The organism is Thermomonas carbonis, from assembly GCF_014396975.1.
Classification (GTDB): Bacteria; Pseudomonadota; Gammaproteobacteria; order Xanthomonadales; family Xanthomonadaceae; genus Thermomonas; species Thermomonas carbonis.
On record NZ_CP060719.1, the window covers coordinates 225,345 to 335,228 of the forward strand.

Consider the following 109,884-nt stretch of genomic DNA (forward strand, 5'->3'; position numbering starts at 1 on the left):
TCGACCAGCTGATGCGCGACGTCGGCCAGACCCAGGCCACCCAGCAGCAGCGCGTGCGCGAATACGACCAGATGCACGGGATCGTCCGCGAGGAACGCCACGCACTGGGCATCCATGTCGCCGCCGGCCGCGTGCGCATCGCCGAACTGCAGCAGGAGCTGGCCGCACTGGCCGGCCAGGACGATCCGCAGAGCCGGATCCAGCGCGCCGAACTGGACACCGCGCTGCGCCTGCTCGACAAGCGCGTCTCAGACCTGCAGGTGCTGCAGCACGCCGCCGACCAGACCCTGCCGATGATCCGGCTGATCCAGGCCAATGCGATCCAGCTGATCGAGAAATTCAGCGCGGTGCGCGACATCACCATCCCGATGTGGCGCAACCAGTTCGCGATCCAGCTGTCGCTGGCCGACCAGCGCAATGCGGTCGACCTGGCCAACGCGATCGACGATGCCAGCAACGAACTGATGCGCAAGAACGCCGACCTGGTGCATGCGACCTCGGTGGGCACCGCCAAGGCCAACCAGCGTTCGGTCATCGACATCGAAACCCTGCGCCACGTCCACGACAAACTGATCCAGACAGTCGAGGAAGTGCGCGACATCCATCGCGAAGGGATGGTCAAGCGCCAGCAGATCGGCGGCGAACTGGCGCAGATGCGCGACGAGGTGCAGAAGCGCATGTCTCAGACCGCCTCCGGGGCCGCCTTGCTGCCCGGATAACCCGTTACGCGGGCAGCGGGGCCGGCCATGTCGGCTGCGGCTTATAATCGCGCATCCGCCCAAGCGACAGCCCATGCACGACACCGCCGCGCCAGCCCCACGCCGACTCGACCTGCCCGCGATCCAGGCCCTTGCGACCTCGGAGATGGCGGCGATGGATGCGCTGATCCGCCAGCGGCTGGCCTCCGACGTGGTGCTGATCAATCAGGTCGCCGAGTACATCATCGGCGCTGGCGGCAAGCGGCTGCGGCCGATGCTGTTGCTGCTGACCGCGGGTGCGCTGGGCCATCGCGGTGCCGATGCCCATCAGTTGGCGGCAGTGGTCGAGTTCATCCACACCTCCACCCTGCTGCACGACGACGTGGTCGACGAATCCGACCTGCGCCGCGGCCGCAAGACCGCGAACGCGGTGTGGGGCAACGCGGCCAGCGTGCTGGTCGGCGATTTCCTGTATTCGCGCAGCTTCCAGTTGATGGTCGAACTGGAGCGCATGGACGTGCAGCAACTGCTGGCCAACACCACCAACACCATCGCCGAGGGCGAGGTGCTGCAGCTGCTTCACGTGCGCAACCCGGATACCGACGAAGCCGCCTACCTGCGGGTGATCGAACGCAAGACCGCGGTGCTGTTCGCCGCCGCGACGCGCCTGGGTGCGTTGCTGGCAGGTGCCGATGCCGCGACGTGCGACGCACTGCATCGGTACGGCATGGCCCTGGGCTATGCATTCCAGATCGCCGATGACGTGCTCGACTATGCATCGGACGCGGAAACGCTGGGCAAGAACCTGGGCGACGACCTGGCCGAAGGCAAGGCCACGCTGCCGTTGATCCACGCGATGCAACACAGCGATGCCGCGACGCAAGCCGTGTTGCGCGCAGCCATCCAGCAGGGCGATACCGGCGCGCTGCCGCAGGTCATGGCCGCGATCCACGCCTGCAGCAGCCTGGACTACAGCCGCGACTGCGCGCTCCGGTACGCACGCGATGCCGAGGCTGCACTGGCGGGCCTGGACGACAACGATTTCGTCGCCGCGCTGCGCGGCCTCGCGCACTACTCGGTCAGTCGCGACCACTGAGTCGCGCTCAGTCGTTGGTGTCGAAGCGTTCCTCGAAGAAGTCCGCCAGCATCCGGTAGGCGCGTTTCGCCGCGCGTTCGTCGTAGGCGCAATTGGTCGACGGATCGTTGCCGGCACTGGGCTCCGCGAAGCAATGCACCGCACCCGCGAAATCCACGAACTGCCAGTCAGCACCGGCGGCGTCCATCTCGTTCTCGAAGGCGAGGATGTCGGCATCGGACACCGCCTTGTCGGCTGCGCCGTTGAGCACCAGCACCGGTGTCTTCACTTCCGCGGCAGTCGTCGATTTCGCGCCGGGTGCGATGCCGCCATGCAGGCTGACCACCCCGGCAAGCTCACTGCCCTCGCGCGCCAGTTCCAAGACGGCGGAGCCACCGAAGCAGAAGCCGAGCGCGCCGATCCTCTCCGCATCCAGCGGCGATTTCGTCGCCTGCGCCTTCAATGCAGCCACCGCCCCGTCCATGCGCGCGCGCAGGACACTGCGGTCATCGCCGCGCAGGCCGCCTGCGAACGCACCGGCCTGCTTCGCATTCTTCGGCCGCTTGCCCTTGCCGTAAACGTCCGCGACCAGCACCACGTAGTCGTCGCCGGCCACCGCCTTGGCGCGCTCGATGGAGTCCTTCGTCACGCCCATCCAGTTCGGCACCATCACCAGGCCGGGGCGTTTGTCGGTGCTGGCGTTGTCGTAGACGACATAGCCGCTGAAGCGGTCCTTGCCGACTTTCCACTCGACCGGCTTCGCCACTATCGCGGCGAACGCGGGCGAAGTGGCAAGCAGCAGTCCAAGGGCGAGCAGCAATCGGCTGAAAGGCTGGCGGCGCATGGCGGGATCTCCGGGGGAAGAGCGCCTACGCTACCGCGGGAAGATGCAAGCGAGGTGAACTTCCATGCCGTCATTCCCGCGAAGGCCGGGATGACCAGCGACGCCCTACGCGATCCCCATCCCGGCGATGCCCGAGATCGCGTCCGGGTCGAAGCCGGCGAGCTCGGCGAAATGGCGGCCACGCGCCACGTAATCCTTGTACATCCCGAAGCTGGGGGCTCCGGGCGAGAGCAGCACGACGCCACCGGCCGGCAACGCAGCACGCGCCTGCGACATCGCCTCCGCCAAGTCGCTCGCAGACGACAGCGCGAAGCCGCGCGCCTCGGCAATCGGATCGAGCAGCACGCGGATGCGCGGGCCGTTCTGTCCAAGGGTCACGATCGCGCGGGGCGCCTGCGTGCGCATCGCCGCCGCGAATTCGTCCCACGGCAGGCCACGATCATGCCCGCCGACCAGCAACGCCACCGGGCGGTCGCGATACAGCGCCAGCGCGGCCAGCGTGGCCATCGGCGTGGTGCTGATGGAATCGTTGACGTAGAGGATGCCGTCGCGCTCGCCGAGCGGTTGCAGGCGATTGGGCAGCGGCTGGAACGTGGCTGCGTGTGGCGCGAGTGCAGCCGCATCCAATCCGAATGCATCCAGCGCGGTGAGCACGGCACACAGGTTGCTGCGGTTGTGCCAGCCCGGCAGCGGCAGCGACGCGGTGTCCATCACGAATTCGTCGGCCCGATACAGCGCGTCTTCGCGCAGGTGCCAGCCACGCGCATCGCCATACCACTGGATCTCGGAATCAGGCAACGGCAGCGCGGCCAGGCGCGGATCAGCGGCATTGAGCACGGCGATGCGTGGCTTCGCTTCGGTCAGCAGCGCGAGCTTGTCTTCGATATAGCGCGCTTCGCTGCCATGCCAGTCGAGGTGTTCGGGATGCAGGTTGGTGACGATGGCGATGCCCGGCCGCGCGCCGGATGCGGCGACATCGCGGGTCTGGTAGCTGGACAGCTCGATGGCCCACGCCTCGGCCTGGCCGTCCAGCAGCTCCAGCAGAGGCACGCCGATGTTGCCGGCCAGCGCGGTGCGCATGCCAGCCGCGCGCAACAGGTGCGCCAGCAGCGAGCTGGTGGTGCTCTTGCCCTTGGTGCCGGTCACGCAGATGGTGCTGGGAAGGTTGCCGTCGGCATCGGCGCGCTCGCCGAACCACAGCGCGGTGCCCCCGATGAAGTGCGTGCCGCTCGCCGCTGCGACCAGTGCGGCCGGCGAATACGGGCTGATGCCGGGCGACTTCACCACCACGTCGAATGCACCAAGGCGCTCGCCGTTGGGCGCGTGTTCGATCGCCAGCAACGGATCATGCGAAGCCGCCGCCTCGACGGCTTCGGCTTCGCTGCAGAACAACGTCAACGCTTGCGGCGGCAAGCGCGTGCGCAACGCGGTGTACGCCGCACGGCCCTCACGCCCCCAGCCCCACAAGGCGACACGCTTGCCGGCAAGGTCGACGATCTTCATGCGCGCTCAGGCGGCGAAACGGTCACGCAGTCGTTCCCACAACGCCGCAGGAATCCGCTGTTCCTCATCCAGCACCAGCAACGGTTCGATGCGCAGGCCATCTGCGTGCAACTGCGGCGCGATCTCGCGGGCGAAGCGTGCGACCAGCGCGTCCTCGCGCCATTCCGGGCGTTGCGCCAGTGCGGCCATCGCCGCCCGCGATTCGCGGCCCTCGCCCACGCACTCGAACGGCTTGTGGTCCTGGTATTCGAGCAAGGCATCGAAGCCGGCGGTCTGCGCCGGATCGTCCAGCAGGTTGCGACCGACGATACCGACCAGGCGCAGCTTCGGCACGAACGGCGCCAGCGCGAGGAACACGAAATGGCACTTGGGGCAGACCCCGCACCAGCGGCTGGTCGGCCGTTCGCCGAGGATGTGGAAATTGCGATTGCAGCTGGAGAAGTGCGCGTCGTAGCGATCCGTCTTCGCGAACTGCCGCGCGACCGCGAGCTCGCTGAGCGGGCGCAGCAACGAGTAGTACTGCAAGTCGGCGGCGACATGCGATTGCAGGTGCGCGCCGAACGCGGATTCGAACGCCCAGCCCTTCGACCACTGGTGGTTGACCTCGCCGGTACCGGGGATGATCGAGCCGTAGCTCGCCGAGCGTTCGTTGGAGAACACCACCTGGTCGACGCCCAGCACCACCGCGGCGAAGGCGATGATCGCGGAGTTCACCGCAGTCACCGGGATGTGCCCGTTCCACGCGCCCTGGCGGTTGAGGTCGAACAATTGCGGTGCCAGCTGGCGGCCGATGTTGAACGTGGGCAAGCCGGTGTGCGCCGCGCAGGCAGCGATCAGCTGCGACCCGCCGATCCAGGTCACCGTCTGCGCCACGCCTTCCGCGCGCAGGGCCTCGATGCTGACCAACGAATCCTTGCCGCCGCCGATGGCGACCAGCGCGTGTTCGCGCAGGCCGAGTACCGGCGCAGGCGCCGCCGCATCGTCGAGATGCGGGAAGCGGATCCGCCCGCGCAAATCCAGCCCATTGCGATAGGCGAACTCGCCAAGCCCGTTGAGGTACACCGCGTCCAGCAACGTCGCAGTATCGGCATCGATGGCGTAACCCTCGATGCGGATTTCCGCGGGCACTGCCGCCTTGTAGTAGCTCACGCCGGCGATCAGGTGCAGCAGCTGCAAAGCACGCTCTGCAGCAGCAGCGCGCGCATCATCCAGTGCGAACGGCGCGCCGGGCAATGTCACCGTCTCGACCAGCTCCGGGCCGTCGTCGAAGGCATAGACCAGCCGCGCCACGCCGGTGGCGGGATCGAAGCCGCATCGCACGAAACGGAACGCGCGGATCGCGTCGCGCTCGAACACCCAGTCACTCATTCGACGGCCCATCAAGGATGTCCTCTGCGGGCAGTGCGCGCAGGTTGTAGGTGTTGGCCATGCTGAAACCGTAGGCACCAGCGTCGGCGATCACCATCGCGTCGCCCGGGGCCGTCGCCGCCGGCAGCTTGACCCGGTTGCCGAAGATGTCGCTGGATTCGCAGATCGGACCGACCACGTCGAAATCGGTGTCGCAGGCATCGTGCAGCCGCGCCAGGTTCACGATGTCGTGCCAGGCGTCGTACAGCGCCGGCCGGATCAGCGCGTTCATGCCCGCATCCAGTCCGACCCGGTGCACACCGTCCTTCTCTACAACTTGCGTTGCGCGCGCCAACAGCACGCCGGATTCGGCGACCAGGAAGCGGCCCGGCTCGATCGCCAATCGGAAGGCGGGATGCACGGCCTTGATCTGCGCCAGGCCTTCCGCCCAGGCATCGAGGTCGAAGGGCTCGTCGTCGGCGCTGTAGGCGATCGGCAGGCCGCCGCCGATGTCCAGCACTTCGACCGTGCCGATGCGCCGCGCGAAGCCGGCCAGCTCATCGACCACCAGCTTCCAGTGCGCGGTGGTCTCGATGCCGCTGCCGAGGTGCGCATGCAGGCCGCTGATGCGCACGCCGAGCACGCGCGCCAGCTCCAGGAATTCCTCCACCCGCTGCGTCGACAGGCCGAACTTGGCCTCCTTGCCGCCGGTGTTGACCTTGGCGTGGTGGCCATCGCCGTGGCCCAGGTCGATGCGCAACCACAACGTGCGACCGCGGAACATCTCCGGCCATTGGCGCAGCAGTTCCACGTTGTCGACGGTGACGTTGACGCCCAGCGCGAAGGCCGCTTCGTACTCGCTCACCGGCGCGAAGTTCGGGGTGAACAGCACCCGCGCGGGATCGAAGCCCGGCACGGCTGCGAACACACGCTGCAGCTCACCCAGCGAGACGCATTCCAGGCCGAAGCCTTCCTCCGCCAGTGTGCGCAGGATGTCCGGATTCGAGCTCGCCTTGATCGCGTAGAAACGATGATCGACTGCGGTGATCGCCTTCAGCTGGCGCGCGCGTTCACGCACCGTCGGCAGGTGATAGACGTAGCGCGGCGTTTCGCCTTCGGCCAGTTCGAGCAGGCGCTGGCGTTCGCGTGGCGCATGCCACCACGGCGTCGGCCGCGGACGGATCGCGCCGTTGATCTCGCGCCAGCGCGGGCCGAACACCTCGGTCTCGTAGACCGGCATCGCGCCGCTGTCGATCAGCGCGGCGTGCAGCTTCGGCAGCATGCCGTCGGCCGCGGCCTCGTCGACCACGAAGGTCAGGTTGAGGTCGTTCGACGATTGCGAGATCAGGTGCACCCGCTCGCGCCCGAACATCGCCCAGACCTCGGACAACTTGTGCAGCAGCGAGCGCATGCCGCGCCCAACCAACGTGATCGCCGCGCAGGGCACGATGATCTTGACCTTGCAGATCTTCGACAGGTCGGCCGACAACGCCGACAGCACATCGGTGCTGACCAGGTTCTCGGACGGATCCAGCGACACGGTGACGTTGGTCTCGGCGGAACCGATCAGGTCGACCGACAGGCCGTGCTTGCGGAACAGCGCGAACACGTCGGCGAGGAAGCCGACCTGCTGCCACATGCCGATGCCTTCCATCGACACCAGCACGATGCCGTTGCGTCGGCTGATCGCCTTGACCCCGGCCACTGCCGCTGCGCTGCCGTCGATGCGCGTGCCCGGCAACTGCGGGCGGCCGGTATCGAGGATGCACAGCGGCACGCCGCCATCGCGACATGGCTTGATCGAGCGCGGATGCAGCACCTTGGCACCGGTGGTGGCGATTTCCTGCGCTTCGTAATAGTCGAGCCGGGTCAGCAGGCGTGCGTCCGGCACTTCGCGCGGATTGGCGCTGAACATGCCGGGCACGTCGGTCCAGATTTCCACGCGACGCGCGCCGAGCAAGGCACCGAAATAGGACGCCGACGTATCCGAACCACCGCGCCCGAGGATCGCGGTGCCGCCGTCCTGGTGGCGCGAGATGAAGCCTTGCGTCAGCAACAGCCGCGCGGGCTGCGCCGTGAATCGCGTGCGCCATGCGGTGTCGGCCTGCCATTGGCAGTTCACCGACAACCGCTGCGACCAGTCGGTCTGGTTGGGCTGCGGCGGCAATGCGTCCAGCCACTCGCGCGCATCGCACCAGCCGAAGTCGAGGCCCTGCCCGCGCAGGTAGGCCGCACCGAGCGTCGAGGACAGCAATTCGCCCTGCGCGAGCACTTCGGCCTGCCAGTCGAGCGTACGTGACGCCGCGCGCGGATCGTCGCGCAGGGCTTCCAGCGCGCGCAGGCGTTCGCCGATGGCGGCATCGGCATCGATGCCGAGTTCGTCGCTGCAGAAGGCGCGATGCCGTTCGATGAGTGCGGCGACACGGCCCGCAACATCGTCACCGTTCGCGATCGCGGTCAGCTCGTTGGTGACACCGGACAGCGCCGACACCACCACCAGCACCCGCGCGCCTTCCTGCTCCGCGCGTTCCTGCCCCAACCGCCCGATGGTGTCCCAGCGCTCGCGTTTCGACACCGATGTGCCACCGAACTTCAGCACCAGCCAGTGATCGTCGGACGAGGGGGAAATGGACATGGGCCCTGGGGAATTTGGGGAGGGAAGACCCGCGGCGCGGGGGTGGTGCATTCTAGCCGGCCTCCCCGCCCGTGAGACGCGCCCGACATGCCACGTCCTGCTCTGAAACTGGGATACCTGCAGCTCGATGTTTTCGCCGCGCGCGCCGGCACCGGCAACCCGCTGGGCGTGGTGTTCGATGCCGGCGACATGGACACCGCCGCGATGCAGGCACTGGCCGCGTGGCTGAACCTGTCGGAGACGATTTTCTTCCTGCCGCCCGATGGGGGAGCGGACTACCGGATCCGCATCTTCACCCCGGGCAGCGAACTGCCCTTCGCCGGCCATCCCAGCGTGGGCGCAGCGTGGACAGCGGTGGTGCACGGCCTCGCCACCCCGCGCGACGGCCAACTGGTGCAGCAGTGCGAGGCCGGGCTGTTGCCGGTCGAGATCACTGGCGACCATGCCCAGCCGCGCGTCGCCGTGCGCAGCCCGCGCGCGAAACACTTGCAGGAATACGCGCCGCAGGCCGGACTGGACGCCATCGCACTCCCCGGGCAGCCCGCCGCGCTGTGGAACAACGGGCCGTCGTGGTGGATGGTCGAAGCCGCATCGGCCGAAGCGCTGCGCGGCCTCAAGCCGGACTTCGCCGCCATCGCTGCATGGACCAACGCGACGAGCTCCACCGGCGTGGCGATCTTCGCGCTGGAGCCCGAGGATGGCCACGACGTCGTGGTCCGCGCCTTCTGCCCTGGCGACGCGGTCAACGTGCCGGAAGACCCGGTGACCGGCAGCGCCAACGCATTGGTCGGCGCGCTGCTGCATGCGCAAGGCCGCCTGCCCGGCGGTGATGGCCGCTACATCGCCAGCCAGGGCCGCGAACTCGGCCGCGACGGCCGCGTGCATGTGCGCGTGGACGATGACGGCGAGGTCTGGATTGGCGGTGAGGTGCAGCAGGTCATCGCCGGCACCCTGGATTGGTAAGCTGCGCGGCCCCGTCTGACCACTCCGCCATGCCCCGTCGCTACGTGCAACTCGATGTGTTCGCCTCGCGCCCCGGCGACGGCAATCCGCTGGCCGTGGTGCTGGATGCCGAAGGCCTCGATGACGTGGCGATGCAGGCGATCGCCAAGTGGACGCGGCTGCCGGAAACCACCTTCGTGTTTCCCGCGGTGTCCGACGACGCTACCCACCGCATCCGCATCTTCAGCCCCCGCCGCGAAGTGCCATTCGCCGGCCATCCCAGCGTCGGCACCGCGCATGCGCTGCTGGATGCCGGACTGATCGCAGCGCGCGAAGGCTTCGTTGTGCAGGACGGGATCGCCGGCAAATTGCCGCTGAAGGTCACCAGTGAAGGCGCGGAACGCACCATCGCCGTGCGCACCCCGCGTGCCCGCGTGCAGGAGATCGCCACACCCGACGACCCGCGCCTGCGCGATGCCGTGGCCGGACTGGAACTGGGCGAACTGCCACCGGTGCTGATGGACGGCGGCCGCCGGTGGTGGCTGGCCGAACTGGCCAGCGAAACCGCGCTGCGCAATGCCACCCCCAACTGGGACGCGATCATCGCGCTGGCCAACGCCACCGAGAGCATGGGCCTGTTCGTCTACGCACGCAGCGACGACCCGGTCTATCACTTCGCCGTGCGCGCCTTCGTTGGCGCACCGGCGCAATTCGAGGACGCCGCCTCCGGCGCTGCCAACGCGACGCTGGCCGCGTGGCTCGCCGAACGCAACGCATTGCCCGACCTGCCCGGCGGTTTCTACCGCGTCAGCCAGGGCCGCGAAGTCGGCCATGACGCGATCATCGAACTGAGCATCGATGCCGATGGCGATGTGTGGTCGGGCGGGCGCGCGGTGGCGGTGGTGAGCGGGTCGCTGGACTGGCCGGAGTAGCCACTCGCGCGCCAGCTTTGTGGCAGGGGCTTCAGCCCCGATGCTCTTCCGTGAGTACTTCAGCCCCGACAGATCGAGGCTGAAGCCCCTCCCACAAAAGCGCGATGCCGCTCAATCGCCCTTGTTGCCCGGTGCCCACGCCATCGGCTGCCACAGCTCCACCTTGTTGCCTTCGGGATCCATGATCCAGGCGAACTTGCCGTTTTCGTGCGACTCGGGACCCTTGACGATCGCCACATCGGCGGCCCGCAATTGCGTCAGCAACCCATCCAGATCGTCGACGCGGTAATTCACCATCATCGAGGCCTCGCTGGGGCTGAACCATGTGCTGTCGGCGTCGGCCACGCACCAGACGGTGAGCCCGCCATCTTCCGCTTTGTCTTCCGGCCACTTCAGAACCGCCCCGCCGAAATCCGACAACTCCAACCCCAGGTGATCGCGATACCACGCGCCCAGCGCCGCGCCCTTCCCCGTGCTCTTGAAGAACACCCCGCCGATCCCCGTCACCTTCGCCATTGCCGTCTCCTGCAGGACATGTCGGCGCATTCTCTGCGCCCTGCAGCAAAGATGCCAAGAGAGAGAAGGGGCCTTGCGGCCCCTTCGTTGCGATCACTGCATCGATTTCTTACTGCGGCGAGACATCCACGCGGACGCGCACGCGTTCGCCGGGGTGGTAGTCCATCCGGCGGGTGTAGCGACGGCCGTTGTATTCGTAGGTGACGTCGTAGGCGGTCGCATTGCCGGTGCGGTAGCTGTCGTAGCCGTCGTTGTAACTGCCGTAGCCGTTGCTGCGCACGGGTTCCGGGTCGCAGACGCGGACGCTGGCGGGGCGCACGTACCGGTTCTGCTGGGTCTGGTCGTAGATCTGCCGACCGGCCATGCCGCCGACCATCGAGCCGATGGCGGTGGTGGCGTAGGTACCGCTACCGCCGCCCATCTTGCTGCCGAGCACCGCGCCGGCGATACCGCCGACGATGGTGGCGACGTTGCGGCCGCCTTCGTTGCCGTAGCCGTAGCCGCTGCGCGAACGACCGTAGTTGTCGTAGTAGCCGTCGTTGCGGTAGCCATCCTGGTAACCACCGTCGCGCTCGTAGCGGCCGGCGGTGGTGGTTTCGTAGCAGCGCTGGCCGCCGTTGCCGTAGTAGCCCGAGGTGCGGTCGTCGTCATAGCCGCGATAGTCGCCATCCAGTGCCGGATCCACGCGAACGACGCGGGCGTAGTCGTAATAGCCCTCGCCTTGTGACTGGTAGCGATCGTTGCCGTAGCGGTTGTCGTAACCAGACTGTGCGAAGGCAGTGGTGCTGGCGACGATCAGGCCAACGGCCAGCAGGGCGGAGGAAAGGCGCTTCATGGTGGATCCCCGTCGCCGGGAAAGAGGATTTGTCCGGCGCGAGGCGAACAGTGCGGCGCGGGGATTGACGCGAAGCTGAATCGGCACCCCGCCGCTGAACCTGTTTAGCGCGCCGACAGCTTGCCGGGCCGGGCGCTACCATCCAACGCACCGAATCCGGAGGTTACAGCGCAATGACCCAAGGCACCCAGCACGCGACGGACGACTCGCGCAACGCCGACATCCGCATCTGGATCAACGGCACGCTGCATCATCGCGACCAGGCGTTCGTGTCGGTGTTCGACAGCGGCTTCGTGCTCGGCGATGGCGTGTGGGAAGGCCTGCGCGTGGTCGACGGGCAGCCGGCCTTCCTCGACGCCCACTTCGACCGCCTGTACGAAGGCGCGAAGGCGATCATGCTCGACATCGGCATGGATCGCGCCGCGCTGGAAGCGGCGATCCGCGACACCCTGGCCGGCAACGGCATGGACACCGGCAGCGGCGTGCACATCCGCCTGATGGTGACCCGCGGGGTCAAGCGCACGCCCTACCAGGACCCGCGTGTGACCGTCGGCCCGGCCACCGTCGTGATCATTCCCGAGTACAAGACCGCATCGCCGGAACACGCGGCGCACGGCATCACCCTGTTCACCGTGCACGTGCGCCGCGGCTTCCCCGACGTGCAGGATCCCAAGCTCAATTCGCACAGCAAGCTCAACTGCATCACCGCCTGCATCCAGGCCTACACGGCAGGCGCCGACGAAGGCCTGATGCTGGATCCGCATGGCTTCGTGGCCACCTGCAATTCCACTCATTTCTTCATCGTCCGCAAGGGCGAGGTGTGGACCTCGACCGGCGATTACTGCCTGGGCGGGATCACCCGTTCCAACGTGATCGCAATCTGCCGCGAGGCCGGCATCCCGGTGTTCGAGAAAAACTTCAGCCTGACCGAGGTTTATGGTGCCGACGAGGCCTTCGTCACCGGCACCTTCGCCGGCGTGGTGCCGGTGCGCAGCATCGATGGGCGCGCGATCAGCAGCGGGCGCGGGCCGATGGTGGAGCGCCTGCAAGGCCTGTATCGCGACTGGCTCGCGCGCGACATCGCCGCTCGCAAAAAACTCGCAGGCGTTTCGCCGTGAGCGAACCCTTGCGGATCGCGATGTGGTCTGGCCCGCGCAACATCTCCACCGCGATGATGCGCGCCTGGGAAAACCGCGAGGACTGCGCGGTCAGCGACGAACCGCTGTATGCGCACTACCTCGCCGATACCGGCCTGGACCATCCCGGCCGCGACGAAGTGATCGCCGACGGCGAGACCGATTGGCGCAAGGTCGTCGATGCGTTGACCGGCCCCGCGCCGGGCGATGCACCGGTCTGGTACCAGAAGCACATGACCCACCACCTGCTGCCGCACATCGACCATGGCTGGATTGGCGGGCTGCGCAACGTCCTGCTGATCCGCGACCCGCGCGAGGTCGTGGCGTCCTATGTGAAGTCGCGGGCGGAAATCGCAGCGGACGACATCGGCCTGCGCCAACAGGTCGAGCTTTACGAGGAACTCGCTGCAGGCGGCGAAGCGCCGCCGGTGATCGATTCCGGCGATTTCCTGCGCGCGCCGGAAGCGCACTTGCGCGGGTTGTGCGACTGGCTCGGCATCGACTTCAGCGAACGCATGCTGCGCTGGCCGAAAGGGCCTCGCCGGAGCGATGGCATCTGGGCGCCACACTGGTATGCGCATGTCCGGGAATCCACCGGCTTCGAGGCGCCGGGGCCGCGGGCGATCGAACTGAGCGAGGCCGCGCAAGCGGTAGTCGATGCATGCCAGCCTCACTACGCAAGGCTGCACGCGCTGCGGTTGCGGGTGGCCTAGGCAACTCGAGAGTTCGTCATCCCGGCGCTTTTTGCTCGTCACCCCAGCGAAGGCTGGGGTCCAGCGTTTTGTCTTTGAAGGATCGAAGTCACTGTATCCCTGCCTCCGCAGGGATGACAAGCGAATAGCGCTGCGGGCGATGTTGCAGCGCAAGACATGGCCGCCGGATTCCGCGCTAAGGTGCCAGTCCGCCATGACCGCCCGCCGAGCGCACCGCTCCGGCGCAAAGCGCGGACAGCCATGACGCCACGTCCATTCGCATGCGAAGGAGGAACGGGCTCATGTCCTACAGCACACAGCAGATCCGCAACGTGGCCCTGGCAGGCCACCCCGGCGCCGGCAAGACCACCCTGTTCGAAGCCCTGCTGCATGCCGGCGGCGCCATCCAGACGGCAGGCACCATCGAACGCGGCAGCACGGTCTCCGACTTCGACCCGATCGAACGCGAACGCAGCCATTCCATCGACGCCGCGATCGCCAGCATCGACCACGCCCCGCTCGGGCAACCGCCGATCCACGTCAACCTGATCGACACCCCCGGATATCCGGATTTCCGCGGCCCGACCCTGTCCGCGCTGGCGGCGGTGGAAACGGTGGCGGTGGTGGTGGATGCCGACACCGGCATCAGCTACGGCACCCACCGGATGATGGAGCACGCCAAGGCGCGCGGTCTGTGCCGGGTGATCGTGGTCAACAAGATCGATCATCCGGGCGCGAAACTCGGTGCGTTGCTGGACAACCTGCGCGAGACCTTCGGCAGCGAAGTGCTGCCGCTCAACCTCCCGAACGAAGGCGGAAAATCCGTCGTCGACTGCTTCTGGCAATCCACCGGCACCAGCAACCTCGGCCCGGTCGCCGACTGGCACCGCAGGATCATCGACCAGGTGGTCGAGATCAACGAGACCGTGATGGACCATTACCTCGACCTCGGCGAGGGCGGGTTGTCCGGACAGGAACTGCACGACGCCTTCGAGCAATGCCTGCGCGAGGGCCACCTGGTGCCGGTCTGCTTCGTGTCCGCGCGCAGCGGCGCCGGCGTGCGCGAGTTGCTCGACGTGGCGGAGCGGTTGTTCCCGCATCCCGGCGAGGCCAATCCGCCGCCCTTCATGAAGGGCACCGGCGACGAGGCGCAACCGATCGTCGCCACCCCCGATCCGCAGGCGCATGTCATCGCCGACGTGTTCAAGATCATCAACGATCCCTTCGTAGGCAAGCTCGGCATCTTCCGGGTTTACCAGGGCACGGTGAAGAAGGACACCCAGCTGTTCGTCGACGACGGCAAGAAGGCCTTCAAGGTCGCCCACCTGTTCAAGCTCAAGGGCAAGGACCACGTCGAAGTGGCGCAGGCGATTCCCGGCGACATCGCCGCGGTGGCCAAGATCGACGACCTGCATTTCGATGCGGTGCTGCACGACTCGCACGACGAGGATCACATCCACCTGGCACCGATGGCGTTCCCGAAGCCGATGTTCGGGCTTGCAATCGAGCCCGCCAGCAAGGGCCAGGAACAGAAGCTGGCGACCGCGCTGCACAAACTGGCAGAGGAAGACCCGGCCTTCCTGGTCGAACACAACATCGAAACCAACGAGACGGTGATGCGCGGGCTGTCCGACCTGCACCTGCGGATCATGCTGCAGCGTTTGAAGGACAAGTACGGCGTCGACGTGAAGACGCATCCGCCGCGCATCGCCTACCGCGAAACCATCAGCAGCAACGCCGACGGCCACCATCGCCACAAGAAACAGACCGGTGGCGCCGGCCAGTTCGGCGAGGTGTTCCTGCGCATCGAACCGCTGCCCCGCGGTGGCGGTTTCGAGTTCGTCGATGAAGTGAAGGGCGGCACCATCCCGGGCCAGTTCCTGCCGGCGGTGGAAAAAGGCGTGCGCCAGGTGCTGTCCGGCGGCGCGGTCGCCGGCTACCCGATGCAGGACGTGCGCGTGATCGTGTACGACGGCAAGCATCACCCGGTGGATTCCAAGGAAGTCGCGTTCGTCGCTGCCGGCAAGAAGGCGTTCCTGGATGCGATCGGCAAGGCACGACCACAGGTGCTGGAGCCGATCGCCGAACTGCAAGTCACCGCGCCCGAGCAGCACATGGGCGACATCAGCGGCGGACTGTCGTCGAAGCGTGCACGCATCAACGGCACCGATTCGCAACGCGGCGAGATCGTGGTCAAGGCGCAGGTGCCGCTGTCGGAACTGGAGGGTTACGCGGCGGAACTGAAATCGGTGACCGCCGGGCGTGGTCGTTATGCGTTGGACTTCAGCCATTACGAACCGGTTCCGCCGCAGGTCCAGCAGAAACTCGTCGAGGCCTGGAAGTCGCCGCACCACGACGACGACTGAGCCCACACGTCCGCTTCAACCGCCCGTCGCCATGCTGGCGGCATGCCGACACATGCCGCCAGCCCCGTTCGCCGCCGCCGCTTCCCCGCCAGCCTGTTGTTCCTGCTCGTGGTCGGCGTCGCGCTGGCCCTGTGGTGGCGGGCCTCGCCGATGCCGCGTGCCTTGCCCGAACTGTTCCGCCTGTGGCGGCAACCGCCAGCGCTGGAAGTTCCGGTGCCGGTGGCCGGGGTTCGCGTTCGTGCCATCGCCGACACCTGGGGCGGTCCACGCGATGGCGGGCGCAGGCATCAGGGCACCGACATCTTCGCCGAGCGCGGCACGCCGGTGCTGAGCGCGACCGACGGCATCGTGGCGCGGATCGGCGATTACGGGATCGGCGGCAGGCATGCATGGGTGCTCGGTCCCGGCGGCGAGCGCCACTACTACGCCCACCTCGACGACTGGGCACCCGGCCTGCATGCCTGGCAGCGGGTTCGCGCGGGCGAAGTCATCGGCATCGTCGGCAACACCGGCAACGCGCGGACCACGCCGCCGCACCTGCACTACGGCATCTACAACCAAGCCGGCGCACTCAACCCATACCCTCGCCTGCGCGATGCGAAACCGTCACACTTGAACGCGCCGCCGCCCCGCTAACCGGACGTTCACCGCCGTTGGCGAGGATGCAGGCTCCGCCACCGCCGAGGCCGCCATGCGCAAATCGATCGCCTTGCTCGCCCTGCTGCTCGCCGGCATGCTGGCCGCGTGTTCCAGCCTGGGTACGTCCGTGTTGCTGGGCCGCGACATCGTCTTCACCGCGCCGCAATTGCAGGCGCAGCTGGACCGCAAATTCCCGCGCGACTACAAGAAACTCGGCGGGCTGCTCAACTTCAGCCTGATGAACCCGCGCCTGAGCCTGCCGCCGGGCGGTCGCCTGCACCTGGACTTCGACATCGGCATGGGCGGTCCCGGCAACGCGCGCACGCCGTCCGGTCATTTCAGCGTGGAGAGCGGGCTGCGTTTCGATCCCGGCACCCGCGGCCTGCACATGGACCAGCCGCAGATCGTCGCGGTGGACGTGCCGGCGCTGGGCGGGGTGATGAACGACAGCGCGCGGAGCATGCTCAACAGCTGGCTGCTGGATTACGCGCGCGAGGAGCCGGTGTACCGGCTCGACGACAGCACCGTGGGCCGCATGGCTTCGCGCCGCATCGAACGGGTCGACATCGACCCGGGCCTGATCACCATTCGACTGGACTGACATGCATCGCACACGCCTTTCGATCATCGCCGCGCTGACCGCTTTGCTGCTGGCCGGCTGCGGCAAGGACGCCGCACCGGGCAACGTTGGGTCAACCGGTGAAGATGGCTTGCCGAAGCCCGATGCCGTCAGCGGCTCGGTCACCGGCATGCCCAACCCCGGCGAGTCCACGCCCAATCCGGGCCAGCCGGTGGAGATCCCGGTTGAGGACGAACTGGAAGTGCCCGCGGACATCGTGCCGATCGATGGCGAATTGCCGACCGACATCGACGGCCTGCCGCAGACCGCCACGCCCGAGCCACCGGAACCCGAAACCATGCCGCTGCCGCCGACCGAGTCCGCCGTGCCTGCCAGCAGCAGCGACAATCCGGACGCCGGCCTGCAATGAGGCGCGTGCTGCTCACCGCCAGCGTGGCGATGCTGGTGACAGCGTGCTCGCCCGCGCCGGCCCCTGCGCCAACGCCACCTGCCGCGAAACCTGCGCCGGTGACGACGCCCGCAGCCGAAGCGCCTGCGCCTGTGGAAGCGGAAACCGCGGCACCGATCGTCGAGACCTGGGAACTACCCGGCGACCTCAATCCGCTCACCACGCAGGCGCAACTGGAAGCCCGCTTCGGCAAGACCAACCTGCGCGAGGAAACCTTCAACGGTGCCGAAGGCATGGGCACCTATCCGGTGCTGGTCGCCTTCCCCGACGATCCGGCGAAGCGCCTCGAACTGATGCTGGATGCCGACAACAAGGACGCCCCGATCCAGGAACTGCGTGTGACCAATGCGGAGTCGCTCTGGCATGACGCCACCGGCCTGCGCCCGGGCATGAGCCTGGCCGAATTGGTCGCGCTCAACGGCGCACCGGTGAGTTTCTACGGGCTTGCATGGGATTACGGCGGCACCGTGCAGGACTGGCACGGCGGCAAGCTCGCCAACGCGGTCGGCAATCCGCTGTTTCGCCGCGTCACCCTGACCGCACGCACGGGGGCCGATGACAACGCATTGCCGCAAGGCGACGCCACCTTCCGCAGCGACGATCCGAAATGGGCCAGCGCCGGCAAGGACATGGTCGTCGGCGAGCTGGGCATCAGCTGGCCGCACGACGGCGAGGATTGAGTGCTCTTGCCCGTCATCCCGGCGAAAGCCGGGATGACGGGCAGCCACTGGAATGACGGCGATGTTTTCGCAGGGATGACGGCGGCGTGCAGATGCTGCGCTACAACTCGAAGCGATACGCCAACTTCACCACCAGTTGCTCGTCGTTGCGCAGGCTGAAGGCATCGTTGAACTGGTCGAAGGCACCGGCGGCGAACGGGTCGTAGCCGAAGCCGCCACGTCCGTACACCACGTACAGGTTCGACAGCGGCGCGAGCTCGTAGCGATAGCGTACCTGGAAGCCCATGTTGCGCAGGCTGAAGGGTTGCACCGGATCGTTGCTGACCACGCCGCGGCCGTCCGTACCCAGCCGCCACGCGATGGGGTTGTCGGCATCGAAGCCCAGCGCTTCCAGCTTCACCCGTAATTCCTGGCGGGTGCCGATGTTCCAGTTGAGGCTGGCGCTGAGGTCGTAGCGGTTCATGTGGAAGCCGGCAACCACGTTTTCATGGCCGGGGCCCAGCTCGTCGCCCTGCCAGATCAGCTGTTCCTGGTCCATCACGTGGCCCATCCACAGCTCGATGTTGAGCGCGTCGTTGATGTAGTAGGTGCTGCTGACCGAGGCGCTCCACGCATACGGCGTGTCCTGGCGCAGGCCGCTGGCCACGCCGATGCTGCCCTCGACGGCAAACTGCCAGTTGCCGCGCCGCGGGAAGCCGCGGCCGATGAAGCCATTGCCGCCGTTGCGCACGCGCATCGGCCCGTTGCCGCGGGTGATTTCGTCGTCGAAGGCGGCAGTGCGCAGCTGCATGTTCCAGTTGAGGTTGCCGCCGTCCTTGCGCTGGCTGTTGCCCTGGAAGCGAGTCTGCCGCTGCAGCCACAGACCGTCGTTGTTCTGCATGCCTTCCACGCGGAAGCGCAGGTTATGCGATGACCAGGCGGACTCTGCCGGCAGCTCGGTGATGCGCTTGCCCAACTCGACCTGCGCGTAGTTGAGGTCGTTGCGGCCGAGGTAGCCGGCGTCGTTGACCTCGAAATCCTCGCCGTAATGGATCAGCAAACCGGTCACGCTCCAGCCCTTGGCGAAGGTCTTCTGCGCCATCGAGGTGAAGGCGACGTCGCGCGTGTGCTGGCCCGCCTGTTCGATGTCGCTGCCGACCAGGGTGCTGGAGACGGTCAGGCTGGGATCGGGCTGCCAGCGATGGTCGAAGCCGAGCACGTTCGCGTTGCGATCGAGGAACGGCCGGTCGACATTGGTCACCATCGCGCCGAGGTTGTGCGAACCGAACGAACGCTGCAGCCGCAGCGCGCTGAAGCGGCGGCCGCCATCGCCACCCTCGTCGGCCACGAACGCGCCGTACTGGGTCGCGCCGATGCTGCCGTTGAACTTGATCGCGCCGGTGATGTCGGCCGGGCCGCTACCGTCGTCCGCCGACGCACCGATGCGCCGCGTGTACAGCAGCTGGCTGTTGTCGAACAGCAGGCCGAAGTCGAAGAAACCCTGGTTCTCGGTGAAGAACGGACGCTTGTCGCTGAAGAAGGTTTCCTGCGCGCCGAAGTTCACCACCAGCGAATCGCTCTCGACCTGGCCGAAGTCCGGGTTGATCGTCGCGGTCAGCTGGAACTGGCTGTTCGGCTTCCAGAAGATGTCGGCGCCGGCATCGAAACTGTTGTCCCTGGCCACCAGGTCGTGCAGGCCGACCACGTATGGCGTGATCGCCAGCAAGGATTGCGAGAAGACCGGAATCTCGATCTTCTCGAACTGGTTGAGGAACTGCGGCCGCTCGAAGCTGACCGCCGGCCAGGCCATGCGCTCGCCGACGCTGCCGACCACGCGGTCCAGGTAGACCGCGACCGTGCGCTTGTCGCCGGCCACTTTCTTCATCGGCGCGGTATGCCACGGGATCAGCAGCTCAGCGGTCCATTCGTCGTCATCCTCTGCCACCGCGTGCTGCCAGGTGCCGTCCCAGTCGCTGCTGAAGTTGCCGCCGCTGGTGATGGTGGAATCCTGGATGCTGTCGCTGGCGGTGAGGGTGAAGTCGTAGCCGCTGCGACCATCGCCATCGAAATCCAGCATCACGTTGACCCGGTCGATCGCCACGTCCTGGTCGCGCGCGCTGCGCTGCCGCGGGGTTTCCACGCCGGCGATCTTGGTGTTGCGGAAAGCGACCGCCAGTCCGTCCGGGGTGGCCAGGATCCAGGCCTCGGTGGGATGACGAGTCGCGGACTGGGTGAACGGCTGGACCATCCTGAAGTCGGTGACATGGCGCGCGCCCTGCCATTCGGCGGGATCGATGACGCCGTCCACCTTGACCTGAGCCAGCGCGGGCGAGGACAACGCCGCCAGCACGGAAAGCGACAACAGGGAACTCTTGTGGCGGGACAGGCGCATGGACATCACGTTCGGGCAGCGATTGCTGCGATGGCGCGCACGGTAACGATTTCGTCAACCGTTACCGACTGGCACAAGTCATGTAAACCTTCGTCAGGTGCGGCGCATCGCAGTTTCGCGGTCATCCCTGCGAAGGCAGGTAGCGCCCTATTTCGGCGATAGCCGAATATCCAGTGCTCTCAAGAGCTGGATCCCTGCCTTCGCAGGGATGACGAGCGGGTGTCTAAGCACGGTCTTGCGTCAGCGCTTCGGCCGCAGCATCGTCCCGGTGCAGTCTTTCGCGCCGCAGCGACAGGCCCAGATCTTCTTCAGGCGCGGGGTGTGGCGCTCGGCCAGGGTGATGCCGTAGTCGTAGGTCAGTTCCTCGCCCGGCTTGATCGCCCGCTTCGCATCGATGAACACCTGCGACTTCTCGGGATCATCCTCGTGCTCCTCCAGCACCGCTTCGCAGTTCGGCGCGCAGCTGTGGTTGATCCAGCGCGCGCTGTTGCCCTCGAAGTTGGCGTCGATCACGAACACTTCATTGAGCGTGAACAGGAAGGTGTGGCCGCTGTCGGCATCGCCGGTATCGCCGGCATCCACGTCCTCGTGGGTGCGCCGCCGACCCTTGTATTCGATCAGGCGCTCGCCCTTCTTGATCGCGGCCACGGCGAACATGCCGTTGCCGTGGATGGCGGACTTGCGGGTGATGATCTTCTTCGGCATCGGACGTGGCTGCAGGACGGGGCCTGCATTGTGAGCTACGCAAGGGCGCGCCGTCATCGCATTGACCGCTTTCCCGGCGGTGGGCCGTTTGCCTAGCGAAGTCCACCGCAGGATCCCGCCGATGAACCGCTGCAGCCCCATGTCCGTGCTTGCCTCGATCGCCTGCCTCGGGCTGTCCGCCTGCACCTCGCCCTCGCCGCCCGCGAGCGCAAGCGCCACGCCGGCGATCGCCAGCATCGACCGCGACGCCGAGCTGCTCGCCCGCGGCGACTATCTGATCCGCATCGCCGGCTGCAACGACTGCCACACGCCTGCCTATGGCGAGCGCGGCGGCGACGTGCCGCGCGAAGACTGGCTGACGGGTTCGCCGGTCGGTTTCTCCGGTCCGTGGGGCACGACGTACGCAGCCAACCTGCGCATCAAGGCAGGCGAGATGGACGAAGCCGGATGGCTCAAGTACACCGGTGAACTGCACACCCGTCCGATCATGCCCGACTTCAATCTGCGCGCGATGACCGAGGATGATCGTCGCGCGCTGTATCGCTTCATCCGCTCGCTGGGACCTGGCGGCAGCAAGGCACCCGACTACCTGCCGCCCGGCCAGACCCCACCGCCGCCTTACCTGCAGATGGTGCTGCCGCCGGCACCGGCATCCGCCGCTGCACCGCCTGCCCCTGCCGCGGGTTGAGGAGCGTCAACCGGCAACGGAGCCGCACGTTGCCATCGGGACTCCCCAGCGGAATCCCTACGATGCGCAAGCTCTCCGCCGCCCTCGCCCTGCTCGTCCTGTTGCCCACGCTCGCCAGCGCCCAGGGCGTGCGCGAACGCTTCAAGCAGGCGCGCGAGGCCAGCCGACAGGAACGCCCGGTCGCCGTGCCGGCGGGCGGCAGCCCCATACGCAACATCGCCTACGGCCCGGATCCGGCGCAACGCTTCGACCTCTACCTGCCGGCCAATCCCTCGCGTGCGCCGGTGGTGTTCTACGTGCACGGCGGTGGTTGGGCCAACGGCGACAAGACCAACCCGGGCCTGGCCAACAAACTGGCCTACTGGCTGCCGAAGGGCTACGCGGTGGTCTCCAGCAATTACCGGATGCTCCCGGAGACGATGCCGCTGGAGCAGGCCCGCGATATCGCCCGCGCGGTCGCCGCCCTGCAGCGGCGTGCCGGCGAATGGCAGCTCGATCGCTCCCGCGTGGTGCTGATGGGGCATTCCGCCGGTGCCCACCTGGTCGCGTTGCTCGGCGCGGATCCGCGGATGCTGACCCAAGCCGGCGCGACGCCGCCGCGCGGCATCGTTTCGCTGGACAGCGGCGCGCTGGACGTGCCCGCGCTGATGGGCAAGCGCCGGGTTCCGAAGCTTTACCAAGAAGCGTTTGGTCACGATCCCGCCTACTGGCGGTCGGTCTCGCCGCAGCAGCAGCTGACCCGCGGTGGGCTGCCGATGCTGCTGGTCTGCGCCAGCGAGCGCCGCTTCCCGACCTCGCCCTGCGATGAAGCCCGCAAATTCGCGGCGCGCGGGCGCGCGCTGGGCGTCGCGATGGTGGTGCAACCCGAGCCGCTCGACCATGGCGAGATCAACCGGACCCTCGGCCAGCTATCGGCTTACACCCGCGCCGTTTCCGACTGGATCGACCGCCTGCAGCGCTAGCCGGAGCCTGCGCTTGGCCGCGGCCGCCCGAAACCGTACAATTCCGGTACGTTTTCGAGCCACGCCCGCCATGCTCCGCGTCACCAAGCTCACCGACTACGCCACCCTGGTCCTGACCGTGCTCGCCGCGCGGCCGGGCGACGTGCTCAGCGCGCCGGACCTGGCCGAACACGCCGGGCTGGAAACACCGACCGTGGCCAAGGTGCTCAAGCCGCTGGCCCAGGCCGGGCTGGTGGAAGGGTTCCGCGGCGCGAACGGCGGGTATCGGCTGGCCCGCGACGCGGCCGCGATCAGCCTGGTCGAGATCGTCGAGGCAATGGAAGGCCCGCTGGGCATGACCGAATGCAGCCTGCACGACGGCCAGTGCGGCATCGAACAATCCTGCGGCGTGCGCGCCAACTGGCGGCGGATCAACGATGTCGTCGCCGACGCCCTGCGCGGGGTCAGCCTGGCGGAAATGCTGCAACCGGCACCCAGCATGCCGGTGCGCAAGGGCATCGCCGCCCAACTCGCGAACGCCTGAGGACCCCACCGATGACCCGCCAGACCGCCATCATCGAAACCCCAAGCGAAGCGAACGCGCAGATCCACGCGCGCCTGGGCCGCAAGTACGACGCCGGCTTCAGCACCGACATCGAGTCGGATTCGCTGCCGCCGGGCCTCTCCGAGGAGATCATCCGCGCGCTCTCCGCCCGCAAGGACGAGCCCGAATGGATGACCGAGTGGCGACTCGCCGCGTATCGGCATTTCCTGACCATGCCGGTGCCGCACTGGGCGAAGCTGGCGATCGAGCCGATCGACCTGCAGGCGCTGAGTTACTACAGCGCGCCGAAGGGCCCGAAATACGCATCGCTCGCCGACGTGCCGCAGGAATTGCTGGACACCTACGAGAAGCTCGGCGTGCCGCTGCACGAACGCGCCAAGCTGGCCGGCGTGGCGGTGGACGTGGTGTTCGACTCGGTCAGCGTGGGCACCAGCTTCCGCAAGGAGCTCGCCGAAAAGGGCATCGTGTTCTGTTCGATGTCGGAGGCGATCCACGACTATCCGGAGTTGGTGCGCAAATATCTCGGCACCGTGGTGCCGGTCGGCGACAACTATTTCGCCGCGCTCAACTCGGCGGTGTTCTCCGACGGCAGCTTCGTGTTCATCCCCAAGGGCGTGCGTTGCCCGATGGAGCTGAGCACGTATTTCCGCATCAATGCGATCAACACCGGCCAGTTCGAACGCACCCTGATCGTCTGCGAGGAGTCGGCCTACGTCTCGTACCTGGAAGGCTGCACGGCGCCGATGCGCGACGACAACCAATTGCACGCCGCCGTCGTCGAACTGGTCGCGCTGGACGATGCCGAGATCAAGTACAGCACCGTGCAGAACTGGTACCCCGGCGACGAGAACGGCAAGGGCGGCATCTACAACTTCGTCACCAAGCGCGCCGAATGCCGCGGCGCACGCAGCAAGGTCACGTGGACGCAGGTGGAAACCGGTTCGGCGATCACGTGGAAGTACCCGAGCTGCGTGCTGCTGGGCGACGACAGCGTGGGCGAATTCCACAGCGTGGCGCTGACCCATCATCGCCAGCAAGCCGACACCGGCACCAAGATGATCCACATCGGCAAGCGCACCAAGTCGAAGATCGTCAGCAAGGGCATCAGCGCGGGCCGCGGGCAGAACAGCTATCGCGGGCTGGTCAAGGTCGCCGCCAGCGCCGAGGGCGCGCGCAACCACACCCAGTGCGACTCGCTGCTGATCGGCAAGCAGTGCGGCGCGCACACCTTCCCCTACATCGAGGTCAAGAACCCGACCGCGACCGTCGAGCACGAAGCCACGACCTCCAAGATCAGCGACGACCAGCTGTTCTATTGCCGCAGCCGCGGCATCGGCCAGGAAGACGCGGTCAGCCTGATCGTCGACGGTTTCTGCAAGTCGGTGTTCCGCGAACTGCCGATGGAGTTCGCGGTGGAAGCCAAGAAGCTGCTGGATGTGAGCCTCGAGGGCTCCGTGGGTTAGGAATTGTCGTCCCGAGCTTGGCGAGGGACCTGCTTTTTTCATAGGAAGACGAACAGCAGATTCCTCACTGCGTTCGGAATGACGGGCTAGACATCATGCTGAAGATCGACAACCTCCACGCCACCGTCGCCGGCAAGGAGATCCTGAAAGGCCTTTCGCTCGACGTGAAGGCCGGCGAAGTGCACGCCATCATGGGTCCGAACGGCGCAGGCAAGTCCACGCTGGGCAACATCCTGGCCGGCCGCGAGGGCTACGAAGTCACCGCCGGCACGGTCGAGTTCGAAGGCAAGCCGCTGCTCGATCTCGCACCGGAAGAGCGCGCCGCCGCCGGCGTGTTCCTGGCTTTCCAGTACCCGGTCGAGATTCCGGGCGTGAACAACACCTACTTCCTGCGCGCTGCCGCGAATGCGCAGCGCAAGGCGCGCGGCGAGAGCGAACTGGATTCGATGCAGTTCCTCAAGCGCGTGCGCGAGAAGCTCGCCGTGCTGCACTTGAAGGACGAACTCCTGCATCGCGGCGTCAACGAGGGCTTCAGCGGCGGCGAGAAGAAGCGCAACGAGATATTCCAGCTCGCGCTGCTGGAACCGAAGCTGGCGATCCTCGACGAAACCGATTCCGGGCTCGACATCGATGCGCTGAAGTCGGTCGCCGATGGCGTCAACGCCTTGCGCTCGCCGGATCGCGCCTTCCTCGTCATCACCCATTACCAGCGCCTGCTCGACTACATCAAACCGGACGTGGTGCATGTGCTGGCCGACGGCCGCATCGTCGAGAGCGGCGGCCCCGAACTCGCACTGGAACTCGAAGCGCACGGCTATGCCTGGCTGGAGGGCCGCAAGGCGCCGGGGCAGGCGGCCTGACATGAGTGCCCTGCTCGATTCGTTCGCCGCCGCGTTCGAGACGCTCGCCGCGCGCGACGCCGCCGGCCTTGGCGAGAGCCGTCGCACGTCGCTCGATAGCGTCTTGCAGGACGGCCTGCCCGGCCCGCGCAGCGAAGCGTGGAAGTACACCTCCCTGCGTGCTTTGGAACGTCGAAGTTTCGTCACGGCTCCGGCGCCGCCGAGTGTCGATGCCGATGTGCTGGCGAAGCTGCTTCAAGCGATCCCGTCGCCGCGCATGGTCTTCGTCGATGGGCATTTCGATGCTGGCAATAGCTCGCTCGATGGACTGCCGGAAGGTCTCGACGTCCAGCCGCTGTCGCGCGTCCTGCGCGATGGCACGACGCGCGATGCCAATATCCTGCAGCGTCGCTATGCCGGTGCCGACGAGCTTTTCGCGGTTGCCAACGCTGCCTTGGCGGAAGAAGGCGTAGTTGTCCGCGCCGATCGCGACACCGCAACCATCCTGCACCTGGTGTTCGTCGCCTCGGCAACCGCTGGCGATGCCGGCGTACACCTGCGCCACCTCGTCGACCTGCGCAACGACGCCTCGCTTTCGCTGGTCGAGCATCACCTCGCGCTGGGCGACGACCGCGGCCTGGCCAACCATGTCGGCCACGTGCATCTGGGCCAGCGTGCGCGGCTTGCGCATGTGCGCCTGCAGGATGCAGCCGCTGGCGCCAGCCTGTTCGCGCGCACCGATGCCGTGCTCGCCCGCGATGCCGACTATCGCCGCACCGACCTCGAACTCGGCGGCGCGTTGTCGCGGCATGAGTTGAACGTGCGGCTGGAAGGCGAAGGCGCGAAGCTGCAGGCGGATGGCGTCCTGCTGGCCGACGGCCGCCGGCATGTCGACACCCGCCTCGGCATCGAACACATCGCCCGCGACACCACCTGCACGCTGGGTTGGCGCGGCATCGCCGGGCAACGCGGCCGCGTGGTCTTCCATGGCGGCATCGAGATCCGCGCCGGCGCGGACGGCAGCGAGGCCAACCTCTCGAACAAGAACCTGCTGCTGTCGGCCAATGCCGAGATCGACACCCAGCCGGTGCTCGAGATCCACGCCGACGAAGTGAAGGCCGCGCACGGCGCGACCGTCGGCCAGCTGGATGCCAACGCGCTGTTCTACCTGCGTTCGCGCGGTTTGCCGGAGCCCGAAGCACGCGCGTTGCTGACCGGCGCGTTCTGCCGCGAGGTCGTCGCGCGCATCGACGACGCAACGACGCGTGCGATTTGCGAGGCAGCGCTGGAGCGCGCACTGGCGCGGCTGGGCGCATGAACGCGGAGGCCACGCGGGCGATCGACTGGGCGCGGGTGCGCAATGACTTCCCGCTGCTCACGCGCGAGGTCAATGGCAAGCCGCTCATCTATCTCGACTCCGCCAACACCGGGCAAAAGCCGGCCTCGGTCATCGAGGCGACCGACGACTTCTACCGCCGCCACAACGCCAACGTCAGCCGTGCGGTGCATACGCTCGGCAGCGAGGCGACCGAAGCCTACGAAGGCGCGCGCAAGAAACTCGCCGCATTCCTTGGCGTGCACGGCGACGACCTGGTGCTGTGCAGCGGCACCACCTTCGCGATCAACCTGGTCGCGTATTCGTGGGCGCTGCCGCGTCTGAATGCCGGCGACGCCATCCTCATAACGCGGATGGAGCACCACGCGAACATCGTGCCCTGGCAACTGGTGGCGCAGCGCACCGGTGCGACCATCAAGGTCGCCGAGTTGCTGGCGGATGGCTCGCTGGATCTCGACGCGCTGCATGCCTTGATGACGCCCGAGGTGAAGCTGCTCGCGATCGCCCATGTCAGCAATGTGCTGGGCACGGTGAATCCGGTCGCCGCGATCTGCCGCGAGGCGCGCAAGCGCGGCATCGTCAGCGTGGTCGACGGCTCGCAGGCCGCGCCGCACATGGCGCTGGACATTCCCGCGATCGGCTGCGACTTCTACGCGATCACCGGCCACAAGATGTGCGGGCCGACCGGCACCGGCGCGCTGTGGGCCCGGCGTGAACACCTGCAGGCGATGCCGCCTTTCCTGGGCGGCGGCGAGATGATCAAGGAGGTGCGTTTCGACGGCACCGTGTTCAACGACGCGCCGCACAAGTTCGAGGCCGGCACGCCGAACATCGCCGGCTTCGTCGGCCTGGGCGCGGCGGTCGATTACCTGTCCACGCTCGGCATGGATCACGTCGCCACGCGCGAAAGTGAACTGCTGGCGCATGCCACCGAAGAACTGCGCAAGGTCGACGGCCTGCGCATCTTCGGTGAAGCAAGCGACAAGGCGGCGGTGATCAGTTTCCAGGTCGAAGGCGCGCATGCGCACGACCTCGCCACCCTGCTCGACCTGGAAGGCGTGGCGGTGCGATCCGGCCAGCATTGCGCGCATCCGCTGCTGCAGTGGTTCGGCGTGGCCGCGACCTGCCGCGCGTCCTTGGCGTTCTACAACACGCACGACGAGATCGACGCCTTCGTCGCCGCGTTGCTGAAAGTGCGACGCTTGCTGCTCTAGTTTCGATTCGCGGGGATATCGATGGACAACGATCCGCACATCGCGTCATTGCTTCGCGATATCCGCGACCAGCAGCGCGAGTCGCTGGCCCTGCAGCGCGAACACATCGCCGTCTACAAGGCGCAGATGGAGCGCATCGAACGCCTGAACGCGCAGGCCGAATCCCTGCAGGGGCGCGCCGGCAAGGCGCTGAAGGGCCTGCTGTGGTTCGCGATCCCGCTGCTCGTGCTGGTCCTGCTGCTGATGGCCTGGCCGTATGCCCGCTACATGTTCGGATGAATCCAGCGATGACTGAACTGCACTTCCGCGCAGCAACCCCGACCGACCTCGACGCTATCGTCGGCCTGGTCACGTCGGCCTACCGCGGCGACAGCAGTCGCGCCGGCTGGACCACCGAAGCGGACTTCCTCGACGGCAACCGCATCGACCGCGAGGTGTTGCGCGGCGACATCGAAAGTCCGCGCAGCTGCGTGCTGCTGGCGGAGCGTGATGGCGAGTTGCTGGCCTGCGCGCACGTGAGCGAAGAGGACGGTGCCGGTTATTTCGGCATGTTCTCGGTGGTGCCCGGACTGCAGGGCGGCGGCATCGGCAAGCAGGTGCTGGCCGAATGCGAACGCATCGCCCGCGACGAGTGGCGGATGCCGTCGATGCGGATGACCGTGATCGACATCCGCGACACCCTGATCGCGTTCTACGAGCGCCGCGGCTATCGGCGCACCGGCATCCTCAAGCCATTCCCGTATGGCGATGAGCGCTTCGGCCTGCCACGGCGCGACGACCTGCGCTTCGAGGTGCTGGAGAAAGTGCTGTGAGCGAGTCCTGGACCTACGTCTGCACCACCGCCGAACTGCTGCCCGGCGAGATGAAGGTCGTGTTCGATGAGGTCACCCAGGCACCGATCGCGGTGTTCAACCTTGACGGCAGCCTGTACGCGCTGGAAGACCGCTGCTCGCACGAGGACTTCGAGTTGTCCGCCGGTCATTTCGATGCGGCCGAGGGCAGCGTGGAATGCGTGCTGCACGGCGCCCGCTTCGACATACGCGATGGCCGCGCCCTGTGCGCACCGGCCTACGAGCCGGTGGCGAAGTTCCCGATTCGCAGCGCCGACGGGATGATTTTTACCCGGGATGATCGCGAAGACTGTTGATAATCGTTTGTATTTGAAAATGGTTCTCATTAACATGCTCGGCGAAGCGGCCAACCAAGCGCCGCACGCCCTGCATCGAGGACCCCCATGTCGAACTTCCGCCCACGCGCCCTGATCGCGTCCCGCTCGCCCTTGACCCTGGCCCTGGCGCTGGCGCTGTCCAGCCCGGTCATCGCCGCCGATCCCGCCATCGACCCTGCCGATACCTCTTCCAGCAACGCCGTGGCGGATCCCCAGCAGAAGCCGAAGGACCTGGATTCCGTCGAGGTCGTCGCCGATCGCATGGAGAAGCCGTCCTCGGTGAAGTACACCGAGCCGCTGCTGGACACCCCGCAGACCATCACCGTGGTCACCAAGGAGGTGATGGACCAGCAGAACCTGATCGGCCTGCGCGACGTGCTCAGCACCCTGCCCGGGATCACCTTCGGGGCCGGCGAAGGAGGCGGGGGCTACGGCGACAGCATCAACCTGCGCGGCTTCAGCGCCAGCAACGACATCAGCGTGGACGGCGTGCGCGACAGCGCGCAGTACACCCGCACCGACAACTTCAACCTGGAATCGCTGGAACTGGTGAACGGAGCGAACTCGGCGATGTCCGGCGCGGGTTCGGTGGGCGGCAACATCAACCTGGTCGGCAAGACCGCGCGCAGCGGCGAGTTCGGCGCGTTCACCCTGGGCGTGGGCACCGATGGCCTGACCCGCCTGACCGCGGACAGCAACATCGAGCTCGACGACGGCGCCGCCTTGCGACTGAATGCGATGGCGCACCGCAACGACGTGCCCGACCGCGACGTCGAGCAGTACGAGCGCTGGGGCTTCGCGTCCTCGTTCGTGATGGGACTGGGTTCTACCACCCGCGTCACCGTCAACCTGTTCCACCAGCAGGACGACAATGTCCCCGAATACGGCCTGCCCTATTTCGCCGCCTACGGTGGCCTGCTGCCCGGTGTGGATCGCGAAAGCTACTTCGGCTACAGCAACATGGACAGGCAGGAGATCGAGGTCACCAGCCTGACCGGCGTGCTGGAGCGCGATTTCAGCGACAACGTGAGCCTGCGCAGCCTGGCGCGAGTGCAGCGCGTGGATCAATTCACCCTGGTCAACCCGACCCAGGGCGCGTGGTGCCTGGACAGCGGCATCAATCCGGCGACCGGCGCAGCCTGCACCACCCCCGGCAGCTACCAGCCCAGCGGCCCGCGCGGCACCACCCGCGACACCCGCAGTGGCCTGGCGGTGAGCCAGACCGACGTGACCGCGCGCTTCGCCACCGGCGGCGTGGAGCACGCACTGGTCGCCGGACTTTCCCTTGCCAGCGAAACCTACGACCTCGAGAACGGCAACAGCCAGCGCAACCCCGACGGCACGGCGGCCAGCTATCCGTTGATGGACCTGCACGATCCGGATCACGTCTACACCGGGCCGATGACCTATATCCGCGCCGGCAAGACCCGTGGCGAACTGAGCAACAAGGCTCTCTACCTGTTCGACACCCTCAAGTTCGGCCCGAAGTGGGAGCTCAGCCTCGGCGCGCGTTACGAGAACAACGAGGGCAGCACGGTCACGACGACCTTCGCCAGCAGTGGCGCCAACCTCGGCCAGGTCACCGCGCGCAACGTGTTCGAGAACGAGGACAACCTGTTCTCCTGGCGCACCGGCGTGGTGTTCAAGCCGGTGGAGAACGGCAGCGTCTATCTGTCCTACGCCAACAGCAAGACCCCGTCCAAGGCTTCGGTGAATGGCGCATGCAACGCGGCCACTTGCGAAGTCGACCCGGAAACCGCCGCCAACATTGAGCTCGGCACCAAGTGGGCGCTGTTCGAGGAAAAGCTGCTGCTCAGTGGCGCGCTCTTCCGCAACGACCGGCAGAACTACAAGGTCGCCGACCCGGCGAATCCGGACAATCCGACCGGCATGCAGCAACTGGATGGGCAGGCACGCGTGGATGGCCTGATCCTGGGCGCGATGGGGAAGATCACCAACGCCTGGTCGGTCCATGCGCAATACACCCACCTGGACAGCGAAGTCCTGCAAAGCGTGTCCGACCGCGTCAAGGAAACCACCGGCATCGATGCGCAGGCGGGCAATCCGCTGCCCAACACGCCGAAGAACTCGGCGAGCCTGTGGACCACCTGGTCGCACGCGGGCTGGACCTTGGGCTACGGCGCAAGCTGGATGAGCGACTTCGTCGCGTCCAGCGTCGCCAACGCGCCGGTGCTGGAGGGTTACGCCACCCACCGCGCGATGGTCGGCTACCAGTTCAACGACCAGCTGTCGCTGCAGTTGAACATCGACAACCTGTCCGACAAGCAGTACTTCACCCGCATCCGCAACAACGGCTGGGCCACGCCGGGCGCCGCGCGCTCGGCCACGCTCACGGCGGCCTACCGCTTCTGAGCGTCGGACACTGACCGATCAGGAAGCCGCGCCCCGCCCATTGCAGAATGGGCGGGGCGACTTAGTTCCGGGAACACCACCATGCTGCTGCACATCCCCGACATCCTCACTCCCGACCAGGTCGCGCATGTCCGCGCACGCCTCGATGCCGCGCCCTGGGCCGATGGCCGCGTCACCGCCGGCTACCAGTCGTCGAAAGCCAAGGACAACGCGCAACTGCCGGAGGATTCGGCGGAGGCGCGCGAACTCGGCGCGCTGGTGCTGGAGGCGCTGGCGCGCAACAGCACGTTCTTCTCCGCCGCCCTGCCGCGGCGCATCTATCCGCCGCTGTTCAACCGCTACGCGGGCGGGCAGTCGTTCGGCTTCCACGTCGACAACGCGGTACGCTACGACCGCAGCCGCGGTGGCATGGATCCGATCCGCACCGACCTCTCGGCGACATTGTTCCTCAGCGCGCCGGAGGACTACGACGGCGGCGAGCTGATCATCGAGGACACCTACGGCACCCAGCAAATCAAGCTGCCGGCCGGCCATCTGGTCTTGTATCCCGGCACCAGCCTGCATCGGGTCACGCCGGTGACGCGCGGCGCGCGGATCGCATCGTTCTTCTGGATCCAGAGCCTGCTGCGCGAAGACGCCCAGCGCCGCCTGATGTTCGACCTCGATGTGTCGATCCGCACGCTCACCCGCGACGTGCCCGAGCATCCGTCGCTGGTGCAGCTCACCGGCGTGTACCACAACCTGCTGCGACGGTGGTCCGAGACTTGATTCGGGTCAATCGAAACGAAACTCGTTTACATTTGAGACAAGTTCTCATTTAGAATCCTCGTTCAGCAGCCACAAGTGTGTGCTGCAGGAACGATGACATGCCCCCCAAGCTCCATGCGCCGCTTCGCCGCGCGCCGCTCGCCCTCGCCCTCGCCATCGCATTCGCCCCGTTCACGGTGTCACCCGCCGTCGCCCAGACCGGCCCGGCCGACGGCGCCGCCAAGACCCTGGACTCGGTGGTCGTCACCGCTTCCGGCTTCGAGCAGAAGCTCACCGCCGCGCCGGCCAGCATCAGCGTGATCAGCCGCGAGGAGCTGGCCAAGCGCCCGTACATGACCCTGATCGATGCGGTCCGCGACCTGGAAGGCGTGGACGTGGGCGAGACCGCCGACAAGACCGGCCAGAAGACCATCAGCGTTCGCGGCATGGGCGCGGACTACACGCTGGTTCTCATCGACGGCCGGCGCCAGAACAACCACGGCGACATCTACCCGAATTCCTTCGGCGGCAACCAGTTCAACCACATCCCGCCGCTGGACATGATCGAGCGCATCGAAGTGATCCGCGGCCCGGCATCGACCCTGTATGGCGCGGACGCGCTGGGCGGCGTGATCAACATCATCACCCGCAAGGTCTCGGATCGCTGGCGCGGTTCCGCCACGATCAGCCGCAATCTCCAGGAAAACAGCGACTTCGGCACCGACAGCAGCCTGGACTTCGCGCTGATGGGACCGATCGTGAAGGACACGCTGGGCCTGGGCATCCGTGGTTCGTGGTATCGCCGCGATTCCTCCACGCCGGAATACGAAACCATCACCGCGCCGGACGGCACGACGTTCGAGCGCTCGCTGGGCTTCGGCGGCGGCGGCAAGACCGTGGACAACACCAACAAGAACGCGGGCATCACCCTGAGCTGGAAGCCGAGCGAATTCCAGAGCCTGCAGTTCGACTACGACATCTCGCGGCAGGTCTACGACAACACGCCCTACCTCAACAACCTGGGCACCGAAACGTATCCGCTGGGCACCGTCGATGGCCTGGCCGGGATCTGGCGTGCCGCGCCGCAGGTGGGCTACTCCGCCGACCAGCGCTTCACCCGTGACCAGTGGTCGCTGACCCACGAAGGCCAGTGGGATTTCGGCAACAGCTTCGTCTCGCTGGCGTGGATCGACACCGCCAATCACGGGCGCACCCTGCCGTTCACCGTGCAGGAGCGAGTGCTTCATCAACAGATCTACTGCAACAACGCGGCGACCTGCGCCACCGGACCATATGCCGGGCAGACCCGCGAACAGCGCCAGGCGTTGCTGCTGGAGACCTTCCTGCCACGGCCCAAGCGCACCATGGAAAGCCGCCAGTACACGCTGGACGCCAAGCTCGACATTCCGGTGGAGGGCTGGGCCGGCGAGCACCGCTTCGTCGCAGGCGGCCAGGTGGTCGATGGCGAACTCGAGGACGGCGTGTTCGGCATGGAGGGCGGCGGCGAAGGCAACGGCACCGTGCAGGCGCACAAGATGTGGTCGCTGTTCGCGGAGGACAACTGGAATCCGATCGACCCGCTGACCATCACCCTGGGCCTGCGCCACGACGATCACAACCGCTTCGGTGGCCACCTCAGCCCGCGTGCGTATGCGGTCTACGAGATCGCCGGCGGCTGGACGCTGAAGGGCGGCGTCAGCACCGGCTACAAGACGCCGAAGACCACCGACCTCTACGACGGCATCACCGGCTTCGGCGGCCAGGGCACCTCGCCTTTCGTGGGCAACCCGGACCTCAAGCCGGAAACCAGCGTCAACAGCGAGATCGCGTTGTACTGGAGCTCCACCGACGGCCACGACTTCAACGTGACCTGGTTCCGCAACGACTTCGAGGACAAGATCGACAGCGGCGAGGCAGTCGCGTCCTGCGATGTCACCAACGGCGTGCGCCCGTGCGTGAACCTGGGCGACTACGGCTTGCTCGGCTACGGGACCTATTCGCAGAAGATCAACATCGGCGAGGCACGGATCAACGGAGCCGAGCTCGCCGGACGCTACAAGCTGTCAGATGACTTCATGGTTCGCGCCAACTACACCTTCACCGACAGCGAGCAACTCAGCGGCGATGACCGCGGCCTGCCGCTGACGCAGTCGGCCAGGCACATGGCCAACGCCATTCTGGATTGGACCGCGACCGACCGCTTCAGCATGCAGCTGATCGCCGAGGCGCGATCCAAGCGCTACCGCGGCAGCCGCGATGTCGATGGCGATCCTCGCTTCTACAAGGACTACGAAGTCCTGCACCTGGCCGCGCAATATCGCTTCAGTGATGCGGTGTCGCTGTCGGCGCGGATCAACAACCTGCTGGACCAGGACTTCACCAGCTTCCAGACCGTGTTCACCCAGAACCCGACCACGCAGGTCTACACGCCGACCTACCTCGACGATTACAACAACAAGGACAAGGCGCGGAACCTGTGGCTGAGCCTGAACATCCGCTTCTGATCGCGATGACGCGCCCTTGCCAGCGCACCCTCAATTGAGAGTGATTCGCATTCGTGATCTAATGACGCGCTGATCCCGCCTGCCTTCGCCGAGCCGTACGTTGCCCCCCACGTCCACCCATTCGACCCAACAGCAGCGCCGCGGTTACTGGCTGCGCACCCTGCACCACTGGCACTGGATCAGCGCCGCGGTGTGCCTGGTCGGGATGCTGTTGTTCTCGATCACCGGCATCACCCTCAACCACGCGTCGCAGATCGAGGGCAAACCGGAAGTCGTCAATGTGGTCGACACCGTGCCGGCGACGTTGTTGAAGGCATTGCCTGCACGCACGGATGGTAATGCGCCGTTGCCGGTCGGGCTGCGTGGCTGGCTGCGCGACAAGCACGGCATCGTGGCCGGCGATCGCGAGGCGGAATGGTCGGAGGACGAGTTGTATCTGTCGATGCCGGGGCCGGGCAAGGATGCGTGGCTGAGCATCCAGCGCGCGGATGGTGCGCTGGAATATGAACGCACCGAGCGCGGCACCCTGGCCTACCTCAATGACCTGCACAAGGGCCGCAACGCCGGCACCGCGTGGAGCTGGTTCATCGACGTGTTCGCGGTGGCCTCCATCGTGTTCACCGCCACCGGCCTGTTCCTGCTCTACCTGCATGGCCGCCAGCGCCGCGCCACCTGGCCGCTGGTGGCATTGGGCCTGTTGATCCCGATGTTGCTCGCGCTGCTGTTCATCCACTGAATTCCCGCTGATCTCCCCCCGATTTCCAAGGCCAACCCCATGCGAGTCTCTGTTTCCATCGCCCTCGGCACCCTGCTGGTCGCGCCCGCGGCGCAGGCTGCGGACCTGACCGTCAATGTCGAGATCCCTCGGATCAATGCGGCCGAATACCACCGCCCGTATGTCGCCATCTGGATCGAGGACGCCGGCCAGAAATCGGTCGCCGACCTGGCGGTCTGGTACCAGCAGACGGAAGGCAAGGAAGGCCACGGCACCAAGTGGCTGCCCGACCTGCGCCAGTGGTGGCGCAAGAGCGGCCGCAACCTCAAGGTGCCGGTCGATGGCATCACCGCGCCGACGCGCCCGGTCGGCAAGCACGCCCTCAAGCTGGACCAGAAACACCCGTCGCTGGCCAAGCTGCCGGCCGGCAAGTACACGCTCGTGGTCGAAGCTGCGCGCGAAGTCGGCGGCCGCGAACTGCTGAAGATTCCCTTCGAGTGGAAGGGCAAGTCGCCGTCCACCGGCAAGGCCCAGGGCAAGGACGAACTCGGCCTGGTCACCCTCAGCGCCAAGCCCTGAATCGCACACTCCCGGAGCACACCATGAAGCGCATTTCGATCCTCGCCGCCGTCATCGCCGCCGCGATCCCGTTTTCCGCCATCGCCCACAAGCAGTGGCTGGTGCCCTCGTCCACCGTGCTCGCCGGCAAGGATGTGTGGATCACCGTGGATGCCGCAATCTCCAACGCGCTGTACTACCCCGATCACAACCCGATGCGGCTGGACAATGTCGTCATCACCGCGCCGGACGGCAGCACCCACAAGCCGCAAAACCCGGCCACCGGCAAGTACCGCAGCGTGTTCGACGTACAGCTGGCGCAGCAGGGCACCTACCGCATCGCCAACGTCAACGCCGGTGTATCCGCGCGTTGGGACACACCGGAAAGCCTGGCCGCAGCCAAGGCCGCGAAGGACGCGCCGGCTCCCGCCGCGGGTGGCATGGGCGGAGCACCGCGTGGCGGCATGTTGCGCAATGCCAGCGCCGAAGACCTGGCCACCAGGATCCCGAAGGACGCCGTCAACGTCACGGTGACCGAAGGCATCGGCCGCGTCGAAACCTTCGCCACCAACGGCAGCCCGAGCGAGATCAAGGCGACCGGCAAGGGTCTGGAACTGGTCCCGGTCACCCATCCCAACGACCTGTTCGCGGGCGAAGCGGCGACCTTCCGCTTCATGGTGGACGGCCAACCGGCCGCTGGCCTGGAGATCGAAATCATCCGTGGCGGCACCCGCTATCGCAACGCACAGGAAGAGATCAAGGCGACCACCGACCCCAAGGGCGAGTTCAGCGTGACCTGGACCGAAGCCGGCATGTACTGGCTGGAAACCGCGACCACGGACAGCAAGACCAGCGTGCCGCAGGCCAAGCAGCGCCGCCTGAGCTACGTGGGCACCTTCGAAGTCCTGCCGCAGTAATCCGCTTGCCTGCAATCGCCGCAATCGCCACCCTCGGCGGCGAGACCATGGGCACGACCTGGAGCGTGCGGCTCAACGCCGCGCGCCATGTGGATGTGCATGCGTTGCATGCCGGCATCCAGGCCCGGCTGGATCGCGTCGTCGCGCAGATGAGCACGTGGGAACCCGGCTCCGACATCAGTGCATTCAACCGCGCGGCTGCCGGCACATGGCTGCGCATCCCCGAGGAATTCTTCGCGGTGCTGTCGTGCGCACTGCGCATCGCCGAGGCAAGCGATGGCGCATTCGATCCGACCATCGGTTCCCTGGTCGGGTTGTGGGGCTTCGGTGCCGAGGCGGCCATCGGTGAAGTGCCATCGATGCCTGAGCGCGATGCCGCACGCGACGCGGTCGGCTGGCGCCGCATCGAACTGCGTGGCGACGGCGAGGTGCTGCAACCTGGCGGCCTGCGCCTGGACCTGTCGGCGATCGCCAAGGGCTTTGGCGCGGACCTCGTGGTCACGGGTTTGCGCGACGCCGGAATCGCCGGTGCATTGGTCGAAGTCGGTGGCGAACTGCATGGCTACGGCCGCAAGCCGGATGGCACGCCGTGGCGGGTGCTGGTCGAGGCCGGCCCGGAGGAAGACGACGATTCGCTCGAGCCGCGCGTACTAGAGCTCGACGGAATCGCCGTCGCGACCTCGGGCGACCGCTGGCACCACTACACACGCCGCGATGAGCAGGGCGAACAACGCCGCTACACCCACACCCTCGATCCACGCAGCGGCGCACCGGTCGAACACGCAGCGGTGGCAGTGACCGTCGTCGCGCGTGACGCGATGCATGCCGATGCATGGGCGACGGCACTGACCGTGCTCGGCGAAGCCGCAGGTTTCGCATTGGCCGAACGCGAAGGTCTGGCCGTGCGCTATCTGAGCCGCGATGCCAACGGCGCGTTGCACGAACGCATGACCGACGCGTTCCGTAAGCACTTGGCGCCATGACGAGCACATCGCGCTTCGACCGTTCCGCGCTCGGCCAATGCCTGGTCGCCCTCGCGCTTGCGTCGCTGGCGTGGTGGTTGTGGCGATGGCAGGCACGTCCATGGCCTGCGCCCACGCCTTTGCTTCAGCCGCGCGTTGCCGCCGGTATCGCCATCGCGTTGTACGCAGCGTTCTGCGGCTGGATCGCCTGGCGCGGCCGCACGCCGCGGATCGTCGCCAGCGTGGACGGTGCGTCGCCGTGGCGCGTCATCTACGCCAGCCAGACCGGCTTCGCACTGGAACTCGCCGAACGCACCGCGCAGGCGTTGCGCGATGCAAGCGCAATGGCGACGGTGCACGACATCAACAGCATCGACCTGCAAGCACTGGACGGTGCACGTTGCCTGTTCGTGGTCAGCACCACCGGCGAAGGCGATCCGCCCGATCATGCGATGGACTTCGTGAAGCGGGTGATGGCGCAGCCCGCCGACCTGCAGCGCACGCGCTACGCGGTGCTGGCCCTGGGCGACAGCGAATACACGCAGTTCTGCGCGTTCGGCCGCGAACTCGACGAGTGGCTGCACCGGCACGGCGCGCAACCGCTGTTCGACCGCGTCGACGTCGACAACGCCGACCCCGCCGCGCTGCGCCATTGGCAACACCACGTCGGCGTGCTGACCGGGCATACCGACCAGCCCGACTGGACCACGCCGCGCTACGAGCGCTGGACGCTGGCGACGCGCCGCCTGCTCAACCCGGGCAGCGTCGGTGGGGAGGCTTGGCATATCGAGTTGCAGGCACCGGCCGGCACATCGCCCGCGTGGCAGGCCGGCGACATCGCCGAGATCGGCCCGCGCAATGCAGCGGGTGATGTCGATGCGTTCATCGCACGACACGTACTCGATGGCAGCCATGTCGTCCATCGCGATGGCGAAGACATGCCGCTGGCGGAGCTGCTGGCGCGCTCGCGACTGTCCGCCACGGCCGATGTCGTGCCCGACGACGCGCGCGCACTGGTCGCCGCGTTGCAAGCCTTGCCGCATCGCGAGTACTCGATCGCCTCGCTTCCCGCCGACGGCAGCCTGCACCTGCTGGTGCGGCTGATGCGGCGCGAGGACGGCTCACCCGGCATCGGCAGCGGCTGGCTGTGCCGGCACGCAGCCATCGGCGACGGCATCGACCTGCGCATCCGCAGCAACCCGAATTTCCATGCGCCGCCGGCCTCGCAACCCATGGTGCTGATCGGCAACGGCACCGGCCTGGCCGGCCTGCGCGCACACCTCAAGGCACGCGCTGCCATCGGCGCGCATCGCAACTGGCTGCTGTTCGGCGAGCGCAACGCCAGCGCCGACCGCTTGCACGGCGATGAGCTGGATGCGTGGCAACGCAGCGGCGTGCTGGAACGACTCGACCTGGTGTTTTCGCGCGACGGCCATGCGCTGCGTTACGTGCAGGACGCGCTGCATGCGAACGCCGACACCTTGCGTTCATGGGTCGAAGAGGGCGCTGCGATTTATGCCTGCGGGAGCCTGGAAGGCATGGCCCGGGCGTGGATGCGGCGCTGAACGAAATCCTCGGGCCGCAGCGGATGACCGACTTGGCCGACGCCGGGCGGTATCGTCGCGACGTGTACTGACTCGGGCGTCGCTCAGGTGTCAGTCGGACGCCGCAAGCCGCGGCGAGATCCGGATCAGCAAAGCCTCGCCGCCGCCATCCAGCGCGTGGCGGGTGCGGGCACCGTCGACGGCCGGCAGTACCGCAGTGTCGCCGATCCCCATTTCACCCAGCCCGCTGCCATCCACGAACCGCGCCTGCCCGGCCAGCATGTGCACGATCCAGGTCTCGCCGGGATCCGCGAACACCACCACGGTGCCAACCAGCGGTCGCCGCCACAACTGCGCATCGACTGCATCGCGCTTCCACATCAGGTTGAAGTCGCGGGTCGGACCGTCGACCAGTTCGCCGAAGGCAGTGCGTTCGCCGGCGAAGCGCAGCTTGTCGTGCGGCGGCAGCAACTCGTGCGATGCGCCATCGTCGAAACGCAGGCGCAGGCCGTTGCCGCTGAGCAGGACCAGTTCGCGTTCGACGCCGGGGAACGCGGAGAACGGTGCGTCGGTTTCGATCTCGGCGATCGACAGCCGCCAGTCCCAGTCGTCCGCGTCCGGCACCCGCAGGATTTCCGAGGTCCAGCCGGCGCCGTTCTTCCAGCGCATGCGGGCGTAGCCCGATGCGCGCAACACAGACGACGAAGGCGGCGATGACAGCGTCATCGCCGCAGTGTATCGCCGCCTGCGCGGGATCAGCGGCGCGCGACCGGCTTCGGCGCGGGGCGCGGCTGGGCCTTGGCGACGGCGCCTGCGGGACGGGCCGCGGCAGGACGGGCAGCACCGACCACGATGCGGTCGCGATTCTTCTCCACCGTCTTCAGGCCGATGCCCTTGACCAGCGCCAGCTGCTCGGCGCTGCGGAACGCGCCGTTGGCCTTGCGGTAGTCGACGATCGCTTGCGCCTTGGCCGGGCCGACGTTCAGCAGCACGCGGTCGATGGTGGCGGCGTCGGCGGTGTTGATGTTGACGCTCTCGCCGGCGATGGCGGCACCGGCCAGGGCCAGCGACAGCAGCAGGGACGAGAACAGGGTGGTCAGGAACTTCATGGCGGTCTCCTCGGGGTGGGTTCGGTCCGGCATCGCAGGCTGCGACCCGGTGAACACAGGTTGCCGATCCCGGCCGCCGCACTCGATCAGCGCCTGACCCGGCGCAGGGCCGGGACATCGCCCGGGTACCGGTAAGAAAAATCCGACCTCCCCGAAGCCCGGAAAGGCGCAGGAGTAGAATTGGCACCTCGTATTGCACCGGACCCATCCGCATGACTGCCAGCACCTTCGACCCCAGCCAGGCCCGCGATTTCGTCGGCGCGAAGTGGGATGCCGAGATCGTCCCGCAACTGGTCGAGTACATCCGCATCCCCAACAAATCGCCGATGTTCGACACCGACTGGGTCGCGAATGGCCACATGGAGCGCGCGGTGTCGCAGATGGAGACCTGGGCGCGTGCGCAGGACGTCCCCGGCATGCAACTGGAGGTGGTGCGCCTCGAAGGCCGGACGCCGCTGATCTTCATCGAGGTGCCGGCGGCGAACGGCGGCCGCAACGACGATTGCATCCTGCTCTACGGCCACCTGGACAAGCAGCCGGAGATGACCGGCTGGGACGAGGGCAAGGGCCCGTGGGAGCCGGTGATCGAAGGCGACCGCCTGTACGGCCGCGGCGGCGCCGACGATGGCTACGCGATCTACGGCTCGCTGGCCGCGGTGATGGCGTTGCAGGCGCAGGGCGCGGCGCATGCGCGCTGCGTGGTGCTGATCGAAGCCTGCGAGGAATCCGGTAGCTACGACCTCCCGGCCTACGTCGATCATCTGGCCGAACGCATCGGCAAGCCGTCGCTGGTGGTGTGCCTGGACTCGGGCTGCGGCAACTACGAACAACTCTGGTGCACGACCTCGCTGCGCGGCATGGCCGGCGGCAACCTGACGGTGAAGGTGCTGGAGGAAGGCGTGCACTCCGGCGATGCCTCCGGCATCGTGCCGTCCAGCTTTCGCGTCATCCGCCAGTTGCTCTCGCGCATCGAGGATGAAGTCACCGGCCGCATCCTGGTCGATGGCATGCACGTCGAGATCCCCGCCGAGCGCCTGCGCCAGGCCGGCAAGGTCGCCGAGGTGCTCGGCAACGAGGTCTACGACAAGTTCCCGTTCCTGCCCGGCATGACGCCGATGGCATCCGACCTGACCGAACTGGTGCTCAACCGCACCTGGCGTCCGGCGCTGTCGATCACCGGCGCCGAGGGCCTGCCCGCGCTGTCGTCGGCCGGCAACGTGCTGCGCCCGCAGACCTCGCTCAAGCTCAGCCTGCGCCTGCCGCCGACTTTGGACGGCAAGCGCGGCGGCGAGCTGCTGCAAGACGCGTTGCTGAAGGATCCGCCGTACGGCGCGCAGGTCAGCCTGCATCTGGAAAAGGCCAGCACCGGCTGGAACGCGCCGGCCCTTGCTCCGTGGCTGGAGGCCGCGATCGACCAGGCCAGCCAGGACTTCTTCGGCAAGCCGGCGATGTACATGGGCGAAGGCGGCACCATCCCGTTCATGGGCATGCTCGGCGAGAAATTCCCCGGCGCGCAATTCATGATCACCGGCGTGCTCGGCCCGCATTCCAACGCGCACGGCCCCAACGAGTTCCTGCACATCCCGATGGGCAAGGGCGTGACCGCCTGCGTGGCGCGGGTAATCGCCGAACACAACGCGGCCAGCCTGCGTGGCGAAACCACCGGCGTCGCCGCGGTGGCCGGCGGGCAGGTGCATGGCGATCACGGCTGCTGCTGAGCCGACACGCGCATCACGTCAGGTTGCTAGGATGGCCCCGCGTCATTCCTACAACTGATCGGGAGGGAGCATGTTCGGAGGAATCCTCGGCTACATCTTCGGCGGTCTCGTCATCGGCATCCTGGCCAGGCTGATCAAGCCCGGTGCGGATCCGATCGGCTGGATCCTCACCATCGTCCTCGGCATCGCCGGCGCGGTGATCGGCGGCTGGGCTGCCGGCAACTTCGGCCTCAGCCGCGTGCTGACCTGGGTGGTCGCGATCGCTGCCGCCATCGTCTTGCTCTTCGTCTACGAGGCGATGCGCAAGAAGAAATGATCGCGCTGGCATCGCTCCGATGAACGAAAAAAGCCCCGCTTCGTGCGGGGCTTTTTTATTGATCGTCGAAGTGGCATCACTCCGCGTGCGCAAACACTCGATAGCGCGATGGCCGCAGATGCACCGCCTCGCCCACCGACAATGCCGGCGCCGCGCCAGCGTCGAAGGTTTCCTGTTCCAGCAATCGCGTGTGCCCGGCGATCTCGAGTTCGCTGGTGACACGCCCGCCAAGGCGCAGCACCCCGCGCACGCGCCCCGGCAACGCGCCGCTGCCGGGCTCGGACAACACCAGATCGTGCGGACGCACATACAAGCGTGCCGGGCCATCAGGTGTTCCGGCCGCATCGAGCTGCAACGCGCCCGACTGGAACCTGCCCTGTTCGACACGCCCATCCAGCACGTTCGCGCGACCGATGAACTCGAACACGTAGGGCGATGCCGGTGCGTGGTAGATCTGGTCGGGCGTGCCGACCTGCTCGACCTTGCCTTGCCGCATCACCACCACCCGATCCGCGAGTTCCAGCGCTTCTTCCTGGTCGTGGGTGACGAACAACGTGGTCTGCCCGGTTTGCTCGTGCAGCTTGCGCAACCAGCGACGCAACTCGACGCGTACCTTGGCATCCAGCGCGCCGAAGGGCTCGTCGAGCAGCAGCACGCTGGGGTCGATGGCGAGTGCGCGCGCCAGCGCGATGCGCTGCTTCTGCCCACCCGACAATTGCTCCGGATAGCGGCCGCCGTGTTCCGGCAACTGCACCAGTTGCAGCAGCTCCTGCACGCGTTTTGCGATGGTCGCCTTGTCCGGGCGTCGCGCGCGCGGGCGGCTGCGCAGGCCGAACCCGATATTCTCCGCCACCGTCATGTGCCGGAACAGCGCGTAGTGCTGGAACACGAAGCCGACGTTGCGCTCGCGCAGGCTGAGCCGGGTCGCGTCGGTCTCGCTGAACAGCACGCGCCCCTTGTCGGCATGCAGCAGGCCGGCGATCACCCGCAGCAGCGTGGTCTTGCCGGAGCCAGACGGCCCGAGCAACGCGACCAGTTCGCCGGAGGCGATGTCGAGGTCGATACCGTCCAGCGCAGCGACGCCGGGATAGTGCTTGGTCAAGCCTTGGACATGCAGTTGCATGGATCAGTGCCGCCGCGCCGCGAACAAGACTGAAACGCCGAAGCAATGCACCGGCGCACCGGGGGAAGCGCCATCCGGCGCGAGGTTTGCTTTTCTCATGTCAGTGTCTCCTGTGCGAGTGCGCCAGCGCGTCGCCATGACGCGCCTCCAGCCAGAATTTGAGGACCAGGGTGATGAGCGCCAACCCGGCGAGCAGCGAGGCCACCGCGAACGCCGCGGTGCCGTCGAACTCGTTGTAGAGGATCTCGATGTGCAGCGGCAGTGTGTTGGTCAGGCCGCGGATGTGGCCGGACACCACCGACACCGCGCCGAACTCGCCCATCGCGCGCGCGCCGCACAGCAGCACGCCATACAGCAGGCCCCACTTGATGTTGGGCAGGGTCACCCGGCGGAACATCGTCCATGCGCCCGCGCCCAGCGAACGCGCGGCCAGTTCCTCGTCGGCGCCTTGCTGCTGCATCAGCGGCACCAGCTCGCGCACGACGAACGGGAAGGTCACGAACAGCGTGGCCAGCACGATGCCCGGCCGCGCGAACAGGATCTTGATGTCGTGTTCCTGCAGGAAGCCGTGGAACCAGCCATTGGTGCCGAACAGCAACACCAGGCACAGGCCGCCGACCACCGGCGACACCGCGAACGGCAGGTCGATGAAGGCCAGCAGGACGCGCTTGCCGCGGAACTCGAAGCGGGTCAGCGCCCACGCTGCGAAAACGCCGAAGATCGCGTTGATCGGGATCACGATCGCGGCGGTGAACAGGGTGAGCTTGAGCGCACTCACCGCGTCCGGTTCCGCGAGCGCGTCCCACCACGCGCGGAAGCCGTCGCCGAACGCGGACGCCAGCACCATCGCCAACGGCAACACCACCAGCAAGGCCATCGACAGCACTGCGCCGCCGATCAGCAACACGCGCAGCCAGGCCGGCTCCTGCAACGGGTCGCGCAATGGCGGGTTGGATCGCTCGGTCAACCGGTCAGCCATTGCGCTTCGCCTTCTTCTCGAACAGCAACGGAATCAGGTTGATCACCAGCAGGCAGACGAACGACGCCACCAGCAACAGCGCAGCGATCGCCACCGCGCCGTTGTAGTCGTATTCCTCCAGTCGGATGGTGATCAGCAGCGGTGCGATCTCGGTCTTGTACGGCAGGTTGCCGGCGATGAAGATCACCGAGCCGTATTCGCCCAGACTGCGCGCGAAGGCCAGCGAAAACCCGGTCAGCCATGCCGGCAAGAGCTCCGGGACGATGACGCGCCGGAACGTGGTGAAGCGGCTGGCGCCGAGCGAGGCCGCCGCTTCCTCGGGTTCGCGGCCCAGCGTTTCCAGCACCGGTTGCAACGTGCGAACGGTGAACGGCAATCCGATGAACACCAGCGCCAGCACGATGCCCGGCACCGCGTAGGCGACCTTGATGTCATGCGCGGCGAGCAGCTTGCCGACCCAGCCATTCGGCGCATAGATCGCGGTCAGTGCGATGCCGGCCACTGCGGTCGGCAAGGCGAACGGCAGGTCGACCAACGCGTCGAGCAAGCGCCGACCCGGGAAGCGATACCGCACCAGCACCCAGGCCACCAAGGCACCGACCACCGACGCAATCACGGCAGCAGTCAGCGAAGCGCCGAAGCTCAGCTTCAGCGCTTCCTGCACGCGCTCGTCCCTGAGCGCGCGCAGCCATCCTTGCGGCCCCAACCCGGCCGCACGCACCGCCAACGCCGCCAGCGGCAACACCACCACCACGCCCAGCCAGGCCATGCCCAGGCCAAGGCTCAGGCCGAAGCCCGGCAGCGGGTTGCGGGTGCGCAGCCGCGTCGTCGGCAATGCCAGCGAACTCATCGTCCTGCGCCGATCACGGCTTGTAGATGCGATCGAAGAAGCCGCCATCGCCGAAGTGTTCGGCCTGGGTCTTCTTCCAGCCACCGAACGCGCCGTCGATGGTCACCTGCGCCACCGCCGGGAACTGCGCGAGCAGCGCCGCGGGCACCTTGTCCGGCTCGGCCGGGCGATAGAAATGCTTCGCCGCCAGTTGCTGTCCCTTCGGCGAGTACAGGAAGCGCAGGTAGGCCTCCGCTTGTTTGCGGGTGCCGTGCTTGGCCACGTTCTTGTCGACCCAGGCCACCGGCGGTTCCGCCTTGATGCTGATGGACGGCACCACGATCTCGAACTTGCTGCGGGTGTCGGCATCATTGAGCGTCAGCAGCGCTTCGTTCTCCCAGGCCAGCAGCACGTCGCCGATGCCGCGCTCGACGAAGGTGGTGGTCGAGCCGCGCGCGCCGGTATCCAGCACCGGCACGTTCTTGAACAACCGGGTCAGGTAGCCCACGACCTTGTCGCCATCGCGGTATTCCTTCGACGCCCAGGCCCACGCCGCCAGGTAGTTCCAGCGCGCACCACCCGAGGTCTTCGGGTTCGGCGTGATCACCCCGACGCCGGGCTTGGCGAGGTCGCCCCAGTCCTTGATGCCCTTCGGGTTGCCCTTGCGCACCAGGAACACGATCGTCGAGGTGTACGGCGAACTGTTGTGCGGCAACCGCGTCTGCCAGTTCGCCGGCAGCAGCTTGCCGTTGGTCGCCAGCACGTCGATGTCGGCGGACAGCGCCAGCGTCACCACGTCGGCCTCCAGGCCGTCGATCACCGAGCGCGCCTGCTTGCCGGAGCCACCATGCGAGGCGCGAATGGTCAGGGTCTCGCCGGTCTGCGCTTTCCAATCGGCGGCGAAGGCCTTGTTGAGTTCCGCGTAGAACTCGCGGGTCGGGTCGTAGGAGACGTTGAGCAGTTCCTTCTCCTTGCCGCTCGCGATGCCGGCGAACGCGGGCAGTGCCAGCGCCATGCCGAGCAACAGGTTCCTGAGCGTCCTTCGCTTGTCGTGTGTCTTCATGTCGGATCCTCTGGGGTTCGCTCGATGGGTCAGAAGGAAAGTTGCGCGCGGGTGAACAGGGTCTTCTCGTCCGCGCGATCCGCGTCTGCGGCCGCGCCGCCGTCGAAGTCCGCCTGCGTGTACGAGGTAGCCAGTTTCAGGTTCTGGGTGAGATACCAGTTGAGCCCGACGCCCCAGCTGCGCGCGCCATTGGCTGATGCCGCGACATTCGCGAACAACGGGAACGCGGCATCGTCGATGTCGATCCGGCCATAACGCCCGACGATCTCCAATGCGCCCCATCCCGCCTTGCCGAGGGTGAACGGCGACGACGGCTTGACCACACCGCGGAAGCTGGAGTCCTCGCCGGTCAGCACCCAGCCGGCGACCACTTGCCAGGCTTCGTTCTGGAGTTTTGCGCGGGTACCGGCACCGGTGCCACTCACCACCCTCACCTCCTGCGACGAGGTGATCCATTCGCCGAGCACGCCGAGCGGTCCGCGGTAGTAGTAGCCCTGCACGGTCTTGCGCAGGCGTTCGCCATTGGCGGCGATGTTGCTGCCGTAGCCGAAGAACTGCTCCTGCCCCGGCGTGCGGTAACGCGGCAGGAAATTGTTGCCGGCACCGAAGGTGTCGCCGACGCTCGCCGCCACGCCGATGCCCAAGGTGCCGAGGTTGCCGTCGCTGTTCTTGAACGGTTCCCAGAACAGCCGGCCGGCGTATTCGAATTCGCCGTCCGGGTTGGAGGTCACCGCATCGCGACCATCGACGGTGCCGTTGTAGACGCCCGCCGTGTAGTTGAGGACGCCGCCGAAGACGTCGCCCTGCAACTGCGCACCGAGGTCGCGGTTGGGCGCGAGTTCGGTCGGGAAACCACGCTCGACGAAGGCGGTGGCACCGCCGGACTGCAGGCGTTCCAGCCCGACCGGTCCCTTCACCTTGCCGACGCGCACGGTCGCACGCGGATCGAACTTCAGATCGACGTAGGCGTCCACTATCGTGGCGCTGTCGCCGGCGAATTCCGGGGTCAGCCGGAACCCGACCAACGGGCCCCACGTCCCTTCAAGCGTGGGGCGAATGCGCCGGAACAGGAAACCGTCGTTCTGGGTCGAGCCGTCGGCGAAGTGGCGCAGGTCGGCCTGCACCAGGCCGCGCAACTTCACTTCCAGGCCGCCCGGCGCCTTCACCGAGAGACCCTTGCCGGCATCCAGCGCCAGCGTCGATGCGGTGGCGGCTTTTGCGGCTGCGGCCTCGTCCTGCAACTCGAGCTTGCGCTCGATGATGCGCAAACGCTGGTCGAGGTCACCGCCTTCGACCGCCTCGCCGGAGGCGACGCCAAGGCGTTGTTCGAGCGCGGCGATGCGCGCGCGCAAGTCGTCGTTGTCGTCAGCGGCAGTGGCATGGCCTGTGGTCATCAGCAAGGCGGCGACGAGTGGTGGAATCAGGGCCCGCGCATGCGGGCGTTGCTGGAACGGAAACATGACTTCTCCTGGATTGCGGTACGGGGAAGAAATGCCTCCGGTGGTCCGGTCGGCGGGGCACGCGCGCCGGTCAGCGAGCGTCGAAGCGGACTTTCTCGCTGCGGGTGATCTGCACCACGCGCGACTGGTGAACCACGATCTCGACCGTCCCGAAATGGGTGTCGCGGATTGCGCGCAGGACTTCGGCCTCCACCTCGGGGATCGCCGCCGGCACGGATGCAGGCTGGCCCTGGAGGGACGACGCGGGGTTCGCACTCATGTGAGGTCTCCGGAACGTTGGCTCAGGCGGGATTCGCGGTCGGTGCGTTGGCTGAGGGTGAGCAGGCTGTGCCGGTCGAGCACGCCCGAAAGCGCCTCGCGGGTTTCGCGCATCAGCGCGCGCACCGCGCAATGTTCGGGATCGATGCAATCGGCGCAGGGTTCGTAGGCGCTGTTGCTGGCGCAGCGCACAGGGGCCAATGGGCCGTCGATGGCGCGGATCAAGTCACCGACCATGATCGCGTCGGCCGGTTTCGCAAGCGTGTGCCCGCCGAGTTGCCCGCGCCTGCTATCGACGTAACCCGCGCGCCGCAGGTCCACCAGGATCGTCTCCAGGAACTTGCCGGGCACGTTGGCGCGGTCGGCGATCGCATGCGCCTGCAATCGCTCGCCCGGGGGCAGTGTTGCGAGTGCGCACATCGCGCGGAGTCCGTATTTGGCTTTGTTGGTGAGCATTCCCTATATGTTTGGTGGGAATAAAAAAACTTGGCAACGCACGTGCCGGCATATCGCCATTCCCAAGGTGCATAAGCCGATTCATATGCAGCACGTGCATGGATGCATGACCCCGCATCCTTTCTGCAGCGCACCACAAGTGCGGATGATCCTCGCCATCTCCACGCATCCCGGTCGCCCGGCTGCCCACGATGTCGCTTCCCGCCACCACGCTCCCCACGCCCTTGCAGCCCGACACCGCGGCCGCACTGGCCCGGCTCGCCGAGGGCCTGGACAGCAGCGCGCTGCTGTGGGCGTCCGGCTATCTGGCCGGCATGGCACGTGCGTTGCCGGTGCACGCGGCGACCGTCGCTGCCCCGGTCGCGGCAGCACAGCCGGCGACCATCGTCTACGGCAGCCAGACCGGCAATGCGAAGCGCGCCGCCGAGGCGCTGCTGGCGAAGTTGCAGGCCGCCCACCTGCCCGCGCGCCTGTTGCGCGCCGATGCCTATCCGCTGCGCGAACTCGCCGACGAGACCCTGCTCTATGTGGTGGTCAGCACCCAGGGCGATGGCGATCCGCCGGACGATGCACGCGCGTTCCTCGAATTCCTCGAAGGCCGCCGCGCACCGGCGTTGAAGAAGCTGAAGTTCGCGGTGCTCGCCCTCGGCGATTCCAGCTACCCGCAGTTCTGCGCGATCGGCCGGCGCATCGACCAGCGTCTGCAGGCGCTCGGTGGCGAACGCATCGCCGACTGCGCCGACGCCGACCTCGATATCGAAACCGTATCGACGCCATGGACGGAGACCGTCGCGCGCATCGCCGGCGACCTGCTCAAGCCGGCCGCGCCTTTGGCAACGGTCACCACGCTGCGCCCACTGGTCGCCGCGGTGGCATCGCATTCGCGCGCCAAGCCCTTCGCCTCTGCCGTACTCGCCAACCAGCGCATCACCCTGGGCGCCAACAGCAAGGACGTGCGGCATCTCGAACTGGCCCTGGACGGCTCCGGCCTCTCGTATGAACCCGGCGATGCGCTCGGCGTGTGGCCGCGCAATCCAGAGCGGCTGGTCGATGCCGTGCTGCAGGCGACCGCGCTGGATGGCGATGCCGAGGTGCGCGTCGGCGACGACGCCCTGCCGCTGCGCGAATGGCTGCTCGGCAAGCGCGAACTGACCCGCGTCGCCCGTCCGTTCCTGGCTGCGCTGGCCGAACGCAGCGGCGACGAAGCGCTGGCCGGCGTACTGCACCCGGACAATGCACCGGCACTTTCCACATTGCTTGCGAATCAGCAAGCGATCGACCTGCTGCAACGCCATCGCGCCGACTGGGATGCCGCTTCGCTGGTCGCGGCACTGCGCCCGCTGCAGCCGCGCCTGTATTCCATCGCATCGAGCCGCAAGGTTGTCGGCGACGAAGCGCACCTGACCGTTGTCCACGTCGAATACGACGCCGATGGCGAAACCCGCTGGGGTGCCGCCTCGCACCTGCTGGCAACGCGCGAAGAAGGTGAAACCCTGCCCGTCTACATCGAGGCGAACGAACGCTTCCGCCTGCCCGCCGACAGCAGCCGCGACATCATCATGATCGGCGCCGGCACCGGCATCGCCCCGTTCCGCGCCTTCGTGCAGGAGCGTGGCGCGGTGGGTGGCAACGGCCGCAACTGGCTGTTCTTCGGCGCGCCCCGCCAGCGCAGCGACTTCCTCTACCAACTGGAATGGCAGCGCGCGTTGAAGGAAGGCCAGTTGGATCGCATCGACCTGGCGTTTTCGCGCGACACCACGCCGAAGACTTACGTGCAGCAGCGCATCGCCGAGCAGGCACGCGCGTTGCATGACTGGCTGCAGGGCGGTGCGCACCTGTATGTCTGCGGCGCCATCGCGATGGCCAAGGACGTGCATGCGGCCCTGCTGGCCATCGTCGCCGCGAACAACGGCGGCGACCGCGATGCCGCCGTCGAGTTCCTCGACACCCTCGCCCGCGAAGGCCGTTACGCGCGGGACGTGTACTGACATGAGCGCGCATTCGGTCGAGGACATCAAGCGCGGCAGCGGTCGCCTGCGCGGCACCTTGCTGGCGTCGCTGGCGGACGCCGTCACCGGCGCCCTGCGCGAGGACGACCAGACCCTGATCAAGTACCACGGCAGCTACCAGCAGGACGACCGCGACGTGCGCGAACCGCGCCGTCTCGCCAAGCTGGAGCCTGCCTTCAGCTTCATGATCCGCACCCGCACGCCGGGTGGCGTGATCAACCCGACGCAGTGGCTGCAACTCGACGCCATCGCGACCGAATATGCCGAGCGTGGCCTGCGCATCACCACCCGCCAGGCCTTCCAGTTCCATGGCGTGATCAAGCGCGAGCTGAAGGCGACGATGCAGGCGATCAATGCCGCGTTGATCGACACTCTCGCTGCCTGTGGCGACGTCAACCGCAATGTCGCGGTGGCCGCCAACCCGCTGCATCCCGAGGTGCAAGCGCAGGTGCTCGCGCAGGCGGTGGCGACGTCGAAGCACCTGCTGCCGAACACCCGCGCGTATTACGAACTGTGGCTGGACGAGGAACGCGTCGGCGGCAGCGGCGAGGAAGTCGAGCCGATCTACGGCGAGACCTACCTGCCGCGCAAGTTCAAGATCGGTTTCGCGATCCCGCCGTTGAACGACGTCGACGTGTTCGCCCAGGACCTGGGCTTCATCGCGATCCTCGACGAGGCCGGTGCGCTGCTCGGCTACAACGTCAGCATCGGCGGCGGCATGGGCGCGACCCACGGCGACCCCGAAACCTATCCGCGGCTTGGCGAAGTGATCGGCTTCGCCATGCCCGACCAGGTCATCGCGATCGCCGAGTCCGTGGTCACCGCGCAACGCGACTTCGGCAACCGCGCGGTGCGCAAGCGCGCGCGCCTGAAGTACACGATCGATGATCGCGGCCTTGCCTGGTTCAAGGACGAAGTGGAACGGCGCGCCGGCTTTCCCCTGGGGCCGGCGCGCGCGTTCCGTTTCGACCACAACGGCGACCGCTTCGGCTGGGTCGAAGCAGGCGCCAACCTGCAGCATGTCACCCTGCGGATTCCGTCCGGACGCATCGTCGATGGTGCGCTCGACGGCCGCGGCCCCGCAGTCCTGCATCTGACCGGCCTGCGCGAAATCGCGCGGCTGTTGCAGGCGGAAGGCGGGAACGCGGAGTTCCGGCTGACCTCCAACCAGAACCTGGTGATCGCCAATATCCCGGTGGCCTTGCGCGCACGCGTCGACAACTTGATGCAGTCGCATGCGCTGGACGGCTGGCGCAGTGCCTCGCCGCTGCGCCTCAACGCGCTGGCCTGCGTGGCCCTGCCGACCTGCGGCCTGGCAATGGCCGAAGCGGAACGCTACCTGCCCGCCTTCGTCAGCGAGGTCGATGCACTGCTCGCCCGCCATGGCATCGCCGACGCGCCGATCCACTTGCGCCTGAGCGGTTGCCCGAACGGTTGCTCGCGACCTTATCTCGGCGAAATCGCCCTGGTCGGCAAGGCGCCCGGCCGCTACAACCTGATGCTCGGCGCCGACCATCGCGGCGAGCGGCTCAACACCCTGTATCGCGAAAACATCGACGAGCCGCAGATCCTCGCCGCGCTGGATCCGCTGTTCGCGGCCTATGCCAGCGAGCGCACGCATGACGAACGTTTCGGCGACTGGCTGCTGCGCAGCGGCGCGATCGTCGCTCCCACTTCCACATCGCAATACCGCAGCATTCCCATCGAGGTCGCCGCATGAGCCCGCCCGATCCCATCAGCGCCGCCGAGTCGCCGCACGCGCTGTCCGCACTCAACCGCTGGCTGGCGCGTCTGTCCGCGCAGGAGCGCGTGGCCTGGGCGATGGACAGCCTGGCCGCGCCGCACGCGCTGTCGACCAGCTTCGGCACGCAATCGGCGGTGTCGCTGCATTTGCTCACCCGGGCGAAGCCGGACATCCCGGTGATCCTGGTCGATACCGGCTACCTGTTCCCAGAAACGTATCGCTACGCCGACCAGCTGGTCGACCAATTGGATCTGAATCTCAAGGTGTATCGGCCGGAGATCGGCATCGCCTGGATGGAAGCGCGCTTCGGCAAGCTGTGGGAAGGCGGCAGCGAAGGACTGCGCGAATACAACCGCCTGCGCAAGGTCGAACCGATGAAGCGAGCATTGAATGAACTCGGCGTGCGCAGCTGGTTCGCCGGCCTGCGTCGCGAGCAGGCGCGCAGTCGCGAAGGCATCGAGTTCCTGGAGCTGCGCGACGGCCGCTGGAAGCTGCACCCGATCGCCGACTGGAACGACATCGACATCGGTTCCTACATGCTCCAGCACGACTTGCCGGAACATCCGCTCGCAGGCAAGGGGTATGTATCGGTTGGCGACGTGCACACCACCCAGCCGCTGAGGCCCGGCATGGACTTGGCGCAGACGCGCTTCTTCGGGCTGCGCCGCGAGTGCGGCCTGCATTTCGACGAGCCGACGGCCTCGGCGGCGTAAGCAAAACCAAAAACGGGACTGAGGTAGTTAAGGAGCGCCTTGACTACCTCCATCCCCGTTTTGCCGTTCTGTCAGGCGTACGCGACAGGCGCCGGCACGCTCCAGCGTGGAGCCAACGGCCATTCGGCATCCTGATTGCCTTCCAGGATCCGCCGCAGGTCGCGCGGGTCGAGCTGCGGGGCCAGCCCTTGCAACAGGGCGAGCGCGTACTCGCGCAGCACACGGCCACGCGGTACCACCGCCCAGGTGATGCATTCCGGCAACTCGGCCGGCGCTTCGATCACCCGCAGGTCGTCGTCCTCGCGGGTGTGCACCGCCATCTCCGCCAGCAGGCCCGCGCCCAGGCCGGCACGCACATAAGTCTTGATCAGGTTGGCGTCGCGCGCAGTCATCGCGATCTGCGGTTCCACGCCGACCGCAGCGAAGGCCCGGTGCAACGACGACTCCGGCAACTTGGAGGATTCGTAGCTGATCAGGGGATGCCGGGACAGCTCGGCCAGGCTCGGCGGACCGGGCAACGCCGCCAGCGGATGCGACGCCGGCACCAGCAGTACACGTCGCCAGCGATACAACGGGATGGCGACGCCGCTGCTCGACGGCTGCCCACCGGCGCTGCTGATCAGTGCGAAGTCGGCCTCGTCGAGCTTGTCGAGCACTTCGGCATCGCCGGACGCGAACAGGTCCACGCTCACCTGCGGATAGCGACGCTTGAGTTCCGCGATCACCGGCGGCAGCACGTAACGCGCCTGGGTATGGGTGGTGGCCAGCAGCAGGCGGCCACGATGCTCGCCGCGCTCGTTGGCGGCGTAGCTGCGGATGTTGGCGGCCTCGGCCAGGATCCGCCGCGCATGCTCGATGACCTTGATCCCGGCCGGGGCCACGCCTTCCAGGCTGCGGCCCTTGCGCAGGAACAGCTGGAAGCCGAGTTCGTCCTCCAGCTGCTTGAGCTGCTTGGACAGGCCCGGCTGGGTCGCATGCACGCGCTCGGCGGCCTGGGTGATGTTGAACCCGGAATCGGCAATCGCGACGAGGTAGCGGAGCTGGGTCAGGGTCATGGTCGCGGGCCGATATATCGCTTTATCAGGATGTAGAGATGCAGTATAGCCACCGCCGGAAGCATTTCCAGTGCTGCGTTATGCCTCTGGAGCATAAGCGAAAACCCTGCGGCCATTTCACCGAAGCTTCGACGACGCCTAGCGTGTGGCCATGTCGATTTCCCGCTCTACGCCCCCATCCCGCCCGGCCATCGGCTATCCCGCACCGGTCACCGATCCGCCGCCGGTCGGCATGGTGCGCCTGGTCGGTGCGGGCCCCGGCGATCCGGGCCTGCTCACCCTGCATGCGGCACGCGCACTCGCCGAGGCCGATGTGGTCCTGCACGACCGCCTGGTCAGCGACGAGGTCCTCGCGTTGGCACGGCCCGGTGCCGAATTGATCGAAGTCGGCAAGCGGGTCGGCGGCGACCATCACGCCACCCAGGCGCGCATCCACGACCTGCTGCTCTTCCATGCGCGCGCCGGCGAGCGCGTGGTGCGGTTGAAGGGCGGCGATCCATTCGTATTCGGTCGCGGCGGCGAGGAACTCGAAGTCCTGCGCGCGCACGGCATTCCTTTCGAAGTGGTGCCCGGCATCACCGCCGCGGTGGCCTGCGCGGCCTATGCCGGTATCCCGCTCACCCATCGCGAGCATGCGCAATCGCTGCGCCTGCTCACCGCACACGCGCAGGACGGCGATGCCGACCACGACTGGGCCGCGCTCGCACAGGCCAATCAGACGCTGGCGTTCTACATGGGCGTGTCCGGGCTGGCGCGGCTTCGCGACAAGCTGGTCGCACACGGCCGCGCGGCCTCGACGCCATTCGCGCTGGTCGAAAACGGCTCGCGGCCCGAGCAACGCGTCATCGCCGGCACCCTTGGCGAACTCCCGGAACTCGCGCAACGGCACGCCGTGCAGGCACCGGCGTTGCTGGTGGTCGGCGAGGTCGCCGCCTTCGCCACCCAATTCCACTGGTTCGGCTGCGCCCCCTTAACGAACGCGGACGCAGGCTGTGCCAACGTCGCATTCGCCCGCGCAGCCTGACGCCACACACTCAACGGAATCCCTAATGGCCCTCTACGACAGCATCCTCGACACCATCGGCAACACACCCATCGTCAAGCTGCAGCGCCTTGCGCCCAAGCACGCGACGGTCTACGTGAAAGTCGAATCCTTCAATCCCGGCGGCTCGGTCAAGGATCGCCTGGCGCTGGCGGTCATCCTCGACGCCGAGCAGAAGGGCCTGCTGAAGCCCGGCGACACGATCATCGAAGCGACGTCGGGCAACACCGGCGTTGCATTGGCGATGGTCGCCGCTGCGCGCGGCTACAAGTTCGTGGCGACGATGGTGGAGACCTTCTCGATCGAGCGTCGCAAGCTGATGCGCGCCTACGGCGCCAAGGTGATCCTGACCCCGCCGCCGAGCGCGGCAGCGGCATGGTCCGACGCGCGAAGGAACTGGCGGACCAGAACGGCTGGTTCCTGGCCAGCCAGTTCGCAAATCCGGCGAATCCGGCCTACCACCGGCAGACCACCGCGCCGGAAATCCTCCGCGATTTCGCCGGCAAGCGGCTCGATTATTTCGTGACCGGCTGGGGCACCGGCGGCACCCTGACCGGCGTCGGAGAGGTGCTGAAAGTCGCGCGCCCGGAGACGAAGATCATCGCCACCGAACCCGCGGGCGCGTCGCTGCTCAAGGGCGACGAATGGAAGCCGCACAAGATCCAGGGCTGGACCCCGGACTTCATCCCGGAGGTGCTGAATCGCGAGGTCCACGATGAACTGCACCAGGTCACCGACGATGAGGCGATCGCCACCGCGCGCCGGCTTGCGGCGGAAGAAGGCATCTTCGTCGGCATCTCCGCCGGCGGCACGTTGGCTACCGCATTGAACCTGGCAGAAACCGCGCCGGAAGGCTCGGTCCTGCTGGCGATGCTGCCGGACACCGGCGAGCGCTACTTCTCGACGCCGTTGTTCGCCGACGTCAACGAGGGCAGCGATGACGAATGGCTGGCGTCGGTACTGCCTTGATTGATGGCGAAAGATCTTTGCTCGTCATCCCGGCGAACGCCGGGATGACGAGCGGGGAAATCACGGATGACGAGCGGGAAGATCACGCTCGCCCGTAAACATCCTCGTAACGAACGATATCGTCCTCGCCGAGGTAGTCCCCGGACTGCACTTCGATCAGCTCCAGCATCTCCGTGCCGGGATTCTCGAGGCGATGCTTCGCCCCGATCGGAATGTAGGTGCTCTGGTTGGCGTACAGCTCGAACACATCGTTGTCGCGGGTGACGCGTGCCACGCCGCTCACGACGATCCAGTGCTCGGCGCGTTGCGTGTGCGACTGCAGCGACAGGCGCGCACCTGGCTTGACCTTGATGCGCTTGACCTGGAAGCGCACGCCCGCGTCCACCGAGTCGTAGCTGCCCCATGGCCGGTGCACTTCGCGATGCAGTGCCGCCTGCGTGCGCTGCTGCGATTTCAGCATCGCCACCACATCCTTGACCTGCTGCACCTTGTCCTTGTGCGCGACCAGCACGGCATCGTCGGTTTCCACCACCACCAGGTCATCCACACCGACCAGCGCCACCATCCGCGTCGCATAGGCATAGCTGTTGCGGCTGTCGATCGCGATCACGTCGCCGTGGTGCGCATTGCCATCGCCGTCCTGTTCGCTCACGTCCCACAACGCCGACCACGAACCGACATCGTTCCAGCCGATGTCGACCGGCAGCACCATCGCCGCGTCGGTCTTCTCCATCACCGCGTAGTCGATGGAATCCGACGGACAACTCGCGAACGCGTCCTTGTCGAGCCGGATGAAATCGCCATCACGCGCGGCATCCACGAACGCGGCGCGGACAGCGGTCACGATGTCCGGGCGGAAGCGCTGCAACTCCTCGACATAGCGTGAGGCGCGCAACAGGAACATGCCGCTGTTCCAGAAATAGCCGCCGGCATCAAGGTACGACTGCGCGGTCGCCGCGTCCGGCTTCTCGACGAAGCGCAGCACCTTGCGCACGCCATCGCCTGGCCGAGCTTCGATGTAGCCGAAGCCGGTCTCGGGCGCGCCCGGCACGATGCCGAAGGTGACCAGCGCGCCGGCTTCGGCGGCCGGCATGGCTACGCGGACCGCGTCGCGGAACGCGGCGGCATCGCGCACCACGTGGTCGGACGGCAGCACCAGCAGCAGCGGATCGTCGCCAGCGGCCAGCGCCTGCAACGTGGCAGCCGCGATCGCCGGCGCGGTGTTGCGGCCGATCGGCTCCAGCAGGATCGCAGGCACCGGCGCGTCGATCTGGCGCAACTGCTCGGCGACCAGGAAACGGTGGTCTTCGCCGGCGACCACGATCGGTGCGGCATCGGCCAGCGCCGCCACCCGCAGCCAGGTGGCCTGGAGCATGGTGTCTTCGCCGGCCAGCGGCAGGAACTGCTTCGGGTAGGCCTCGCGCGAGAGCGGCCAGAGGCGCGTGCCGGAGCCGCCGGACAGCAACACGGGTTGCAGCTTTGCCTTCAAGGTCAGCGCCATGCGCGTCTCGCTGGAATCGATGCCGCAGTTTACCCTTCACGCATGAGCGAACCGGCAACGTCACCCGATCCACGCGCCGTGCAGCGCCTCGCCTGGACGCGTACCGCGCTGGGCGACGCCACGGTGCAACTCGAACGCGCCTCCACCGATGCGGGCTTCCGCAGCTACTGGCGCACGCAAGGCGCGGCGCCGTCGCGGATCGTGATGGACTCGCCGCCGGACAAGGAAAACGTGCGGCCGTGGCTGCGCGCGCGCGACCTGCTGGAGGCCGGCGGCGTGCGCGTGCCGCATGTCTTGGCGCGCGATGTCGATGCCGGTTTCCTGCTGCTGGAAGACCTCGGCGGCCCGAGCATGGCGCAAGTCATCGACGATGCGAATGCCGACGCGCATATCGACGGCGCGATCGCGCAATTGCTGAAACTGCAGTCGATCGCGCTGCCCGAGGACACCATCGTGTTCGGCGAAACCCTGCTGCAACGTGATGCCGGCCTATTCGACGAGTGGTACCTGCGTCGCCACCTCGGACTCGAGCTTGATTGCGGAGATGCCGAACGGTTGCAGCTTGTACAACGCAGGCTGGTGGACAACGCACTGGCGCAGGCGCGGGTGCCCACCCATCGCGATTACATGCCGCGCAACCTGATGCCCGTGACCGACGGACCCGCGGTGCTCGACTTCCAGGACATGGTGGCCGGCCCGATTGCCTACGATCCGGTGAGTCTGTTGCGCGACGCGTTCCTCAGCTGGCCCGAGGAGCGCGTGGCCGGCTGGTTGCGGCGCTACCACGCGCGCGCCGCCGACGCCGGCCTGCCGGTGCCCGACATCGACACGTTCCTGCGAGACGCCGACTGGCTGGGCGTGCAGCGCCACCTGAAGATCCTCGGCATCTTCGCGCGGCTGCACCATCGCGACGGCAAGTCGCGCTACATCGCGGATTCCCCGCGCTTCATCGCCTACGTGGACGCCATCGTGCCGAAGTATCCGGAACTCGCGCCGCTTGGCGAGCTGCTCGAACGCACCATCAAGCCGGCGATCGAGAGGTTGCGGGCATGAAGGCGCTCATCTTTGCCGCCGGGCTTGGCGAACGCATGCGCCCGCTCACCGACACCACGCCCAAGCCACTGCTCCAAGTTGGTGGCAAGCGGCTGATCGAGTGGCACTTGGAGAAGCTCGCGGCCTGCGGCATCGAGGACGTCGTCATCAATACCTCGTGGCTGGCGACGCAATTCCCGCAAGTGCTGGGTGACGGTGCGCGCTGGGGCTTGCGCATCGCCTACTCGCACGAAGGCGACACGCCGCTGGAAACGGGGGGCGGGATGTGGAACGCGTTGCCGTTGCTGGGCGACGCTCCCTTCCTGCTGGTCAACGGCGACGTCTGGACCGACCACGACTTCTCCCAGTTGCCTCGCGACCCGCAGGGCCTTGCCCACCTGGTGATGGTTGATCGCCCACCGCAGGCGACGCACGGCGATTTCGCGCTGGACGATGCCGGCTTCGTGCGTGCCGATGGCGCACACCGGCTGACCTATTCCGGCGTAGGCGTGTATCGCCGCCGGTTGTTCGAAGGCTGGAGATACGTCATTCCCGAGCCGGCCATCGCCAATGGCAAACCGAAGTTCCCGTTGGCGCCGATCCTCCGGGCGCACATGGGCGAAGACGGCATCACCGGGGAACACCACCGCGGCCGCTGGACCGACGTGGGCACGCCCGAGCGTCTGCGCATGTTGGACGATGAACTGCGCGCATAGGCTTGCAGATTAGTCCGCGCCGAGCACCTGCCGCAGGAACGGCACGGTCAGCCGCCGCTGTGCGGCTAACGACGCACGATCAAGCCGCTCGAACAGCGCGGTGAGGGTGCCGAGGTCTCGGCTGCAACGGCGCAGCATCCAGTCCAGCGCGGCATCGTCGAAATCCAGGCCACGCGCCGCCGCACGCTGGCGCAGCAACTCCGCACGCGCATCATCGTCCAGCACCGGCAACGTCCAGCGCGTGCATTGCGCGAGTCGGGAGCGCAGGTCCGGGAGTAACAGCGGCAAGGCATCCGGTGCCATCGATGCCGCATAGAGCACGCTGCGGCCGGCATCACGCAGGCGGTTGTGCAGGTCGAAAAGGGCGACCTCGTCGTCGCGATGACCGGCGATCGCGTCGATGTCGTCCAACGCGATCAGGTCGCCATCCAGGCCTTCTGCCGCCTCGCGCAGGCGTCCGCGCACGTTTGCCAGCGAGAGATACGCCGCCTGCTTGCCCAGCGCGGTGGCGAGCGCGCAACCGCCCAGCAGCAAATGGGTCTTGCCGGCCGCGCCGGTGCCCTGCAGGTACAGCGCATCGACCATGTCGCCACTGGCGAGCGCCTGCAATTGTTCGAGCAGGCCCGACGGCGCGCGCAGGTAGCGTTCCAGGCGCTGGTCGGCAGGCGCACGCAGCGCCAATGGCAACTGCGGGCCGAGCCTGTCGTCCACCAGCATCTCGTCCACCGGCATCTCAGGCCGCGGGCGGTTCGCCATCACGCGCGACGACATCGCCCGGCGTGGCGATCACGATCGCCGGTGCATCGCCCGCATACAACCTGCTTTGCCGATAACGCTCCTGCGCATAGCGCAGCAGCACATTGACCACGGCCGCCACCGGCAAGGCCAGCAGCATGCCGAGGAAGCCGAACAGACTGCCGCCGGCCATCACCGCGAAGATCACCGCCATCGGGTGCAGGCCAATGCGGTCGCCGACCAGCTTGGGCGTGAGCCAGTAGCTCTCGATGATCTGGCCGATGGTGAAGACCACCGCCACACCGGCCAGGTGCTGCCAGTCGCCGAATTGGACCAGCGCGGCGGTACCGCCGAACACCACGATCGAGGCCGGCCCCAGATACGGCACGAAGGTCAGCAGGCCGGCGATCAGGCCGATCAGGATGCCGAGGTTCAGCCCCACCATCGACAGGCCCACCGCGTACAGCACGCCGAGGATCAGCATCACCAGCATCTGCCCGCGCAGGAAACCGCCAAGCACGGCGTCGGATTGGCGGGTCAACCGCGCCACCGTGTCGTAGTGGTCACGCGGCACCAGCAAGCCGACGCGTTCGACCAGCAGGTCCCAGTCGCGCAGGAAGAAGAACGTCAGCACCGGCAGCAGCACGATGTTGGCGATCCAGCCGAGCAGCGCGAAGCCCGAGCGCGACACATAGCCGAGCACGGTCGCGGCAATGCCGCCCGCGCTTTCCCAGTGGTCGCGAATCAGCTCGAACAAGCGCCCCGGATCCAGCCACGACAGGATCTGCAGCCCGGTGCGCTGCTCGACCCACGGCAGGGCCGTGCCGACCATCCAGTCACGGTAATTCGGCAGCGACGTCACCAGGGTGACGATCTGCTGCTCCAGCAAGGGCACCAGCACGATCAGCGCAATCACCAGCACGAGCGTCATCGCGCTGAACACCAGGATCACCGCGTTGTTGCGCTTGAAGCCCCTGCGTTCCAGCCGGTCGACCATCGGGTCACCCAGCCAGCCCAGCAGCGCGGCGAACACGAACGGGCTCAGGATGGGGGCCAGCAGCCACACCAGCCACAACACGCCGATGGCGAGCGCGGCCCACTGCACCCGCCGGTAGAAGGTGGCGATGGTGGCAAGGTCGTTGTCGGGATGCATGCTCAGCCGTCCAGGCGGAAGGTGGCGACCTGAGGCGCGGCGGGTTCGCCGTCGTCGTCCTGGTCACGGATGTCGGTAACGACCGTCGACAGCACCTCGCCGCGATCCGCGTATTTCGCGAAGTTGGCGATGCCGGTCGCCAGTTCGAGGTCGAGTTCCAGCACATCGGGCATCGCCGACACCGGGGTCACCCGCTTCACGATCGAAATCCCTTCCAGGTAACCGGACAGGCGCAGGTAGTCATCGGCACTGTCGATCCCGAGGATGCGCACCCGGTAGCGTCCCGGTGGCCCACCGCTGCCGGCCTTGGCGTAACGCTTGAACAGCGCATCCGCCGCGCCATCGGCACCACCGGCCATCGCCCGGCGCGCATCCGGATGCTTGGTCTGCCACTTCGACAGCACCTTGCCCTTGTCGACGAAGATCCAGTCGGCGACCCAGCCACCCGCACCGCGCTGCAGTTTGCCGACCAGTTGCATCGGCGGGCTGTAGCGCTTGGAGAGCGATGCGATCGCGGCGGTGTCGCCACGCCAGATCGCGCCGACCGCGGCTTGTTCGGCAGCGCTGCCCGACGGCAGGCCCAGCGCGTAACCGCGTTGCTTGGCCTGGTCGAGCACCGCGCGCGCAGCGTTCACCTGCGCCAATGCCACCAGCCGCGGCCCGCTGCCGTCGTCGATGCCCAGCCAAAGCACCGGCTTCGGGCGCGGCATGGGCCAGCTCGGCAAGCCGAGCATCTGGATCAGCCCGTCCACGTCGTCGCGCTTGAAACGCACCACCAGCGTGGTCTGGAAGCTCGGCGAACCGTTGGAGGAGAATCCTTCGTCCTGGCGGTAGTCGTAGCTCGCCACGTAGCCCTTGGCCTTGGACAGTTCATCGCGTACGCCAGGCTGCTGGGCCGCACCTCGATCGCCGGTGGCATTGGCCAGCACCTGTGCCAGCGCACGACCGAACGCGCTGTTGCGCTCGCCGTCGGTCTGGTTGCGCACCGCGACTTCCGCATCGTAGGCACCGCTGGCAGCCGCGCGGTCGCCCTCGGTCCGCTGGGCCATCGCCGGCACGCATGCGAGCAACCACAGGCAGGCCGCCATCAGGCTCGCCAACCCCCACCGTCCGCTTGCTTGCGGCATTGCTCGCATCGCCAATCCTTGCCCGGAATCCATGTCTTGCGTCCGAAATGGTGCCGCAGCGCGGCGGGCGCGTCCATGACCGCGCCACCGCGCACGTGAACGCGGCTGTTAAAATCGGCGTTTCCCGCGCCCGTGAGCCTGCCGTGACCACCCCCACGCCACCTGCCAATCCCGGCCTCACCTATCGCGATGCCGGCGTCGACATCGATGCGGGCAACGAGGTCGTCGAACGCATCAAACCGTTGGTGAAGCGCACGATGCGGCCCGAAGTGCTGGGCGGCGTCGGCCTGTTCGGCGGTCTGTTCGACCTCTCGAACCGCTATCGCGAGCCGGTGCTGGTCTCCGGCACCGACGGCGTCGGTACCAAGCTGATCCTGGCCAAGCAGCTGAATCGCCACGACAGCATCGGCCAGGACCTGGTGGCGATGTGCGTGAACGACGTGCTGGTGCAAGGCGCGGAACCGCTGTTTTTCCTCGACTACTTCGCCACCGGCAAGCTCGACGTCGAGACCACTGTGAACGTGGTTGCCGGCATCGCCAAGGGCTGCGAGATCGCCGGCTGCGCGCTGATCGGCGGCGAAACTGCCGAAATGCCCGACATGTACCCGCCCGGCGAGTACGACCTGGCCGGGTTCACTGTCGGCGCGGTGGAAAAATCGAAGCTGATCGACAGCAGCAAGGTCCGCAGCGGCGACATCCTGATCGGCATCGCCTCCAGCGGCCCGCATTCCAACGGCTATTCGCTGGCGCGCAAGATCCTGCAGCGCGCAGGCAACCCACTCGATCTCGACCTCGGAGGCGTGACCCTGGCCGATGCGCTGATGGAGCCGACCCGCATTTATGTGCAGCCGGTGCTGGAATTGCTGGCGAAACACGATATCCACGCCATGGCCCACGTCACCGGCGGCGCGCTGGTCGAAAAGATCATCCGGGTGGTACCGAAGGAGTTCGGGCTGGAGATCGACACATCCAGTTGGCCGCTGCCGGCGGTGTTCGACTGGCTGCAGCGCGAGGGCAACGTCGCCAGCGAGGAAATGTGGCGCACCTTCAACTGCGGGATCGGCTACGTGCTGATGGCGGCCCCGGGCGATGTCGCCGCGATCGAAGCCGACCTCGAGCGGCTGGCCCTGGCCCACTGGCGGATCGGCCAGGTCGTCCCGGCCGGCGAAGGCGAACGCCTGCGCATCGGCTGAGCGCGATGATCGCCGCGAAAAGGGTCGCCTTCGGGCTCACCCTCGCCGTGTTCGCGGCCAGCTGGATCGCGCCGCGTTGGCCGCTCGAGCAGGCACTGCACAGCAGCCTGACCGTGCTCGGCCTGGCCTGGTTGTGGTGGCACGATCGCCGCTGGCCGCTCCGGCCGCTGCACTTTGCGCTGGTCTGCGGCTTCGTCATCGCCCACTGCATCGGCGCGCGTTGGCTGTATTCGTACGTGCCCTACGACGCCTGGTTGCAGGCGGCCACGGGTTGGTCGCCGGGCGCGGCCTTCGGTTGGCAGCGCAATCATTTCGACCGTTTCATCCACCTCGCCTTCGGTTTCTGCTTCGCACCGCCCATCTGGCACTGGCTGCGCCAGCGCTGGCCGCGGCTTTCGTCGAGGCAGGGCTTCGTGCTGGCGGTGATGCTGATCATGTGCGCCAGCCTGGTCTACGAATGGCTGGAATGGGCCATCGCGCTCGCCCTCTCGCCGGAGGCCGCGGAGGCCTACAACGGCCAGCAGGGCGATCCTTGGGACGCGCATGCCGACATGCTGCTGGCCACCCTCGGCGCACTGCTGGCCTGGCCGCTGGGACGCAATCGGTCCACAGAGACAGCACGATGACCACCCGCATCGCCGTGCTCGCCTCCGGTCGCGGCAGCAACCTGCTGGCGATCCTGCAGGCGATCGCCGCGGGCACGCTGGATGCCGACATCGTCGGCGTGTTCTCCGACAAACCCGACGCCCCTGCGATGCAGCACGTTCCAGAGGATGCACGCTGGTCGCGCGATGCGAGGGCGTTCCCGGATCGCGCATCGTTCGACACCGAATTGGCGGATGCGGTGGCGGCATCTCAACCGGACTGGATCGTCTGCGCGGGCTACATGCGCATCCTCGGCGAGGCCTTCGTGCAGCGGTTCCGCGGGCGTCTGCTGAATATCCATCCCTCGCTGCTGCCGAAATACCGCGGCCTGCGCACCCATGCACGCGCGCTGCAGGCCGGCGACGCCGAACACGGTGCCAGCGTGCATTTCGTGGTGCCGGAACTGGATGCCGGCGCGGTGATCATGCAGGCGGTGGTGTCTGTGCTGGCCGGCGACACCCCGGACACGCTTGCAGCGCGCGTCCTGCAGGTCGAACACCCGCTGCTGGTCGCCGCCTTGCAACTGGCGGCGTCCGGCCGCATGTCTGAACAGGATGGCGTTGCCTGGCTGGATGGTCAGCCGCTATTTACGCCGCTGCGGCTAAAGTTCGCCGCCCAATGAACGTCGCTGGCCCGCGCATCCCGCCAGCCGACGCGACATCGAAGGTTACGCATATGAAGACCCCACGCCTCGCCACCATGTTCGCTTCCTTGCTGCTCGCCGCCGCACCGGCATGGGCGGTGAAGCCGTTCGCGGCCGAGTATCAGGCCAATGTGAAGGGCACCCTGCAGGCCGATGCGCAGATGACCCTGTCCTCCGCCGGCGCGGATCGCTGGAACTACGTGCTCAGCGTGACCAGCCCGGTCGCGTCGGTGCGCCAGGCGACCGTGTTCGAGGATCGTGGCGGCGACTGGCGCCCGCTGTCCGGCAGCGACACAACCCAGATGCTGATGAAGAAGTCGCAGAAGAACGCGACCTACGACTGGAGCGCCGGCGAAGCGCGCTGGAATGGCGATGTGAAGCCGGACCGGGTCGGGCCGGTCAAGCTGCAGAGCGGCGATCTGGACGCAATGCTGCTCAACCTGGCCATCGTCCGCGACGTGACCGCGGGCAAGCCGTTGAACTACCGCCTGGTCGACAACGGCGTGGTCCGTGCGCAGACCTACCAGAACCTGGGCAAGGAAACGGTCACCGTGGCCGGCCAGCCACGCAGCGCCACCAAGGTCAGCCGCACCACCGAGAACAAGCAGGTGATCGTGTGGGTGGTCGATGGCCTGCCGGTGCCGGCGCGGATCCTGCAGAAGAAGGATGGCAAGGACGAGCTGGATCTGGTGCTGAAGTCGGTGCGCTGAGTTCGCGTCATCAGCCGCAAACAAGAAGCCCCGCAATGCGGGGCTTTTTTTGTTGCGTCACTTTCCTGCCATCAATGAAAGAGCTGGACCCCGGCATTCGCCGGGATGACGGTAAATCAATCGACGCGGCGGATGCTCGCGCCCAGCGCGGACAGCTTGGCTTCGATGTTCTCGTAGCCGCGATCCAGGTGGTAGATGCGGTCGATGACGGTCTCGCCATCGGCGACCAACCCGGCCAGGATCAGCGAGGCCGACGCGCGCAGGTCGGTGGCCATCACCGGCGCGCCGCTCAACGTGTCGCTGCCGCGTACCACGGCGGTATGCCCGTCCACGCGGATATCCGCGCCCAAGCGCACCAACTCGTTCACGTGCATGAAACGATTCTCGAAGATCGTCTCGTTGATCACGCCCACGCCATCGGCCACACAATCCAGCGCCATGAATTGCGCCTGCATGTCGGTGGGGAACGCGGGATGCGGGGCAGTGGTGAGGTTCACCGCACGCGGCCGCTTGCCCTGCATGTCCAGGGTGATGCGATCGCCGTCGATGGCGATCTCCGCGCCGGCTTCGCGCAGCTTGTCGAGCACCGCATCCATCGTGTCCGGTCGCGCATGGGTCACGGCCACGCGGCCGCCGGTCATTGCCGCGGCAACCAGGAAGGTGCCGGTTTCGATGCGGTCGGCGATCACCGCATGTTCGCAGCCGTGCAGCGCTTCGACACCTTCGATCACGATCCGCGAGGTGCCCGCACCTTCGATCTTCGCGCCCATCGCGATGAGGCAGTGGGCCAGGTCGACGATCTCCGGCTCCATCGCCGCGTTTTCCAGCACGGTGGTGCCGTCGGCGAGCGCCGCCGCCATCAGCACGTTCTCGGTCGCGCCCACGCTGACCAGCTCGAACACATGGCGCGCACCTTTCAGGCGCCCATTGCTGCGCGCCTTGATGAAACCATGGTCCACGGTGATGTCCGCGCCCAGCGCCTGCAGTCCCTTGATGTGCAGGTCGACCGGGCGCGAGCCAATGGCACAACCGCCCGGCAGCGACACCTCGGCATCGCCGAATTTCGCCAGCAGCGGCCCCAGCACCAGCACCGAGGCGCGCATGGTCTTGACCAGCTCGTACGGCGCGATGTGGCTGTTCACGCTGCGCGGGTCGACCGTCATCGCATCGCCCTCGTGGACGATGCCGGCACCCAGGCCGGCAAGCAGCTTGGCGGTGGTGAACACGTCGTGCAGGCGCGGCACATTGGTGATCCGCACCGGCGCGTCGGCCAGCAGGGTGGCGCACAGGATCGGCAGCACCGCGTTCTTGGCGCCGGAAATGCGGACTTCGCCTGTGAGCCGGGCACCGCCGGTGACCACGATCTTCTGCATCAGGCGGCCGCCTCTGCCGGGGTGACGGTACGCAACTGCAACGCATGGATCTCGCCGCCCATTTTCTCGCCCAGGGTGGCGTAGACCATGCGATGGCGGGCCAGCGGCAACTTGCCGGCAAACGCCTCGCTGACCACGGTCGCCTCGAAGTGGACGCCGTCCTCGCCCTGCACGTCGGCGCGGGCACCGGGCAGGCCGGCTTTTTCAAAGCCTGTCTCGATCATCTGGCGGATGCTGTCGGCGTTCATGGCGTGTGCGGTGGGCTCAAGTAAACTGAACGACCAAGTTTAGCGGAATCCCTAGTGCCCCAGCCCGCCCACGCCAACGACTTCGATTTCGCCGCCAGCGGGCGTCGCGTGTTCGCGGTCGAGGCCGATGGACTGGCGGCCGTCGCCGGGCGCATCGATGGTGCATTTTCCGCCGCCTGCCGGGCCATCCTGGCCAGTCGCGGCCGGGTCGTGTGCTGCGGCATGGGCAAGTCCGGCCACGTGGCGCGCAAGATCGCGGCGACGCTGGCATCGACGGGTACCCCCGCGTTCTATGTGCATCCGGGCGAAGCCGCCCACGGCGACCTGGGCATGGTCACCGACGCCGACATCGTCCTGGCGCTCTCGTATTCCGGCGAAAGCGACGAGGTGCTGCTGCTGTTGCCGGCATTGAAGCGACAGGGCAATCCGGTGATCGCGATGACCGGGCGGCCGGCATCCACTCTGGCCCGCGAAGCCGACATCCACCTGGACGTCAGCGTGCCGTCCGAAGCCTGCCCGCTGGCGCTGGCACCGACCTCCAGCACCACCGCCTCGCTGGCGATGGGCGATGCGCTCGCGGTGGCATTGCTCGAGGCACGCGGCTTCACCGCCGACGACTTCGCCCGCTCGCACCCGGCCGGCGCGCTGGGCCGGCGTTTACTGCTGCACATCACCGACGTGATGCATGCCGGCGACGATGTCCCCAAGGTCGGCCCCGATGCCAGTGTCAGCGAAGCGCTGGTCGAGATGAGCCGCAAGCGGCTGGGCATGACCGCTGTCGTGGATGCCGATGACCGCCTGCTCGGCCTGTACACCGACGGCGACCTGCGCCGCAGCCTGGACGATGAACACGTCGACCTGCGCGGCACCCGCATCGAAGCGGTGATGACCCGCGCGCCGCGCACCATCGATGCCGACGCGCTTGCGGTGGAGGCCGCGCAACTCATGGAAACCCACAAGATCAATGCACTGCTCGTCGTCGACGGCGAACGCCGGGTGGTCGGCGCGCTGAACATCCACGACCTGCTGCGCGCACGGGTGGTGTGATGACGATGCCCGCCTACTCCGCCGATCTCCTCGAACGCGCGGCGAAGATCAAGCTGATCGGCTTCGATGTCGACGGCACCCTGACCGACGGCCGCCTGCTGTACGGCACCGACGGCCACGAGGCCAAGTCCTTCCAGGTGCTTGATGGTCTCGGCTTCACCCTGCTGCGCCATGCCGGCATCGAGACCGCCCTGGTGACCGCGCGTATCAGCGAAGTCGTCGAACGCCGCGGCCGCGAACTGCAGGTCAAGCACATCCACACCCACGAGCGCAGCAAGCTGGCCTGCATGCAGCGGATTGCCGCCGGGATGGGCATCGGCATGGACCAGGTGGCCTTCGTCGGCGACGACCTGCCGGATCTGGCGACGATGCGCCATGTGGGCCTAGCGATCGCGACGGCGAATGCGCACCACTGGGTGCTGCCGGCTGCGCACTGGGTCACCCCGCGCCGTGGTGGCGAAGGCGCGGGCCGCGATGCCTGCGACCTGCTGCTCTATGCGCAGGGCCATGTCGAAGGCATCCTCGCCCACGGAGAACATCCGTGATCAGCTGGCGGACCGGTCTGACCATCGCGTTGCTGGTGGGTGCAATCGCCAGCGGTTGGTCGGTGTGGCGGCAATCGCGGCCGGTCGACGACGGCGTACTCAAGACCCGTCCCGACTACGTGCTGCGCGACTTCGAAATCACCTCGCTGGACAAGCAGGGCCAGGAATCCTTCACCCTGCGTGGCCCGGTGCTGCAGCGCGATCCCGCCGACAAGACCATGGAGCTGGCCACCCCGGTGTTCCTGGTCCCGGACCGCGACAACCGCTACTGGCGGATCAATGCGAAGTACGGCGTGGTGCCGGCCGACGGCAGCCAGTTGCAGTTGCGCGGCAAGGTGCTGGCCACCAGCCCGGCGGATGCGCCACCGGCCACCCGCATCGAAACCGAACAGCTCAACCTGTTCCCCGGCGAGAACCGGGCGACCTCGGCCGTCGCAGTCGCGATCACCCGGCCCGGCCTTACAATGAATGGCCATGGCATGCAGGCGGACTTCGACCGCCAGCAAATTTCCCTCCTGTCCCAGGTGCGCACCCGTTATGTCCCCCAGCGCTAAGTCCACCGCCACCCTGCTGTCCACCGCGGTTCTTGCCCTCGCCGCCGGCATGGCCGATGCGCGCACGTCCGACCGCAACCAGCCGATGGACATCGAGGCCGCGCACCAGGTCTGCGGCCTGGGTGCCAACGACAGCTGCACCTACACCGACGTGACCATGACCCAGGGCACCCTGCGGATCAAGGCGGCCAAGGCGGTCATCCAGCAGGTCAATGGCGACATGAGCCGGGTGCAGATGACCGGCGGCGTCACCCTGCGCCAGCAACTCGACGACGGCACCGATTTCGATTCCAAGTCGTCCGCCGTTGACTACGATTTGCGCAGCGAAGTGGTGGTCTTCACCGGCAACGTGGCCATCACCCAACAGCGCGGCACGCTCAATGGCGAGCGCGTGGTCTACAACATGAAATCCGGCCAGGTCGAAAGCGGCGGCAACGGCAACGGCCGGGTCAAGATGCGCATCCTGCCGAAGAGCGCGCAGGGCGCGTCGGCCCAGGCGGGCGGCTGATGCTGGTTGCCGAAGGCCTGCGCAAGCGCTACCGCTCGCGCGAGGTGGTGCGCGACTTCGGCTTGACCCTCAAGGCCGGTGAAGTGGTTGGCCTGCTCGGCCCGAACGGCGCCGGCAAGACCACCTGCTTCTACATGATCGTGGGCCTGGTGCCGGCGGATGCCGGCCGCATCGTGCTGGACGGCGTCGACATCACCAACCGGCCGATGTACGCCCGCGCCCAGCTGGGCGTCGGGTATCTGCCGCAGGAGCCGTCGGTGTTCCGCAAGCTCAGCGTGGCCGACAACATCCGGCTGGTGCTGGAGCTGCGCCCGGATCTGGACGACGACGCCCGCGAAACCGAACTCTCTGCCCTGCTCGACGAACTGCAGATCAACCACGTCGCCGACCAGGCCGGGGCCAGTCTGTCCGGCGGCGAGCGCCGGCGGGTGGAGATCGCCCGCGCGCTGGCCGGCAAGCCGCGCATGATCCTGCTCGACGAGCCGTTCGCCGGCGTGGATCCGATCTCGGTCAACGAGATCCAGCGCATCGTCCGCCATCTCAAGGAGCGCGGCATCGGCGTGCTGATCACCGATCACAACGTGCGCGAAACACTGGGCATCTGCGACCGCGCTTACATCCTGGCGGATGGCGCGGTGCTGGCCCAGGGCACGCCGGCGGAGGTGCTGGCGAATACCGATGTGCGCCGGGTCTACCTGGGCGATGCCTTCCGCCTCTGATCGCGGCGATGCATCGCTCGTGCATGCATCGCTAACGTTTTTTTACCCGCATCTGGCGATATGCTGGGGGCGATGAAGCAGCGCCTCTCCCCCGCGCTGCAGCAGCATCTGGTCCTGACGCCGCAACTGCGTCAGGCGATCCGCCTGCTGCAGCTGTCCACCGTCGAACTCGAAGCGGAAGTGGCCGAAGCCGTGGCCAGCAATCCGCTGCTCGACTGGGCGGAAGACGGCGAGGCCACGCCCGGCGAAGCGCACGAGGCGCGCGAGATCGAAGCGCCGGTGGACACCACCGTCCATGCCGCCGAAGCCGAAGATCACTGGGACCGCGAGGCGGAACCGTGGCAGGAACGCATCGGTCCGTCGTCGGATCGCGGCGATGACGAAATCGAACATCCCGCCGCGGCGGAGAGCCTGCGCGATCACTTGTTGTTCCAGCTGCACCTGGGGCATTTCAGCCAGCGAGACGCCAGCATCGGGGTTGCGCTGATCGATGCGATCGATGATGACGGCTACCTGCGCGAAGACCTGGAAGAACTGGCGCGCAGCCTGCGGCCCGAGATCGATGCCGGCCTGGACGAACTCCTGCAGGTCCTGCACCGGATCCAGCAGTTCGATCCGGTCGGGGTGGGCGCGCGCGACCTCGGCGAGTGCCTGCGCCTGCAACTGCGCGCACTGCCGGTCGACACCGCCGGACGCGATGTCGCCATGCTGGTCACCGCCGGCCCGCTGCAGCGCCTGCCGAAGATCGGTATCGACGGGGTCTGCCACGAACTGCGCTGCGAGCGCGGCGAGGCAGAGGCTGCGGTGCATTTGCTGCGCAGCCTGGATCCGCGCCCCGGTTCGCAACACGGCGAACTCCCCGCCGGAACCTATCTCACCCCCGATTGCGTGATCTGGCGCCAGCAAGGCCTGTGGCGGGTTGCACTGGCCGCCGGCGCGATGCCGCGGGTGGCGATCCAGCATGGCTACGAACAGATGATCCGCCACGCCAGCAACAGCGATGCCGATTACTTGCGCGGACGCCTGCAGGAAGCGCGCTGGCTGTTGAAGGGGCTGGAGTCGCGTGCGGACACGTTGCTGCGGGTGGTGCGCTGCCTGGTCCGCGAGCAGGCCGCGTTCCTGGAATTCGGCGAACAGGCCCTGCACCCGCTGACCCTGCGCAGCATCGCTGCGGAACTGGGCCTGCACGAATCCACGGTGTCGCGGGCGATCGCGCGCAAATACGTGCGCACCCCGCGCGGGACGATTCCGCTGCGCGATTTCTTCGCCTCCGGGATCGAGACCGAAGGCGGCGGCAGCGCGTCCAGTACCGCGATCCAGGACATGATCCGCAAGCTGGTGGCAGCGGAAGATCCGCGCAAGCCCTTGTCGGATGCCCGCCTCGCCGATACGTTGAAGGCGGACGGCGTGCCGGTGGCCAGGCGCACCGTGGCGAAATACAGAGAGGCCCTGCACATCCCGGCCTCTCACGAACGCGTGCGCATCGGCTGACGCCGTTGCGTCGCACCCATCGGCGGCATCGGTGCCGTCGGTTCACACGAGCAAGGAGGTCAAGATGCAGATCGAAACCCACGGCCAGCAGATCGATGTCACCCCGGCGCTGCGCGACTACGTGGAGAACCGGTTTTCCCGGCTCGGTCGACATTTCGAGCACCCTTGCCAGATCCGCGTCCAACTGGGCCTGGACAAGCCGCAGCATCGTGCCGAAGCCACCGTCACCATGACCGGCCGCAGCCTCCACGCCGATGCGAACGGCGTCGACATGTACGCCGCCATCGACCTGCTGGCGGACAAGCTGGATCGCCTGCTGATGAAGCAGAAGGAAAAAATGGTCGACCACCATCGCGGCGAGAGCATCGCCCACCTCGACGTGATCGGCTGAGCATGCCGCAATGAGCGACAGGGGACGACAACCCCGCCTGCGGGCGGGGACGACGTGGTGAACGCTGCCCGCATCACCGCCGCCGAACTCTTCGAGAAGCAGCAGGACCGGCTGGAACTGCGCTGGTTGGCGGGCCAGAAAGACAGCGCGCGACGGGTGCTGGAGGCGGTGGAAACCGTCGCCCGGCGTCCGTCGCTCGCTGGTTACCTGAACACGATTTACCCGAACCGCGTGCAGATCCTGGGCACCGAGGAACTCGCCTGGCTGGATGGTCTGGACGCACGCCAACGCTGGGAGACGATCCAGAAAATCATGGACTACCGGCCGCTGGCGCTGGTCATCAGCAAGGCCCAGACCTGCCCCGAGGACCTGCGCATCGCCGCGGAGGAATCCGATACCCCGCTGTGGGTGTCGCCACGCCGCGGCCATGAATTGCTCAACCACCTGCAGTACGTGCTCGCACGAACGCTGGCACCGCGGATCACCCTGCATGGCGTGTTCATGGAGATCTACTCGATCGGCGTGCTGGTCACCGGCGAGTCCGGCTCCGGCAAGAGCGAACTTGCGCTGGAACTGGTGACCCGTGGCCATCGCCTGGTCGCCGACGACGCGCCCGAATTCACCCAGATCGCGCCGGACGTGCTCGACGGCACCTGCCCCGACCTGCTGCAGGACATGCTGGAGCTGCGCGGGCTGGGCGTGCTCAACATCCGCCAGATGTTCGGCGACACCGCGGTCAAGCGGAACAAGTACCTGCGCCTGATCGTGCACCTCAGCCGGCCCTCGCTGGAGCCAAGCCCCACCGGCATGGAACGGCTCACCGGCGACCTCGGCACCCGCCGCGTGCTCGACCTCGATGTACCCACGATCACCCTGCCGGTGATGGCGGGCCGCAACTTGGCCGTACTCACCGAGGCCGCCACCCGCATGCACATCCTGCGCAGCAAGGGCGTCGATCCTGCGGCGGCGTTCATGGCCCGGCACAGCCACTTCCTGGAACGCTCCGAGTGACCACTGCGGCCGAATCGCCACTGGTCATCGTCAGCGGCATGTCCGGCTCGGGCAAGTCGGTGGCGCTGAAGACCTTCGAGGACCTGGGCTACTACTGCGTCGACAACCTGCCAGCCGAATTGCTGCCCGAATTCGTGCGCCGCATGCTCGCCAGCCACGCGTCGCCGGAGCGGATCGCGGTGGGCATCGACGCACGCAGCCTGGGCGACCTCTCCGACCTGCCCGAGGCGCTGTCGCAGATCGGCGCGCAGGGCATGGACACCCGCCTGCTGTTCTTCGACACCCGCGATGAAGTCCTGTTGCGGCGTTACGCGGACACCCGTCGCCGGCATCCGCTCAGTCATTTGGGGCTGGTCCTGCCCGATGCGATTTCGCTGGAGCGGCAGGCGCTCAAGCCGCTGCGGCAGATCGCCGACCACGTGCTCGACACCAGCGAGCTCAATGTCCACCAGATGCGCCGACATATCCTGACCGAGTACGAGCTGAGCGGCGCAGGGTTGTCGCTGTTGTTCGAATCGTTCGCCTACCGCCGCGGCGTGCCGGCCGAAGCCGATTTCGTGTTCGATGCACGGGTGTTGCCCAACCCGCACTGGGATGCGCGACTGCGGCCGCTGTCGGGTCGCGATGCTGCGGTCGCCGACCATCTCGACGCCGATCCGGAAGTCATCGCCTACGTCGCCCAGGTGCAGGGTTTCCTGGATACCTGGCTGCCCAAGTTGCGCTCGGAGACCCGCAGCTACGTGACGGTCGCCTTCGGTTGCACCGGCGGCCGCCATCGGTCGGTCTACCTCGCCGAACGCCTGGCCCGCCATTGCCGCGAGTCCGGCTGGGTGGAAGTGGCCGTGCATCATCGCGAGCTGGATTGATCGCTGTTGGGGCAGCCCCGTGGCTGCCCGTCTTGGCAAACAGGGCGACCACAGGGGGTTGCCCTTACGGGGCGAGTGATGCGAATGAGCGACACGCTTCCGCGCTGTCATCCCCGTCTGTTAACTTGCCGTCATGTCCGTCGGCATCCTCCTCATCACCCACGAAGGCATCGGCAACGCCTTGTTGTCGGTGACCACGCGCCTGTTGCGCAACCTGCCGCTGGCCTGCGAAGCCTTCGAGGTGCCGTTCGATGGCGATCCGGACACATTGCTGCCGCAAGCCAGCGCCGCGCTGCGACGGGTCGATGGCGGGCATGGCGTGCTGGTACTGACCGATCTCTACGGCGCCACGCCCAGTAACCTCGCCGCGCGGCTGTCGCGTTTGGGCACGCCGGTGCGCCGCGTCTCCGCGTTGAGCCTGCCGATGTTGTTGCGGGTGATGAACTATGCCGATCTCGAACTCGAGGCACTGCCGGCCGTCGCCGCCGCCGGTTCCCGCAACGGAGTGATCCATGACGACGCCTGAGCCACGCCAAGGAGGCGCGCGATGATCCGCCGCGAACTCGTCATCAGCAATCGGCTGGGCCTGCATGCGCGCGCCACCGCCAAGCTGGTGCAACTGCTGTCCACCTTCCGCGCGCAGGCCACCCTGGAAGCGCGCGGCCGCGAGGTCAATGCCAAGAGCATCATGGGCGTGATGCTGCTCGCCGCCGGCCCCGGCAGCACCGTGGTGCTGCGCGTCGATGGCGAAGACGAACAGGCCGCCGCCGATGCCGCCGCCGCGCTGTTCGAGCGCCGGTTCGACGAGGACAGCTGATGCGACACCTCCTGTCCGGCAATGCCGCGGCACGCGGCAGCGCACTCGGACGGGCCCGCGTGCGCCTGCCGCATGCGCTGGATGTCGAAGAAACCAGGATCGCGCCCGGCGAAGTCGAGGCCGAACTTGCGCGCATCCACGAAGCGGTCGACATCGTCCGCGCCGAGATGCACGCCCTGCGCCAGCGGCTGCATGGCGCGCTCGCGCATGAAGTCGGCGAGTTCGTCGACCTGCACGCATTGCTGCTCGACGACCCGGAACTGCTGCAGGGCATCGATGAACTGATCAGCACCGGCCTGTATTCGGCCGACTATGCTTTGCGCCTGCAGCGCGACCGCATCGCCGCCGTGTTCGAAGGCATGGACGATGCCTACCTGCGCAGCCGCATCGACGACATCGACCAGGTCATCGGTCGCCTGCATGCCGCGCTGCATCGCCGCGAGGCCGACCTGCAGGGCGTGGCCGGCGAGATCCTGGTCACCGACAGCATCGCGCCCGCGGAGCTCGCGCAGTTGCAGTCGCAGGGCGTGGTCGGCGTGGTGACCGCCGGCGGCAGCCCGCTCTCGCACAGCGCGATCCTGGCGCGCAGCCTGCACCTGCCGCTGGTGGTCGGTGCCGCGCAGGCACTGCTCAAGGTCAATGACGGCGACGTGCTCGCGATCGACGGCGCCAGCGGACTGGTGGTGCTGGAACCGAATGCCGCCGACCTGCGCGCGCACCACAAGCGCGTGACCGAATCCAAGCGGGAGCGTCGCGAACTCAACCGCCTGCGCCGCGAACCCAGCCGCACCCTCGACGGCGTCGACATCAAGCTGTGGGCGAACGCGGAATCGCGCGACGACGTGACCGAAGCGCATGCGCTCGGCGCCGCTGGCGTGGGCCTGTACCGCACCGAATTCCTGTTCATGGGCAGCAGCGAACTGCCGGACGAGGACACCCAGTTCCGCGCCTACCGCGACGCCGTCATCGGCATGACCGGACGCACTGTCACCATCCGCACGCTCGACCTGGGCGCGGACAAGGCCGACAAGACCGGGCTGGCGTTGCGCGACGAACCCAACCCGGCGCTCGGCCTGCGCGGCGTGCGCCTGTCGCTGGCCCGCGAGGGCCTGCTGCACACCCAGTTGCGGGCGATGGCGCGCGCCTCCGGTTATGGCCCGCTGCGTGCGCTGGTGCCGATGGTCAGCGGCTTTGAGGAAATGCGCACGGTGCGCAGCGCGCTGGATGCGGTGTTGTTCGAACTGCGCAGCGAAGGCTTCGAGGTCGCCGACCACGTGCCACTGGGCGCGATGATCGAAGTGCCGTCGGCGGCGATCGCGCTGCCGGATTTCATCGGCCTGTGCGATTTCCTGTCGATCGGCACCAATGACCTTGTGCAATACCTGCTGGCCGCCGACCGCACCAACGAAGCACTGGGCGAACTGTATTCGCCGCTGCATCCGGCGGTGCTGCGGGTGCTGCGCGACGTGGTCCGCGTCGCCAACCGGCGCGGCAAGCCGGTGGCGGTCTGCGGCGAGATCGCCGGCGACCCGATGTTCACCCCGTTGCTGCTCGCGCTGGGCATCGGCGAACTCAGCCTGCATCCGGCGACGATGCTGGAAGTACGTCGCGCGGTTCGCGCATGCGATCTGTCCGCCCTGCGCGCGGCCGCACCGGCCCTGTTCCGCGCACGCGAGCGCGCCGGCATCGAGGCTTGGCTGAAGGCGCACAGCGCGCACTGATCGCTGGCCGGCTGTCATCCATGCGGGCGATAATGTGCGGACCATGAACATCTGACCCCGTCGCGCACCTGGTGCCGCGACCTCGCCACCGGAAGCCTCAATGGCCGAAGCCGTTCGCCACGACAAGACCGCGCGCCAGCTGCGTCTGCTTTCGGACGCGCTGGACAGTGGCCGCCTCGGCCCGGTGCGTCGGCTGGTCAACACGCTGTCGCCGGCGGAGATCGGCAACCTGCTGGAATCGCTGCCGCCAGGCAAGCGCACGGTGGTCTGGGGCCTGGTCGATCCGGAAGACGATGGCGAGGTGCTGGTGCACGTCGGCGACGAGGTGCGCGAAAGCCTGATCGCGGACATGGATGCCGATGAACTGGTCGCCGCGGTCGAGGACCTCGACATCGACGACCTCGCGGACCTGGTCGAGGATCTCCCGGACACGGTGATCGACGAAGTCCTGAAGGCGATGGACCGCGAGAATCGCGAGCGCCTGGAACAGGTGCTGTCCTACGACGAGGACAGCGCCGGCCGCCTGATGAACCCGGACGTGGTGACGGTGCGCGCCGACACCACCATCGACGTGGTGCTGCGCTATCTGCGCCTGCGCGGTGAACTGCCCGAGCACACCGACCATATCTACGTGGTCAGCAAGCGCCACCAGTACCTCGGCCGGATCGCCCTGCAGGCCTTGCTCACCCACGAGCCGTCCACGCCGATCAACCAGTTGCTGGACGACGAACAGCCGGCGATCGGCGTGGATGAGATCTCCGACGAAGTCGCCCGTCAGTTCTCCGACCACGACTGGATTTCCGCGCCGGTGGTCGACGACAACAACATCCTGCTTGGCCGCATCACCATCGATGACGTGGTCGACATCATCCGCGAGCAGGCCGAGCACCAGGCCTTGGGCGCGGCCGGTCTGGACGAGGATGAGGACTTGTTCAGCCCGGTCTGGCGCGCGACACGACGACGCCTGATCTGGCTGTCGATCAACTTGGGCACGGCGTTCCTGGCTGCAAGCGTGGTCGGCCAATTCGAAGCCACCATCACCGAACTGGTCGCGCTGGCGGTGCTGATGCCGATCGTCGCCGGCATGGGCGGCAACGCCGGCACCCAGGTGCTGGCGCTGATGGTGCGCGGCATCGCGCTGGGCCAGGTCGGTGCCTCCAACATCAAGCCGCTGCTGTGGAAGGAAGCACGGGTCGCACTGCTCAACGGCATCGTGCTGGGCACGATCCTCGCGCTGATCGTGCTGCTCTGGTTCCACAGCATCGGCCTGTCGGTGGTGATCTTCATTGCGCTTACCTGCAACCTGGTGCTGGCCGCGATTGCAGGCGTGCTGGTGCCCGTGACATTGAAACGTGCGGGCTATGACCCGGCACTGGCCAGCGGGATTTTCCTCACCACCGTGACCGACGTGATGGGCTTCTTTACCTTCCTCGGCTTGGCCACGCTGGTGCTGTTGCGCTGACTTGGCACCAGTGCGCTAATGACCGCCACCCGGCCCGGAGTCACGCGATGCGCCTGCCACCGTTCCCGTACGCGACCATGCTGCTCGCCATCGTCGTCCTGCTGCTGGGCGGATGCGTGAGCACGCCCCCACGTGCCAACGGCAGCTTCGTCGAACGCAGCATCGACATCGCCGGCAATACCCATCGCTACCAGGTGTTCGTGCCCGCGTCTGCTGCCGGCGGGCACAGGCCGCCAGTGATCGTCTTCCTGCACGGATCCGGTGAGCGCGGCAGCGATGGCATCAAGCAGACGCAGGTCGGCATCGGTCGCTATATCCGCGCGCACCAGGACAGCTTCCCGGCGATCGTGGTGTTTCCGCAGGCACCCGACGAGAGCGAGTGGGCAGGCAATGCGGAGATGGTGTTCGCCACCCTCGATGCCGCCACCCGCGAGTTCCACGGCGACCCGGATCGCACGACGCTCACCGGCCTGTCGATGGGCGGCTACGGCACGTGGGACATGGCGCTGCGCGCGCCGGGCCGCTTTGCCGCGCTCGTGCCGGTCTGCGGCGGCGTGGTGCACCCGCGTCGACCGTCGATGGGCGTGAGCGGGCTTGATGGCGTGGGCGATCCGTATGCAACCGTGGCCACGCGCCTCAAGGACACACCGGTCTGGCAATTCCACGGGGCGCTGGACGATGTGGTGTCGCCCGACTATTCACGGCAGATGGATGCGGCGTTGAAGACCGCCGGCGCCCGCGATGCGCGCCTGACCATCTTCCCCGATGCCGACCACAACAGCTGGGATCCTGCGTATTCGCAGACGCCGGAACTGTGGACCTGGCTGTTCGCGCAGAAGCGCTGAACGCACGCGGCTGATCAGTCGCCGAGCAAGGCTTCCAGCACCGCCATCCGTACCGCCACACCGTTGGCAACTTGCCGCAGCACACGCGACTGCAGGCCATCGGCGACCTCGTCGCTGATCTCGACGCCGCGGTTCATCGGTCCCGGATGCATGACGATGGCGTCGTCGGCCGCCAGGCGCAGGCGCGCGGCGGTCAGACCGAAGTCGCGGTGATAGCCGGCCAGCGAGGCGATCAATCCATCGACCATGCGTTCGCGCTGCAGGCGCAGGGTGATCACTGCATCGACGCCATCGAGCATGGCGTCGATGTCATCGCCGACCGTGCAACCCTGCAGGGTGTCGTCATCCGGCAGCAATGCGGCCGGGCCGCACACGCGGATCTCGCCGCAGCCCAGCGTGCGCAGCGCATGCAGGTCGCTGCGTGCCACCCGCGAATGCTTCACGTCGCCGACCACCAGCACCTTCAATCGGGAGAAATCCTCGCCCTTCGCCTGCCGCAGCGTGAGCATGTCGAGCAGGCCCTGGGTGGGATGATTGCTGCGACCGTCGCCGGCATTCAACAACACCGTACCGGGCTCTGCGGCACGCGCCAGCATCGCGACCGCGCCGTCCTGCCTGTGGCGCACCACGAACGCATGCACGCCCATCGCTTCCAGCGTCTTCAGTGTGTCGATGTCGGCCTCGCCCTTGGTCGTGGACGAGGTGGAAGCATCGAAGTTGAGCAGGTCTGCGCCGAGCCGCTGCGCGGCCAGCGAAAAGCTCGACCGCGTGCGCGTGGACGGCTCGAAGAACAGGGTGCACACGGCCTTTCCGGCAAGTGCATGGCGCGCGCCAATGCCGCCGTAGGCATGTGCGGTCAAACCCTGCGCACGTCGCAGCAAGGTCTCCAGTTGTGCGCGGGACAGGCCTTGCAGGCTCAACAGGTGGCGGAGGCGGCCGTCGCCATCGGTTTGCGGATCCATGTCGCCTCGCGAGGTCGTGCTCATCAGGACGTGCTCTTCAAAGACGTGTGCATCGAGTCATTCCAGAACCACCGCATCCTGCGGCGCGGCCAGCCATCGATCGACGATGATCGCCGCCGCCATTGCATCCAGCGCATCGGCATCGCGACGACGCTTGCGTCCATCGGCGCGTTCGTCAGCGAAGCGTTGCGCGGCTTCCTGCGAACTGTTGCGTTCGTCGATCATCACCACTGGCACTTTCATGCGGCTGCGCAGTTCACGGGCGAACGCGCGTGCGGCCTTGCGGATCGGCTGGTCGCCACCATCGAGCGTCATCGGGTCGCCGACGACAAGGCCATCCGGCCGCCACTCCTTGTACAGGCGTTCGATGCGCGGCCAGTCCGGGTTGCCATCGCGCACGTCGACCACCGCGATCGCGCGCGCGCCGCTGCCGAACGCGCTGCCGATCGCCACGCCGATTCGTCGCGCGCCCACGTCGAAGCCCAGTACCGTGCCGTCAGGCCGGATCGCGGGCCCGCCGTCTCCGGGCGCGTTCACGCGTGGCCGCTGTGGCCGGCCACGTTGACCAGGTCCACGCCGATGCTGCCGGCCGCGGCCTGCCAACGTTGCGGCAATGGCAGATAGAACAGCACATCGCGGCGGCTCGGCACCATCAGCCAGCTGTCGTCGACCAGTTCCTGTTCCAGTTGCCCGGCACCCCAGCCTGCGCACCCCAGCGCGACCACCGCCTGCCCGGGGCCTTCGCCACGCGCCAACGCTTCGAGCACGTCTCGCGAAGTGGTCAGGTACAAGCCGCCTCCGACCGCCAGGGTCGAATCCCATTCGCGGTCGCCATCGTGCAGGACGAAGCCGCGTTCCGGATGCACCGGCCCGCCGGCGAGGACGATCTGCGATTGCAGCGATTCGCTCTCGCTGCTGATGCCCATCTGCTGCAGCACGTCGCCCAGGGTGTACTCGGAGGGACGGTTGACCACCACGCCCATCGCGCCGTCGCCGTCGTGCTGGCAGATCAGGGTCACGCTGCGCTCGAACTGGGAGTCCTGCAGGGACGGCAGCGCGATCAGCAAATTGTTGCCGAAGCTGTGACCGTGTTCATGCATGCGCGCATTGTAGCGTGGCGACCCCCACGACACACCACTGCAGCGGCGTTGCGATCAACGCAGTTCGGCGATCTCCACCCCATCCAGGCCCTGTGCCAGCGTCCGGGCATCGCCGCCCTGCGCCAGCTTGATCCGCAGGCGCACTTCGTTGGAGGAGTCGGCGAAGCGCAACGCATCCTCGTAACTGATCTCACCGGCCTGGTACAGCTCGAACAGGCTCTGGTCGAAGGTCTTCATGCCCAGCTGGACAGACTCCTTCATGATGTCCTTGAGCTTGTGGATCTCGCCGTCGCGGATGTAGTCCTGGACCAGCGGCGTGCCCAGCAGGATCTCCATCGCCACCCGCCGTCCCTTGCCGTCAGGAGTCGGGATCAGCTGCTGCGCCACCACGCCCTTGAGGTTGAGCGACAGATCCATCAGCAGCTGGTTGCGGCGGTCGTCGGGGAAGAAGTTGATGATGCGATCCATCGCCTGGTTGGCGTTGTTCGCATGCAGGGTGCAGAGCACCAGGTGGCCGGTTTCGGCGAAAGCGATCGCGTGGTCCATGCCTTCGCGGGTACGCACTTCGCCGATCATGATCACGTCCGGCGCCTGGCGCAGGGTGTTCTTCAGTGCGTTCTCCCAGTTGTCGGTGTCGATGCCGACCTCGCGCTGGGTGATGATGCAACCGTCGTGCTTGTGCACGAATTCGATCGGATCCTCGATGGTGATGATATGGCCGGTCGAGTTGTGGTTGCGGTAGCCGATCATCGATGCCAGCGACGTCGACTTGCCGGTGCCGGTGGCGCCCACGAAGATGATCAGGCCGCGCTTGGTCATCGCCAGCGTCTTGATGATCGGCGGCAGGTTGAGTTCTTCCACCGTCGGAATGCGCGTCTCGATCCGGCGCAGCACCATGCCCACCTGGTTGCGCTGGTAGAAGCAGCTGACGCGGAAGCGGCCGACCCCGGACACGCCGATCGCGAAGTTGCACTCGTGCGTCTTCTCGAACTCCTCGCGCTGCTGCGGCGTCATCACGTTCAGCACCAGGTCGCGCGACTGCTGCGGGGTCAGCGGCGCCTGGGTGATCGGGCTGAGCTTGCCGTGGACCTTCATCGATGGCGGCATGCCGGCGGTGATGAACAGGTCCGACGCCTTCTGGTGCGCCATCAGCTTGAGGAACGAGGTGAAATCGATGCTGCTCATGCGGCCACTCCGAAAATCATCGCGATGTCATTCCGAGCCTGGCGAGGAATCTGCAGGTCACTCGTGTCCCGGATGAAGCAGATCCCTCGCCAGGCTCGGGATGACGAACAAAATCGATCATTCGAACAGGCGCTTGTCCTTCGCGTATTCCTTGGCCTGCTGGCGACTGATCATGCCGCGCTTGACCAGATCCTGAAGGTGCTGGTCGAGGGTCATCATGCCCAGGTTCTGGCCAGTCTGGATCGCCGAATACATCTGCGCCACCTTGTCCTCGCGGATCAGGTTGCGGATGGCCGGGCTGCCCACCATGATTTCCCAGGCTGCGGTGCGGCCGCCGCCGGTCTTCTTCAGCAGCGCCTGCGAAATCACCGCGCGCAGCGATTCCGACAGCATCGAGCGCACCATCGGCTTCTCGCCGGCGGGGAACACGTCGATGATGCGGTCGATGGTCTTGGCCGCACTGGAGGTGTGCAGGGTGCCGAACACCAGATGGCCGGTTTCCGCTGCGGTCAGCGCCAGCCGGATCGTCTCGAGGTCGCGCATTTCGCCGACGAGGATGTAGTCGGGATCTTCGCGCAACGCCGAACGCAACGCTTCGTTGAATCCGTGGGTATCGCGATGCACCTCACGCTGGTTGATCAGGCACTTCTGCGAGGTATGCACGAACTCGATCGGATCCTCGACCGAAAGAATGTGCGCGTACTCGTTCTTGTTGATGTGGTCGATCATCGCCGCGAGCGTGGTCGACTTGCCGGAGCCAGTGGGACCGGTGACCAGAATCAGACCCTGCGGCTGATCCATCAGCTCCTTGAAGATGCGCGGGCAACCGAGGTCTTCCAGGGTCAGCACTTCCGACGGAATGGTGCGGAACACCGCGCCGGCGCCACGGTTCTGGTTGAACGCGTTGACGCGGAAGCGAGCCAGCCCGGGGATCTCGAACGAGAAGTCGACCTCGAGGAATTCCTCGAAATCGCGGCGCTGCTTGTCCGACATGATGTCGTAGACCAGCGAATGCACCTGCTTGTGGTCGAGCGCCGGGATATTGATGCGGCGTACGTCGCCGTCGACGCGGATCATGGGTGGCAAGCCGGCGGACAGGTGCAGGTCCGAAGCCTTGTTCTTGACCGAAAATGCAAGAAGTTCCGCGATATCCATGGTGGCAATACTCCCCGGGCGCGCGGCATCTCCCCTGCCGCGCAAGTCGTCGTTACCGCACCGGGGCGCTCCAGCCCCGTCGCGACGCTTCGAGTCCCGGGCAAGCCCGTCCTCGCGTGCCAGCGCACCGACGCTTTCGCGGCGGAACCTGGCGGGTGCAGCCTCCCTGCAGCACCCTTGAACCCGCTGTCGCCAACAACTGTTGCGAACAAGGGGGCCGTGGGCAGTATATGCCTCCCGCAGTCGCCGACAATCACCCCATGGAACCTTGCCGCGGAGCCCTTGCCGACATCCTGCTTGTCTTGGACAACGCAAGCCATACAGCGGCCCGGCCAGGCACGACCCGCCTGCTGGCGGTGTCGAAGACCCGCACATCGTCGGAGATCGCCGCATTGGCCGCGGCCGGCCAACGCGCGTTCGGCGAGAACTACGTGCAGGAGGCGCTGCCGAAGATCGATGACCTGCACGGCCACGGCCTGGAGTGGCACCTGATCGGCCACCTGCAATCGAACAAGGCCGATGTCGCCGCCCGCGCCTTCGATTGGGTGCAGTCGGTGGACCGGATCAAACTGGTCGCGGCCCTCGCCCGCCATCGCCCGAGCGACCTGCCGCCATTGAACGTGCTGCTGCAAGTCAACATCGACGATGAAACCGGCAAGCATGGTTGCGACCCGCAGGCCATCGACGCGCTGGCCGATGCCGTGAGCGCGGAGTCGCGCCTGCTGCTGCGCGGACTGATGGCGATCCCCGCGCCATTCGATGACATGGCCCGTCGTCGCGATGCCTTCCGCGCGATGCGCAGGCTGTTCGATGCATTGCAGTCGCGGCATCCCGGCATCGACACGCTGTCGATGGGCATGAGCGAGGACTTCGCGCCCGCCATCGAGGAAGGTGCGACGATGGTGCGCATCGGCAGCGCGCTGTTCGGCCCGCGACCCGCAAAACGTTGACGCTCGTCATCCCGGCGAAAGCCCGGATCCAGATTCTTGTGGGTCGGCGACGAAATGCCGGATCCCGGCTTTCGCCGGGATGACGGCTAAACTCCCCACCATGACGACTCCGAACGAAAGCATCGCCTTCATCGGCGGCGGCAACATGGCGCGCAGCCTGATCGGTGGACTGGTCGCGCAGGGCCACGACCCCGCGAGCATCCGCGTCGCCGAGCCCGTGCCGTCGCTGCGCGAGACGCTGGTGGCCGACTTCGGCGTGCACGTATTCGAGCAGGCCGAAGAAGCCGTGGCCGCTGCCGGCACCTGGGTGCTGGCAACCAAGCCACAGGTGCTGCGCGCGGTCTGCGAATCACTAGCGGTACAGGCACAGGCGACGCATCCACTGGTGATCTCGATCGCTGCCGGCATCACCGCTGCGCAATTGGAGCGCTGGCTGGGCGGCGACGCCTCGGTGGTGCGGACGATGCCGAACACACCGGCCTTGCTCGGTGCCGGCGCCACCGGATTGTTCGCCACCGCACGCGTCGATGCGGCGGGTCGCGGCTTCGCCGAAGCGTTGCTCGCGGCTGCAGGCAAGACCGTGTGGATCGACGACGAAGCGCAGATGGACACAGTCACCGCGGTCTCCGGCAGCGGTCCAGCCTACGTCTTCCTGCTGGCTGAAGCGATGGTCGATGCCGGCATCACCGAAGGCCTGCCTCCCGACGCCGCGCGCACGCTCGCACTGCAGACCGTGCTGGGCGCGGCGCGCATGCTCACCGAATCCGACGTCGATGCCGCCGAGTTGCGCCGCCGGGTGACCTCGCCGAATGGCACCACCCAGGCCGCGATCGAGACCTTCGAAGCCGGCGGCCTGCGCACGCTGGTCGCCGATGCGATCCACGCCGCGCGCGTGCGCGGTGCCGAACTGTCCGCCGCCAACGAATGAGGTCGCCGATGCGCCAGCTCGCCCTGATCCTCCTGCTCGTCCTTGCCGCCTGCAGTGGCGACAAGGCACCCGTGCCCGCCAAGGCGCATGCCGCCGCCACTGCCAGCACCACCGTGGGCGGCGTGACCCTGCAGACATCGACGGTGGCGTTGGCCGACCTCAACGACGCCGTCGCGACACGCTACGGCATCGATCGCAGTACAGACGGCATCATGCTGCTGGTGACCGTGCGCGACGCCGCCGGCAACGGCATCGACCCCGGTGACCTGCAACTCGTCGTGACCGCGTCCGCCCTGCCCGATCCACCCACGCCGCTGGCCTTGCGCGCCATCCAGACCGACGGGATGACCGATTACCTGGGTGTGGTGAATGCGAAGGCACCGGCCACCGTGACCTTCAAACTCATCGCCACGCGCGGCGGGGCACGTAGCGACATCGCGACCACGGCGGAACTGCAGCCGCGTTAGCAGGCGCGCTTTGACCACGCGCGGATGATCCGCGCGATCTCGTTGACGCCATCGGTCAAGGCCGCCGGGCCGGGCTGCAGTATCAGCGGCGACTTGATCTCGAACAGCTGGCCATCTCGCACCGCCGGAATCGCGTCCCAGCCGGGACGTGCGGCCACTTTCTCCGGCCTGAATTTCTTTCCGCACCACGAACCCATGATGATGTCCGGCGCGCGGCGAACCACTTCGTCGGCATCTTCCAGGATCCGCGCCTTCGCCAGCGATTCCAGCGCGCGTTCCGGGAAGATGTCGTCGCCACCGGCGATGCGCACCAGTTCCGCGACCCAGCGGATGCCGGTGATCGGCGGTTCGTCCCATTCCTCGAAATAGACCTTGGGCCTGCGCGGCAGCAGGGCCGCTTCGCATTCGATCGCTTCGAGTCCGCGCTGCAGGCCATCGGCATACGCATTGGCGCGATCGGCGGCACCGACCAAAGCGCCTAGCCGGCGGATGTAATCAAGGATGCCGGGCACGCTGCGGTGATTGCTTATCCAGACTTCCACGCCATGGCGAATCAGCTCAGCGGCGATGTCAGCCTGGATGTCGGAGAAGCCGACCACGAAGTCCGGCTGGAGTTTCAGGATCTCGCCGATCTTCGCGCTGGTGAACGCGCTGACCTTCGGCTTTTCCTTGCGCGCGGCGGCCGGTCGCACGGTGAACCCGCTGATGCCGACGATGCGGTGCTGCTCGCCCAGCGCATACAGGACTTCGGTGGGTTCTTCGGTCAGGCAGACGATGCGTCCGGGGCCGACCGTCGATGCGCTCACGGATACAGCATCCGCTTCGACCAAGCACCGTCGGCACCACATTCGTGCAGCCAGCGTTCGTGCAGGCGGTATTGCGCGCCGTACCAGAACTCGATCGAACGCGGCACCACCCGGAAACCGCCCCAGCGCGGCGGGCGCGGAACGTCGCGGCCTTCGAACTCATGCTCGTAACGGACGATGCGCGCTTCGAAGGTCTCGCGCGATGCCAGCGTTTCCGATTGCTCGGACGCCCACGCGCCGATCTGGCTACCGCGCGGGCGGTTGGCGAAATAGGCGTCGGCTTCGTCGTCGGACACGACTTCGACATCGCCCTCGATCCGCACCTGCACGCCATCGCGCACGCGCGGCCAATGGAACAGCAGCGCGGCGTGCGGATTGGCCTGCAGCTCGCGTCCCTTGCGCCCGTCGAGATGCGTGTACAGCACGAAGCCGCGCGCGCCATGCGCCTTCAGCAACACCGTGCGCGCGGCCGGTCGGCCTGCGGCATCGGCAGTAGCCAGGGTCATGGCGGTGCGATCCGGCTCGCCGGCGGCCAGCGCGTCGGCGAACAGGGCATCGAAGGTGGACAGGGCGTCGGCCAGGCATGCGTCGGTCATGCGCGCATTGTCGCGCGCATGCCGCGCCGGCGCATCCCCGGCGGGGATCGCTCAGTGCACGATGAAACTGACCCGCAGGTTGACCCGCCATTCCTGCACGTTGCCGTCGTCGTCGGTGACGACCTTGATTTCGTTGACCCAAGCGCCCTTGATGTTCTTGACCGACTCGGCGCACTTCTTCAGGCCGTGCTTGACCGCATCTTCCATGCTGGTCTTCGACGCGGCGTTGAGTTCGATGATCTTGGCAACGGACATGGCAATTCCTCCTGGTGATCCGGCAAGGCGATGCCGGAATGGGAAGCGTCCTCCCGCCCCGGTTAAGCGCGCGCAACGGCTGCTAGCATGTTGCGATGCGCAACGCTGGACACATCGTCCTGGTCGGCCCGATGGGGTCGGGCAAGAGCACGCTCGGTCGCGGGCTGGCCACCCGACTTGGCTTGGCGTTCGTGGACGTGGATGCGCGAATCGCGGCGGAAGCCGGTTGCGACATCCCCGCGATTTTTACCAACGAAGGCGAGCCCGGGTTTCGCGCGCGCGAGTCGCAGGCACTCGCGGCAGTGCTGGCCGGCGACCCCGCGGTGATCGCCACCGGCGGCGGCGCGGTGCTGGCGGACGCCAACTGCAACGCGATGCGCGATGCGGGTGTCGTGATCTACCTGCAGGTCGATCCGGCCACGCAACTGGCACGACTGGCGGGCGACACCGGCCGCCCCTGCTCGCCACGCCGGATCGCGCACGACGACTGGCCGACCTGCAGGCGATCCGAGGACCGCTGTATCGCGCCGTCGCCCATCGTCTTTTCGATTCCAGTGCACTGTCGCCGGATGCCGCAGTCGCGGCGCTGGCCAATCTGCTCGCCACACCCGAGGCATCCTGCAAATGAATGTTCCACCACGCATCGTCGACGTGGGCGCCACCGCGCCCTATCGCATCAGCATCGGTCCCGGCCTGCTCGACGACGGCGACCTGCTGGCGACGACGTTGCGCGGCCGCCATGCATTGATCGTCAGCGATGCGAACGTGGCACCGCTCTACGCAGACCGGCTCGAAGCCGCATTGCGCCGGGCGAAACCGAACCTGCATATCGCCCGCCACGTGGTCGCCGCCGGCGAGGCGGAAAAAACCCTGGCCAATTTCGGCACGGTGATCGAGGCCCTCGCCGCGCTCGGTGCCACCCGCGACGCGAGCGTGATCGCGCTCGGCGGCGGCGTGGTCGGCGACATGGCCGGCTTTGCCGCCGCGTGCTGGATGCGCGGCATCGACTGCGTGCAGGTCCCCAGCACCTTGCTGGCGATGGTGGATTCGTCAGTGGGCGGCAAGACCGCGGTGGATATTCCGCAAGGCAAGAACCTGGTCGGTGCCTTCCATCCGCCGCGCGCCGTGATCGCCGATACCGGGATGTTACATACCCTGCCGCCGCGCGAGTTGCGCGCGGGGTTGGCGGAAGTCATCAAATACGGCGCAATCATTGATGCGTCGTTCCTGGCTTGGCTGGAGGCACACTGCGACGGCCTGCTGGCCGGCGACGATGCCCTGCTGGCCGACGCGATCGCGCGCAGTTGCCAGCACAAGGCGGCGATCACCGAGCGCGACCCGTTCGAGCACGGCGAACGCGCCCTGCTCAACTTCGGCCACACCTTTGGCCACGCGATCGAGGCCGAACAGGGCTATGCCGAAGGCCTGAACCACGGTGAGGCGGTCGCGGTCGGCATGGTGCTGGCGGCGCGGCTGTCGCAGGCGCTCGACATGGCCACGCGCGCGGATGCTGACCACCTGCAAATGCTGCTGCAGCGTTTCGGCCTGCCTACCGCCATTCCGGCCAGCCTAGATGCCGATGCGCTGCTCGCGCGGATGCGGCTGGACAAGAAGACTCAGGCCAGCGGGCTGCGCTTCATCCTGTGGGATCGCGCCGGCGCTGCGAGCGTCGTGGCCGACGTGGACGAGGCGGCAGTGCTCGGAGTCTTGCGCAGGGCGCAGTGACTTGTAGCCCGGATAAGCGAAGCGCGGCCTTATCCGGGCTACGGGGAGCCAGAACGCGCCGCACGGCTACAATTGCGGCATGCGCCTGCTGCTGCAACAACGCCCCGATGGTCGCGAAGCCCCGCGCTTCGTCCAGCTCCAACTGCAAGCCGACCTGCTCGGCGGCTGGACGCTGCTGCGCGAAACCGGCCAGATCGGCGGCCGCAGCACGCTCAAGCGCGAGCAATACGCCGACCAGGGCAGCGCACTGGCCGCCCTGGAATCGGCCCGCGACGCGCAGCTCAAGCGCGGCTTCCAACTGATGTTCGCGCAGGGCGCGGACGCTCCTCGCTAACCGGAATTCACTCGTGACTCTGAAGAACGACCGCTTCCTGCGCGCACTGCGGCGCGAACCCGTCGACCACACCCCCGTGTGGCTGATGCGTCAGGCCGGCCGCTACCTGCCGGAGTACCGCGCCACCCGCAAGGCCGCCGGCAGTTTCCTGGCGATGGCCAAGAATCCGGAACTGGCCTGCGAAGTCACCCTGCAGCCGCTGCGCCGCTTCCCGCTGGATGCGGCGATTCTCTTTTCCGACATCCTCACCGTGCCGGATGCGATGGGCTTGGGCTTGTACTTCGTCGAAGGCGAAGGTCCGAAGTTCGAGCGCCCGCTGCGCCAGCCTGCCGACATCGCCAGGCTGGCGGTGCCGGACATGGAAACCGAGCTGCGATACGTGATGGATGCGGTGCGCATCATCCGCCGCGAACTGGAGGGCAGCGTGCCGCTGATCGGCTTTTCCGGCAGCCCGTGGACGCTGGCCTGCTACATGGTCGAAGGCAGCGGCAGCAAGGACTGGGGGCGGGTCAAGGCGCTGGCATTGAACGAACCGGCGGCGATGCACCAGCTGCTGTCGGTGGTGACCGATGCGGTCATCGCGTATCTGTCCGCGCAAAACGCGGCAGGCGCGCAGGCGCTGCAGGTCTTCGATACCTGGGGCGGCACGTTGGGGCCGGCGATGTATCGCGAATTCTCGCTGCCCTACCTCGTCCGCATCGCCCGCGCGCTGAAGGATCTCGGTGCGCCGGTGATCCTGTTCGGCAAGGGCAATGCGCCGCACCTCGATGATCTGTTCGCCAGCGGCGCCGAGGCCATCGGCGTGGACTGGACGGTCACTTTGGAAGATGCAGCCCGCCGCGCCAATGGTCGGGTCGCCCTGCAGGGCAACCTGGACCCGGCGATCCTGTACGGCAATGCGGAGGCAATCCGTGCGCAGGTGCGTGGCGCGCTGGACAGTTACGCGGCCGGCAATGGCGGCTCGCGCGACGGCCACGTCTTCAACCTGGGGCACGGCATGTCGCCGGACATGAATCCGGATCACGTCGCCGTGCTGGTCGATGAGGTGCATGCGTACAGCCGTCGCTGAGGCTGGAAACGCTAACCGGGCTTCGACATCAACGTGTCCAGTGCCTGCGCCAGCATTGCGCCGGTGACCGGCTTGCGCAGGAAACCGTCGAAGCCCGCCGCCTTCGTCAACGCCTCGGCATCGGCGTCGGAACGCGCGGTGACCGCGAGCAGCGGAAACGCGTGGCCTTGCGCACGCAGCATCCGCGCCAGCGCCAGGCCATCCATGCCGGGCAGGTCGAGGTCGAGCAGCGCGGCGTCGAACCGATGCGTCGCGACCTCGGTCAACGCCGCCAGGCCATGGCCGGCGTGCGTCACCCTGTGGCCCTGCGCCTGCAACAGGCCGCTGATGGCCTCGGCCACGATGCTGTCGTCCTCCACCAGCAACAGGCGCAACGCACTTGCCGTTTCATCGCCCGGCACAACTGGCGCGACATCGGATGCCAGCACATCGGCATGCGGCAATGGCAGCTCGACGATGAAGCGGGCACCGGCACCGGGCTGGCTTTCGATGCGGATCCGCCCACCCATCGCAGCCGCCAGTTCCTGCGAGATCGACAAGCCCAACCCGCTGCCGCCATAGCGCATCGCGGTGCGAGCACCATCAGCTTGTTCGAAGCGGCGGAACAACCGCGCCTGCTGCGCGGCGTCGAGGCCAGGGCCGGTGTCGGCAACAACAAAACGCACGCCATGCGGTGCAAGCGCGAAGGTTTCCAGCGCCACGTGGCCGCTGTCGGTGAACTTCACCCCGTTGCCGACCAGGTTGAGGAGGATCTGCTGCACACGCGTGCGGTCGCCGTGCAGCGCGGCCGGGGCATCCGCCGGCATCCCGTCGATGAAGACCAGCCCCTTGCGTTCGGCGACCGGCGCCATCAGCGCAGCGACCTCATCGAGCAATGGACGCAAGGCGAAGTCCGAAGGCGACAGTTGCAGTTTGCCGGCCTCGATCCGGGCCAGGTCCAGCGCATCATTGACCAGCCGCAGCAGGTGTTCGCCGGCCCGGCGGATCGCATCCACGTGGCTGCGCTGGCGTGGATCCAGCGGCGTGCCCTGGAGCAACTCGCTCATGCCGAGCACGCCGGTCATCGGCGTGCGAACTTCGTGGCCGAGAGTCGCGAGGAAGTGCGACTTCGCTTCCGAGGCCTGCTCGGCCAGGGCCTGTTTCTGCGCCGCCAGCTGCCATGCGTGTCTGCGTTTCAGGCGTAGCCGGTAGGCCCAGGCCAGCGCGAATACCGCCAGCAGCAGCGCCGCTGCAAAGCCGGCCTGCGCCCACGCGGTGCGCCACCACGGCGGTGGCACCACGAAGACCAGTTGCTGCTCCGTCGCCGCGTTGCCCGCGGCATCCTGCGCGCGCATGCGCAACGTGTAGCGGCCGGGTGCCAGACCTGTGAACACACGCTCGCCGCTCGCGCCGAGTGCAACCCAATCGCGTTCGAAGCCCTCCAGCCGCGACCAGTAGTGGTTCGCCTGCGGATCCTCGAACACCAGCAGGCGGGCACGGATACGTAGCTCGCGATCCTCGCGCCCGAGGAGGAAGCTCGTGTCCATCGGCATCTCGCGCCACTCGCCATCGCGACGGATCGCAATGCCGTCGAAACGCAGCGACGGGCGTGTGGGGGGGGATCGGCAGCGGTTGTATCCACCATCACCAGGCTGCCATCGGCGGTGGCGGCCAAGAGCACGCCGTCTTCGCGCAACACGGCGCTGCGATCCAGGTATTCCTCGCTGCTGGCCCCATCCTGCATGCCGACGTGGCGCAGGTTGCGGCGTACCGGTTCCCAGCGATACAGCCCGCGGCTGGTGGTGATCCAGACCCGGTGGCGCGCATCGACGAGCAACGCCGCGGCCGCTACTGCGGGCATGCCGTGGCGGGCATCCACGCGATCGATCCGCTGCCAGCCGGCGTCTTCGCGTCGGTACTGTTCCAGCCCCGACAGCCGCTGCAGCCACAGCAGGTCGGGGCCGTCGAAGGCAAGCGCATGCACGCGTTCGGAACCCAGCGCCTGGATGGAACGGAATCGGCCGCGTGTGCGATCCAGCGATGCCACACCGTCGCTGCCGGCGACCCATGGCGCACCATCGGGCGCGATCACCATCGCGTCGATGTCGGCACTGCCCAGTCCACCGGCATCACCGGCAGCGACCTCGAACAGGATGCGGCCCGTGACGGGATCTCGCTGCTGGATACCGCCGCCCGGCGCCATCAGCCACAGCTTGCCATCCGCTGCCAGTGATAACTGCGCGATATGCGTGGGTGGCGCTGGCGCAACCGGATCGTCACTCCGCCATTCGTCAATGGCACCATCGGCGCCGATCCGCACTAGCCCCTTTCGATGACCCAGCCAGAGCCGTCCACCCCGATCTTCCACGATCGAGGTGGCACGGGTGTCCCGCAACCGCGCCAGGGCGTCGGCCTCAAGCGGCCGGGCGATGCCATCGCTGGCCAGGTACTCGACCACGCCATTCACACCACCCAACCAGGCACCGCCTTCGCGCGCGGCACCGATGGCGCGGTAAGTTGCGCCAGCCAAGCCATCGGCATCGCCTTGAAGGCGGGCCGCATGCCGCCAATCGGCGCGCAGGTACCCCAAGCCACGCCCCGCGATCGGTATCCACAAGGCACCATCTGCCTCTGCCAACAGCGCATAAAGCATTCTTGGGATCTCGAGGCCCCCAGTTAAAACAGGCTCCGGTGCAGCATTTCCGTGCTGTCGCCATAGCCCACGGCTGGTACCTATCCAGTGATCGCCATGACGATCAGTAGCAATGGCAGTCATCGCAATAGGGTTATGAAACATCGATGACCAGTACGGCTGCAACCAACGGCCTCGCGCATGCCGCCACACTCCCAGCGAGGTCCCGACCCACAACCCGTCCAACTGGAGGGAGACCGAAAATACCATCGGTACGCCATCTCCACCCGGTAACAAGACGGTCTCGAAACGTTTGCCACGCTGGCGGGCCAGTCCCTTGTCGGTTCCGACCCACAACACACCGTCCGCATCGACCGCGAGGGACAGCACGGTATCGGACGGTAGGCCGTCATCGGCCTGCGTGTAGCGTTGCATCGCGCCATCGGCATCGATGCGGGTCAGCCCGCCGTCGTAGGTGCCGGCCCAGACCACATCACCCTGGCGGGCCAACGCCCAGACGTCCTCGCTCGCGAGTTGCGGATGGGTGGCCATGCGGTAATGGGTAAAGCGTGCGCGCCGCGCATCCAGCACGCTCAAGCCGCCGCCCTCAGGCGCGATCCAGATGCGATTGCGCGCATCGACCACCAGTGCCTGCACGTTGTTGCCAGGCAACCCGGCCGGATCCTGCGGATCGTGCCGCCACGTGCGCATGTCGATGCCGTCATGGCGGGCCAGCCCGTCCGCGGTAGCGATCCACAGGTAGCCGTCGGCGTCGCGGGCCAATGCCTTGATATCGGTCGAGGGCAGGCCCTGCGCCGCGCCGGCCACGCGGAAACGCGGGCGTTCGGGCACCCCGGCCGGCGTGCATGCGCACGCCAGCAGCGCCAGCAAGACCAGCCATCGGATTCCATGCATGTCGGTTCTCCCCGTGCCGATGCTGGCAACGCTTCGTTGCGGACGCAGACGTCTTCGGTTCTAGATATGCCTCAAAGATCAATAACTGAAACGTATAAGGCCGCCTAGCTGGACGGCCTTTTTCTTTGGATTCTGCATCCGTTCTGCACAATTCCTCGCCCACGCCTTTAGCGGGTGGTTCCCGACTCGGATACTTTCTGTTCTGACACTAGGTGCCGCCGATGCCTTAGTGCCACCATTGCGGCGCAACCAATCTCGAACGCCAGTTCAATATGATGGCCGCTCATCAAGTGCTCGTCGGCGTAGTGAAGTATTTTCGAAACAGCCTCTTGGCGCTCGGTCGCACTGCTCACAGGAAACGTCATGTCTGAAGCTCACTTGGTGTTAGTCGGGGAAGCGGACGGAACGCGGTACAAGGTGACCGTCCGCAGTGGCACCGCGCTGAAAGGAGTTTTCATGGATGGAACAAAATGGGAGACGCCATCGCTTCCCACCATTCGGACGCTGGATGGTCAATCGGTGGCGTACCTTGGCGAACGCAGGTTTCAGCTCGTTGAGACAGGCGAAATCCTTGTGCCGGAAGCGGACTACAAGCGCGAATGACGCCACAAGCCCTCCTAAACGCCCTCAGAGCCGCAGCAGCAGCAGCCGGCGACGCTAAGGCCGCGTGGATGCTTCGTCTACTCCGGCAGTCGACGCACTGAGCGTCCCAGCCCGTGCGACGCGCGCCCTGCACTCTCGCGCCATGGACAAAAACCCCAAGCCCGACGAGTTCACCCTATACGGCCCGCAGTCGGCGATGCGCGGTAGAGACTCCCGCACGCCTGAAGAACGCTCTGCGGCGGAGTCGAAGGAATGGGCGCGCAGACGTGGCAAGGGTCGGCGCGATTGGTGGAAGGAAAAAGACCCTGAGAGTTAGGCCGCGATCTCTACAGGCGCAGAGCGTGCCCGCAGGATCCCCAATGCTTCGGTCATCGTCGCGCCGACGCGGCTAGGCAATCGGCAACGCATGGCCTCTAGCGTCTCGGCTGTCAGCGGCACCCAGCGACCATCGATGTAGAGGTCTGCGCCGGTACACCAGCGCAACGAGAATGGACGTTCGCTCACGTACCAATCGTTTACGTCGTGACCTGCCGACAGGTCGGACAAGAGGGAATCCATGCACTGCCCTCTCAGCACGAGGTCATTGAAGCTGGTTAGCAGTGCGGTATCCGTCCTGAAGCGGGCAAGCCCCCATAACTCGGCTTGCAACTCCAAAGGGAACTGCAATCGTTCGCCTGTTTCGGGGATGTTGATAAGCGTCCCCATGCCAAGCTCGAAACCGTCAACGGTCGAAAACCAAACCGCGCTTGGCTCGCTGGCAAAGGGGCCATTTGGGTCTGGCACGCTTAAATTGATCTTTCCCGACTGGATGATTTGAATCGCGGAATGGAACCTTGTGTAGTGATACGCAACTGCCATCATTGCCTCGCCTGATAGTCCTCGCGCGCACGCGCGCGTCACCGGCTAGTCACCGGCATGTTTTGGGTCTCGGGGGTTGTTTGCCACGCGCTGCCGCATGACCTGGACACCGTCACCGCCTCTTAGAGCGGACAGCGCCAATTGGCCGGACGGGGTGCCTTTCGTGGATTTGTTACGGTTAGTCCTAAGCCAATTCCGACGACGGTGTCCGAGACCGCCTCAGCGGCCCAGCAACGGCCCCGCCGCCTAAATCGGCCAGCCATCCACGCCGATACGTGCCTTGGGCCTCACGGTGCGTCCCTGAGCCTCTGCCGCCTCACGCGCAGACTTGTCCGCATGGCAAGGCGACGGACAAATCCAGCCCAAGTTGCCCAGCTCCGTCTTGCCGCCTTGGGAGACCGGAACAACATGGTCACACTCGCCCTGCTCCACGATGCGACCGCAGACATAGCACTTGTATCCGTCACGGATCGCTACTGCATCCCTTAGCCTTCGCCATGGTCTGCCGCCGCGTCCGTTCCCGTATCGAGTCGCGGTCATCGTGGGGTCGTCTGCTCAATTGTGGATGTGCGTGCAAAGCTTCGTCGGCGGTGTCCGGTGCGGACGCAGGCTCTCGCCAGCCTGCCCGCCGTGGGGTCACGCTGCCCAGCGTGCCTCATGCTCTTGCGTCCAGCGCCAACTGGCCGGGTTCCATTCGCCACTACCTGCCAGCGTCTCCCAGCGTTGCGTGGTGTTGTTGAACCGTGCCCGCATCTTTGGGTCGCGGCCTTCCATCACCTTCTGGATGTAGTTGGCCTGTCCTCGCGTGAGTAGCGGGCCTGCATCCTTGCCGGTGCCAGTGCCAAACGGATCGGCGGATTGATCGCGCCTTGCAAGCGCCTGCAGGCTGAAGTTCTGCATTTGCAGATAGACGCTATCGCCACCTTCCAACGGCTTCAGCCCGAAGCGTCGGCGAGCCTCGTTCGGTGCCTTGATTCCGTTCTTGACCAGCGCGCCTTCTATTTCTGCCTGCTGCTGTGCATCCATGCGCAATAGCGGCTCCAGGTTCAACTCCACGCCTATCGCGTCACCCAACCCAAGCCCGTGGTCTAGACAGTCCTCCATGGACTCGATGCGGGCCTGTAGTGCGTCCTGATAGTAGACCTGCGAAACGTCGCCCACCTTCAATCCGGTAGGCAAATGTCCGATGCCGATCTTGTAAGGCGGCACGCCAAACGCATGGCATATCTGCTCATCCGAATACTTCAGTTGCTCGACAAGCTGGCTATCCGCAGCGTTGTTTGCGAAGCCCTGATATTTCAGGTCTGCGCCAATGACCGCGATCTTCCCCGCATTGCTGCCGGTGTAGTTTTGCTGCCAGAATTGCTGGAGCTTCAGCGCGTCAGGCTCAGACATGCCAGCCGGTGCAGTGAGTACGCCACCGGGTTGCGCATGGTTGCCGAAGAACTCCGCGCCCGTCCGATTGATTCGCTGATTCTTGACCGCAGGCCAGTACGCGGCCAGCAGTGGCGGAACGCCAATCAATGGATGGTAGAGCGTCACCTCGCGGTCGTGGATCATCTCGCGCGCTGGCACGATGATCCGACCGTTCTCGCTAAGGTGGTTCAAGTTGTCGACCGACAACTCATAGAACACGTCGCCGGTGTCCGAAACGAGCGCCTTAACTTTCGTCGGGTCTAGGATGAAAAGTCCGTCAACTACGCCGCGCAAGTCTCGCCGCTTCAAGATGTAGGCGTTTCCGTGCTGAAGTTTGCTCAGGATCCACGATTCCCGGAACTGCGCCGCCGTCTGATAGTGGTTCGGCCTGCGTAGGACTGGCGAATAAGCGGGGTTCGTGGTTTCTCGCCACAAACCGTTAGCGTCCAGCTCGCGCAGGGTAAACGGCAACTTGCCGATATCCTTTGCGATGCGGCTAAGGCAGGCGTAAACCGTTGAGTAGCCCGTGACGTTCTCGGCACGCTCGCCAGTGACGCCCTGCTGCCATGCGCCGGCATAGGGTTCAGTGACCAGCGGAAACCAGCCGGTGCCCATGCGTGGCGTCGAGACCGGCACCAGCGCGGGCGCGGCCTTCTCTCGGGACAGGAAGCCCCGGAAGCGATCAACGATACCCATCGATCACCTTCCTTGTCTGCGCCTCTGCATACTGGCGGGCGAATGCCTCCACCTCCAGGCGCTTACGCAGGACGTGGGAAAACTCGTGCACCCATTGCTGCTCGATGTAGATATTCCAGCCGGCTGCTGTCAGTGCGACGTTGACCGAGCGAAAACGTGTTGCCGGCAGGTCAGGGAAGTAGGCTTCCATATTCACCGAACAGCCATCAGTGTTCGGGTTTGCCAACATGCTGAAGTCGGTGACGCCGTAAACGCGGTAAACGCGCGCGACATCGTTCGCCAGGGCGAGTTGAGCCTCCGCTTTACTCAGGCTCATCCGTAGGCCACCTCATCGAGACCATAGCTCACGCCGGTCATGGTCACGACGTTACCCGCGCCGTTGACTTCCCAGTTCGCGGACGCAGTGCCGCGCCAAGCGATTGAGTTGGTCTGGAAAAGCGAGACGAAATCGCCGCTGCCGAACGTGGGCGAATCGCTCATTTGCAGCGTCGCTTCTTCGCTCATGCTCAGGTCGAAGTCGCGTGCCGCATAGGCAACTGCTGCCGCGTCGAAGATCGTGATGGTGCCGCCGTTGCTATCGAACGGGACGGACTCGCTGCAAACAACAGGCACGCCCATCAGCACGCCGCCGCGAACGGTAAGCTTCGTGTCGCCAAGCTGGGAAGCGGCCACGCCGATCCGGACAGCTACGCGCGGATGCATGACGATGCACGCGGTCAACATGCTGCCTTGATACTGGTCAAACAGGTTTCGGATGTCCTGCCGAATGTTGCCGCTGGATGCGAACTGAAAAGCGCCGTTGGTGATGGAAGCCGGCGCTTGATCGGGAGTGCCCGCGTTGTCGGGGTCGATGAATGCAATGTCGACCGCGCCCGCAATGGCGTTCAACAGGTCGCGTTGCAGCGCGGCTTCCTGCACCTCGCCCATGCTCATCACGGCTTCTTTCGTTGCCACGATGATCGATGCGACGGTCAACGGCAGCAGCGTGAAGCGATCCATCGCCGCAGTGGACAGGGGAATCGGGCGAGCCTCGCTAACCCAATAGCCACGCGCGCCAGTGGTCTGCCGCAGGTTCGGAATGTTGAAGCCGATGCGGCGCAGGTTTGGAACCCGGCCCAACAGACTTTGTTCAATCGCCATCCCGAAGAACTCGCGGGCCTCTGGCGTGCCGCCTGCTTCTGCTGAGATGGCGGGAACAGCAGCCTTTGCGATGGTCTGCGCGTGGGAATGCCCCCAGCGATTGGCTGCGTATGACTCGGGGTTAGCGGACGCCATGGTGTGGGCAATAACGCCGCGCACAAAATTACGCCCGCGAGGAACGAGGGAGACGGTAGACATTGATTGTTTTTCCTTTTCGGAGCCGACGGCATCACGCCGATTGGCATTTCCGATTTTTGCCACTGAGCGCCAGTGACCAGCGAATCCGGCAATGCGCCGGGAATCTTTTCGCCAAAGAAAAAGGGCCGCCGATTGGCAGCCCTTAATTCGTTGTTCCTACCCTATGCCCCTGCGTGAGGCGCTAGCGGTTCCCGTTCTTCGGGTGGCGTTGGCAACCGTTCATAATCGTCGCCAGTGTCTCTATGCCGATACGGCCTTGTTCCCCAATTTCCGGGGATTGGCCTGCACAACAGTTCGTCGTCTGTCCATCGCTGGATCCGCACGGCCCCGTCGTGATCTCGGGTAGGCGGCGATCGGTGCAAGTTCTCCCCGCCATACCAGCACTCCGCGCCAATCTTGCGCAGGATCGGCCTGCCGCGCGTGGTCATCCGTCCGGTGCGTTCGGTTTTCCCGACGCCTTGCTGTTTCTTTTCCTGCCGTGGCACCGCTGCGTGTTGCTCGCGCCACATCGAACTCTGCGCCTCATCGTTCAGCAGCACGGCGAGCTTCATCGTTTCCGCGTCGCTGGCAATGTCCAGGAGCGCGGCCTTTCGCATCTTTGCAGCCGCTGCGGCCTCGCGTGCCGACTTGATCGTGCCCGATGCGTAATCCGCCAGCCGGTCGAGTGCTGGGAAGTCGTCGCTCATGTCGCAAGCGTCGCAACCGGGATAAATGCGCCTTATCTCGCTCCACAGGCTATCGGCTGTTTCGCCGCGACGCCCTACCGCAACGCGCATGCCATCGCCAACGAAATAGACAATGCGCGGTCGCCGTCCAATCGGATCGATCCTCTCGCACGGTGCGCGCCTGCCTGCAATCCCCGTCACGGTCAGCGAGTAGAACGGCGACATCACCTTGTCAGGCCACGGACAGGGAAATTCCCAGCCGACCAGCTTTATCGGAATCCGGCAGCAGGCATTCATGGCCTAGCCTCAGAATGACTTCCCGGATGGACGGCCCCTTGTGGGGGGCCGCCTCATCCGGTGGCAGATGGACAGCTAGGCAGATATCCGGCGTCCGCCTTAGAAGCGCCGAATCAGGGAAAAGTCGTTGCCAAGCCAAACCGCTCAAAGCTAATTGCAGAGCCGCTTTCAGGGGATGACTTGTAGGTGTGGGTACAGGTCTAGGTGCAGGTGAAGGTATAGGTGCAAGTGCAAGAGCTTTCATGCTGCGATCCTCAGAAGCTCGCGGACGACTGAGTAACGGACAGCAGGTGCTAGCTTCTGCTGGCGGGCAGTCGTGGTGACGGTGTCCACCTTGCCGACGATGATGCGGCGGGTAAGGCTCTGGAGGTCAAACCTGTCAAAGCGCCCCGGAAGCTCTAGCAGGCGCGCGTATTCGCGAACAAGGTCGCAGCCTGCCGATGCCTTGAAACGCCCTGAGCGGCCTTCCTTGCCCACTAGCGCGGCGACGTTGTAGTGCCGAGACACCAGCGCCCCGAAGTGTTCGCCGGGGTCGACTACGGTGAATGACAGGGACAGCTTTGGAGACCGGCCCATGAACTTGTACGTCTGCCAGTGCTGGAGTGATAGCTGGTATTCGCCCGGTGGTATCAGGGCCGGCAAACCGCCATCGATGACGCCGTCGCAACTTGGAACGATTCTCAAATCAGGGGCCGCGCCCATTGTTGTCCCTCGCCGGGGCCAGCGTTACACTGGCCCCTGCACTCGTTAGCCCGATTGCACCTTGAAGCCCCAGCCGCGCCAACGGTCTGGGGTTTCGCTTATGCGGCCTCGCCATCGCCGCGAATCAAGCGCGTGCGCAACTGCGACACCGCAGTCCTCGCATCCGCCAGGTCGCGCAACAGGCAGTCGCATTTGTCCGCGCATGGCCGCTTGCTCAACTCTGCGAACTTACCGGCCAAGCCCTCGCCCAAGTCGGACAACGTCGGCTGCCGCGTCATCGTGAAAATGTTGTCTGCCATGGCTTCCTCAGCGTTGACGTGTTGCGATGGTTTCGAGGTCGGCGACCATGCCCTTCAGCAGCAAAGAAATGCCGGGCAATGTGTCGTCGGAAAGGTTCGGGTCGGATGCGTCAACCGACTGCAGCAGGTCGAGGACAGCGAACGCCTTAATGCGAATCTCCGTCGCCTTGTCCACGTCCTGGATCGGCAGGAAGTAAGTCGGATGCACGCTCACGCCGGCACCTCAGTTGCGTCCAGAATCGCCTCTGCAACTTCCAGCAGGTGCATTGCGGCGAAGGTCGGCGCATGGCGATCCTCAAACTCCATATCGACTGAGGCGCTAACGCATAGCAATGCGCTATTGACCAGTAGCGTCGCCGCCTTGATTGCCTTGTGCGGATCCCCACCGTGCGCGACCTGCAATCCTGCTTCGCCCATGAATCCACGGACGCTATGCGCGCCAGAGCGAACACCCTTCCTCTCGGTCACGGCGCTCATGCGGCGAACTCCTCGGGCAGGCTATCGGCGAATGCGTCGACCTCTTCCCGCGTCATGGTCGCCCCGACCTCAGGAGGTGGCAGCATGTTCTGGATGGCCGCGCGCATCAGCTTGCGCATCCGCTTCTGGTCGACCGCGTTCGCCTCTCGGTAGAGCTTCAGAAACTCGACTTCCTGCGCGTCGCGCGCGTGGTCACTGACCGGAATCGATGCCTTCACTTCGGCCACTAGCTGCTGGCGTACGGCGCTCATGGCGACACCTGCGCAATGCCAAGCTCGGTGGCGAGGGTTTGCAGGTCGCAGTGCGTGGCGGCGACCGTGTTGTGGTCAACGTCCACGATGTAGTGCAGCCCGAGATTGCTGTCCGGGTTCTCACCGCGAGCCGTGCGCAACGCCTGCCCGTCCTTTGCCAGTCGGCGATTGATCTTCGCGATCAACGCCTTGTCGGTGTCGGTGTTCATGCGGCCCCCTTTTCCAGCTTGGAGACGTAGTTCTCCAGCGCTTGCCGGGTGATCCGGCGGAGCCTGCCGACCTTGTAGGACTTCAGGTCTCCGGACTGGATTGCGCGGTAGATCGCGCTGCGGTTCATGTCGGTAGCCGCTGCTGCGGCCTCCGGGAGTAGCTAAGTTTTTGTTCCTGCTGCATTTTGTCCTCCGTTGGATGGATTGAACAGGTTTCGTAGTGTGCGAAACCTGCCGAAACCATATGACACCCCACGGGCATTTGCAACAGTTTTCGCAAACTGCCAAAATCAGGCCATGTCAAAGCCCACCAAACGCGGCCCCGGACGCCCGGCCAAAGCCACTGGCGACAAGCCGGAACAGTTCAGCGTGCGCCTACCTCCCCATCTCAAATTGGGGCTAGAGGTCTATGCGGCGGACAACAATTTGTCCCTTAGCTCGGCTGCCGAAAAGGCGATTTCAGACATGCTTTCGTCGGCGAAGCTAAGTAACGGAATGACGATTCCTGAGGTTGTGGACAAGGTCGAACTCACGCCACGAGGTAGGAGACTGATTAGCCTTTATCTCATCAGCGAGCGCTTCGTGAGCGTTGAAGATCGGCACATCCTGGACGTTGTGTTTTCGTCCAAGGAAATGAAGGCCGCCGAAAGCGAGCGGGAGGCCAAGGTGTCGCAGCGCATGAAGATGGAGGTTGTGAAGTTCGCCATGGATCATTGGATGGTGATAAGCCGTGCAATCGGCGGCACATGGTGGCGAATCCATGAACCAATCAGCCTGCACTCCATCGTCTTTCCATCAGAGGAAGAGGTGGCTGAGAAGAAAGAACAGGAAGAGGCTTGGGTGCAGGACTTCTTGAAGCGCACCGGCTAGCCAACCAGCAACTCCACCGCCGCCGCCTTGTGTTCCGGCGCAAGGTGCGCATACCGCAGCGTCATCGTGATGTCGCTGTGTCCCAGCAATTCCCGAACAGTGTTCAAGTCGACTCCGGCCATGACCAGCCGCGAAGCGAAGTCGTGCCGCATGTCGTGGAATCGGAAGTCCTGAATCTTCGCGTCGGTCAGAAGTGCCTCCCAACCATCCTGCATGCTGAAGACCCCGAACACGGGGCCATTGCCCGGATGATCCTTGCGCCAGGTCGTGAGGACTGTCACCGCCTCGCTGTTGAGCGGTAGGTGCCGATCCTTTCCGTTCTTTGCGTAGCCGGCGCGGATGGTCAGAACCTTCGCCTTCAGGTCGACATCGCCCCAGCGGATCTGTGACAACTCGCCACGACGCATCCCTGTATTCAGCGCCAGCAGCACCATGGGCATGACGTGGTCGGTATAGCCCTGAAACGCGCCCATCGGGGCTTGGCTGCGATCCTTGCGCCATTGGTCTCCACGTTCCCGGCGTGCCTTCCTGTGCGCCTCACGCGCGTCTAGCGCGTCCCTGAGCGCCTTGGACTCCACGGGTGATAGGTAGCGCACCCGCTTCTCGATACCGCGCGTAATCCGCTTCACGCCGGCCAGCGGATTCGTCGTCAGCAGCTTCCACGTCACGGCCTGCTGCAGCGCCGCCTTGATCCTGTCTAGGTCACGGTTCGCAGTCGCCGGTTTCATGCCAGCGTTAAGGCGCTCAGTCTTCAGCGCGTCCCAGTCGTGGACGGTGATGCTATCCATGCGCCGCCCGTACCAGTGGCCGAAGACGGTCTTGATTGCGCCGATAGTCCCCTTGCCGGCCTTGGCGTTCGCCAGCACGTAGGGCGCGTAGTGGCCTTCCATGAACTCGCCCAGCGTGTCGGCCTTGCCGCGCGCCGACTTGACTGGCGCGCCGTGTGCGGCGATCTCGGCCAGCACCATGGTTGCCGCATGGCGGGCAGCCGCCAGCGTCATCACAGGGAAGTCGCCGAGGTTGCGCGCCTGTCCCCTGCCCCACGTCACGGCCCACGCCTTCTTGCCGGATGGCTGAACACGTAGGATCAGCCCAGCAGGATCCGTGTCGCGTAGCACGTAGACTGAGGCCGCCGGCTTGGCAGCTTCCACACCAGCTTTCGACAACTTAGAGCGTGTCAGCTTAGGCATGGTGCGATTCTGCACCTATTCCGCAAAATCGGGTGCGTCGCCATACGGAGTGGAACTCGATGGGACACAGAATCAATCACTTAGGCGCTAAGCCGTTGAGTAACAACGGCAAAACATTGCGTTGCGGACGCAAGCGCGCCGGTTTCATGATGGAGGCCTAGAATCCCGCAATGGTTCCCCGGCAACGCCTCACAGTCTCCTGCCTGCCAGCCCTGTTGGTGGCGCTGACGTCCGTACCCGCAGTGGCCGGCGAGACCGCGCGCTACGCATTCGACCCGGTGCATACGCGAGTCCTGTTCGCCATCGACCACGCCGGTTTCTCCAAGGCGATCGGCACCATTTCCGGCAGCGAGGGCAGCCTGCATTTCGATGTGGACGACTGGTCCAGCGCGCGCCTTGACGTTGTGGTGCCGATGCACAAGCTGGACATGGGCGACAGCGACTGGACCGCCTCGGTATTCGCCCCGCGCTTCCTCGACGTGAAGCGCTATCCGCAGGCGCGTTTCGTCGCCACCAACGGTCTGCAACGCGAGGCCGGCAACCGCGGCCGTGCCTGCGGCCAGCTGACCTTGCACGGCGTCACCCGGCCGCTGTGCCTGGACATCGTCATGAACAAGGCCGGTCGCTATCCGCTGCCGCCGTTCCGCCGCACGATCGGATTTTCCGCGACCGCGATGCTCAAGCGCAGCGATTACGGCATGACCCGTTGGCAGTCGCTGGTCGGCGACGACATCGAGTTGCGCATCGAAGCCGAACTGTTCCGCCGCGATGGCGAAGACGCGCAACCCGCGCAGCCGGATGCACCATCGATCGATCCCTCCACCCCCATCCAAGACTGAACCACGACGAGGCCCGCCATGCCGCTGAAGAACACGCGCGACCAATGGGGCAGCGTCAGCAAGCTGCTGCACTGGACCACCCTGCTGTTGCTGGTCTGGATCGGTTGGCTGGGCCTGACCATGGGCGACCTGCCGAACGGCCCCGGCAAGATCGCCACCTACGCGCTGCACAAGTCGATCGGGATCACCATCCTCACCCTGGTCGCGATCCGCATCGCTTGGCGATTGCATGCGGGTGCGCCCGATCCGATCCCGGGCACGCCGCGCTGGCAGGAACGCATCGCATCGCTCACCCATCTCGGGCTGTACGCATTGCTGCTGGCGATGCCGCTCAGCGGCTGGATCCTCAATTCCGCTTCCGGCTACCCGCTGCAGTGGTTCGGCCTGTTCAACCTGCCCGCGATCACCGGCAAGGACCACGACCTGCACGAACTGGCCGAGGACATCCACGAATCGCTGTTCTGGGCGATCACGACACTGGTCGTGCTGCATGCCGCCGCCGCGTTCTACCACCATCTGTTCCAGCGCGATGCCACCCTGCTGCGGATGCTGCCTGGCGGTCAGCGGCGCGTCGAACAGCCCCCGGAGACCCCCGATGCGTAAGACCCTGATCCTGGCCATGACGCTGCTGTGCGCACCCGCCTTCGCCGCCGACTACGTGCAGGCACCCGGATCCACCCTGACCTTTGCCGGCAGTTATCAAGGCGACGTCTTCACCGGGCGTTTCCCCGGCTTCGCCACGGCCTTCCGCTTCGATCCGAAGCAGTTGGCGACATCGAAGCTGGTCGTCAGCATTCCGCTGGCGACAGCGGCCACCTCGAATGCCGACTACGACGGCGAGCTGCGCGGCACGTCGTTCTTCGATTCCGCCAAGTTCCCGCGCGCGACATACAACGCCACCAAGTTCCGCGCGCTCGGCGGCAACCGCTATGCCGCCGACGGCGTGCTGACCCTGCGCGGCGTCAGCAAGCCGGTGGTGCTGGAATTCACCTGGACGCCGGGTGCAGCGCCCGTGCTTGCCGGCAAGGCCACGGTCAAGCGACTGGCGTTCGGGGTGGGCGGCGGCGATTGGGCCGATACCGCGCTGATCCCGGATGTGATCGCGATCAGCACCAGGGTGATGTTCAAGGCGAAATAGCCGCGCACCGCTCGCGATGCGCGCGATCGTGGCACCCTGCATGCCCACGCGCAGGATCCCGCGGAGTCTGCATGCCCCTGTTTCCCCTGTTCGCCGACCTGCACGGCCGCGAGGTGCTGGTGGTCGGCGGCGGCGAGGTCGCCACGCGCAAGATCCAGGCGCTGCTGCGGGCCGGTGCACGGGTACTGATTTACGCCCGTGAACTGGCACCGGCGCTGCAGGCGTTGGCGGTGGAGGGACGCCTGCATCGGCTGGAGGGCGATGCCGTCGACCCGCAGTGGATCGAACGCGCGTGGCTGGTGGTGGCGGCGACCGACGACCACGCACTCAACCGCGAACTCGCCGGCATCGCCGCGGCCGCAAAGCGCTGGATCAACGTGGTCGACGATGCCGAGTTGTCGAGCTACCAGGTGCCGGCGGTGGTCGACCGCGACCCGATCACCATCGCGATTTCCTCCGCCGGCGCCGCGCCGATGCTGGCGCGCCAGTTGCGCGAGCGGCTGGAAGCCGAGATCGATCCTTCGCTCGGCGACCTCGCCCGCCTGTTCGCGCGGCATCGTGGCCGCATCCGTCAGCGACTGCCTGCGATGCGCGAACGCCGCGACTGGTTCGAGCGGATGCTCACAGGCGACATCCCTGCGTTGCTGCGCGCCGGCGACATCGATGCCGCCGAGCACGCCTTCGAGGCTGCACTCGCCGAACGTGGTACGCGGCGTGTGGCGGGTTCGGTCGCATTGATCGGTTGCGGCGACGGCGATCCCGGCCTGCTCACGCTGCGCGCCTTGCGCCTGCTCAACCAGGCCGACCTGATCCTGGTCGGCGACGGCGTGGCCCAGGCGATCATCGACATCGCCCGGCGCGATGCGACGATGCAGCCGCTGCCAACGACCGACGATCTGGTTGAGCTGCTGTCGGCGCATGTGCAGGCCGGCCTGCACGTGGTCTGCCTGCGCCCGGGCAGCGGTTTCACCGATGCCGGCAGCCGCGGCCTGCGCAATGCCTTGAGCGAACGCGGGCATGCCTGCGAAACCTTGCCCGGCGCAGTCTGGCCCGGCGACTGATCGAATGACCGGGTTTGGCACGGCTATCCCATGTCGAGGAACGCGCGCACCGCATCCGCATCGAACGGCCAGTCAAGTTCGAGTTCGCGATCGGCAGCGCGGAACACCGGCACACGCAGGCCGTAGCGCGCTTCCAGTGCGTCGTCATCGTCGATGAAGACGCTGGTGAACTCCGGCGTGCGCGCCTCAGCCAACACCGCAAGCGCGAGGTCGCACAGATGGCAGGTATCGCGCTGGTAGAGGATCAGTTCCATACGCCTGCGTCAGTGGCCGTGTCTGCGGGCGGCCTAGAATAGCGACCCGCTCCCGCCACGCAGTGCGCAGCCCATGGCCGTCTCCACCTTCGACCTCTACAAGATCGGCATCGGCCCGAGTTCGTCGCACACGGTCGGGCCGATGCGCGCGGCGGCGCGTTTCGTCGAGCACCACCTGGCCGAAGCCGGCCGCCTGGGCGACGTGGCCCGCGTGCGCGCCGAGGTGTTCGGTTCACTCGCGTTGACCGGTCGCGGCCACGGCACCGACAAGGCGGTGCTGATGGGCCTGGAAGGGCATTGGCCGAACAAGATCGATCCCGATGTCATCCCCGCTGCGCTGGAACGCATCCGCGCGAGCAAGCTGATCCGCCTGCATGGCGGGCGCGAAATCGCGTTCAACGAAAAATCCGACTTGGTGATGAACAAGCGGCAGAAACTGCCATTTCACACCAACGGCATGCGCTTCATCGCTTATGACGCGAGTGGCGCCGAAATCGCCAACCGGGATTACTATTCGGTGGGTGGCGGCTTCGTGGTCAATCAGGACGAAGCCGCGGAAGACCGCATCGTCGCCGACACCACGCCGGTCGCGCATCCGTTCGCCAGCGGCGACGAACTGCTGGCGCGCTGCGCGGCATCCGGGCTGTCGATTGCGCAACTGATGCTGGCGAACGAGCGCGCCTGGCGCAGCGAGGAGCAGGTGCACGATGGCCTGCGCGAGTTGTGGCAGGCGATGCAGGACTGCGTGGCGCGCGGCATTCGCCAGACCGGCACCCTGCCCGGTGGCCTGCACGTATCCCGCCGCGCGCCCGCCTTGTTTGCGGAACTGTCGTCCAAGCCGGAAGCGGCGATGCGCGATCCGTTGACCGTGCTCGACTGGGTGAATCTGTACGCACTCGCCGTCAACGAGGAGAACGCCGCCGGCGGCCGCGTGGTCACCGCTCCCACCAATGGCGCGGCCGGGATCATCCCTGCAGTCCTGCACTACTACGACCGCTTCTGTGCCGGTGCCAACGAGAAAGGCGTGTTCGATTTCCTGCTCACCGCGTCCGCGGTCGGTATCCTCTACAAGGAAAACGCCAGCATCAGCGGTGCCGAGGTCGGCTGCCAGGGCGAAGTGGGCGTGGCCTGCTCGATGGCCGCCGCCGGCCTGACCGCCGCGCTCGGCGGCACGCCCGGGCAGATCGAGAACGCCGCGGAGATCGGCATGGAGCACAATCTGGGCCTGACCTGCGACCCGATCGGCGGGCTGGTGCAGATTCCCTGCATCGAGCGCAACGCGATGGGCGCGGTCAAGGCGATCAATGCCAGCCGCATGGCGCTGCGCGGCGACGGCAAGCACAAGGTCAGCCTGGACAAGGTGATCAAGACCATGCGCGACACCGGCCGCGACATGCAGGACAAGTACAAGGAAACCAGCCGCGGCGGCCTGGCGGTCAACGTCATCGAGTGCTGAGATCGCATGCCTGCAATCAAACGGTGATGACAACGCGGGGCGTTCCCGGTCTAGACTGAATGGATGCAAGCCTTGCTGGCGAGCGTGTTGCGGGGGCACTGCTGACCGGGCTGTATTTCGCCGGGGCGGTGATCGCGGTGCTTTACCTGCGCACCCCCGCCGACGTCACCCTGTTCTGGCCCGCCGCCGGCATCGGCTACGCCGCGGTGCTGCGCTACGGCCTGAAGCAGGCACCGACGATCGCCATCGCGCAATTGCTGCTGCACCTGTTCGTGGTGCCGGTGCCGAGCACCTTCCTGCTGTATTCGGTGGCCAGCAATTCGGTCGCGACCGTGCTCGCGTGTGCCTACGTGCACTACAGCCGCAAGCAGCTGCAATTCCGCATCAACGATGGCCTGTTGCTGCTGCGCGGCGGATTGCTGCTGGGCGCGATCAGTGCTGCGATCGGCACGGTGGGCATGCTCCAGGGCGACATGATTCCCACCGGCGACTTGCCGCGGGTTTACTTGCAATGGTTGCTGGGCGATCTGCTCGGCATCACCGCGGTCACCCCCAGCCTGCTGTTCCTGTTCAATATCAATCGCCGCAACACCACGCACCTGATGCCGCCGGAAGGTGGGCGGCGAGAGCGGGGAATGTGGGCGTTGCTGATGCTGCTGGCGCTGCTGGCGGCGTTCTACATCGGGCGCGAGGGCAGCATGTATCCGCTGGCGCTGGCCAGCCTGCCACTGGCCCTGCTGCTGTGGTCGGCGGCACGTTACCCGCCGATCTTCACTGCCTGCGCCACGATGGGGGTGACCGTATTCCTGGCGCTGATGCTGGGGCTGGGCGCG

General features: G+C 66.6%; 115 protein-coding genes and 5 pseudogenes (2 of these 120 running past the window's edge). 71 read left to right on the forward strand and 49 right to left on the reverse strand.

Annotation, left to right across the window (positions count from 1 at the left end; genetic code table 11):
* Window positions 1-719: the 3' portion of a toxic anion resistance protein gene (locus H9L16_RS01100; RefSeq protein ID WP_187552790.1), read on the forward strand. It extends 394 nt beyond the left edge of the window; 719 of the gene's 1,113 nt are visible here — the last part of the coding sequence; its start codon lies beyond the left edge, outside the window; its stop codon occupies window positions 717-719.
* Window positions 720-792: 73 nt separating this feature from the next.
* Entirely contained in the window at window positions 793-1,794 is a 1,002-nt protein-coding gene (locus tag H9L16_RS01105; RefSeq protein ID WP_187552791.1) for a polyprenyl synthetase family protein, read from the forward strand.
* A 7-nt stretch (window positions 1,795-1,801) separates the two neighbouring features.
* On the opposite strand, the gene H9L16_RS01110 is transcribed toward H9L16_RS01105, so the two are convergent.
* From H9L16_RS01110 to H9L16_RS01125, 4 genes are all read right to left on the reverse strand, one after another.
* A complete protein-coding gene (locus H9L16_RS01110) occupies window positions 1,802-2,617 on the reverse strand; it encodes a dienelactone hydrolase family protein (protein WP_187552792.1) in 816 nt (271 codons plus the stop codon).
* Between the two features lie 105 nt (window positions 2,618-2,722).
* Window positions 2,723-4,120 (reverse strand): UDP-N-acetylmuramoyl-L-alanine--D-glutamate ligase, encoded by a 1,398-nt coding sequence (gene murD, locus H9L16_RS01115; RefSeq protein WP_187552793.1) that lies wholly within the window; start codon window positions 4,118-4,120, stop codon window positions 2,723-2,725.
* Window positions 4,121-4,126: 6 nt separating this feature from the next.
* Window positions 4,127-5,488, reverse strand: coding sequence for a UDP-N-acetyl-alpha-D-muramoyl-L-alanyl-L-glutamate epimerase (gene murL, locus H9L16_RS01120; RefSeq protein ID WP_187553986.1), 1,362 nt, complete (start codon window positions 5,486-5,488; stop codon window positions 4,127-4,129).
* The gene (locus H9L16_RS01125) at window positions 5,481-8,102 is read right to left on the reverse strand and encodes a bifunctional aspartate kinase/diaminopimelate decarboxylase (RefSeq protein WP_187552794.1); all 2,622 of its coding nucleotides are present in this window, start codon (window positions 8,100-8,102) and stop codon (window positions 5,481-5,483) included. Before H9L16_RS01125 ends, murL begins: the two co-directional genes overlap by 8 nt.
* An 87-nt stretch (window positions 8,103-8,189) precedes the next feature.
* On the opposite strand from H9L16_RS01125, the gene H9L16_RS01130 reads away from it, so the two are divergent.
* On the forward strand, window positions 8,190-9,065 hold the full coding sequence (locus H9L16_RS01130; RefSeq protein ID WP_187552795.1) for a PhzF family phenazine biosynthesis protein: 876 nt from the start codon (window positions 8,190-8,192) through the stop codon (window positions 9,063-9,065).
* 29 nt (window positions 9,066-9,094) lie between these two features.
* Complete coding sequence (locus H9L16_RS01135) at window positions 9,095-9,976, forward strand: PhzF family phenazine biosynthesis protein (RefSeq protein WP_187552796.1); 882 nt, start codon at window positions 9,095-9,097, stop codon at window positions 9,974-9,976.
* Window positions 9,977-10,087: 111 nt separating this feature from the next.
* Here H9L16_RS01135 and H9L16_RS01140 read toward each other — a convergent pair whose 3' ends face one another.
* Entirely contained in the window at window positions 10,088-10,492 is a 405-nt protein-coding gene (locus H9L16_RS01140) for a VOC family protein (protein ID WP_187552797.1), read from the reverse strand.
* Window positions 10,493-10,601: 109 nt separating this feature from the next.
* Window positions 10,602-11,327: a glycine zipper 2TM domain-containing protein gene (locus tag H9L16_RS01145; RefSeq protein ID WP_187552798.1), complete on the reverse strand. Its 726-nt coding sequence runs from the start codon at window positions 11,325-11,327 to the stop codon at window positions 10,602-10,604.
* A 173-nt stretch (window positions 11,328-11,500) separates the two neighbouring features.
* On the opposite strand from H9L16_RS01145, the gene H9L16_RS01150 reads away from it, so the two are divergent.
* From H9L16_RS01150 to H9L16_RS01180, 7 genes are all read left to right on the forward strand, one after another.
* A complete protein-coding gene (locus H9L16_RS01150) occupies window positions 11,501-12,445 on the forward strand; it encodes an aminotransferase class IV (protein WP_187552799.1) in 945 nt (314 codons plus the stop codon).
* Window positions 12,442-13,176 (forward strand): sulfotransferase, encoded by a 735-nt coding sequence (locus H9L16_RS01155; protein WP_223158161.1) that lies wholly within the window; start codon window positions 12,442-12,444, stop codon window positions 13,174-13,176. Before H9L16_RS01150 ends, H9L16_RS01155 begins: the two co-directional genes overlap by 4 nt.
* 281 nt (window positions 13,177-13,457) lie before the next feature.
* Complete coding sequence (gene fusA / locus H9L16_RS01160; RefSeq protein ID WP_187552800.1) at window positions 13,458-15,521, forward strand: elongation factor G; 2,064 nt, start codon at window positions 13,458-13,460, stop codon at window positions 15,519-15,521.
* Window positions 15,522-15,563: 42 nt separating this feature from the next.
* Window positions 15,564-16,157: a M23 family metallopeptidase gene (locus H9L16_RS01165; protein ID WP_187552801.1), complete on the forward strand. Its 594-nt coding sequence runs from the start codon at window positions 15,564-15,566 to the stop codon at window positions 16,155-16,157.
* Between the two features lie 55 nt (window positions 16,158-16,212).
* Window positions 16,213-16,761, forward strand: a complete 549-nt coding sequence (locus H9L16_RS01170; protein ID WP_187552802.1) for a YceB family lipoprotein — start codon at window positions 16,213-16,215, stop codon at window positions 16,759-16,761.
* A gap of 1 nt (window position 16,762) precedes the next feature.
* The gene (locus H9L16_RS01175) at window positions 16,763-17,149 is read left to right on the forward strand and encodes a hypothetical protein (RefSeq protein ID WP_187552803.1); all 387 of its coding nucleotides are present in this window, start codon (window positions 16,763-16,765) and stop codon (window positions 17,147-17,149) included.
* Window positions 17,146-17,868, forward strand: a complete 723-nt coding sequence (locus H9L16_RS01180; RefSeq protein WP_187552804.1) for a hypothetical protein — start codon at window positions 17,146-17,148, stop codon at window positions 17,866-17,868. Before H9L16_RS01175 ends, H9L16_RS01180 begins: the two co-directional genes overlap by 4 nt.
* Before the next feature lie 100 nt (window positions 17,869-17,968).
* On the opposite strand, the gene H9L16_RS01185 is transcribed toward H9L16_RS01180, so the two are convergent.
* Together H9L16_RS01185 and H9L16_RS01190 are read right to left on the reverse strand one after the other, a co-directional pair.
* A complete protein-coding gene (locus H9L16_RS01185) occupies window positions 17,969-20,239 on the reverse strand; it encodes a DUF5916 domain-containing protein (protein WP_187552805.1) in 2,271 nt (756 codons plus the stop codon).
* Between the two features lie 240 nt (window positions 20,240-20,479).
* Window positions 20,480-20,944 (reverse strand): SET domain-containing protein, encoded by a 465-nt coding sequence (locus H9L16_RS01190; RefSeq protein ID WP_187552806.1) that lies wholly within the window; start codon window positions 20,942-20,944, stop codon window positions 20,480-20,482.
* Between the two features lie 121 nt (window positions 20,945-21,065).
* On the opposite strand from H9L16_RS01190, the gene H9L16_RS01195 reads away from it, so the two are divergent.
* The 18 genes and pseudogenes from H9L16_RS01195 to H9L16_RS01280 all read left to right on the forward strand — a co-directional run bounded on the left by H9L16_RS01195 (window position 21,066) and on the right by H9L16_RS01280 (window position 39,570).
* Complete coding sequence (locus H9L16_RS01195; protein ID WP_187552807.1) at window positions 21,066-21,632, forward strand: hypothetical protein; 567 nt, start codon at window positions 21,066-21,068, stop codon at window positions 21,630-21,632.
* A gap of 62 nt (window positions 21,633-21,694) precedes the next feature.
* A complete protein-coding gene (locus H9L16_RS01200) occupies window positions 21,695-22,594 on the forward strand; it encodes an alpha/beta hydrolase (RefSeq protein ID WP_187552808.1) in 900 nt (299 codons plus the stop codon).
* Between the two features lie 70 nt (window positions 22,595-22,664).
* A complete protein-coding gene (locus H9L16_RS01205; protein WP_187552809.1) occupies window positions 22,665-23,117 on the forward strand; it encodes an SUF system Fe-S cluster assembly regulator in 453 nt (150 codons plus the stop codon).
* Window positions 23,118-23,128: 11 nt separating this feature from the next.
* Window positions 23,129-24,601, forward strand: coding sequence for a Fe-S cluster assembly protein SufB (gene sufB / locus H9L16_RS01210; protein WP_187552810.1), 1,473 nt, complete (start codon window positions 23,129-23,131; stop codon window positions 24,599-24,601).
* A 95-nt stretch (window positions 24,602-24,696) separates the two neighbouring features.
* A complete protein-coding gene (gene sufC, locus H9L16_RS01215) occupies window positions 24,697-25,461 on the forward strand; it encodes a Fe-S cluster assembly ATPase SufC (RefSeq protein ID WP_187552811.1) in 765 nt (254 codons plus the stop codon).
* Window position 25,462: 1 nt separating this feature from the next.
* Complete coding sequence (sufD, locus tag H9L16_RS01220) at window positions 25,463-26,758, forward strand: Fe-S cluster assembly protein SufD (RefSeq protein WP_187552812.1); 1,296 nt, start codon at window positions 25,463-25,465, stop codon at window positions 26,756-26,758.
* Window positions 26,755-27,990 carry a cysteine desulfurase gene (locus H9L16_RS01225; protein WP_187552813.1) on the forward strand — a complete coding sequence of 412 codons (1,236 nt, stop codon included), beginning with the start codon at window positions 26,755-26,757 and terminating at the stop codon, window positions 27,988-27,990. The genes sufD and H9L16_RS01225 overlap by 4 nt, the downstream gene beginning before the upstream one ends.
* A 21-nt stretch (window positions 27,991-28,011) precedes the next feature.
* Entirely contained in the window at window positions 28,012-28,269 is a 258-nt protein-coding gene (locus tag H9L16_RS01230; RefSeq protein ID WP_187552814.1) for a hypothetical protein, read from the forward strand.
* Window positions 28,270-28,277: 8 nt separating this feature from the next.
* On the forward strand, window positions 28,278-28,802 hold the full coding sequence (locus tag H9L16_RS01235; RefSeq protein ID WP_187552815.1) for a GNAT family N-acetyltransferase: 525 nt from the start codon (window positions 28,278-28,280) through the stop codon (window positions 28,800-28,802).
* Window positions 28,799-29,137, forward strand: coding sequence for a non-heme iron oxygenase ferredoxin subunit (locus H9L16_RS01240; protein WP_187552816.1), 339 nt, complete (start codon window positions 28,799-28,801; stop codon window positions 29,135-29,137). The genes H9L16_RS01235 and H9L16_RS01240 overlap by 4 nt, the downstream gene beginning before the upstream one ends.
* An 87-nt stretch (window positions 29,138-29,224) precedes the next feature.
* Window positions 29,225-31,531, forward strand: coding sequence for a TonB-dependent receptor (locus H9L16_RS01245; RefSeq protein ID WP_187552817.1), 2,307 nt, complete (start codon window positions 29,225-29,227; stop codon window positions 31,529-31,531).
* A gap of 81 nt (window positions 31,532-31,612) precedes the next feature.
* The gene (locus tag H9L16_RS01250) at window positions 31,613-32,299 is read left to right on the forward strand and encodes a Fe2+-dependent dioxygenase (protein WP_187552818.1); all 687 of its coding nucleotides are present in this window, start codon (window positions 31,613-31,615) and stop codon (window positions 32,297-32,299) included.
* A 98-nt stretch (window positions 32,300-32,397) separates the two neighbouring features.
* Window positions 32,398-34,782, forward strand: coding sequence for a TonB-dependent receptor domain-containing protein (locus H9L16_RS01255; RefSeq protein WP_187552819.1), 2,385 nt, complete (start codon window positions 32,398-32,400; stop codon window positions 34,780-34,782).
* Between the two features lie 100 nt (window positions 34,783-34,882).
* On the forward strand, window positions 34,883-35,518 hold the full coding sequence (locus H9L16_RS01260; protein ID WP_187552820.1) for a PepSY-associated TM helix domain-containing protein: 636 nt from the start codon (window positions 34,883-34,885) through the stop codon (window positions 35,516-35,518).
* Between the two features lie 39 nt (window positions 35,519-35,557).
* The gene (locus tag H9L16_RS01265) at window positions 35,558-36,076 is read left to right on the forward strand and encodes a DUF2271 domain-containing protein (RefSeq protein ID WP_187552821.1); all 519 of its coding nucleotides are present in this window, start codon (window positions 35,558-35,560) and stop codon (window positions 36,074-36,076) included.
* A 23-nt stretch (window positions 36,077-36,099) separates the two neighbouring features.
* Window positions 36,100-36,972, forward strand: coding sequence for a DUF4198 domain-containing protein (locus tag H9L16_RS01270; RefSeq protein ID WP_187552822.1), 873 nt, complete (start codon window positions 36,100-36,102; stop codon window positions 36,970-36,972).
* 47 nt (window positions 36,973-37,019) lie between these two features.
* A complete protein-coding gene (locus tag H9L16_RS01275) occupies window positions 37,020-37,955 on the forward strand; it encodes an FAD:protein FMN transferase (RefSeq protein ID WP_187553988.1) in 936 nt (311 codons plus the stop codon).
* Window positions 37,952-39,570 (forward strand): annotated as a pseudogene (locus tag H9L16_RS01280) (sulfite reductase subunit alpha). The gene H9L16_RS01275 and the pseudogene H9L16_RS01280 overlap by 4 nt, the downstream one beginning before the upstream one ends.
* A 19-nt stretch (window positions 39,571-39,589) precedes the next feature.
* Here H9L16_RS01280 and H9L16_RS01285 read toward each other — a convergent pair.
* A complete protein-coding gene (locus H9L16_RS01285) occupies window positions 39,590-40,204 on the reverse strand; it encodes a HutD/Ves family protein (protein ID WP_187552823.1) in 615 nt (204 codons plus the stop codon).
* A 29-nt stretch (window positions 40,205-40,233) separates the two neighbouring features.
* Entirely contained in the window at window positions 40,234-40,587 is a 354-nt protein-coding gene (locus H9L16_RS01290) for a ComEA family DNA-binding protein (RefSeq protein WP_187552824.1), read from the reverse strand.
* Window positions 40,588-40,799: 212 nt separating this feature from the next.
* Between H9L16_RS01290 and H9L16_RS01295 the strand changes: the two genes are divergently transcribed.
* Window positions 40,800-42,305 carry a M20 family metallopeptidase gene (locus H9L16_RS01295; RefSeq protein ID WP_187552825.1) on the forward strand — a complete coding sequence of 502 codons (1,506 nt, stop codon included), beginning with the start codon at window positions 40,800-40,802 and terminating at the stop codon, window positions 42,303-42,305.
* A 70-nt stretch (window positions 42,306-42,375) separates the two neighbouring features.
* Window positions 42,376-42,621, forward strand: coding sequence for a GlsB/YeaQ/YmgE family stress response membrane protein (locus H9L16_RS01300; protein ID WP_187552826.1), 246 nt, complete (start codon window positions 42,376-42,378; stop codon window positions 42,619-42,621).
* A 76-nt stretch (window positions 42,622-42,697) separates the two neighbouring features.
* On the opposite strand, the gene H9L16_RS01305 is transcribed toward H9L16_RS01300, so the two are convergent.
* The 7 genes from H9L16_RS01305 to H9L16_RS01335 form a co-directional block, all read right to left on the reverse strand.
* Window positions 42,698-43,744, reverse strand: a complete 1,047-nt coding sequence (locus tag H9L16_RS01305) for a sulfate/molybdate ABC transporter ATP-binding protein (RefSeq protein WP_187552827.1) — start codon at window positions 43,742-43,744, stop codon at window positions 42,698-42,700.
* A 100-nt stretch (window positions 43,745-43,844) separates the two neighbouring features.
* Entirely contained in the window at window positions 43,845-44,723 is an 879-nt protein-coding gene (cysW, locus tag H9L16_RS01310; protein ID WP_187552828.1) for a sulfate ABC transporter permease subunit CysW, read from the reverse strand.
* A complete protein-coding gene (cysT, locus tag H9L16_RS01315; protein WP_187552829.1) occupies window positions 44,716-45,573 on the reverse strand; it encodes a sulfate ABC transporter permease subunit CysT in 858 nt (285 codons plus the stop codon). The genes cysW and cysT overlap by 8 nt, the downstream gene beginning before the upstream one ends.
* 13 nt (window positions 45,574-45,586) lie before the next feature.
* Window positions 45,587-46,615, reverse strand: coding sequence for a sulfate ABC transporter substrate-binding protein (locus H9L16_RS01320; protein WP_187552830.1), 1,029 nt, complete (start codon window positions 46,613-46,615; stop codon window positions 45,587-45,589).
* A 29-nt stretch (window positions 46,616-46,644) separates the two neighbouring features.
* Window positions 46,645-48,075 (reverse strand): OprO/OprP family phosphate-selective porin, encoded by a 1,431-nt coding sequence (locus H9L16_RS01325; RefSeq protein ID WP_187552831.1) that lies wholly within the window; start codon window positions 48,073-48,075, stop codon window positions 46,645-46,647.
* A gap of 70 nt (window positions 48,076-48,145) precedes the next feature.
* The gene (locus H9L16_RS01330; RefSeq protein ID WP_187552832.1) at window positions 48,146-48,334 is read right to left on the reverse strand and encodes a YezD family protein; all 189 of its coding nucleotides are present in this window, start codon (window positions 48,332-48,334) and stop codon (window positions 48,146-48,148) included.
* Window positions 48,331-48,789 carry an RrF2 family transcriptional regulator gene (locus tag H9L16_RS01335; protein ID WP_187552833.1) on the reverse strand — a complete coding sequence of 153 codons (459 nt, stop codon included), beginning with the start codon at window positions 48,787-48,789 and terminating at the stop codon, window positions 48,331-48,333. The genes H9L16_RS01330 and H9L16_RS01335 overlap by 4 nt, the downstream gene beginning before the upstream one ends.
* A gap of 191 nt (window positions 48,790-48,980) precedes the next feature.
* Between H9L16_RS01335 and H9L16_RS01340 the strand changes: the two genes are divergently transcribed.
* From H9L16_RS01340 to H9L16_RS01350, 3 genes are read left to right on the forward strand one after another with little or no spacing between them, the layout of a single operon-like run.
* Window positions 48,981-50,777, forward strand: coding sequence for an assimilatory sulfite reductase (NADPH) flavoprotein subunit (locus tag H9L16_RS01340; RefSeq protein ID WP_187552834.1), 1,797 nt, complete (start codon window positions 48,981-48,983; stop codon window positions 50,775-50,777).
* Between the two features lies 1 nt (window position 50,778).
* Window positions 50,779-52,518, forward strand: a complete 1,740-nt coding sequence (gene cysI, locus H9L16_RS01345) for an assimilatory sulfite reductase (NADPH) hemoprotein subunit (protein ID WP_187552835.1) — start codon at window positions 50,779-50,781, stop codon at window positions 52,516-52,518.
* Complete coding sequence (locus H9L16_RS01350; protein ID WP_187552836.1) at window positions 52,515-53,255, forward strand: phosphoadenylyl-sulfate reductase; 741 nt, start codon at window positions 52,515-52,517, stop codon at window positions 53,253-53,255. The genes cysI and H9L16_RS01350 overlap by 4 nt, the downstream gene beginning before the upstream one ends.
* A 71-nt stretch (window positions 53,256-53,326) precedes the next feature.
* Here H9L16_RS01350 and H9L16_RS01355 read toward each other — a convergent pair whose 3' ends face one another.
* Complete coding sequence (locus H9L16_RS01355; protein ID WP_187552837.1) at window positions 53,327-54,310, reverse strand: LysR family transcriptional regulator; 984 nt, start codon at window positions 54,308-54,310, stop codon at window positions 53,327-53,329.
* A gap of 160 nt (window positions 54,311-54,470) precedes the next feature.
* Between H9L16_RS01355 and cobA the strand changes: the two are divergent.
* Window positions 54,471-55,334: pseudogene (gene cobA / locus H9L16_RS01360) on the forward strand (uroporphyrinogen-III C-methyltransferase); the annotation flags it as partial.
* 25 nt (window positions 55,335-55,359) lie between these two features.
* A pseudogene (gene cysK, locus H9L16_RS01365) lies at window positions 55,360-56,321 on the forward strand (cysteine synthase A).
* 82 nt (window positions 56,322-56,403) lie between these two features.
* Here cysK and H9L16_RS01370 read toward each other — a convergent pair.
* Window positions 56,404-57,822, reverse strand: coding sequence for a mannose-1-phosphate guanylyltransferase/mannose-6-phosphate isomerase (locus H9L16_RS01370; RefSeq protein ID WP_187552839.1), 1,419 nt, complete (start codon window positions 57,820-57,822; stop codon window positions 56,404-56,406).
* A gap of 42 nt (window positions 57,823-57,864) precedes the next feature.
* On the opposite strand from H9L16_RS01370, the gene H9L16_RS01375 reads away from it, so the two are divergent.
* Window positions 57,865-58,875 carry an aminoglycoside phosphotransferase family protein gene (locus tag H9L16_RS01375; protein WP_187552840.1) on the forward strand — a complete coding sequence of 337 codons (1,011 nt, stop codon included), beginning with the start codon at window positions 57,865-57,867 and terminating at the stop codon, window positions 58,873-58,875.
* Window positions 58,872-59,570, forward strand: coding sequence for an N-acetylmuramate alpha-1-phosphate uridylyltransferase MurU (murU, locus tag H9L16_RS01380; RefSeq protein WP_187552841.1), 699 nt, complete (start codon window positions 58,872-58,874; stop codon window positions 59,568-59,570). Before H9L16_RS01375 ends, murU begins: the two co-directional genes overlap by 4 nt.
* A 9-nt stretch (window positions 59,571-59,579) precedes the next feature.
* Here murU and hda read toward each other — a convergent pair whose 3' ends face one another.
* Genes hda through H9L16_RS01395 form a run of 3 tightly spaced genes read right to left on the reverse strand, consistent with a single transcriptional unit; the run spans window position 59,580 to window position 62,585 of the window.
* The gene (hda, locus tag H9L16_RS01385) at window positions 59,580-60,287 is read right to left on the reverse strand and encodes a DnaA regulatory inactivator Hda (RefSeq protein WP_187553989.1); all 708 of its coding nucleotides are present in this window, start codon (window positions 60,285-60,287) and stop codon (window positions 59,580-59,582) included.
* A 16-nt stretch (window positions 60,288-60,303) separates the two neighbouring features.
* On the reverse strand, window positions 60,304-61,464 hold the full coding sequence (locus H9L16_RS01390; protein ID WP_187553990.1) for an AI-2E family transporter: 1,161 nt from the start codon (window positions 61,462-61,464) through the stop codon (window positions 60,304-60,306).
* Window positions 61,461-62,585 carry a DUF2066 domain-containing protein gene (locus H9L16_RS01395; RefSeq protein WP_425507209.1) on the reverse strand — a complete coding sequence of 375 codons (1,125 nt, stop codon included), beginning with the start codon at window positions 62,583-62,585 and terminating at the stop codon, window positions 61,461-61,463. Before H9L16_RS01395 ends, H9L16_RS01390 begins: the two co-directional genes overlap by 4 nt.
* Window positions 62,586-62,728: 143 nt before the next feature.
* Between H9L16_RS01395 and purM the strand changes: the two genes are divergently transcribed.
* Genes purM through H9L16_RS01415 form a run of 4 tightly spaced genes read left to right on the forward strand, consistent with a single transcriptional unit; the run spans window position 62,729 to window position 65,776 of the window.
* The gene (gene purM, locus H9L16_RS01400) at window positions 62,729-63,778 is read left to right on the forward strand and encodes a phosphoribosylformylglycinamidine cyclo-ligase (RefSeq protein WP_229796500.1); all 1,050 of its coding nucleotides are present in this window, start codon (window positions 62,729-62,731) and stop codon (window positions 63,776-63,778) included.
* A 5-nt stretch (window positions 63,779-63,783) separates the two neighbouring features.
* A complete protein-coding gene (locus H9L16_RS01405; RefSeq protein WP_187552843.1) occupies window positions 63,784-64,404 on the forward strand; it encodes a DUF2238 domain-containing protein in 621 nt (206 codons plus the stop codon).
* Complete coding sequence (purN, locus tag H9L16_RS01410; RefSeq protein ID WP_187552844.1) at window positions 64,401-65,045, forward strand: phosphoribosylglycinamide formyltransferase; 645 nt, start codon at window positions 64,401-64,403, stop codon at window positions 65,043-65,045. Before H9L16_RS01405 ends, purN begins: the two co-directional genes overlap by 4 nt.
* 53 nt (window positions 65,046-65,098) lie before the next feature.
* The gene (locus tag H9L16_RS01415) at window positions 65,099-65,776 is read left to right on the forward strand and encodes a DUF3108 domain-containing protein (RefSeq protein ID WP_187552845.1); all 678 of its coding nucleotides are present in this window, start codon (window positions 65,099-65,101) and stop codon (window positions 65,774-65,776) included.
* A gap of 116 nt (window positions 65,777-65,892) precedes the next feature.
* Here the strand turns inward: H9L16_RS01415 and murA are convergent, their stop codons facing one another.
* Window positions 65,893-67,149, reverse strand: a complete 1,257-nt coding sequence (murA, locus tag H9L16_RS01420; RefSeq protein ID WP_187552846.1) for a UDP-N-acetylglucosamine 1-carboxyvinyltransferase — start codon at window positions 67,147-67,149, stop codon at window positions 65,893-65,895.
* Window positions 67,149-67,397: a BolA family protein gene (locus H9L16_RS01425; protein WP_187552847.1), complete on the reverse strand. Its 249-nt coding sequence runs from the start codon at window positions 67,395-67,397 to the stop codon at window positions 67,149-67,151. Before H9L16_RS01425 ends, murA begins: the two co-directional genes overlap by 1 nt.
* A gap of 54 nt (window positions 67,398-67,451) precedes the next feature.
* Between H9L16_RS01425 and H9L16_RS01430 the strand changes: the two genes are divergently transcribed.
* The 14 genes from H9L16_RS01430 (at window position 67,452) to H9L16_RS01495 (ending at window position 79,374) form a co-directional block, all read left to right on the forward strand.
* The gene (locus H9L16_RS01430; protein ID WP_187552848.1) at window positions 67,452-68,444 is read left to right on the forward strand and encodes a KpsF/GutQ family sugar-phosphate isomerase; all 993 of its coding nucleotides are present in this window, start codon (window positions 67,452-67,454) and stop codon (window positions 68,442-68,444) included.
* The gene (locus H9L16_RS01435) at window positions 68,444-68,989 is read left to right on the forward strand and encodes a KdsC family phosphatase (RefSeq protein WP_187552849.1); all 546 of its coding nucleotides are present in this window, start codon (window positions 68,444-68,446) and stop codon (window positions 68,987-68,989) included. The genes H9L16_RS01430 and H9L16_RS01435 overlap by 1 nt, the downstream gene beginning before the upstream one ends.
* Window positions 68,986-69,543, forward strand: a complete 558-nt coding sequence (gene lptC / locus H9L16_RS01440; protein WP_187552850.1) for an LPS export ABC transporter periplasmic protein LptC — start codon at window positions 68,986-68,988, stop codon at window positions 69,541-69,543. Before H9L16_RS01435 ends, lptC begins: the two co-directional genes overlap by 4 nt.
* Entirely contained in the window at window positions 69,527-70,051 is a 525-nt protein-coding gene (lptA, locus tag H9L16_RS01445; RefSeq protein ID WP_187552851.1) for a lipopolysaccharide transport periplasmic protein LptA, read from the forward strand. The genes lptC and lptA overlap by 17 nt, the downstream gene beginning before the upstream one ends.
* On the forward strand, window positions 70,051-70,770 hold the full coding sequence (lptB, locus tag H9L16_RS01450; protein WP_187552852.1) for an LPS export ABC transporter ATP-binding protein: 720 nt from the start codon (window positions 70,051-70,053) through the stop codon (window positions 70,768-70,770). The genes lptA and lptB overlap by 1 nt, the downstream gene beginning before the upstream one ends.
* Before the next feature lie 72 nt (window positions 70,771-70,842).
* Entirely contained in the window at window positions 70,843-72,261 is a 1,419-nt protein-coding gene (locus tag H9L16_RS01455; RefSeq protein ID WP_187552853.1) for an RNA polymerase factor sigma-54, read from the forward strand.
* 64 nt (window positions 72,262-72,325) lie between these two features.
* On the forward strand, window positions 72,326-72,652 hold the full coding sequence (gene hpf, locus H9L16_RS01460; protein WP_187552854.1) for a ribosome hibernation-promoting factor, HPF/YfiA family: 327 nt from the start codon (window positions 72,326-72,328) through the stop codon (window positions 72,650-72,652).
* A gap of 57 nt (window positions 72,653-72,709) precedes the next feature.
* Window positions 72,710-73,663, forward strand: coding sequence for an HPr(Ser) kinase/phosphatase (gene hprK, locus H9L16_RS01465; RefSeq protein ID WP_187552855.1), 954 nt, complete (start codon window positions 72,710-72,712; stop codon window positions 73,661-73,663).
* 38 nt (window positions 73,664-73,701) lie between these two features.
* Entirely contained in the window at window positions 73,702-74,529 is an 828-nt protein-coding gene (gene rapZ, locus H9L16_RS01470; RefSeq protein WP_187553992.1) for an RNase adapter RapZ, read from the forward strand.
* 133 nt (window positions 74,530-74,662) lie between these two features.
* Entirely contained in the window at window positions 74,663-75,055 is a 393-nt protein-coding gene (locus tag H9L16_RS01475; protein WP_187552856.1) for a PTS sugar transporter subunit IIA, read from the forward strand.
* Between the two features lie 21 nt (window positions 75,056-75,076).
* Complete coding sequence (locus H9L16_RS01480; RefSeq protein WP_187552857.1) at window positions 75,077-75,346, forward strand: HPr family phosphocarrier protein; 270 nt, start codon at window positions 75,077-75,079, stop codon at window positions 75,344-75,346.
* The gene (ptsP, locus tag H9L16_RS01485) at window positions 75,346-77,067 is read left to right on the forward strand and encodes a phosphoenolpyruvate--protein phosphotransferase (protein WP_187552858.1); all 1,722 of its coding nucleotides are present in this window, start codon (window positions 75,346-75,348) and stop codon (window positions 77,065-77,067) included. The genes H9L16_RS01480 and ptsP overlap by 1 nt, the downstream gene beginning before the upstream one ends.
* Window positions 77,068-77,167: 100 nt before the next feature.
* Window positions 77,168-78,529, forward strand: a complete 1,362-nt coding sequence (gene mgtE / locus H9L16_RS01490; RefSeq protein WP_187552859.1) for a magnesium transporter — start codon at window positions 77,168-77,170, stop codon at window positions 78,527-78,529.
* 47 nt (window positions 78,530-78,576) lie between these two features.
* Complete coding sequence (locus H9L16_RS01495) at window positions 78,577-79,374, forward strand: carboxylesterase family protein (protein WP_229796501.1); 798 nt, start codon at window positions 78,577-78,579, stop codon at window positions 79,372-79,374.
* A gap of 14 nt (window positions 79,375-79,388) precedes the next feature.
* Here the strand turns inward: H9L16_RS01495 and H9L16_RS01500 are convergent, their stop codons facing one another.
* The 5 genes from H9L16_RS01500 to H9L16_RS01520 all read right to left on the reverse strand — a co-directional run bounded on the left by H9L16_RS01500 (window position 79,389) and on the right by H9L16_RS01520 (window position 83,776).
* A complete protein-coding gene (locus H9L16_RS01500; protein ID WP_187553993.1) occupies window positions 79,389-80,336 on the reverse strand; it encodes an aspartate carbamoyltransferase catalytic subunit in 948 nt (315 codons plus the stop codon).
* Window positions 80,337-80,393: 57 nt separating this feature from the next.
* Window positions 80,394-80,873, reverse strand: a complete 480-nt coding sequence (gene ruvX / locus H9L16_RS01505) for a Holliday junction resolvase RuvX (protein ID WP_229796502.1) — start codon at window positions 80,871-80,873, stop codon at window positions 80,394-80,396.
* Window positions 80,870-81,436, reverse strand: coding sequence for a YqgE/AlgH family protein (locus H9L16_RS01510; protein ID WP_187552860.1), 567 nt, complete (start codon window positions 81,434-81,436; stop codon window positions 80,870-80,872). The genes ruvX and H9L16_RS01510 overlap by 4 nt, the downstream gene beginning before the upstream one ends.
* A 54-nt stretch (window positions 81,437-81,490) precedes the next feature.
* Window positions 81,491-82,621: a PilT/PilU family type 4a pilus ATPase gene (locus tag H9L16_RS01515; protein ID WP_187552861.1), complete on the reverse strand. Its 1,131-nt coding sequence runs from the start codon at window positions 82,619-82,621 to the stop codon at window positions 81,491-81,493.
* Window positions 82,622-82,738: 117 nt separating this feature from the next.
* Window positions 82,739-83,776: a type IV pilus twitching motility protein PilT gene (locus tag H9L16_RS01520; RefSeq protein ID WP_187552862.1), complete on the reverse strand. Its 1,038-nt coding sequence runs from the start codon at window positions 83,774-83,776 to the stop codon at window positions 82,739-82,741.
* Between the two features lie 260 nt (window positions 83,777-84,036).
* Between H9L16_RS01520 and H9L16_RS01525 the strand changes: the two genes are divergently transcribed.
* The 3 genes from H9L16_RS01525 (at window position 84,037) to H9L16_RS01535 (ending at window position 86,121) form a co-directional block, all read left to right on the forward strand.
* Window positions 84,037-84,726, forward strand: a complete 690-nt coding sequence (locus tag H9L16_RS01525) for a YggS family pyridoxal phosphate-dependent enzyme (RefSeq protein WP_187552863.1) — start codon at window positions 84,037-84,039, stop codon at window positions 84,724-84,726.
* Window positions 84,727-84,826: 100 nt separating this feature from the next.
* Window positions 84,827-85,654, forward strand: a complete 828-nt coding sequence (proC, locus tag H9L16_RS01530; RefSeq protein ID WP_187552864.1) for a pyrroline-5-carboxylate reductase — start codon at window positions 84,827-84,829, stop codon at window positions 85,652-85,654.
* An 8-nt stretch (window positions 85,655-85,662) separates the two neighbouring features.
* Window positions 85,663-86,121 (forward strand): DUF4426 domain-containing protein, encoded by a 459-nt coding sequence (locus H9L16_RS01535; RefSeq protein WP_187552865.1) that lies wholly within the window; start codon window positions 85,663-85,665, stop codon window positions 86,119-86,121.
* Here the strand turns inward: H9L16_RS01535 and H9L16_RS01540 are convergent.
* The 3 genes from H9L16_RS01540 to H9L16_RS01550 are packed head-to-tail and all read right to left on the reverse strand — an operon-like array spanning window position 86,118 to window position 87,778.
* Window positions 86,118-86,927 (reverse strand): cobalamin-binding protein, encoded by an 810-nt coding sequence (locus H9L16_RS01540; protein ID WP_229796504.1) that lies wholly within the window; start codon window positions 86,925-86,927, stop codon window positions 86,118-86,120. The genes H9L16_RS01535 and H9L16_RS01540 overlap by 4 nt on opposite strands.
* The gene (gene pdxH / locus H9L16_RS01545) at window positions 86,924-87,523 is read right to left on the reverse strand and encodes a pyridoxamine 5'-phosphate oxidase (protein WP_187552867.1); all 600 of its coding nucleotides are present in this window, start codon (window positions 87,521-87,523) and stop codon (window positions 86,924-86,926) included. The genes H9L16_RS01540 and pdxH overlap by 4 nt, the downstream gene beginning before the upstream one ends.
* A 51-nt stretch (window positions 87,524-87,574) precedes the next feature.
* Entirely contained in the window at window positions 87,575-87,778 is a 204-nt protein-coding gene (locus tag H9L16_RS01550; RefSeq protein WP_187552868.1) for a dodecin family protein, read from the reverse strand.
* 131 nt (window positions 87,779-87,909) lie between these two features.
* Here H9L16_RS01550 and H9L16_RS16430 point away from each other — a divergent pair.
* The 4 genes and pseudogenes from H9L16_RS16430 to hemE form a co-directional block, all read left to right on the forward strand.
* Window positions 87,910-88,182, forward strand: a pseudogene (locus H9L16_RS16430) (shikimate kinase); the annotation flags it as partial.
* A gap of 220 nt (window positions 88,183-88,402) precedes the next feature.
* On the forward strand, window positions 88,403-89,503 hold the full coding sequence (gene aroB / locus H9L16_RS01560; protein WP_187552869.1) for a 3-dehydroquinate synthase: 1,101 nt from the start codon (window positions 88,403-88,405) through the stop codon (window positions 89,501-89,503).
* 79 nt (window positions 89,504-89,582) lie between these two features.
* Window positions 89,583-89,837 carry a WGR domain-containing protein gene (locus tag H9L16_RS01565; protein WP_187552870.1) on the forward strand — a complete coding sequence of 85 codons (255 nt, stop codon included), beginning with the start codon at window positions 89,583-89,585 and terminating at the stop codon, window positions 89,835-89,837.
* Between the two features lie 19 nt (window positions 89,838-89,856).
* Window positions 89,857-90,906: a uroporphyrinogen decarboxylase gene (gene hemE / locus H9L16_RS01570; protein ID WP_187553996.1), complete on the forward strand. Its 1,050-nt coding sequence runs from the start codon at window positions 89,857-89,859 to the stop codon at window positions 90,904-90,906.
* An 11-nt stretch (window positions 90,907-90,917) separates the two neighbouring features.
* Here hemE and H9L16_RS01575 read toward each other — a convergent pair whose 3' ends face one another.
* Together H9L16_RS01575 and H9L16_RS16435 are read right to left on the reverse strand one after the other, a co-directional pair.
* A complete protein-coding gene (locus H9L16_RS01575) occupies window positions 90,918-92,486 on the reverse strand; it encodes an ATP-binding protein (RefSeq protein WP_425507278.1) in 1,569 nt (522 codons plus the stop codon).
* A gap of 1,400 nt (window positions 92,487-93,886) precedes the next feature.
* Window positions 93,887-94,432 (reverse strand): annotated as a pseudogene (locus tag H9L16_RS16435) (ligand-binding sensor domain-containing protein); the annotation flags it as partial.
* Between the two features lie 363 nt (window positions 94,433-94,795).
* Between H9L16_RS16435 and H9L16_RS01580 the strand changes: the two are divergent.
* Window positions 94,796-95,035 carry a hypothetical protein gene (locus H9L16_RS01580; RefSeq protein WP_187552872.1) on the forward strand — a complete coding sequence of 80 codons (240 nt, stop codon included), beginning with the start codon at window positions 94,796-94,798 and terminating at the stop codon, window positions 95,033-95,035.
* 312 nt (window positions 95,036-95,347) lie between these two features.
* Here H9L16_RS01580 and H9L16_RS01585 read toward each other — a convergent pair whose 3' ends face one another.
* The 13 genes from H9L16_RS01585 to H9L16_RS01645 form a co-directional block, all read right to left on the reverse strand.
* On the reverse strand, window positions 95,348-95,896 hold the full coding sequence (locus H9L16_RS01585; RefSeq protein ID WP_187552873.1) for a hypothetical protein: 549 nt from the start codon (window positions 95,894-95,896) through the stop codon (window positions 95,348-95,350).
* 243 nt (window positions 95,897-96,139) lie between these two features.
* On the reverse strand, window positions 96,140-96,433 hold the full coding sequence (locus H9L16_RS16440) for an HNH endonuclease (protein WP_189375842.1): 294 nt from the start codon (window positions 96,431-96,433) through the stop codon (window positions 96,140-96,142).
* A gap of 96 nt (window positions 96,434-96,529) precedes the next feature.
* The gene (locus H9L16_RS01595) at window positions 96,530-98,005 is read right to left on the reverse strand and encodes a phage portal protein (RefSeq protein ID WP_187552875.1); all 1,476 of its coding nucleotides are present in this window, start codon (window positions 98,003-98,005) and stop codon (window positions 96,530-96,532) included.
* Window positions 97,992-98,321, reverse strand: coding sequence for a hypothetical protein (locus tag H9L16_RS01600; protein WP_187552876.1), 330 nt, complete (start codon window positions 98,319-98,321; stop codon window positions 97,992-97,994). The genes H9L16_RS01595 and H9L16_RS01600 overlap by 14 nt, the downstream gene beginning before the upstream one ends.
* Window positions 98,318-99,343 (reverse strand): phage major capsid family protein, encoded by a 1,026-nt coding sequence (locus tag H9L16_RS01605; RefSeq protein WP_187552877.1) that lies wholly within the window; start codon window positions 99,341-99,343, stop codon window positions 98,318-98,320. Before H9L16_RS01605 ends, H9L16_RS01600 begins: the two co-directional genes overlap by 4 nt.
* 161 nt (window positions 99,344-99,504) lie before the next feature.
* A complete protein-coding gene (locus H9L16_RS01610) occupies window positions 99,505-100,305 on the reverse strand; it encodes a hypothetical protein (RefSeq protein ID WP_187552878.1) in 801 nt (266 codons plus the stop codon).
* 240 nt (window positions 100,306-100,545) lie between these two features.
* Window positions 100,546-101,007, reverse strand: a complete 462-nt coding sequence (locus H9L16_RS01615) for a hypothetical protein (protein WP_187552879.1) — start codon at window positions 101,005-101,007, stop codon at window positions 100,546-100,548.
* 98 nt (window positions 101,008-101,105) lie between these two features.
* Window positions 101,106-101,306, reverse strand: a complete 201-nt coding sequence (locus H9L16_RS01620; protein ID WP_187552880.1) for a hypothetical protein — start codon at window positions 101,304-101,306, stop codon at window positions 101,106-101,108.
* Window positions 101,307-101,313: 7 nt separating this feature from the next.
* Window positions 101,314-101,520, reverse strand: coding sequence for a hypothetical protein (locus tag H9L16_RS01625; protein WP_187552881.1), 207 nt, complete (start codon window positions 101,518-101,520; stop codon window positions 101,314-101,316).
* On the reverse strand, window positions 101,517-101,783 hold the full coding sequence (locus H9L16_RS01630; RefSeq protein ID WP_187552882.1) for a hypothetical protein: 267 nt from the start codon (window positions 101,781-101,783) through the stop codon (window positions 101,517-101,519). The genes H9L16_RS01625 and H9L16_RS01630 overlap by 4 nt, the downstream gene beginning before the upstream one ends.
* A complete protein-coding gene (locus tag H9L16_RS01635; protein WP_187552883.1) occupies window positions 101,780-102,034 on the reverse strand; it encodes a hypothetical protein in 255 nt (84 codons plus the stop codon). Before H9L16_RS01635 ends, H9L16_RS01630 begins: the two co-directional genes overlap by 4 nt.
* Window positions 102,031-102,243, reverse strand: a complete 213-nt coding sequence (locus H9L16_RS01640) for a hypothetical protein (RefSeq protein WP_187552884.1) — start codon at window positions 102,241-102,243, stop codon at window positions 102,031-102,033. The genes H9L16_RS01635 and H9L16_RS01640 overlap by 4 nt, the downstream gene beginning before the upstream one ends.
* Window positions 102,240-102,371 carry an excisionase family DNA-binding protein gene (locus H9L16_RS01645; protein ID WP_187552885.1) on the reverse strand — a complete coding sequence of 44 codons (132 nt, stop codon included), beginning with the start codon at window positions 102,369-102,371 and terminating at the stop codon, window positions 102,240-102,242. Before H9L16_RS01645 ends, H9L16_RS01640 begins: the two co-directional genes overlap by 4 nt.
* A 169-nt stretch (window positions 102,372-102,540) precedes the next feature.
* On the opposite strand from H9L16_RS01645, the gene H9L16_RS01650 reads away from it, so the two are divergent.
* Window positions 102,541-103,113 carry a hypothetical protein gene (locus tag H9L16_RS01650; RefSeq protein WP_187552886.1) on the forward strand — a complete coding sequence of 191 codons (573 nt, stop codon included), beginning with the start codon at window positions 102,541-102,543 and terminating at the stop codon, window positions 103,111-103,113.
* On the opposite strand, the gene H9L16_RS01655 is transcribed toward H9L16_RS01650, so the two are convergent.
* Entirely contained in the window at window positions 103,110-104,303 is a 1,194-nt protein-coding gene (locus tag H9L16_RS01655; RefSeq protein ID WP_187552887.1) for a site-specific integrase, read from the reverse strand. The two genes, H9L16_RS01650 and H9L16_RS01655, sit on opposite strands and share 4 nt — an antisense overlap.
* A gap of 170 nt (window positions 104,304-104,473) precedes the next feature.
* Here H9L16_RS01655 and H9L16_RS01660 point away from each other — a divergent pair, with 170 nt between their 5' ends.
* From H9L16_RS01660 to H9L16_RS01675, 4 genes are all read left to right on the forward strand, one after another.
* Window positions 104,474-105,142 carry a YceI family protein gene (locus H9L16_RS01660; protein WP_187552888.1) on the forward strand — a complete coding sequence of 223 codons (669 nt, stop codon included), beginning with the start codon at window positions 104,474-104,476 and terminating at the stop codon, window positions 105,140-105,142.
* A gap of 18 nt (window positions 105,143-105,160) precedes the next feature.
* The gene (locus H9L16_RS01665; protein ID WP_187552889.1) at window positions 105,161-105,745 is read left to right on the forward strand and encodes a cytochrome b; all 585 of its coding nucleotides are present in this window, start codon (window positions 105,161-105,163) and stop codon (window positions 105,743-105,745) included.
* Window positions 105,738-106,280, forward strand: a complete 543-nt coding sequence (locus tag H9L16_RS01670) for a YceI family protein (protein ID WP_187552890.1) — start codon at window positions 105,738-105,740, stop codon at window positions 106,278-106,280. Before H9L16_RS01665 ends, H9L16_RS01670 begins: the two co-directional genes overlap by 8 nt.
* A 71-nt stretch (window positions 106,281-106,351) precedes the next feature.
* A complete protein-coding gene (locus H9L16_RS01675; RefSeq protein ID WP_187552891.1) occupies window positions 106,352-107,341 on the forward strand; it encodes a siroheme synthase in 990 nt (329 codons plus the stop codon).
* Between the two features lie 23 nt (window positions 107,342-107,364).
* On the opposite strand, the gene H9L16_RS01680 is transcribed toward H9L16_RS01675, so the two are convergent.
* Window positions 107,365-107,595 (reverse strand): glutaredoxin family protein, encoded by a 231-nt coding sequence (locus H9L16_RS01680; RefSeq protein WP_187552892.1) that lies wholly within the window; start codon window positions 107,593-107,595, stop codon window positions 107,365-107,367.
* A 73-nt stretch (window positions 107,596-107,668) separates the two neighbouring features.
* Here H9L16_RS01680 and H9L16_RS01685 point away from each other — a divergent pair, with 73 nt between their 5' ends.
* Complete coding sequence (locus tag H9L16_RS01685; protein WP_187552893.1) at window positions 107,669-109,051, forward strand: L-serine ammonia-lyase; 1,383 nt, start codon at window positions 107,669-107,671, stop codon at window positions 109,049-109,051.
* Between the two features lie 59 nt (window positions 109,052-109,110).
* A protein-coding gene (locus tag H9L16_RS01690) for a putative bifunctional diguanylate cyclase/phosphodiesterase (RefSeq protein ID WP_187552894.1) crosses the window boundary here: on the forward strand, window positions 109,111-109,884 show its beginning. It continues 1,419 nt past the right edge of the window; 774 of the gene's 2,193 nt are visible here — the first part of the coding sequence; it begins with the start codon at window positions 109,111-109,113; its stop codon lies off the right edge, out of view.

What these genes read in the sequence shown, in the direction of transcription:
- H9L16_RS01335 (WP_187552833.1), bottom strand. Translation starts at nt 48,789, where the DNA reads ATGCTCACCAACAAAGCCAAATACGGACTCCGCGCGATGTGCGCACTC.
- rapZ (WP_187553992.1), top strand. Translation starts at nt 73,702, where the DNA reads ATGTCCGGCTCGGGCAAGTCGGTGGCGCTGAAGACCTTCGAGGACCTG.
- hpf (WP_187552854.1), top strand. Translation starts at nt 72,326, where the DNA reads ATGCAGATCGAAACCCACGGCCAGCAGATCGATGTCACCCCGGCGCTG.
- H9L16_RS01320 (WP_187552830.1), bottom strand. Translation starts at nt 46,615, where the DNA reads ATGAAGACACACGACAAGCGAAGGACGCTCAGGAACCTGTTGCTCGGC.
- H9L16_RS01235 (WP_187552815.1), top strand. Translation starts at nt 28,278, where the DNA reads ATGACTGAACTGCACTTCCGCGCAGCAACCCCGACCGACCTCGACGCT.
- H9L16_RS01285 (WP_187552823.1), bottom strand. Translation starts at nt 40,204, where the DNA reads ATGACGCTGTCATCGCCGCCTTCGTCGTCTGTGTTGCGCGCATCGGGC.
- H9L16_RS01175 (WP_187552803.1), top strand. Translation starts at nt 16,763, where the DNA reads ATGCATCGCACACGCCTTTCGATCATCGCCGCGCTGACCGCTTTGCTG.
- H9L16_RS01330 (WP_187552832.1), bottom strand. Translation starts at nt 48,334, where the DNA reads ATGAGTGCGAACCCCGCGTCGTCCCTCCAGGGCCAGCCTGCATCCGTG.
- H9L16_RS01200 (WP_187552808.1), top strand. Translation starts at nt 21,695, where the DNA reads ATGCGCAAGCTCTCCGCCGCCCTCGCCCTGCTCGTCCTGTTGCCCACG.
- H9L16_RS01415 (WP_187552845.1), top strand. Translation starts at nt 65,099, where the DNA reads ATGAAGACCCCACGCCTCGCCACCATGTTCGCTTCCTTGCTGCTCGCC.
- H9L16_RS01230 (WP_187552814.1), top strand. Translation starts at nt 28,012, where the DNA reads ATGGACAACGATCCGCACATCGCGTCATTGCTTCGCGATATCCGCGAC.
- H9L16_RS01650 (WP_187552886.1), top strand. Translation starts at nt 102,541, where the DNA reads ATGTCAAAGCCCACCAAACGCGGCCCCGGACGCCCGGCCAAAGCCACT.
- H9L16_RS01535 (WP_187552865.1), top strand. Translation starts at nt 85,663, where the DNA reads ATGCGCCAGCTCGCCCTGATCCTCCTGCTCGTCCTTGCCGCCTGCAGT.
- H9L16_RS01190 (WP_187552806.1), bottom strand. Translation starts at nt 20,944, where the DNA reads ATGCCGAAGAAGATCATCACCCGCAAGTCCGCCATCCACGGCAACGGC.
- H9L16_RS01495 (WP_229796501.1), top strand. Translation starts at nt 78,577, where the DNA reads ATGCGCCTGCCACCGTTCCCGTACGCGACCATGCTGCTCGCCATCGTC.
- H9L16_RS01140 (WP_187552797.1), bottom strand. Translation starts at nt 10,492, where the DNA reads ATGGCGAAGGTGACGGGGATCGGCGGGGTGTTCTTCAAGAGCACGGGG.
- H9L16_RS01185 (WP_187552805.1), bottom strand. Translation starts at nt 20,239, where the DNA reads ATGCGCCTGTCCCGCCACAAGAGTTCCCTGTTGTCGCTTTCCGTGCTG.
- H9L16_RS01125 (WP_187552794.1), bottom strand. Translation starts at nt 8,102, where the DNA reads ATGTCCATTTCCCCCTCGTCCGACGATCACTGGCTGGTGCTGAAGTTC.
- H9L16_RS01675 (WP_187552891.1), top strand. Translation starts at nt 106,352, where the DNA reads ATGCCCCTGTTTCCCCTGTTCGCCGACCTGCACGGCCGCGAGGTGCTG.
- H9L16_RS01620 (WP_187552880.1), bottom strand. Translation starts at nt 101,306, where the DNA reads ATGGCAGACAACATTTTCACGATGACGCGGCAGCCGACGTTGTCCGAC.
- sufB (WP_187552810.1), top strand. Translation starts at nt 23,129, where the DNA reads ATGACCCGCCAGACCGCCATCATCGAAACCCCAAGCGAAGCGAACGCG.
- H9L16_RS01645 (WP_187552885.1), bottom strand. Translation starts at nt 102,371, where the DNA reads ATGAACCGCAGCGCGATCTACCGCGCAATCCAGTCCGGAGACCTGAAG.
- H9L16_RS01105 (WP_187552791.1), top strand. Translation starts at nt 793, where the DNA reads ATGCACGACACCGCCGCGCCAGCCCCACGCCGACTCGACCTGCCCGCG.
- H9L16_RS01455 (WP_187552853.1), top strand. Translation starts at nt 70,843, where the DNA reads ATGAAGCAGCGCCTCTCCCCCGCGCTGCAGCAGCATCTGGTCCTGACG.
- H9L16_RS01515 (WP_187552861.1), bottom strand. Translation starts at nt 82,621, where the DNA reads ATGAGCAGCATCGATTTCACCTCGTTCCTCAAGCTGATGGCGCACCAG.
- H9L16_RS01110 (WP_187552792.1), bottom strand. Translation starts at nt 2,617, where the DNA reads ATGCGCCGCCAGCCTTTCAGCCGATTGCTGCTCGCCCTTGGACTGCTG.
- H9L16_RS01610 (WP_187552878.1), bottom strand. Translation starts at nt 100,305, where the DNA reads ATGAATGCCTGCTGCCGGATTCCGATAAAGCTGGTCGGCTGGGAATTT.
- aroB (WP_187552869.1), top strand. Translation starts at nt 88,403, where the DNA reads ATGAATGTTCCACCACGCATCGTCGACGTGGGCGCCACCGCGCCCTAT.
- H9L16_RS01165 (WP_187552801.1), top strand. Translation starts at nt 15,564, where the DNA reads ATGCCGACACATGCCGCCAGCCCCGTTCGCCGCCGCCGCTTCCCCGCC.
- H9L16_RS01685 (WP_187552893.1), top strand. Translation starts at nt 107,669, where the DNA reads ATGGCCGTCTCCACCTTCGACCTCTACAAGATCGGCATCGGCCCGAGT.
- H9L16_RS01655 (WP_187552887.1), bottom strand. Translation starts at nt 104,303, where the DNA reads ATGCCTAAGCTGACACGCTCTAAGTTGTCGAAAGCTGGTGTGGAAGCT.
- H9L16_RS01145 (WP_187552798.1), bottom strand. Translation starts at nt 11,327, where the DNA reads ATGAAGCGCCTTTCCTCCGCCCTGCTGGCCGTTGGCCTGATCGTCGCC.
- H9L16_RS01605 (WP_187552877.1), bottom strand. Translation starts at nt 99,343, where the DNA reads ATGTCTACCGTCTCCCTCGTTCCTCGCGGGCGTAATTTTGTGCGCGGC.
- H9L16_RS01130 (WP_187552795.1), top strand. Translation starts at nt 8,190, where the DNA reads ATGCCACGTCCTGCTCTGAAACTGGGATACCTGCAGCTCGATGTTTTC.
- H9L16_RS01580 (WP_187552872.1), top strand. Translation starts at nt 94,796, where the DNA reads ATGTCTGAAGCTCACTTGGTGTTAGTCGGGGAAGCGGACGGAACGCGG.
- H9L16_RS01500 (WP_187553993.1), bottom strand. Translation starts at nt 80,336, where the DNA reads ATGGATCCGCAAACCGATGGCGACGGCCGCCTCCGCCACCTGTTGAGC.
- murL (WP_187553986.1), bottom strand. Translation starts at nt 5,488, where the DNA reads ATGAGTGACTGGGTGTTCGAGCGCGACGCGATCCGCGCGTTCCGTTTC.
- H9L16_RS01305 (WP_187552827.1), bottom strand. Translation starts at nt 43,744, where the DNA reads ATGCAACTGCATGTCCAAGGCTTGACCAAGCACTATCCCGGCGTCGCT.
- H9L16_RS01195 (WP_187552807.1), top strand. Translation starts at nt 21,066, where the DNA reads ATGAACCGCTGCAGCCCCATGTCCGTGCTTGCCTCGATCGCCTGCCTC.
- H9L16_RS01255 (WP_187552819.1), top strand. Translation starts at nt 32,398, where the DNA reads ATGCCCCCCAAGCTCCATGCGCCGCTTCGCCGCGCGCCGCTCGCCCTC.
- H9L16_RS01290 (WP_187552824.1), bottom strand. Translation starts at nt 40,587, where the DNA reads ATGAAGTTCCTGACCACCCTGTTCTCGTCCCTGCTGCTGTCGCTGGCC.
- H9L16_RS16440 (WP_189375842.1), bottom strand. Translation starts at nt 96,433, where the DNA reads ATGACCGCGACTCGATACGGGAACGGACGCGGCGGCAGACCATGGCGA.
- H9L16_RS01395 (WP_425507209.1), bottom strand. Translation starts at nt 62,585, where the DNA reads ATGCCGCAAGCAAGCGGACGGTGGGGGTTGGCGAGCCTGATGGCGGCC.
- H9L16_RS01635 (WP_187552883.1), bottom strand. Translation starts at nt 102,034, where the DNA reads ATGAGCGCCGTACGCCAGCAGCTAGTGGCCGAAGTGAAGGCATCGATT.
- sufC (WP_187552811.1), top strand. Translation starts at nt 24,697, where the DNA reads ATGCTGAAGATCGACAACCTCCACGCCACCGTCGCCGGCAAGGAGATC.
- purN (WP_187552844.1), top strand. Translation starts at nt 64,401, where the DNA reads ATGACCACCCGCATCGCCGTGCTCGCCTCCGGTCGCGGCAGCAACCTG.
- H9L16_RS01520 (WP_187552862.1), bottom strand. Translation starts at nt 83,776, where the DNA reads ATGGATATCGCGGAACTTCTTGCATTTTCGGTCAAGAACAAGGCTTCG.
- H9L16_RS01340 (WP_187552834.1), top strand. Translation starts at nt 48,981, where the DNA reads ATGTCGCTTCCCGCCACCACGCTCCCCACGCCCTTGCAGCCCGACACC.
- H9L16_RS01405 (WP_187552843.1), top strand. Translation starts at nt 63,784, where the DNA reads ATGATCGCCGCGAAAAGGGTCGCCTTCGGGCTCACCCTCGCCGTGTTC.
- pdxH (WP_187552867.1), bottom strand. Translation starts at nt 87,523, where the DNA reads ATGACCGACGCATGCCTGGCCGACGCCCTGTCCACCTTCGATGCCCTG.
- H9L16_RS01435 (WP_187552849.1), top strand. Translation starts at nt 68,444, where the DNA reads ATGACGATGCCCGCCTACTCCGCCGATCTCCTCGAACGCGCGGCGAAG.
- H9L16_RS01595 (WP_187552875.1), bottom strand. Translation starts at nt 98,005, where the DNA reads ATGGGTATCGTTGATCGCTTCCGGGGCTTCCTGTCCCGAGAGAAGGCC.
- H9L16_RS01660 (WP_187552888.1), top strand. Translation starts at nt 104,474, where the DNA reads ATGGTTCCCCGGCAACGCCTCACAGTCTCCTGCCTGCCAGCCCTGTTG.
- H9L16_RS01245 (WP_187552817.1), top strand. Translation starts at nt 29,225, where the DNA reads ATGTCGAACTTCCGCCCACGCGCCCTGATCGCGTCCCGCTCGCCCTTG.
- H9L16_RS01670 (WP_187552890.1), top strand. Translation starts at nt 105,738, where the DNA reads ATGCGTAAGACCCTGATCCTGGCCATGACGCTGCTGTGCGCACCCGCC.
- H9L16_RS01630 (WP_187552882.1), bottom strand. Translation starts at nt 101,783, where the DNA reads ATGAGCGCCGTGACCGAGAGGAAGGGTGTTCGCTCTGGCGCGCATAGC.
- H9L16_RS01510 (WP_187552860.1), bottom strand. Translation starts at nt 81,436, where the DNA reads ATGCATGAACACGGTCACAGCTTCGGCAACAATTTGCTGATCGCGCTG.
- cysT (WP_187552829.1), bottom strand. Translation starts at nt 45,573, where the DNA reads ATGAGTTCGCTGGCATTGCCGACGACGCGGCTGCGCACCCGCAACCCG.
- hda (WP_187553989.1), bottom strand. Translation starts at nt 60,287, where the DNA reads ATGCTGGTGGACGACAGGCTCGGCCCGCAGTTGCCATTGGCGCTGCGT.
- cysW (WP_187552828.1), bottom strand. Translation starts at nt 44,723, where the DNA reads ATGGCTGACCGGTTGACCGAGCGATCCAACCCGCCATTGCGCGACCCG.
- H9L16_RS01270 (WP_187552822.1), top strand. Translation starts at nt 36,100, where the DNA reads ATGAAGCGCATTTCGATCCTCGCCGCCGTCATCGCCGCCGCGATCCCG.
- murD (WP_187552793.1), bottom strand. Translation starts at nt 4,120, where the DNA reads ATGAAGATCGTCGACCTTGCCGGCAAGCGTGTCGCCTTGTGGGGCTGG.
- mgtE (WP_187552859.1), top strand. Translation starts at nt 77,168, where the DNA reads ATGGCCGAAGCCGTTCGCCACGACAAGACCGCGCGCCAGCTGCGTCTG.
- murA (WP_187552846.1), bottom strand. Translation starts at nt 67,149, where the DNA reads ATGCAGAAGATCGTGGTCACCGGCGGTGCCCGGCTCACAGGCGAAGTC.
- H9L16_RS01550 (WP_187552868.1), bottom strand. Translation starts at nt 87,778, where the DNA reads ATGTCCGTTGCCAAGATCATCGAACTCAACGCCGCGTCGAAGACCAGC.
- H9L16_RS01295 (WP_187552825.1), top strand. Translation starts at nt 40,800, where the DNA reads ATGACTGCCAGCACCTTCGACCCCAGCCAGGCCCGCGATTTCGTCGGC.
- cysI (WP_187552835.1), top strand. Translation starts at nt 50,779, where the DNA reads ATGAGCGCGCATTCGGTCGAGGACATCAAGCGCGGCAGCGGTCGCCTG.
- H9L16_RS01585 (WP_187552873.1), bottom strand. Translation starts at nt 95,896, where the DNA reads ATGATGGCAGTTGCGTATCACTACACAAGGTTCCATTCCGCGATTCAA.
- H9L16_RS01475 (WP_187552856.1), top strand. Translation starts at nt 74,663, where the DNA reads ATGTCCGTCGGCATCCTCCTCATCACCCACGAAGGCATCGGCAACGCC.
- H9L16_RS01205 (WP_187552809.1), top strand. Translation starts at nt 22,665, where the DNA reads ATGCTCCGCGTCACCAAGCTCACCGACTACGCCACCCTGGTCCTGACC.
- H9L16_RS01170 (WP_187552802.1), top strand. Translation starts at nt 16,213, where the DNA reads ATGCGCAAATCGATCGCCTTGCTCGCCCTGCTGCTCGCCGGCATGCTG.
- H9L16_RS01225 (WP_187552813.1), top strand. Translation starts at nt 26,755, where the DNA reads ATGAACGCGGAGGCCACGCGGGCGATCGACTGGGCGCGGGTGCGCAAT.
- fusA (WP_187552800.1), top strand. Translation starts at nt 13,458, where the DNA reads ATGTCCTACAGCACACAGCAGATCCGCAACGTGGCCCTGGCAGGCCAC.
- H9L16_RS01565 (WP_187552870.1), top strand. Translation starts at nt 89,583, where the DNA reads ATGCGCCTGCTGCTGCAACAACGCCCCGATGGTCGCGAAGCCCCGCGC.
- H9L16_RS01375 (WP_187552840.1), top strand. Translation starts at nt 57,865, where the DNA reads ATGAGCGAACCGGCAACGTCACCCGATCCACGCGCCGTGCAGCGCCTC.
- H9L16_RS01150 (WP_187552799.1), top strand. Translation starts at nt 11,501, where the DNA reads ATGACCCAAGGCACCCAGCACGCGACGGACGACTCGCGCAACGCCGAC.
- H9L16_RS01480 (WP_187552857.1), top strand. Translation starts at nt 75,077, where the DNA reads ATGATCCGCCGCGAACTCGTCATCAGCAATCGGCTGGGCCTGCATGCG.
- H9L16_RS01525 (WP_187552863.1), top strand. Translation starts at nt 84,037, where the DNA reads ATGGAACCTTGCCGCGGAGCCCTTGCCGACATCCTGCTTGTCTTGGAC.
- H9L16_RS01325 (WP_187552831.1), bottom strand. Translation starts at nt 48,075, where the DNA reads ATGTTTCCGTTCCAGCAACGCCCGCATGCGCGGGCCCTGATTCCACCA.
- H9L16_RS01640 (WP_187552884.1), bottom strand. Translation starts at nt 102,243, where the DNA reads ATGAACACCGACACCGACAAGGCGTTGATCGCGAAGATCAATCGCCGA.
- H9L16_RS01135 (WP_187552796.1), top strand. Translation starts at nt 9,095, where the DNA reads ATGCCCCGTCGCTACGTGCAACTCGATGTGTTCGCCTCGCGCCCCGGC.
- H9L16_RS01355 (WP_187552837.1), bottom strand. Translation starts at nt 54,310, where the DNA reads ATGACCCTGACCCAGCTCCGCTACCTCGTCGCGATTGCCGATTCCGGG.
- H9L16_RS01680 (WP_187552892.1), bottom strand. Translation starts at nt 107,595, where the DNA reads ATGGAACTGATCCTCTACCAGCGCGATACCTGCCATCTGTGCGACCTC.
- murU (WP_187552841.1), top strand. Translation starts at nt 58,872, where the DNA reads ATGAAGGCGCTCATCTTTGCCGCCGGGCTTGGCGAACGCATGCGCCCG.
- lptA (WP_187552851.1), top strand. Translation starts at nt 69,527, where the DNA reads ATGTCCCCCAGCGCTAAGTCCACCGCCACCCTGCTGTCCACCGCGGTT.
- lptB (WP_187552852.1), top strand. Translation starts at nt 70,051, where the DNA reads ATGCTGGTTGCCGAAGGCCTGCGCAAGCGCTACCGCTCGCGCGAGGTG.
- proC (WP_187552864.1), top strand. Translation starts at nt 84,827, where the DNA reads ATGACGACTCCGAACGAAAGCATCGCCTTCATCGGCGGCGGCAACATG.
- H9L16_RS01350 (WP_187552836.1), top strand. Translation starts at nt 52,515, where the DNA reads ATGAGCCCGCCCGATCCCATCAGCGCCGCCGAGTCGCCGCACGCGCTG.
- sufD (WP_187552812.1), top strand. Translation starts at nt 25,463, where the DNA reads ATGAGTGCCCTGCTCGATTCGTTCGCCGCCGCGTTCGAGACGCTCGCC.
- H9L16_RS01180 (WP_187552804.1), top strand. Translation starts at nt 17,146, where the DNA reads ATGAGGCGCGTGCTGCTCACCGCCAGCGTGGCGATGCTGGTGACAGCG.
- H9L16_RS01275 (WP_187553988.1), top strand. Translation starts at nt 37,020, where the DNA reads ATGGGCACGACCTGGAGCGTGCGGCTCAACGCCGCGCGCCATGTGGAT.
- H9L16_RS01265 (WP_187552821.1), top strand. Translation starts at nt 35,558, where the DNA reads ATGCGAGTCTCTGTTTCCATCGCCCTCGGCACCCTGCTGGTCGCGCCC.
- H9L16_RS01300 (WP_187552826.1), top strand. Translation starts at nt 42,376, where the DNA reads ATGTTCGGAGGAATCCTCGGCTACATCTTCGGCGGTCTCGTCATCGGC.
- ptsP (WP_187552858.1), top strand. Translation starts at nt 75,346, where the DNA reads ATGCGACACCTCCTGTCCGGCAATGCCGCGGCACGCGGCAGCGCACTC.
- H9L16_RS01600 (WP_187552876.1), bottom strand. Translation starts at nt 98,321, where the DNA reads ATGAGCCTGAGTAAAGCGGAGGCTCAACTCGCCCTGGCGAACGATGTC.
- H9L16_RS01665 (WP_187552889.1), top strand. Translation starts at nt 105,161, where the DNA reads ATGCCGCTGAAGAACACGCGCGACCAATGGGGCAGCGTCAGCAAGCTG.
- H9L16_RS01250 (WP_187552818.1), top strand. Translation starts at nt 31,613, where the DNA reads ATGCTGCTGCACATCCCCGACATCCTCACTCCCGACCAGGTCGCGCAT.
- H9L16_RS01425 (WP_187552847.1), bottom strand. Translation starts at nt 67,397, where the DNA reads ATGAACGCCGACAGCATCCGCCAGATGATCGAGACAGGCTTTGAAAAA.
- H9L16_RS01615 (WP_187552879.1), bottom strand. Translation starts at nt 101,007, where the DNA reads ATGGGCGCGGCCCCTGATTTGAGAATCGTTCCAAGTTGCGACGGCGTC.
- H9L16_RS01370 (WP_187552839.1), bottom strand. Translation starts at nt 57,822, where the DNA reads ATGGCGCTGACCTTGAAGGCAAAGCTGCAACCCGTGTTGCTGTCCGGC.